A 115,343-nucleotide genomic window follows, 5' to 3' on the forward strand; every position below is an offset into this window, starting at 1 on the left:
GCTATAGCGCTGGCTGGCTGGTGCGAGCTTGTAGCTCGTAACTTTCTTAAGCAGCAAAAGTACGAGCTACAAGCTCGCACCAGCCAGCACCAATCAGTGATATAGCCTAGCGGAAATACTGCGCACAGCCATGCCCTGCTAAATTTAATCGTATATAATATCAAACTTTAGCTCCTGGCCTGCGTCTGCCCTCTACACAGCCGTATCATCAGAAATGGCTTCCAGTAACTTAGTAACTTCAGCCGCCTTGTCCAGATCATCCATTTTTTCGAAAGAGAAAGCCAGGTTGCGCAGCGCCCGCCGGATGATGTCCAGGTTGGTGCAGGGCTCATAAAAAATATCAACGGGGTTGAGGTTAAGCTGCAGGATGTAATTGTCGATGTCGGCTTTGGACAGGATAAGGCCTTTGTTGTACACGTTGATATAAAACTGTATGCCATCCATTTTATAGGTAAGTATAAACAGATTGGGCAGGTTTACGCCATATACGGGCATCTCCAGGCGCTTGGCAATAATCATATAAATAACGCACAGCGTCAGCGGATTGCCGCGTTTGGTTTCCAGCACCAGGTGCAGCATGGAATTGGCCGGCGAGTGAAAATTTTTGGTGTTGGCAGAAAACTTCTTCTCCCGGAAAATCACGTTGTTAAGCGATTTCACCTGATCAAACGGGTGCATTTCGTTCTTCATATGCGTCCAGGCATCAAAGTATAACTGATCCATGGCCTGGGTAATGGTGCCATACTCCACATCGGGGTACAGGTAAGAGTTTACAAGCCAGAGGCCTTTCAGCAGATCCGGGTCATCCTCCTGCTTCCATTCCCGCAGGCGGTGCATCAGCCCGCCAAACTGCAGGTTATGTATCAGGTCTTCGATCTTTTTCTGTAAATCCGGGTTCAGGGTTTCTTCCCACTCCTCCTCCAGAAAGGGAATAATGCCCTCACCCAAGGATACTATTCTTCGCTCTATATGCAACGCCACATCCTCGTCGCTGTCGTCCAGCAACGATATCATCGCTTTTATTTCTGTTTTGTTCACGCTATGCTTTACTTTAATTAGAAATTCAAAATTAGAAGTTAAAAATGCTGGCTTACTCCTCCATCCAGGTATAACATCTCATCACCAAATTTAAATTCGTAATTCAAAATCACGTCTGTATCACACCTACATTGTATGGTTTTTCGATAGGCGCATGGTTAGCAGCCTCAATGCCCGTTGATATAACCTGCCGTGTTTCCAGCGGGTCAATAATGCCATCTACCCACAGCCTGGCTGCCGCATAGTAGGGCGAGAGTTCTTCGTTATACTTGTCAGTAATACGGCTGAGCAGCTCTTGCTCCGCTTCAGGCGTAATCTCCTCGCCTTTTGCTTTCAGCGACGACACATGGATTTGCAGCAGGGTGTTGGCCGCCGCCGCACCACTCATTACAGCCAGTTGCGCGGTGGGCCAGGCGTAAATCAGGCGCGGGTCGTAAGCTTTGCCGCACATGGCATAGTTGCCAGCACCGTAGCTGTTGCCTACCAGTATGGTAAACTTAGGCACTACCGAGTTGGCCATAGCACTTACCATTTTAGCGCCGTCCTTGATGATGCCGCCCTGCTCCGACTTGCTGCCCACCATAAAACCCGATACATCCTGCAGAAACACCAACGGGATTTTTTTCTGGTTACAGTTCATGATAAAGCGCGCGGCCTTGTCGGCTGAGTCGGAGTAAATAACGCCACCCATCTGCATTTCGCCTTTTTTGCTCTTCACAATCTTACGCTGGTTGGCCACTATCCCCACCGACCAGCCATCGATGCGGGCGAGGCCGCAGATAAGCGTCTGTCCATACAGATCTTTGTACGCTTCGAACTCCGAGTTGTCTACCAGGCGCAGGATAATGTCCATCATATCGTATGGTTTTACGCGATCGGAAGGCAGCAGGCCGTAGATTTCCTGCTCATCCAGCTTTGGCGCAGCCGGCGCAGCGCGGTTAAAACCAGCCTTCGGGTTATCGCCCAGCTTATCGAATATATTGCGGATATGATCCAGTGCTTCTTTGTCGTCCTTGCATTTATAGTCTGTTACGCCGGATATTTCTGAATGTGTGGTCGCGCCGCCCAGGCTTTCGTTGTCTATTGTTTCGCCTATGGCGGATTTCACTAAATAGGAGCCGGCCAGAAAAACAGAGCCGGTACCTTCCACTATCAATGCTTCGTCGCTCATGATGGGCAGGTAAGCGCCGCCTGCCACGCAGCTGCCCATAATGGCGGCAATCTGCACAATGCCCATGGCGCTCATTACGGCATTGTTGCGGAAGATGCGCCCAAAATGCTCTTTATCCGGGAATATTTCATCCTGCATCGGCAGAAACACGCCTGCACTATCCACGAGGTACACGATGGGCAGCTTGTTTTCCATGGCGATTTCCTGGGCACGCAGGTTTTTCTTAGCTGTGATGGGGAACCAGGCGCCAGCTTTTACGGTGGCATCGTTGGCTACCACCACGCACTGCCGGCCTTTGATGTAACCGATACCAGTTACCACGCCGCCACTCGGGCAACCACCCACTTCCTGGTACATGCCCTCACCGGCAAAAGCGCCCACTTCCAGAAACGGCGCGCCTTCATCGAGCAGGTATGTAATGCGCTCGCGGGCCGTCATCTTGCCTTTGTCATGCTCTTTTTGGATGCGTTTTTCACCGCCGCCCAGGTATACCTTCTTTAGTTTACTTTTCAGCTGGTAAGTCAGCTGCTTCAGTGCGTCTTCGTTTTTATTGAATTCGATGTCCATGCAGGTATGCTAAAAGTATAGAAAGTGGCATAATGAAAAATCCGCCGGCTAAAGCAGCGGATTCTATAAAGATATAATTTTTATATGGCTTATGCCCTACTGTTCCGCTTTTAAGGAATCTGCTTTTACCCTGACTGGCGCCTGTGCTTCTGCAGTATTCGTTATCGGCACGTATACCGTGTCCGGCACAGGGTTGTTAAACTCCTGCGGATGCTCGTCCTGCATGTCTTTCACCTCCTCCAGCGTAATCACGCGCCCGGTGGCATCTACTTTATACTTGTCTTTGCGGCCCAGGAGCGAAAAATGCACGTAGCGCTTCGGGTATGCCTGTATGTCGCGCAGCAGCAGGTTCAGCGCCTCTGTGGAGTTAGCCATGTTGTTATAGAGCTCTTTGTCGGTCATCAGCTTACCGAGGGAGCCCTGATCAGAATTAAGTTTGGCAACAGCGGCTTCCATTTCCTGTACGGCACTGTTGGCATTATTCACCAGTTTGGTTACCTCCGCCTGCTTCAGCGTATCCGTAATCTCCGCCATGTTCATAGCTATCCGGTCGATATAGACCTGCGTTTCCTTGAGCGAGGCGGTAAGCTGGCTCAGGTTATCGGCTATCTGCCCGATATTTTGCTGGTTAGCCCGCAGGATCTGATTTACAGCATCAGTAGTGGCTTTGGTGTTGGCGAGTATGGATTGCAGGTCGCCTGTGGCATCGCTGCCCAGCAACCGGTTTACACGGGCCAGCGTGGTGTCTACTTTATCGATGATCGGCACCGTTTTGGATGAAATCATGTCGGTGATACTGCTCTCCTTGAAAGCAATCAGTTGCTCGCCGCCATCAAATAGTTTGGTACTGTTGCCGATGTAGAGTGTAATAGCCTTGCCACCAAGCAGATCTGAACTGGCCAGGCTGGCGATGGTAGAGTCGCCTATGGCCAAATCCTTCATCACCTCAATCTGTACTTTTACTTTGTTGTCCTGCTCTGTCAGCAGTTTCATGCTTTGCACCCCGCCCACCTGCACACCATTAAGAATAACAGGATTAGACACGTTTAGCCCGTCTACGTTGTCATATATCACATAATAGCGCTTGCTGTCCGAAAAAAGATTCGAACCTTTCAGGAACATAAACCCGAAGTACAGGATAACAATGGCTACTATTCCGAGCAGCGCAACTTTTACTTCTTTAGATAGCTTCACGTGGGGGATATTTGGCTTACAGATTAATTCATCGCCTCCAGCTCCTGTTTATAAGCTTTGAAAGCACGATATATACCTGATGCCATATACGATTGTCCGGACTTATCGTTAAGATATTTTTCTTCCGTCGGGTTCGTCAGAAAGCCGCACTCTATCAGCACGCTGGGCATGTACGACCGCCAGAGCACCAAAAAGGGGGCCTGCTTCACGCCGCGGCTGCTTCGGCCTACTTTGGTTTTAAATTCCTGCTCCACTTTTCCGGCAAAGCGCAGGCTGTTGTCGATATAGGCGCTTTGCTGCAGGGCAAACAAAATATGGCTCTGCGGCGAATTGGGATCAAAGCCGTCATACTTGTCCTGGTAGTTGTCTTCTTTCAGAATAACGGCGTTTTCACGCTTGGCCACCATCAGGTTGCCCTCCGATTTCTGCAGGCCCATAGTATAGGACTCGGTGCCATGGGCGGCAGAAGGCCCGGCGTTGAGGTGGATGGAGATAAACAGGTCGGCGTTGTTCTTGTTGGCAATGCCTGCACGGTCGGCCAGTTCCACAAACGTGTCGTCGTCGCGGGTATAAATCACTTTCACATCCGGCAGGTTTTTCTCAATTAAAGCGCCTACCTGTAATGCCAGCTCCAAGGCCACATCTGCCTCATGCGAAAATTTGCCGTTGCAGCCGATATCTTTGCCGCCGTGCCCGGCATCTATCACCACGGTACGCAGCTTGTAGGCTTTGCGGAATGTTAATTTACTGGAGGAGCAAAGTAAAAGAATGAGGGCCAGAAACGAAACAGCAACAATATTTCTCACAACGTTCGTTAGTTAAAAGTTAAACAATAACTTTGTACAAATTAAATAAAACTTCAGGGAAGTTCGGAAGATTTGCGCTACATTTTGTTTTTTTTACTGCTACTGCAGTTCAGCATACTTTCTCCACCAGCCGTAAGGGCGCAGGTAACGCCGCGCCCGCCTGCACCACCCCGGGACAGCCTGGCCACCGGACAGGATTCCGTGGCGCGCGCCACTCCAAAAGGCGACATTGAAACGGTTATCAAATACTCTGCCAGGGACTCCATCCGCTTTGAGGTAGAACGCAAAGTAGTGCACCTGTATGGCGATGCCAAGATAAACTATGGCCCTATGTCGCTGGAGGCGGCCTACATCGAGATAAATTACGACAGCACCACCCTGAACGCCACCTCCATGACCGACTCTACAGGCAAGGAAATCGGGGTACCCGAATTTACGAATGGCGGCGAGAATTACGCCGCTAAGCGCATTGCCTATAACTACAAAACAAAAAAAGGGCGCATCGCTGAAGTAGTAACGAAAGAAGGCGATGCATTTATACATGCCGAAGTAATAAAGAAGAGTGGGGAGGAGGATTTTTATGGCCTTCATGCCCGCTACACCACCTGTAGCTTGGAGCACCCGCACTTTTATATTAACGCCAGCAAAATAGCCAAGTCCGGAAATAAAGTAATGTCTGGGCCCTTCAACCTGGTTATTAGCGATATTCCCACGCCGCTGGGTTTCCTGTTCGGCCTGTTCCCTACGCCAGAGGCTGGGCGCGCATCAGGCATAATTGTGCCCAGCTTCGGCGAAGAACGCCTGAGAGGCTTTTCTTTAGAACATGGCGGCTATTACTTTGCCTGGAACGATTATATCGGCACCAGCCTGACCGGCAGTATTTACTCGCTTGGCAGCTACGATATCAGCGTAGCTAACACCTACAACAAACGCTATGCTTACCGGGGCAGCTTTAATGTTCAGTATAATTACCTCAAATTAGATGAAGCGGATATCGCAGATTCACGCTCTACCGACGACATCTCCAGATATCTGCCGAAGAATAATAAGTCTTTTGCCGTTCAGTGGTCGCACTCGCCTGTTCCCAAACCCGGACAGGGCTCGTTTTCTGCCAGCGTGAACGTCAGGAGCAGTATGGAAAGAAGCTTGCAGTATAACAGTACCGCAAATTACCTGGCTGCCACCCTTAACTCTACCATTTCATACCAGAAAACCATTCAGAATTCTCCGTTCAGCTATGCTATTACGCTGTCGCAGGGGCAGAATACGAGTGGCGTGATGCACTTCGTGCTGCCCGACATCAACCTGAGCATGACGCAGACCAGCATATCAGAGTTGCTTACCAATAAGCCCCCGATGGGCAAATGGTACGATAAGTTTCAACTGGGTTATGGCGTGCGTTTTCAGAACACCATCGACAACGTTATTACAGCCCGCCAGATTTCGGGCATAGATGCTATCGGCGAAACCCTCAATACCGACACCATCGCCGTCAACATGAACAACCTGGGCGAGTTGTGGAAGAATGGCCGCCGCAGCGCCATACATAACTTCTCCTTCAGTTTAGGTAACTATAAACTGCTGCGTTATCTCAACTTTACGCCGAGCGTAAGCTATAGCGAAACATGGCTCGACCAGAAGTATAGCTACAGCTTTGATCCGGATTCGCAGAAAGTACGGATTGATACCGCTAACTTCGGCAGGGTGTATAACTATAACGCAAGCGCTTCGGTAACCACCCAGATTTTCGGCACCTATGTTTTTAAGAAAGGCAAACGGGTGCAGGCTATCCGCCATACCATCCGGCCAAGTGTGGGCTACTCGTACCGGCCAGACTTCGGCGCCAGCAGTTTTGGATTTTACCAGGACTTCCAGACCGGAATAGACCCTGTTACCAACCTGCCAATCTATAACACGCTGGGGCGCTTTTCTACCGGACTACCCGGCAGGGGTTTGCAAAGTGCCGTCACATTTTCGGTGCAGCAAAACGTAGAGATGAAGGTTAAAGCTGAAAACGATTCCACAGGCTCCCAGACAGAGAAAGTGAGCCTGATTGATAACCTGGGCATAAGCGGAAGTTACAACATGGCTGCGGAGGCTTTCAAGCTCAGCAACATCAACATGAACATGAATACGCGCCTGTTCAAAACGTTTGATGTTTCCTTTCATGCTACCTTCGACCCTTACAAGCGCGACAGTGTGGGCACGCGTATCGACGAGTATATATTTGATATCTCTAAATTTAAGCTCGCCTCGCTTACGAACGCCGGATTAAGCATTAGCGCCAACTTTAACCCCGAAGACCGAAGCAGCTCCACCACGGTGCCATCTAACCTGCCTGTACTGCAGCGCGACACAGATCCGCTCACCCCGGAGTACATCGACTTTAAAATTCCGTGGACGCTCAGTATGAATTATACTGTTAACTATACCAGGGGCTTTGGCTTCAACCCAATCACCCGGCTTGGAAACGAAACCAACATCACGCAGACGATTGGGTTCAACGGTTCTCTCAGCCTCACTGAGAAGTGGAAAATTACCTATAATACAGGGTATGACTTTGTTCAGAAGAATATTTCCTACACCAACATCAATATTGCCCGTGACCTGCACTGCTGGGATATGACAATTGGCTGGACACCCTTCGGCCTGCAGCGCGGCTACAACTTCACCATCCAGGCCCGTGGGTCGCTGCTCCAGGATCTGCGCCTGACCAAAAGCAGGTCTGGCTGGAACAGGTAATCAGCAACAGCGGCACAACCTAAATAAGTGGCTGTTTTTGGTTTGAATTTTATAGCTTTGCGGCCTAACTATAGTATAAGCTATGTCTGTTCATAAATCTGAGGTAAAGATTATTACGACGCACCAGCTGCAGAACATGAAGGAGCGCGGCGAGAAGATATCTATGCTCACGGCCTACGACTTTTCTATGGCCGGCATCCTGGATGCCGCCGGTGTTGACGTGTTGCTGGTAGGCGACTCAGCCTCTAACGTAATGGCTGGCCACGAAACCACGCTGCCCATTACGCTGGACCAGATGATATACCATGCCTCTTCGGTGGTGCGCGCCGTAAAGCGTGCGTTTGTGGTGGTGGATATGCCGTTTGGCTCTTACCAGGGAAACTCCTCTGAGGCGCTCCGCTCTGCTATCCGCATCATGAAGGAGTCCGGCGCACATGGCATTAAGCTGGAAGGTGGCGCTGAAATAAAAGAATCTGTTACGCGTATTCTGAGCGCCGGCGTACCCGTAATGGGCCACCTGGGACTAACGCCGCAATCGATCTATAAATTTGGCACCTATACGGTGCGGGCAAAGGAGGAAGAAGAAGCGGAGAAGCTGTTGCAGGACGCGCAGTTATTGCAGGATCTCGGCTGCTTTGCCATAGTGCTGGAGAAAATACCTGCAGACCTGGCACAGCGCGTAGCCACTCAGCTTCATATCCCGATTATAGGCATAGGCGCCGGCCCGCACGTAGACGGACAGGTGCTGGTGGTACACGACATGCTGGGTATCAACAAAGAGTTTAAGCCCCGCTTTCTGCGCCGCTACGCCGACCTGCACAGCATTATGACAGATGCCGTGCAAAACTACGTGAAAGACGTAAAAAGCCGCGACTTCCCGAGCGACAAAGAAGCTTATTAATTACGAATTACGAATGTTGGTGTTCTTTGATGTAGGTAATTGGATTGACGAAAGGCTATACAGTGGTTGATATGTTCCATACTTTACTTATCACTCGTAGTTCTTAATTCGGAACTCATAATTCGTAATTCAGAATGATAGAGGTTTTGTTTGAAGACAACCATGTGCTGGCGGTAAATAAACCTGCCGGGCTGCTGGTGCACGGCGACGAAACCGGTGACACGACTCTGGCCGACCTGGCGAGAGAATACATCAGAGAGAAGTATAACAAGCCGGGCAACGTGTTTGTAGGAGTGGTGCACCGCCTCGACAGGCCCGTAAGCGGCGTGGTGCTGCTGGCCAAAACCTCTAAAGCACTTGCCCGCCTGAACGAGCTTTTCCGAAATAAAAAGACGCAGAAAACGTACTGGGCCGTGGTGCACAAACGGCCGCAGCCGGAGCAGGGCACGCTGGTGCACTGGCTGGTAAAAGACAGTGCTAAAAATATAACCAAAGCTTTTGCCAAAGAAAATAAGCAGGGCCAGCGGGCAGAGTTGCACTACCAGCTTATCAGCAGCCACGGCGATGCGCATTTGCTGGAGGTAAATCCCATTACCGGAAGGCCCCACCAGATCCGGGTACAGCTGGCCTCGCTGCGCTGCCCGATATTGGGCGATTTAAAGTATGGCGCCGCCCGGCCTCTGCCCGATAAAAGCATTGCCCTGCATGCACGCCAGCTGCAGTTTGAGCATCCTACACTCAAAAAACCCATTACCATAAGCGCGCCGCTTCCTGCCAACCCGGTATGGTCGCCTTTCCGGTAAAGCAGCAGTAGCATGCCAGGGTAAAAAATGATTCATATCATTATATGAACTTTTAGCCTCCAATATCTATTTAACTTAAGATCCGTGTTGTAAATTTGTAGCGCAAGCAGCCGGGTTATACTTTATTGCCTGCCTGCGCGAAACTCATACTTTATCCATTTTACATTTATTTTAATGGCTATTCTTATATTTTTTGTGGCACACTGGTACTTGTCGCTGTTTGTGCAGACTTTCTTTCTGCACCGTTACGGCGCACACAAGATGTTTACCATGAATCCTTTCTGGGAGAAAGCGTTTTACCTGCTTACCTATATCGCGCAGGGCTCTTCGTTCCTGTCGCCACGCGCCTACGCCATACTGCACCGCATGCACCACGCGTTTTCCGATACGGAGCGCGATCCACACTCACCGCATTTCTCGAACAATGCGTTTACGATGATGTGGAAGACCAAAGAAATTTACAACAACGTACTCCATAACCGCGTGGAACCGGAGCGCCGCTTTGAAGGCAATTACCCGATGTGGCCGGCTATAGAAAAGGTAGGTGATTCCTACTTTTCAAGAATTGGCTGGGGCGTGGGCTACGTGCTGTTCTACATCGCCTTTGCCACGCAGTGGTGGATGTTCCTGCTGCTGCCTGTTCACTTTTTAATGGGCCCGATACACGGCGCTATTGTTAACTGGAGCGGCCACAAGTATGGCTACCAGAACTTCGACAACCACGACAAATCGCGCAACTCGCTGTTCTTCGATTTCCTGACAGGCGGCGAGCTGTTCCAGAACAACCACCACAAACTGCCCAACCGTGTAAACTTCGGCGTGAAGTGGTGGGAAGTGGACCCGACATGGCCCGTTATCTGGACGCTGAACAAGCTGAACATCATCAAGCTGAAACCTGCGAAAGCAAAGGCCAAAGCAAAAATGAAGATAGCTGCCTAAGTATAAAAAAGCCCTCCCGCAACGGAGGGCTTTTTTCTTTATCGCCGGTTAAATACCAAAATTACCCTGTAACCACTTTGGGAGCGAGGGCCACCGAAAGCTGCTGTCCGCGCTGCCGCACGCTATGTATAGATTGTTCCTGCTCCTTTATTTGTACCGGCTGCGCCTGGCATAAATCGCCTTATACCAGAAGCAACCCGGGTAAACATCCTTTCAAGTTCATGAGGAGATAGAATTTATTTGCACTCTTTCAGGTATGGCGAAGTGCTTAAGTTATACTTTACTTTGGTATCAGACTGATATAAACATCTTATAATCAACAACTATGCTTCTAAAGTATTATATTGATGTTTTTAGCAGGTGCAATCTTTATTTCAGATGCGCTGTTGCGTACGGAAATGTAGAATTGATTTGATAAGCAGGCGCCCCGGAGGGATTATTTTAGCCGGAAATTGATTTGGGTTTCCGGGAGGCTGCACTACCTTTGTATAGGTATGGCTGTAAATAGTAGGTAAATACAGCGCCAGAGCAAGAACATTTAGGCACCGCTGCCTGTTAGGACAGACACTATGAGGATAACCGTATGCCGCCAAGAACACTTTAATGCAGCCCACCGCCTGCACAATGCCGCCTGGAGCGATGCCCGGAATGCCGCCGTGTTTGGTAAATGCAACAATCCCAACTACCATGGCCACAACTACCGGCTTATTGTGAAGCTGACAGGCCCCGTAAACCCGGAAACAGGATATGTATACGACCTGAAAAAGCTGAGCGACCTGGTAAAGCAGGAAGTAACAGACAGGTTTGACCATAAAAACCTGAACCTGGACACAGAAGAATTTAAGCACCTGAACCCCACCGCTGAAAACATAGCCATGGTTATCTGGCAGAAGTTGCGGAAAGAGATTGACGTGCAATACGATTTAGCCGTAACACTGTATGAGACCGAACGAAACTTTGTGGAATATAATGGATAACCCACACACGGATAACGATGCCGAGGCTATGGATGACCTCATCATGACCTCACTGAAGACGCCCCTTCGTGCGGATGCCTTTGATATGCCGGATGATGAGAAAATCAGGATCATTGCTGAGCATTTCCGCCAGATAATGCACACGCTGGGCCTGGACCTGACCGACGACAGCCTGAAAGGCACCCCTGACCGCGTGGCGAAAATGTATGTAAAGGAAATATTCAGCGGCCTCGATCCGAAAAACAAACCCGTGATACGCCGCTTTGAAAATAAATACCAGTATAACCGGATGCTGGTAGAGCGTGATATTACCGTATACTCTTCCTGCGAGCATCATTTTGTACCCATCATCGGCAAAGCACATGTGGCTTATATTCCCAACGGGCACGTAATCGGCTTGTCGAAGTTAAACCGCATTGTGCATTACTATGCCCGACGCCCGCAGGTGCAGGAACGCATGACAATGCAGATTGCAAATGAATTGAAGGAGGCCCTGCAAACCGAAAATGTGGCTGTACTGATAGAAGCCGATCACCTGTGCGTGATGAGCCGCGGCGTAAACGACGTGAGCAGCAGCACCATCACAGCAGAGTATGGCGGGCTGTTTCAGGAGGAGCAGTACCGCAGCGAGTTCCTGGGCCACCTCCACAGAAAATAAGCGGCAGCAACACTTTCTTCCGCAGCCCGAATACGCTTATACAACTCTAAAGCAACTAAATACAACAGCATGATGCCGTTTACTCGTAACAGGCTCAATACCATACTTTACGCTAAAGAAGAACTATGTCAGGTAAAATACTGATCACAGGAGGGTCTGGTTTAGTAGGCATGCGCCTCTCCGAAATGCTCATAGATCTGGGCTACGAAGTGGCGCATCTCAGCAGAAATCCAGATAAAATCACCAAATACAAAGCTTTTAAGTGGGATTTTAAAGATGATTTTATCGATGACAGCGCCATCACTTATGCCGATTACATTATCCACCTGGCGGGAGCAAATGTGGGTGATGAAAAATGGACAGAGGACCGCAAAAAAGAAATTTACTATAGCCGCGTAAAAGGTTCTGATCTGCTTTACCGCTGTCTGAAAGAAAGTAAACATCATGTAAAGGCTTTAATTTCTGCTTCGGGCATCAGTATTTACGGCAATTCCGGTGAACAGCTTGTGTCGGAAGAAAGTACCTATGCCGATGATTTCCTGGCAGATGTTTGTAAAGTCTGGGAAGCAGGTGTGTGGAAAATTAACGAGTTAGGCATCCGGATAGTTATACTGCGGTTGGGCATTGTACTGAGCAGAAACGGGGGTGCGCTGCCGCAGATGGCGCTCCCCATGAAGCTCATGGCCGGCGCACCGCTGGGGTCCGGCAGGCAGTATATGTCCTGGATCCATATCGATGATCTGTGCCGCATCTTTATCAAAGCCATGGAAGACCGCCAGATGGAAGGCGTTTACAATGCTGTTGCGCCGCACCCGGTAACCAATAAGGAATTTATGCAGGAACTATCGGAGGTAATGCACCGCCCGCTGGTGCTGCCTAAAGTGCCGGCCTTTGCCATTAACTTTATGTTTGGAGAGAAGAGTGAGGTGGTACTGGTTAGCCAACGTGTCAGCGCCAATAAGATTATGCATACCGGTTTTACCTTCGAGTACAATTATCTGAAAGAAGCCCTGGAATCTCTTTACGGCCACGACAATGACTAAACCTATACTTTTAAGATACCGATGAAACTAAAAGAACGCGGGCCGGCTACAGTATAGCCGGCCCGCGTTCTTTTATACTTCTCCTGCGCCCTGCTCAAAGTAGGGTATCCATGTTCAGCAGGTTCACCAGCGAGTCTATGGCCGTAGAATCTACAACTACTTTTTTTGGCAGCACCGTGGTGCAGTTATACTCCTTTGTGATCTCTACAGTTGGCTTCGGAAATGGCCCCATGGTGTAACCCAGATCTTTGTCCTTGTACAGCTTTTCCATAAAAAGGCCAAACACAGGCAGTGCCGTTTTGGAGCCCTCGCCCAGTTGTGAGGTACGGAAGTGAATGCTGCGATCCTCACCGCCCACCCAAACGCCGGTTACCAGGTCTTTGGTCACGCCCATGTACCAGCCATCAGAATGGTTAGAGGTGGTGCCGGTTTTGCCGCCAATCTGGTTGCCATTCTTCCAGAGATCATACTCCCACAGCGCCTGCGAGGTGCCACCCGGTTCTTCCATGCCGCCTTTGAGCATGTGCATCATCAGGAAAGCTGTTTCGGTGTTCAGCACCTTTTTCTGCTTAGGCACAAACTGGTGCAGCAGGTTGCCGTTGCGGTCTTCGATGCGGGTGATAAACATGGGCTTGGTATAAAAACCACGGTTCGGGAACGTGCTGTAGGCGGCTACCATCTCGTAAACAGACACATCGCTCGGGCCCAGGCCAATAGAAGGCACCGACTCCAGCGGGCTTGTGATGCCCAGGCGGTGCGCATATTTCACTACTGTTTCCCAGCCTATCTTCTCTGTGAGCCGCGCTGTCACCACGTTCACCGACTTGCCCATAGCCCGCCGAAGCGTCATGGGTGCACCCGTATATTCCCAGTCAGCATTGGTGGGCGACCAGCTCTTCTTCTCCCCTTTTTCCTCATAATTGATGGTAATGCGCTGGTCCACGATTTTGTCGCAGGGCGAATAACCATTGTCGATGGCGGCCACGTACACAAAGGGTTTAAAGGTAGAGCCCGGCTGCCGGTGCGCCTGCTTTACGTGGTCGTACTTAAAGTATTTAAAATTGATGCCGCCTACCCAGGCTTTGATGTGACCGGTGAAAGGGTCCATCGTCATCATGCCGCCATGCAGAAAGTGCTTGTAATACGCCAGTGAATCCAGCGGGCTCATCACCACCCGTTTTTCGAGCGAGTCGTTGTCCCAGGTAAACACCTTCATTTCGTGCGGCGTGTTCAACTCCCGGTTGATGGCCGCCGTGTCGTTGCCATACTTTTCTTTCAGGCGATGATAGTATGCCGTGCGCTTAATGGTTTCTTCGATAAAGCCCGGAATCTCGTTGTTATCTTCGTCAACCCATGGGTTGCGGCCTTTCCAGTGGTTATCGAAACGGCGTTGTAGGGTGCGCATCTGCTTTTCCATGGCTTCCTCGGCATACTTCTGCATGCGCGAATCTATCGTCGTATAAATCTTCAGGCCATCGCGGTACAGGTCGTATCCATTTTGTTTGCACCACTCGTTCAGGTATTCCGCCACCGCGCCCCTGAAATAGGTAGCCGGCCCTTCGTAATGCGATTCTACCTTGTAATTAAGCTCTAGCGGCAGCTTTTGAAGCGAGTCGGCTTCGGCTTGGGTGATGTACTTATACTTGGCCATCTGGGCCAGCACCGTATTGCGGCGGCGCGTAGAATTTTTGGGGTTATACCTGGGGCTGTAGTAAGTGGGCGCTTTCAGAAGGCCTACCAGCACCGCTGCCTGCTCTGTTTTCAGGCTGTCGGGCGACGTATGGAAAAACGTTTTGGAAGCTACTTTTATGCCGAAAGAGTTAGATCCAAAATCCACGGTGTTCAGGTACATAGCCAGGATTTCGTCTTTGGTATAGCGTTGCTCCAGTTTGATGGCCGTGAGCCATTCTTTGGTTTTGGAGATGATGATGTCTGCTACCGGAATGTGCCCCAGCAGGCCCTGTGAGTTATCTGTACGGGTTTTGTAGAGGTTCTTGGCCAGCTGTTGCGTAATGGTACTCGCCCCGCGCGCATCGCCCTGCAAACTACCGTATACCGCCGAAACAATGGCGGCCGGGTCAATGCCGGAGTGTTCGTAAAAGCGCACGTCTTCGGTGGCCACCAGCGCATTTATCAGCTTTGGCGACATTTTCCTGAACGGCACCGGGCTGCGGTTTTCCTCAAAATACTTGCCTATCAGCTGTCCGTCAGAAGTATAAAGTTCCGACGCCTGATCAGTGCGCGGGTTCTCCAGCCGGTCCAGGCTGGGCGAGGCACCAAACAGGTACAAAAAGTTGTATTCTACACTTACCAGGTATAGCACAACCAGGGAAAAGCCCAGAAGAAATGCCTTCCAGACGAAGCTGATAACACTGCTATACATGGATTTCTGGGGTACTGCTATTGTTTCTTGCTCTTGCGGCATGGTGTTCAAACAGAGAAAGGCTTCATAAAATTCCCGATTACTTCTGATTCAAAACGGTTGCAAATATACCTGAAGTATACCACTTATGATGTTTAAACCTCATAAAACTTGGTGAACCGTGCGTGCGCACCGCCATACTTTGTACAGCTCTGCCTATCTTTACCCAAACTTTATACTTCGCTTTTCGGCCACATGCATTATACTTTACAACAGGCGCTGGAGAAACTATCGGGACTGCCACTCACCAAAACCACACGGCGGGAGCTGGTACAATACTTCCATTTTGGCAAAACGCACTATACCACACCACAGGGGCTGGTGCTGGATGTAGGAGAACTGACGCTGGCCGTAAACTGCCCCTGGCAGTTGCAGCAGCCCGGCAGCGACCACATCAGGCACAGCGATGTGTTTATCCGCCGGCGCGAAGCCGGCCTGCCCACGCCGGTATGGGACTGGAAAGTGCCCGGCAGCAGCCTGCGCGACCAACGCCTGCAGGAGCTCACAAACAAAGCCGAAGCGCTGGTTGTGTTGGGCGCCGAGTCGCAACAGCACTGCGGGTTTATACTTCATTTTGCCAACCATTGCCAGCTTACCGTATCTCCTGATCCGGCCCAGCCCGTTGCGGAATACTGGCAACTCTTCAGCAATACCGATGATTTTACGTTTGCTGCCGGCGCCGACAGTATAATGTAAGCGCAGCACGGCAACCTTTGCAGCAGCAGCATAGTATGGCCAGAGTATACTTTGCTGCTGCCCTTGAACTTTCGCCTGCAACTTTTCGAGTTTGAAGACCTGCCCTGGTTTCCGCACATTATCCGGCAGGGTATGCTCGACTTTCTGCGCTTCATGATTTCGAAGCTGGATGCTTACGAGGCAGCTCTTCCGCTGCTGCAGGAACTCCTCGACCGCACAAACCAGCGCCACATTACCGACCTGTGCTCCGGGGCCGGTGGTGGCATAGCAGGCATACAGCAGGCCCTGAGCCGCCGCATGGGCAGTCCTGTTCATGTTACGCTCTCCGACCTGTATCCCAACCTGCAGGCCTATACTTATTTACAAAAGCAGTCGGACGGCGCACTCGATTTTATTCCAACACCCGTAAATGCCGCCGCTGTGCCGGAAAGTATTACGGGCGTGCGCACCATCTTTTCTTCTTTCCATCATTTTCCGCCGCCGGTGGCCAGGGCTATATTGCAGGATGCCGCGGATAAGCGCGCTGCGATAAGCGTATTTGAAGGAGCTGACAAAAGCTGGTTAGAGCTGCTGCTGTTGTGGTTTGCGTTTCCGCTGGTTATACTTGTAGTTACGCCCTTTATCCGTCCATTCAGCCTAAGCAGGTTATTTTTCACGTACATCATTCCGCTTATTCCGCTGGGTATTCTCTGGGATGGCACCGTATCGCTGCTGCGGATTTATACCCCCGGCATGCTGCAACAAATGGTTTCCGAAATTAAGACAGAAAATTATACCTGGCGCGCAGGCAAAGCCGGAACAAGGCCTGGCAAGTATGTCATCTACCTTATCGGATATCCTGGTTAATTTTGAATGAGTGAATGAGTGAATCAATTTTTGAGTAATTTGAACCAGCCATACAAGTATAAACCAGGTATCCAAGTATAAACAATGCTGATTGCATAAGCTTCTCTCCCCTATGAAACCATTGAGGCCAAATCATACTTGCTAGCCGCTCCATGAACCGCTACCGCACCGCGCTGACACTGATGCGCATTCCGTTCTCCATCTACCTGATGCCGCTGTTCTGGTTTGCGCTGAGCACGCTGGCCGCATTTGATGTGTGGCGGGCGCTGGCCGTCTTTGTTATACTTCACCTGCTGGTGTACCCGGCCAGCAATGGCTACAACTCTTATTACGACCGCGACGAGGGCAGCATTGGCGGCCTGAAACAACCACCGAAAGTAACGCAGCAGCTCCTGCACCTGGTCTGGCTGTTTGATGTACTGGCCGTGGCACTCAGTCTACTGCTCTCGCCGCTTTTTGCCGCCTTGGTGCTGCTGTACCTGCTCATTTCCAAAGCTTATAGTTACAGCGGCATCCGCCTGAAGAAGTATGCCATTCTGAGTACCGTGGTGGTAACGTTTTTCCAGGGAGCGTTTACGTACGGGATGGTGCAGGTGGGCATTGGACTTACAGCGCAGGAGGTGCTGCAAACGCCGAACCTGTGGTTTGCGCTGGTGAGTACGCTTTTTCTCTGCGGCTCTTATCCCCTCACCCAGATTTACCAGCATAACGAAGACAGGCGCCGCGGCGACCGTACTTTGAGCCTGTTGCTGGGTATTAAAGGCACCTATTTATTTGCTGCTGTGAGCCTGGCTGCCGGCGCTGGCCTGCTGCTCTGGCTGTACTTCAGCATGCACCAGGTGCGCAACATCTTTATTTTCCTCATCTGCACAGCGCCTATTTTATACTTCTTCTCGGGTTGGGTATTGCGGGCACAGCGCGACATGCGGGCAGTGAACTATGACAATACGATGCAGATGAATAAAATTTCCTCCATTTGCATCAGCATAGCCTTTATTACCATAACAATGTTACGGTTTCTGACTGATTAAAACGTTGCTGCCTGTTTGCGTATACAGGTAAAATACCGAATTCGCCTATGAAATTCCTTGACGTTATACTGGCCAGCATTGCCGGCACAACCGCCATGACTGCTTTTTTATACTTGCTCACGTACGCCACGCACCGCGTCATGAAAGTCATTAAAATACTGGGCACCATGCTGCTGTTCCGTACGCAGCCAGATGGCGGTCTCTCTGATGCCTTCAGTACAAAGGTGGTGGGCACTCTTGCGCATTACAGTGTAGGGGCTTTTTTTGCGGTGATGTATCTGGCACTATGGGATTCTGAAGTTGGCCTGATTTCCGCTTCCTGGTCGCTGCTATTTGGGCTGGCAAATGGAATTGTGGGTATGTTTGCCTGGTATTTCTTTTTCCTGGTGCATCCCAGGCCGCCCATCATCAGGCTAAAAACATACCTGCTCACGCTCATTGTCGCGCATATGGTTTTCGCCTTTGTTACGTTTTATACTTACTACCTTATTTCGCTGCCGGGCTACACCTTTTGGCAATAAGCATAAGGCAAAATCAAATCTGTAGCCGGAAACAAAGAATACAGCATACCAACATAAAAGCGGCCCGCATACCATAAGGCAAGTGGGCCGCTTTTGTAGCTTAGGCTGAAGTATAAGCTTAACCGTTCATCGAAATCAGGAACTCTTCGTTGCTCTTCGTGCCCGTCATTTTGTCTTTCAGGAATTCCATGGCTTCCACGGAGTTCATGTCGGACATATACTTGCGCAGGATCCAGATGCGGTTTAGTTCGTCGCGATCCATCAGCAGGTCTTCGCGGCGTGTACCGGAAGCAGGCACGTCGATGGCCGGGTAGATTCTTCTGTTGGACAGTTTACGATCCAGCTGAAGCTCCATGTTACCGGTTCCCTTGAATTCCTCGAAGATAACCTCGTCCATTTTAGAACCCGTGTCTATCAGCGCAGTAGCAATGATGGTAAGCGATCCGCCATTTTCTACGTTACGGGCGGCACCGAAAAAGCGCTTTGGCTTGTGCAGCGCATTGGCATCCACACCACCTGACAGAATCTTGCCTGATGACGGAACCACGGTGTTATAAGCACGCGCCAGACGCGTGATGGAGTCAAGCAGAATCACCACGTCGTGGCCACACTCTACCATGCGCTTTGCTTTGTCGAGCACAATGCTTGCTACTTTCACGTGGCGGTCAGCCGTTTCATCGAACGTAGAGGCTATCACTTCTGCATTTACGCTGCGTGCCATGTCTGTTACTTCTTCCGGACGCTCGTCTATCAGCAGGATCATCAGGTATACTTCAGGATGGTTTTCGGAAATAGCGTTGGCTATCTCTTTCAGCAACACAGTTTTACCTGTTTTCGGCTGTGCCACAATCATACCGCGCTGGCCTTTACCGATAGGGGCAAACAAATCCAGGATGCGGGTAGACATCTGGTTCGGGCGGGTTGTCAGTTTTAAACGCTCTTCCGGAAACAGTGGTGTCAGGTGCTGGAACGGAATACGATCGCGGATTTCTTCGGTGGTACGGCCGTTTACGGTTTCCACTTTCAGCAGGGCAAAATACTTCTCGCCTTCTTTTGGCGGGCGTATCTGGCCTTTTACCGTGTCGCCGGTTTTTAAACCAAACAGCTTTATCTGCGACGGCGACACATAGATATCGTCCGGGCTGGCCAGGTAGTTATAATGCGTGGAGCGCAGGAAGCCGTAGCCGTCCTGCATCAGTTCCAGCACACCTTCGTTTAGTATTATTCCGTCAAACTCTTTAAAGTTGTTGCTGCTCACATTGGGCTGGTTGCTGCGGCGCGGGTTGCTGTCGCTGCGGTTATCTGCACGGTTGCTCGTATCGTTCCGGCTATTATTGTCGCTGCGGTTGTTGTTAAAATCGCGCGGCTCACGGTCGTTTGTGCGCTCGGCGCGGTTTTCCCGGTTATCGGAACGCTCGGTGCGGCCGTCCTTATTGTCGGAGCGCTCTGAACGGTTTTCGCGAGCATCATTCCGGTCGCTGTTGCTGCGCTCGGGGCGGCTGTCATTTTGCTGGTCGCGCCCGTCAGAGGGGCCTTGCCGGCGCAGGGTACGTTCCCTGGGCTGCTGGATTTGCGGGCCATGATCCTTCTTTGGCCTTGTCTGCACCAATGTTTCGGCAGCAAGCTGGGCGGTGGCCGCGTGTTCGCGCGGCCTTCTGGCCGGGGCAGCAGCCACAGCCTCTTCTACAGGTGCTTCAATGGCAACAGGAGTTGCACTCTCCTCAGCTTCAACAGCGGCAGGTGGGGCAGCAGGGGCAGGCGACTTGAACTTTTTGGCTACTTTGTCGGGAGGGGTAACGGCTTGCTGATCCAGTATCTTGTATATCAAATCCTGTTTGCTAAGTTTCTTAAAGTTCTTAACACCCAGGTCTTCAGCAATTTCTTTGAGTTCTGAAAGAAGCCGATCTTTCAATTCTTCAATATTATACATAAATATTTTTATGGTCGTTAACTTAACTTACCAGATACGCAAATGCGTATGAAGCGAGAAAATGTGTTTTTTAAATCAGGAAAAAGAATAGGTTGTGATAGAGTTTGTGAGGCATAGGAAAAGCGCCTTCTCCAATTGTACTGCAATGTTATTGCAATGCCCTTTAATTAACAAATATTACCGAGCATTTAGCAAAAAAAGTTTCAGTTTTAGCTTAAAAGATTCTCCAAATGCCGCATACTGCTCAAAAAAGTATATTTTTGTGCTTCTATTTAACCACAAAGTATGCTACAGCTAACAGTTTTAAGAGAGCAAACCGATCAGGTAGTGGCCGGTCTGACTAAAAGAAACTATAAAAATGCAGCCCGGGAAGTCGCCGGTTTGCTGCAGCTTGATCAGCAGCGCCGCCAGGTACAAAACGAGCACGACGAACTTCAGAGCAAAGCCAATAACATTTCCAAAGAAATAGGCATGCTGCTCAAAAACGGTGAAAGAGAGAAAGCCGAGGCTTATAAAGCTGAAACAGCGGTACTTAAGCAGCAGACAAAAACTTTAGCAGAGCAGCTTTCCGCTATCGAAGATACGATGCAGCAGGCCTTGTACAAGCTGCCCAACATACCGCACGAGAGCGTGCCTGCAGGTAGAACAGCAGAAGACAATGAAATAGTTCTGCAACACGGCGAAATTCCGCAATTGAGCGAAGGGGCGCTGCCGCACTGGGAACTGATTCAGAAGTATGACATCATTGATTTTGAGCTCGGCAATAAAATAACCGGCGCCGGCTTTCCTGTTTATAAAAAGCAGGGTGCCCGTTTGCAGCGTGCGCTCATCAACTTTTTCCTGGATGAGGCCATTAAAGCAGGCTACATGGAAGTGCAGCCCCCTATCCTGGTAAACGAGGCCTCCGGCTACGGCACCGGCCAGTTGCCCGACAAAGACGGCCAGATGTACCATGCCACAGCCGACGACCTGTACCTGATTCCTACCGCTGAAGTGCCTATTACGAACCTGTACCGCGATGTGATAGTGCCTGTAGCGGAACTACCCATCAAAAATGCAGGCCACACGCCGTGTTTCCGCAGAGAAGCAGGCTCGTGGGGCGCCGATGTGCGGGGCCTAAACCGCCTGCACCAGTTCGACAAGGTGGAAATCGTACAGATTACCTTACCGGAAAAATCCTATGAAACGCTGGAGCAGATGAGCAGCTATATTCAAAGCCTGTTGCAGAAGCTGGAGCTGCCTTACCGTGTGCTGCGCCTGTGTGGCGGCGATATGAGTTTTACCTCTGCCCTCACCTACGACATGGAAGTATATTCTGCCGCCCAGGGCCGCTGGCTGGAAGTTAGTTCTGCCAGTAATTTTGAAACGTACCAGGCCAGCCGCCTCAAGCTGCGCTATAAAACAGAATCCGGTAAAACACAGTTGCTGCATACTTTAAACGGCAGCGCCCTGGCCCTGCCCCGCATTGTAGCGGCTATACTTGAAAATAACCAGACACCGGACGGCATCAACATGCCGAAGGTCCTGCATCCGTATCTGGGCTTTGAGAAGATTGGTTAATGTGCTAATGGGTTAATTGAGGATAATTCTTCACACAATAATACAGCCGCTGAGTTTATACTTCAGCGGCTATTTTGTTTTTGTAAGATTGAGGAAAACTTACCTGCACAGTAGGAGAAGCAAATTATTGCGCCTCAGCGGAGATACGTTAAGGCTGTACAGGTACTCTCGCTGACACCAGGTGATATTTAACCGCTCTCATCCAAACTGTTCCAAGTGCGCCTGGAACTGGTTCTGGAGCTTATACTTCTTGATTAGGATTTTAGGCTCATCCATATTTCCCGGCGTCAGGTGTTTCGTTTGCAGCAATTTCAGCAGTGCTTCCTGCTCATTTTCAGCGTCGGCTATACTTGCATAATCTTCCAGAAATTCCTGCGTCAGCGATAGTTTATTTTTCCGGATGCTCATGAAGTTAACCGACATCAGCTTCTCAAACCCCTGCTCCAGCTCTTGCAGCGTAAATACCGTTCCATCTATGGCATCGGCCATCAGCAATACATCCTGCAAAGTTGTGCCGCCTTCACCACCGGTTGCCAACAGCAATGCTTCCAACAATTGCGCATCTGTTTCCTGCCAGTTTAAGTTATATTTTGCCATCTTCACCTCTCCTTCTTTCCAAATTTCCATATCTTCAAATTTTCAAATCATTAAAAGAAATATCGCGCATGCATTTAAAGTGCCCTTTGGGGCACTTGCTGTAGCCGATTTTGGAGCAGGGGCGGCAGCTAAGGTTATTTACCTCCAGCACTTTATACTTTGTCCGGAAGGGGTACATGCCAAATTCCGGAATAGTATTACCCCACACGCTGATAATCTCTTTCTGAAAAGCCGCCGCAATGTGCATCAGCCCGGTATCGTGACTGATGACCTGCCTTGCCTGCCGCACCAGCGAAGCCGAACCATTCAGGCTATACTTGCCGCAGGCGTTGAAAATCGTTGTTTGTTGCTCGTTGTTCGTTGTTGCCCGTGTGTCGTGTGTCGTGTGTTGCGTGTTGAAGTATGTGGCTATTTCTTCGCCTGTGGCGGCATCTTCTTTGCCTCCTAAGAGTATAACCGGTTGGTTCAGGCGCGCGCACAGCTCGATGATCCGCTCGGTGGGCAGGCGCTTGGTATAATGCTGCGCCCCAATAGCAAAAGCGATATAACTATTCTGAAAGCCATCCGGCAGAGTATGAATAACTATTTCATCCTGGGCAGGTATAAAATAATCCAGTCCTTTACCATCGTCTTTTACACCCAAGGCAGCAGCGGCATCTAAATAACGCTGCACAATGTGCACAGCAGGCAGGCGGTTGAGCTTGAAATTCACCATGAGCCATTTCTCATAGTTCAGCTTATTGAAGCTTCTGCCTGGCTTGCCCAGTCGCGTTTTGATGATGCGGGTACGCAGGTTGTTATGCAGGTCTACTACGTAATCAAAGTTCTCCGCTTTCAGTTGCTGCACCAGTTCCTTCAGACTGTTGCCCAGCACGTGTACTTTGTCTACGTAAGGGTTATTGGCTACTATACTTTGGAACGCTTTTTTGGTACAGTAATGCACCTCCGCCGCCGGCACCTGCTGCTTAATGCAACGGATAACGGGTGTCGTCAGCACGATGTCGCCGATGGAGGAAAAACGAAGGATTAGGATTTTTGGCATTTTATACTTTCAGGCACTTAACTTAACCCACCCCTACCCCTCCCGAGAGGGGAATAATCGTGCATTAGAAAGTCCCCCTTTGAAGGGGGTAGGGGGATGTTTACGCTGTTCTTATTTGTATATAAAGTACACGCGGACACTTGCGTCATCAGTGTTCTTTTACTCCAACTCACGGTAATATACTTCCTGCCTGATAAAGGTATCGAAGTTCGGAAGGTTGTCTCCTAATGGTTCGTGGTTATCCTTAAAATAAGCGTTGAGCTCCCTAACCTTTTTATTATCCGGCTCCAATTTCATCATGTGCTGCACAAGATAATAAGCATCATCCGTAATATCATTTTTGTACCGAAGCTTCGCCAACAGGAACATCGCCGGCACATTAGTAGAATCTGCTCTCAAGCTTCCCCTAAGTAGCATATCGTACACATTGTCATGCGCATTATACTTATTCTCAAGAAAGACTGCTAATGACACCCCATCATAGGTGTTCATGTAGTCATTAACAAATTCTCCAACTTCAGCTAAATAGGGGTTATATTCAGTACCTTCCGACATAAAAGGAGCCACATCAATCTTGAACATGGCGGGATATAGCTTCTCAGCTTGCTCATACTTCTTATCAAGTATAAGAGTGATGAAAACAATAGCCGAATCCTGCTTCGTGGTTGGTTTGCTTATCGTCTTGTATTCTTCGAAATTGAATAAGGCTGGTGATTTCTGTTGGGCATTGCTACAACCATAGCATGTAAGCAACAAGACTAGGTGACAAAGTTTTATCTTCATTTGGAGTAATTTCCGATTATAAGAATTATACTTCTGTTAAATAATAAGGATAAACTATACTGGTAGCAATTCATACTTTGCCCTCTACTTTATCTTCTCCTTCCGCTCCAGGAAATATTTCTCCACTTCCTCCACCGACTTCGTATTAAAGGTCATTTCTTTGGTCAGTCCTCCTTTGCGGCCTACCAGTACGCCATACTTCATGTCGGCGTAGCCGCTGGTGTGGTGAGCATCGGGGTTTATACTTATTAATACGCCCTGCTCCAGCGCATACTGCACCCAGTGCCAGTCCAGGTCGAGGCGCCAGGGGTTGGCGTTTATTTCGATAATGACATTGTGGGCCGCACAGGCATCTATCACCATTTTATGATTAATAGGATACCCTTCGCGGCGCAGCAACAGGCGGCCTGTCGGGTGGCCGAGCATGGTGGTGTACGGGTTTTCGATGGCCCGCAGGAGGCGCTCCGTGGCTTTCTGCTCGTCCATGTTCAGGTTGCTGTGGATGCTGGCAACTATAAAATCAAACGTAGCCAGGATGTCGGGTTCATAGTCCAAGGAGCCATCGCCCAGGATGTCGGATTCGATGCCTTTAAATATTTTAAACGGAGCCAGCTTTTCATTCAGCGCATCTATCTCCTTTTGCTGGCGCAGCACGTCGCCCTCGCGCAGGCCGCCGGCGTAGCTTGCCGTTTTGCTGTGGTCGGAGATGCCGAGATACTGATAGCCTAAATCACGGCAGGCAATGGCCATTTGTTCTAAGGTATGCGCGCCATCGGAATACGTACTGTGGTTGTGCAGAATGCCTTTCAGATCGGATAATTCGAGCAAAGTGGGCAGCTTGTTTTCCATGGCCAGTTGCAACTCATTGGTGCCTTCGCGTAGTTCCGGCACCACGTACGCCATACCTGCGGCGGCATAAATATCTTCCTCCATGGCATGGTTTTCCTGTTTCAGCACGGACAGCAAACTCTTGCCGGCTGCAAAAACCTGCGTCAGATGCGCCTCCGAAGCCGACCGCACAAAAGTTTCATTGGCAAAGCATTTTGGTTCGGCAAAGTATACTTCTGTTTTCAGTCCGCTAACCGTGTGCAAACCGCGCCACACCATCGGCCCCGAAGCTTTCTCGTCCTGTGCCAGCCCTTCTATCCCGTTAAGCTTTTCCGCAGCCGCAGCAAGGGCATCGGTGGCAACTACAAACTGCAGCGTTTCCACAATGTCCAGGTAGCGGCGCACATCGCCGGTTATGGCTACCTGCGCCTCCGGCAACGCCGCTTTTATACTTTGGGCAAGCTCTTCCGCAGCCGGTTCTGCTTCGGCATACAACAGTTTGCCCCGGTTTTGCTGGGTAAAAAGCAAGGCCTGCTTTATATTTTCCTGCGTTTTGGCGCCAAAGCCTTTTACTTTGCTCAATTTGTCCTGTTCGCAGGCATCCAGCAAATCCTCTACTGTTTCGGTGCCAAGCTCTTTCCAGATGAGGCGCACTTTTTTAGGGCCGATGCCTTTGATGCCGAGCATCTCCACCACGCCCGGAGGCGTAGCGGCGTATAATTGATCTAACTCCGGGAAAGATCCTGTCTGGCAAATTTCGATGATGTGCGCTGCGGTACTTTTGCCCACGCCGCTTATACTTTCCAGTTCGGCCTGTGTTTTGCCTTCCAGCGGTTCCTCTACCAACTCCAGCGCCGCCACCGCATTAACATAAGAGCGCACCTTAAACGGATTTTCGTCGTGCAGCTCCATCAGCTCCGAAGCCAGCTTAAACAGTTTTATGATTTTCTTATTTTCCACGGCTTTGTATCGTATTTCACAAAGATAGAAAAACCGCGCAAACACCGCCTGCTGCCGCTTTTATATTCCTGCGCTTCTATATAAACAAACAAATGTTTATCTTGGCTTCATAAACATTATCTGCTCATGAAATACGCGTCGGTGCTCTGTTTATTTTGCCTGCTGCTGGTGGCTGCCACCTGTAAAAGAAACAACCAGTTGGAGACATCGCTGCTGGGCAAAACCTGGCTGCACTCCTACGAAGAAGACGAAGGCGACATTACCGTGTACCGCCCCAACACCTATGATTTTCCGCCGTCCAGGGGCCGCACGGGCTTTGCGCTGGAACCGGGTGGCGTTATCAGGCGGTTTGAGATTGCCCCGACTGATGGCCTGGAGGAGCACGAGGGCAGCTGGCTGCTTACGGAGAAGAACCTGCTGGAGGTGCACATGAAGGATAGCCAGGCACCGCCGCAAAACTATACCATAGAAATTGTATCGCTGGAGGATGGCGTGCTGAAAGTAAAACAACAGCCGAATTTGAAAGAGGAATAGAACCGGTAAGTATAAACCAGGAAAAGGACACAAGTATCAGGACAGAACCAGGCAGGTTTATACCTTCCCAATGCTGTCATCCTGAAAGGATCTTGTGCATTGCTTACTAATCATCCACAAGATCCTTTCAGGATGACAGTATGTGAAAATCGCCGCTTTATCTTTGCCTCTTCACTTCCAAGTATAAATTATTGCTTTTATCAGTCCTTATCAAAGGTGTTCAAAGTATAGTTTTAATTTTGTCTTCATACCTACATTTATATACATGCAATACTGGCTTGTAAAATCAGAACCTGAAGCCTACGCCTGGGCTGACCTGGTGAAAGACGGCCGTACCCGCTGGGACGGCGTACGCAATTTTCAGGCACGCAATAACTTACAGCAAATGCAGCCCGGCGACATGGTGCTGTTTTATCACAGCGTATCAGAAAAAGCTGTGGTGGGCATCGCCAAAGTAGATAAAGCCGCTTACCCCGACCCTACCGCTGCTGATCCGAAGTGGGTGGCTGTGGATTTGGTGCCGTTCCGCGATTTTAAGGATGCCGTGACACTGGAGCAAATCAAAAAAGACAAGCGCCTGGAGAATATTGCCCTGTTGCGCCAGTCGCGCCTGTCGGTGATGCCGCTGACCGCCGAAGAGTTTGATGTACTGCTGGCGCTGGGCAATTAGCCGGCAGTGCTTTGCGCCGAAAAAGGAGGCCGCATAACAACGAATGGCCGCTAAAAGGAGTAAAAGCTTTTGACTACCGCCTTATACTTTTCCTGTACTTGTTAGCACCTGTACCCTGTTTATGGCTAAAGTACGCTACCTGCTTTGGATGCTTTTTGTGCTGGTTTCAGCGCCGCTACTGGCGCAGGAACCAAGCCAGCCTGTGCGCCTGGAGCTGCCTTTTAACATTGATGAAACCTACGTAGAGGTGATGGCCCTGCCCGACAGCAGCCTGCTGTTGTACCATAAAATCAGCAACATCTGGGGAACAGAAGCTACTTTTCACCTTACCAGGTATGATCCCAAACTGGAGGAGGTCTGGACCGGCACTGTAAAGCTGGAGCCCGATCAGTACTTTATCCGCTCGTTTACAGAAGCCCCTTATACTTATCTTGTTTTCGGAAGTAAAGATCCCCGGCAATATACGATTGCACGGGTAAACCTTGTAACCGGGCAGTCGATAGCCAGAGACTATGAACTGGAGATGCTCGAGGCCATTTATGAATTCAGCGTGCTGCAGGGCCGTTTCTTTCTGATAGGGGAAAACAAGGATGATGGAAAACCCATGTTGCTTTACCTGAACCCGGTTAGTGGCGAGGTAAAGCCTTTGCCGGCCGTTTACGGCGATGAATCCACTTTTTCGGATTTACTGGCCGATCCGGCGCATGGCCGGGTGGATGTGGTTATATCCGAATCTAACGGGCGCGTATCGCGGCTGCAGATTAAAAGCTTCAACGTCAGGGGCGAGCTCATCAACAACAGGTTTATTCTGCCGCAGAACAGTTACAGCCTGTTAAAAGCTGAAGTTACACCCGGCGATACCACCACCAAGCTTCTGATAGGCACCTACGGCACCCGTGATGTGCGCTATACGCAGGGCTTTTTTACCATTCCGGCCATCTCTGATACAGACCCTGCTAAGTTTTACACTATTTTACAGCTGAAGAACTTTCTGAAGTATATGAAACCCCGCCGCGAGGAGCGCACCCGCCGCCGCGAAGCCGCCCGTCTGAGAGCGGGAAAGGAGCCCGGCTACCGCTATCGCTTGCTGCTCCATGACCTGATTACCACGCCAACGGGCTATGTACTCACCGCCGAAGTATATTATCCGCAGTTTCGCGAAAACTCTAATGTGGGCCTAAACCGCACCGTTATACTTAGCCGTGGCCCGGAAGGCTACAAGCACACGCAGGTGGTAACACTCGGATTTGATAAAAACGGGGTGCTGCTCTGGGACAATAGCTTTCCGATAGAAGATATTTATACTTCCACGCTCACCAATACCGTGGAAGTAGGTTACGACGGCGCCGATGGCCAGGTAATAATGGCCTACCCTGATGAGGACAATATTGTTTACCGCGTGATGCAGGAAGACAAGTATACCGACGAAGACACGGAGTTGAAGTTGCAGACCTACAGCAAAGACGAGAAAATAATTGATACCGATGAGCAGGGCATTATTTACTGGTACGGCAGCAACTTCGCCGCTTTCGGTTTCCAGCGGGTTAACGGTCCCGAAGGCATCCGCAGCGTTTTCTACATCAATAAAATCAGCTTTTAATGTATGATTACCTGGATTGCTAATCATACATTTCCTGCCTCCAGCTTGCTGCTATATACTAAAGAATACATCAAAGTAAGCAATTACGGGTGCTATCATCTATAGTTTATAACTGGCAAAATGCAGCTCCTGAAAACCAACAGCGTATCGAGTAACTTCTCCATACCCTGTAGTGCAGCCATTTAACAATGAAGTATCTGCGGCAATTAACACCCGGCAACCAGCAATTATTTTCCGCTAAGTCTTTATCTTTGCAACTGATACTTCCGGCTTATGCAGAAAAGACTTATCGTAAACCACCAGCTCCTCGATATCATGGTGATGCGCCTTTGCCACCAGTTGGTCGAGAACCACAGCGACTTTTCTGATTCTGTTATACTTGGGCTGCAGCCGCGCGGCAAATTTGTAGCGCAGCGCATCCAGAGCACCCTTGCGGCTATACTTGGCCGGCAGGTGCCCACCGGCTTTCTGGACACTACCTTCCACCGCGACGATTTCCGCCGGCGTGAAACACCGCTTACCGCCAACGCCACCAAGGTAGACTTCCTGATTGAAGGAAAAAAAGTAATTCTGGTGGATGATGTGCTGTACACGGGCCGCTCGGTGCGGGCCGCCTTGGACGCCATGATTGCTTACGGGCGCCCGGCCAGCGTAGAACTGCTGGTGCTTATAGATCGGCTGTATACCCGCCACCTGCCGATAGAGGCCACTTATGTGGGCCGGCAGGTAAACTCGTTGCAGAGCCAGCGGGTGCTGGTGGAGTGGAAAGGCCAGCAAGCCACGGAAGACAATATCTGGCTGATAACCAAAACCGAAGATTAAACCGCAACTATGCAAGAGCTCAGCGTCCGGCACCTGTTAGGCATCAAAGACATCACAGTCCAGGATATCCGGTTGATTTTTGAAACCGCCGACAACTTTAAAGATGTGCTCAACAGGCCGATCAAAAAAGTGCCTTCGCTGCGCGATATTACAATAGCCAACGTCTTTTTTGAGAACTCAACCCGCACCCGCCTCTCCTTTGAGCTTGCGGAGAAAAGACTTTCAGCAGATGTGGTCAATTTCAGCAGCAGCGGCAGCTCCGTCAAAAAAGGCGAAACCCTGCTCGATACGGTGAACAACATTCTGGCCATGAAGGTAGACATGGTTGTGATACGCCATTCCAGCCCCGGTGCGCCGCACTTCCTGAGCCGCCATATCAATGCCAACATCATCAATGCCGGCGACGGCACCCACGAACATCCTACCCAAGCGCTGCTCGATGCCTTTTCCATTCGGGAGAAGTATGGTGAAGTGGCCGGTAAGAAAATAGTGATCATCGGCGATATTTTACACTCGCGCGTAGCACTTTCCAATATTTTTGCCCTGCAGAAACTGGGCGCCGAGGTGATGGTATGTGGCCCGGTTACGCTGTTGCCCAGGTATATCAAAGATCTGGGCGTAAAGGTAGAAACGGATGTGCGCAAAGCGCTGGCCTGGTGTGATGTGGCCAACGTGCTGCGCATACAACTGGAACGCCAGCAGATGAAGTATTTCCCGTCGTTGCGTGAGTATTCGCTCTATTATGGCATCGACAAAAGAATGCTCGACAGCTTAGATAAGGAAATCACGGTGATGCACCCGGGCCCGATTAACCGCGGCGTAGAACTAAGCTCCGATGCCGCCGATTCGCACCACTCCATCATCCTGAACCAAGTGGAGAACGGTGTAGCTATCCGGATGGCTGTTTTATACCTGCTGGCCGCTAGGCAGTAAATTTACAGGGGCATGATTAACAATTCCCATCTACGATCTTAAGAAATAACTTTTCATCAAAGTAAAACTCTCGTCCCAAGACTCCTGCCACAGGTGCAGCACAGCTAAACCTGGTTAAACACAGCTCCTTCAGTGCGCTTTGCCTCCTTTTGGAATAGACATAGCAGTCGCCTCTTTCCAGCACATGGGCAACGACAGACATCTTTTGTTCGGTTGGGAAATAATTTTCCACATAAAGCGTATCCTGCGCTTCGGCGGCATTCACTATTTGGCCAACCGTGCTTAGGTAATCTCCATAGTCTACAAAGTAGCCATACAAATCACTTACAAACAGATTAATAGGCGCTTTGATAAGATAGGCTGAATCCTCATACAGCACGATGGTTTTGTCGAACCTTAATCCGGTGTCATTAGCAATAAGAGTAACCGTTTCGCAAATGTTTTCAGGCGCTACCTCGTCTTTATTACACGCGGTAAGCAAAGCGAGGCAAAAGAGTAACAACAATGGCAGGTTCGCTTTCATACTTATCCTTTATACCTGAGAGCCGGTTCAAGCCAACTTCGTTGCATCGCAGTTTTAAGAAATTCAGAATTAGCTTAGTGCATTCTGTCTGGATAATTACGGCAGTTCCGTAGTATAGCTAAAAAACAAAAGCGCCGCAGAAATCTGCGGCGCTTTTGTTTTTAGCTTTTACGCTTTGGCAAGCGTGTTATTCCATGTCAAGCTTCATGTCCGGGGTATTCATTTCGAAACCTACCCTGCGGTTTTTAGCTCTTTCGTTTTCCGTTCTGCGTCGTGATAAACGCTCGTTCACTTTTACAAGTGGTTGAGTTTCACCATAACCTCTGGTTATCAGCCTGTCCGGATTCTGAACACCCTGGCTTACCAGGTATTCTTTTACGGCCTCAGCTCTGCGCTCAGAAAGTGCCTGGTTGTATTCTTCTGAACCAATGTAGTCAGCATGTCCTTTGATAAGCAGCACGTGATCTGGATATTTGGTCAGTGTTGTTACAATGCTATCCAGCAGTTGCTTGTAGCTGTCTTGTACCCTGGCCTGGTCGAACTCGAAACGAACTTTCTCATCCAGCAATTTCAGAGTAGCTTCGTCAAGCACTGGGCAACCTTTTGTTTCAGCTGTACCTGGAGAGGTAGGGCAAACATCTTCGTTATCTGGCACACCGTCACCGTCAGAGTCAACAGGGCATCCATCAGGGCCTACCTGTACGCCGGCAGGAGTGTCAGGGCATTTGTCGTTAGCATCTGCTACACCATCGCCGTCAGCATCAGGGCAACCTTGCAGGGCAACCACACCAGCCTGATCAGGGCACTGGTCATCTTTGTCAGCTACGCCGTCACCATCACGGTCAGGGCAGCCTTGCAGGTTCGCTACGCCGGCTTCTGTCGGGCACTGATCCTGGTAGTCAGCTACGCCATCACCATCAGTATCGATAGGGCAACCTTCTTTATCTACCTGCACACCACTCGGCGTATCAGGGCATTTGTCTCTTCTGTCCGGCACACCGTCCATGTCTGTATCTTTGGCTTTGCCTAAGTTAAAGCCAAGGCCAACGTTGTGTTGCAGGAAGCGGTCGTTGTCGCCAACTCCGTCGATACCGTCAAATTTATCGTTGCCCGTAATCATGTAGTTGGTTTCAACAAAAGCGCTTACCGCATCTGAGAAGCGGAACCGGATACCGGCGCCGGCTTTGGCTACCCCGGTGAAGAACTTATTATCCTGCAGGGTAGTACCGTCAGCCCTGGTGGCGTCGGTATTTACCCAGGCACCACCACCGGCAATTTGCAGGTATGGCCCGATAAAAGCATCTTCCTTCAGGATGGTGCCATACATCTTCAGGCGCAGGGCCAGCATGGCTGATCCCATCTTAGCCTCAAACTGCCCAAGAGGGCTGGCTTCCATTTCTGGTCTGTTATATGTCAGTTGCAGGCCTGCATCAAAAGACGGGCTGATGAAGCGGTTCAGGTTGAGGCCTCCACCCCATTCCAAATCGCCGAACTCATCATTTAAATCGCCTTTATATTGTATGGCGCTTCCGTAAATCTGGAGGTTCATTGGCTGATCTGAACTTTGCGCCTGCACTTCATTTGTCGTTGCCAGCAGAGCTGTAAACGCCAGTGCGGTTGTACATAGTTTTGTAAGTTGTGTTCGCATGGTTTTAAAGTATATTTTGATATGACAATACGTGCATGTTTTGAATCGAGTTTTTGAATTGCTCAAATTTTAGCAAAACGGCGGCCCGGAATTTAGTGGAAAAAGATGTACCGGGGACTGGAAGAATGCTTTAATCATAAGCAGGACAGTTTTAAAGTTTTTTTCTAAAAACAGCATAATCTTTTGATTTTCAATCCACTTCGCACAGAAAACACTTAGCACAATAGCCCTGTGGCTTTTAAAAGTGGGTACTAATGATCTCAAACTGTTTTTACAGAACAAGGTTTTAAACAGCGGAAAAAAAACGCGAATGTTACTAATGAAGCGGCAAATATAGCAGAAAGGCTGATACTATATAGTAAAAGCCGCTCTTTTCCGGTTGCATAGCTGCATTTTTTCTATTGCGGCTGCATCAGGCGCTCTATGTCGTCAACTTCAAGCGGAATATTTTGCATCAGATCTACCGGTCCGCTGCGGGTTACCAGTATATCATTTTCCAACCTGATGCCGATACCTTCTTCTCTGATGTAAATACCCGGCTCGCAGGTAAACACCATATTTTCTTCAAACGGGCGAAATCTGTTGCCTACATCATGCACATCCAGGCCCAGCAGGTGCGAGGTGCCATGCATAAAATACTTTTTGTACAGCGGCTTTGCCGGATCCTGGTGCCGCACATCATCTGCCTGCAGCAGGCCGAGGCGTATCAATTCGTTCTCCATCACCGTGCCTACAAATTTATGGTACTGGTCCAGGGTGTTGCCTGGCACCAGCATCTGCCTGGCTGTTTTTAGTACGCGCAGCACTGACTCATATACGTCGCGCTGCCGCGGGGTAAATTTACCGTTCACCGGCACCGTGCGGGTCAGATCAGAAGCATAGTTGGCATACTCAGCCCCGAAATCCATCAGCAGCAGATCGCCGTCCTTACATTCCTGGTCATTATCTATATAGTGCAGGATACAGGCGTTGGCTCCCGAGGCAATAATAGAACTATAGGCCGGACCTTTGGAACGGTTGCGCAGGAACTCGTGGTACAACTCCGCCTCAACATCATACTCCATCACGCCGGGCTTGATAAACTGCAGCAGCCTTCGGAAGCCCAGTTCCGTAATATGGCAGGCCTTTTTGATGAGTTCGATTTCGATTGCTGACTTGACAGCCCGCAACTGGTGCATAATGGGTGCGCTGCGCTCATACTTGTGCAGCGGGTAATGCTGCTGGCACCATTTAATAAAGCGGGCATTGCGGGTTTCTACTTCCACAACAGCGCGCAGGTGTTCGTTGCTGCTCAGGTATATATGTTCTGCCTCAAATACAAGCGTGTTCAGCACGGCGTTAAACTCATGGGTCCAGAGCACAGTTTTGATGCCGGATACTTCCTGCGCCTGCTGCTTGGTAAGTTTGTAGCCTTCCCAGGTCAGGATCTGATCACTGGTTTCGCGCACAAAGAGTACTTCCTGCATCCGCTCATCTTTTGCACCCGGAAAAAGCAACAAAATACTTTCCTCCTGATCCACGCCCGACAGGTAAAACAGGTCATTGTTCTGGCGGAAAGGTAAAGTAGCATCTGCATTGGCCGGCATCACGTCATTAGAGTGGAAAACGGCGATAGAAGATGGCTTGAGGTGCTTTATAAAGTTCTGGCGGTTATGTATAAACAGCTCGTTTCTGATGGGTTCGTATCGCATAAGATTGAGGAAATTAAAGAGCGCTGACTAAGATGCAAACCGATAAAACTTCTTAAAAAAGAGTAATGCATTTGTCTTAATTCCTGCGCCAAATTAGTAATCCTTATAGTATAATTCAGCCGGCCGGGAAATAAATTTATATATACCGGCAAAGTATAAGTAAAACTACCAGGTGATGAAACAGATGAAATCCAGGCAAAAAACAAAAGGCTTTCAGGTATAAATCATTGAAAACAAACAGCTCCTACCTTCACCGGCCTTCGTTTATACTTCAACCTGATTTACTTCTCATACCTATATAATGTATGCCTGTTCAGGCCTGCCGCGCCAGCAATGCAACCGCCCGTTCAACCAACAGCGCCTCATCCTGCTGCAGCAGGCACAGCGGCACCCCGAAACGGCAGGTGTTGGCACGGCACGGCACACAAATAAGGTTAGGTACCTGCATTACCTCTGCCATGTGCCGGTTATAAGGCCCGGTACTGGCTTCGTCGCCGGCCCCGAAAAATACCAGCATCTTTCTGTTCAGGCTATTGGCTACATGCGCAGGTCCCGAGTCGGTGGTAATTACAAGGTCGGCTGCGGCCATGATGCTTACCAGTTCCGGCAAACTGGTTTTTCCGGCCAGGCTCTTCACATGCGCAAGGTTACCGGCCAGCGCCATAATCTCCTCCACAAAAGCCGTGTCTTTGGGCCCTCCTAACAGCAGATACTCCGCTTTGATGCGTTGTGCCAGCCCCTGCAAAATGCTTACCGCTTTCAGCACCGGCATCCGGCGCGACTGTGCCTCCGAGTTGAAGTTAAGCACGATGCGGGGCAGCTCATCAGACTTCTTTATACTTGCCGGCACCTCTATACTTGCATCCGCAAGCAGCGCAACAGGCACCTTATCTATAGGTTTGCCCAGGTATTGTTCCAGCAGATAGCTATAGGCATCTACCCGGTGATGGGCTTTGGGCCGGGCATAAGCGTGCGTAAAGAGCAGGGCACGTCCCTCGTTTCTGTAACCAATTCTATACTTTGCTCCTGTAGCCCACCCCATTACGCCCGCCGAGAAAGAATCCGGAAGGCTGAAAAACAGGTCATACTTGTACGGCGCCAGCAGCCTGCCGAAACGGTAAGCCCCGCGCAGGCCTTTATACTTCGCCTTCGGAAAAGTATGCACACCCGAGATGCCGCCGGGCAGGAACTGCGCCAGGCTCTTATACTCTGCTTTGATAATTACATCTACCTGCGCCTCCGGAAAACTGTGCCGCAGCACCTGCAAAAATCCGGTACTCATTACCATGTCTCCGAGCCAGTTCGGCAGCCTTACTAATATTTTCATCAGGAAATATCCGACCAAATGTGCCTGTAAAACTAAGGCTTTTTTATTTTTGATTGTTATGCATCAGCCCCAGCGTCTTGTTATTCATCTATGCCTAGTACCTGCACCTTCGTCGGAACAGATGCTTTGATGCCTTTGCTCCACCGGGCCGGCTTGTCCCGAAAAATTCCGGCAAAGCCTGAAGCAGGAATGCAATTGAATAACTGCCTCTTAAACTTGTGTCTTCACTACAACAATAAAAACGTGAGCGTTGGGAAGGGATGAAAAGTATAACCGGCGGGAAAGATTTTAATGCAATAAAACCGGATAAGCAGTAAAACCGGTATTTTGCCTTTTAATTTGAGGAGCGGTTCCATGCTTATTCTGAACGGGAATCTATACCTTTGCAGTAAAAGGAAGCTGTTCTGCATCTGTCTCCTTTCTCCTAAGCACGCTATCATGAAAAGATATATACTTTCATTCGGCTCCATTCTCTTTGCCCTGTTTTCACTTTCCGGCTGCGTTTCCACATATATGCCCAACGTACCCAACACGCCCATGTTTACCGAAAAAGGCGAACTGAGCGCCGGCGGCCACGTTACCCCCAAAGGAAATATCTCGTTTAACACTGCCTATGCCATTACAGACCACTTTGCAGCCATGCTGAATGGGTCCATGCTTAACAGTGAGCGCTCGAAAAGAGATTTCAGGCATAACCTGCTGGAGATAGGCGGCGGCTATTTTACCACTTTCGGCCCGGACCAGAACCGCATTCTGGAAGTATACGGCGGCATTGGCGGCGGCAGCAGCGACCGCACCAAAAAAGAAGAAGACAGCAAAGGCGTGATGACGTATACCCGGTATGAGGCGAACTTCTCCAAATACTTTGTGCAGGTAAACTTCAGCTCCAAACGTAAAAAATCGCTGCACCTTTTCAACCGGGATTTTCCGCTAAACTACGGCACCGCCCTGCGCACCAGTTATATTAACATGAACAAGTACCTGGTAAATGGCGAAGTGGAGGCGGAGGAAGACAATATTTTCTTTGAGCCCATCTTTTATACCCGGCTGGCCCTGAACCCGGCCGTGCAACTACAGTATACCAGCGGCGCCAACTTCGGCCTGAAAAACCGCGAAACCCTGACGGCCGGTTATTCAGTGTTTTCGCTGGGTGTGGTGGTTAACGTAGGAGGCTTCGCCCGGAATAAGTAATCTATTGTGGGCTTTATATCCTTTCCTTTACACAGCGGGAATCTTTTTTAACCTTCCCAGACATGCACGGGAGCTGCGCACACTGCGAGGTCAAAGTTTTCAACTCATCATGCTTTCCCGTACCTTTGCAGGCTAAATTTCAGATGGCATGCCTGATTATCATATTCATACTTTACCCAACGGAATCCGGATTGTGCACAAGCAGGTGCAGCATACCAAGATAGCCCACAGCGGCTTTATCCTGGACATCGGCAGCCGCGACGAACTGCCTGACCAACTCGGGCTCGCACATTTCTGGGAACACATGGCCTTTAAAGGCACACTTAAACGGAAATCGTTTCATATCCTGAACCGGCTGGAATCGGTGGGTGGTGAGCTGAACGCCTATACCACCAAAGAAAAACTCTGCTTTTACAGTTCGGTGCTGGACAAACATTTTGAGAAATCGTTTGAGCTGCTCACTGATATAACGTTTCATTCCATCTTCCCGGAAAAAGAAATAGAGAAAGAGCGGGGTGTGATTCTGGAAGAAATGTCCATGTACCTCGATACACCCGAAGAAGCTATTGTAGATGAGTTTGACGCCGTGGTATACGAAGGCCATCCGCTGGGCAATAACATTCTGGGCACTACTGAGAGTGTCTCCGGTTTTGTAAAGCAGGATTTCCTCAACTTTATTAACCGCAACCTCAGCACCGATGCGCTTGTTTTCTGCTCTGTGAGTAACCTGCCGTTTGAGCAGGTGCTAAAGCTCGCCCAAAAGTTCCTGGGTGATATTCCGGTCATACAGCAGCACCGCACGCGCGAGCCATTCAGCCATTATGTACCTAAAACAGTTACTGTCGAAAAGGCTATTTCGCAGGCGCACTGTGTACTCGGTTGCCCGGCCTACGCGTTGAACGACGACCGGCGCATCCCGTTTTTCATGCTCACCAACCTGCTGGGTGGGCCCGGCATGAACTCGCGCCTGAACCTGGCTGTGCGCGAAAAGCATGGCCTGGTGTATACCATCGATGCCAACTACGCCACCTACATCGATACCGGCCTGCTGACCATATACTTCGGCACTGAGAAAAAGCAGCTCAGGCGCACCACCGCACTGGTACTCAAAGAGCTGAAGAAGCTGCGTGAAAAACAGCTCGGCTCACTGCAACTTCACACAGCCAAAGAGCAGCTGATGGGGCAGCTGGCTATGGCCGAGGAAAGCAACATGGGCCTGATGATGATGCTCGGCAAAAGCATCCTGGACCAGAACAAGGTTGAGCCGCTGAACGAAATTTTCGACCAAATCAGAAGTATAACCGCCTCCGATTTACTGGACATCGCCAACGACGTGCTCCGTGACGACCAGCTGAGCTTCCTGAATTATGTGCCGGGATCTTAATGTGCTGATTGTTTAATGTGTTGATGTGCTAAATGGTTAATAAGATAAAAGTATCTAGCCTATATTCTTTCATATTGTCATCCTGGAAGGATCTTGTGTGTGATCTACTTTTCACGCACAAGATCCTTCCAGGATGACAGAATTAGTTGAAGGTAATTATATGATTAATTTTGCCGCTTTACTTAACCCATCTCCACTTTAGCACATTAAACAAATGGAATTCCTGGACGAAGAACTGCAACAGTACGCCGACGAACATACTTCACCGGAAAGTGCGCTGCTGCACAAAATAAACCGCCACACGCACCTGAGCGTGCTGAAACCGCGCATGCTGTCGGGGCACATGCAGGGGCGCATCCTGGCGATGTTCTCACAGATGCTGCAGCCACGACAAATTCTGGAAATCGGCACCTACACCGGCTACTCTGCGCTTTGCCTGGCGGAGGGTTTGCAGGCGGGCGGCACGCTCCATACCATTGATATCAATGAGGAATTGGAGGCACGGGTGCGCGGCTATTTTGCTGAAGCGGGCCTTTCGGCAAGTATAAAATACTACATCGGCAATGCCCTTGACATCATACCAGGCATAAATGCCGCCTTTGATTTGGTGTTCATCGATGCCGATAAAATCAACTACGCCCGCTATTATGATTTGGTGATTGACCGCGTGCGGCCCGGCGGCTACATCATTGCCGACAATGTGCTGTGGAGCGGCAAAGTGCTGGCCAGGTATAGAAAGAAGCTCGACGAGGACACCAAAGCGGTTATGGATTTCAACAAAAAAGTGCACGACGATGCGCGTGTAGAGAACCTCCTGCTGCCCGTGCGCGACGGCCTGCTGATAGCCCGCAAAAAGTAACTTCCTCCTGCGCTGACCTCGCAGTGTCCGCAACTCCTGCGAGCGTATGGAACGGTTCGCTTGCACGACATGGGCGGGAACTGCGCGCCGCGAGGTTGTACCATAAATATCTTCCGGCCCTGCCGCCATGCCCATACTTTCCCAAGCAGCTAATAATCTGTTTGTTATCACGTTTTATACCTGGCGCCAGGTATAAAATGGCGTTCCGACATCAAATTTTTATCAGAATAAGTTAGCCGGCGGCTTTAGATTGCAAGGCAAATTGCGTTAATTCGCAAAGGCTATAGCGTTCTCTGAACATATTAATCTGTAGCTATTTAACAACAACCGCCTCAACGGTAAGTAGAACCTGATTCAATCATTAGCCAAGTATAAAAAAGTACCTTTCGTTATGAGAAAACAGTCCATCCTTCTCTTTTTGCTCCTGATGCCGCTGCTGGTTTTTGCGCAGGACATTACAGTGCCCAAAAACGTTTATTTTGCGGATATCCACCTGAAACTTTCGGATGGTGCGCAACAGGAAATTCAGAAGAAAGTGGATGCCCTGCACCGCAACCAGACCTATTTTAAAATGAAAGTAGAGCTGGCCGATGCGTATTTCCCGATCATCGAACGGGTGTTTAAGGAAGAAGGCGTGCCCGATGATTTTAAGTACCTCGCCCTGCAGGAAAGCGGGCTGGTGGGCGATGCCGTTTCTACCTCCAATGCCGTGGGCTACTGGCAGTTTAAGAAAGAAGCTGCCGCTGATTTTAACCTGCGCATGGATAATGTGGTGGATGAGCGCAGCCACATCATAGCGGCCAGCCGTGGCGCCGCCCGTTATTTTAAGCGAAGCAACAACTACTACAACAATTGGTTTAACGCGCTGCTCTCGTACTACCTGGGCTACACAGGCGCCAAAGACTATACTTCGCCGCTGGACAAAGGTGCAAAGAACATGAACATCACCGAAAAATCGCACCCTTACGTGCTGACGTTCCTGGCGCACAAGATTGCTTACGATAACTTTGTGGGCAAAAACACACCGGCTGTGTCACTGCGTGAACTGCGTGCCACGCCAGGCCAGAGCCTGGCCGATATCGCCCTGGCTACCAAAACAGATTACCCGGAGTTGGAGCGGTATAACAAGTGGCTGCTGGGCAATACCATCCCTTCGGATAAAGATTATTACGTGATGGTGCCGGTGCGCAATGGCGGCAGCGAAGGCGATTTGTTCGCATCAAACAACAGCAAAACTCCTGTACGCCGCACCGGGCCCGTTATGGCGGCGTCGATGGTGAAGCGCAACGGTCTGAATGCCCTGGTTGCCCGCGCCGGTGACACCAAAGACAAGCTGGCGCTGCAGGCTGGCCTCTCTACCCGCCGTTTCCTGAAGTATAACGATATGCGCAGCTTCGACAGCATCGAGGAAGGCGCTATTTACTATACTGAGCCCAAGAAAACTGATGCAGAAACAGAATACCACGTGGTGCAGCCCGGAGAAAGTATGCAACAGATTGCGCAGCACTATGGCATCAAGCTTAATTACCTGCTCTTCAAAAATCGCATGAGCCGCAGCGAAGCGCCGGTACCAGGCCGCGTGCTTTGGTTGCAGAAACGCCGCCCGTACGCCACTCCTGTGGAGGTTCGTGACCTGAACAGACAGCAGGTTGCCTCGACAGCAGCCCCGGACAGCTATAACAAACCTGTAGCTACCCGCACAACGGAGGCAACTAAAACCACAGCAGCTGTCCACGACAAGAAACCAAAAGAAAATATCTTTACCAGATTTATCAACAGGCTGACAGGCCGCACAAAGCAGCCGGAGAAAGAACCAGAGGTAATAGCCGCAGAACCGGAAATAGTAAAACAGCCGGTTGCCACAGATCCTACACCTGCTATGGCTACAGAAATACCGGCAGAAGAGACTGCGGCAGCGCAGCAGGCTCCAGCTGTTCCCGGCAAAGTGACCCAAGCTGAAACAGAGGGCCAGATAAAAGCGCAGCCTGAAACAGAAAAAGAAGAAACGCTGGAAACAGCAGCTCCTGTAACCACAAGCCCGGCAGCTAAGACCAATAAGGCAGGGCTATACCCCGGCACCGCAAAAGCAACACCGGATACAACCACTCAGCAGGAAGCAGCTGGCTGGCCAGTGCAAACATCGGAAACAGAAGCAGCCATAACAGCAGAAGCGATTGAGCCCGCACAGGAAACAGATGGGGCCATACCTGCGGAAACCATAATGGCAGCAGAAGACACTATATTTAAAGAAACACCGGCTGCAGCGGCAACAACTGTGAAACCGGCTCCTACCAAACCACTGGCAGAACCCACTACCCAACCTGCCCCTACGCGGCACGTTGTTCAGCAGGGCCAAACTTTATACAGTATCTCCAGGATGTACGCTGTCAGCATAAACGACATCAGCCGCTGGAATAATCTGGGAGAGGAGCCGCTGAAAGTTGGCCAGGAACTGCTGATAGCGGAACCACTTGCTGTGCCGGCACAGTCCGGGCCGGCAGAAACATATGCAGCCCCGGAGGCTGCTAACGGCCTCCACACAGTAGCTGCCGGCGAAACGCTTTACCAGATTTCTAAAATGTATAACGTAACACCGGAACAGCTGCGCACATGGAATAACCTGCCGGACAACAGCATCCGGTTAGGGCAGGAACTGCGCGTGGCAGCACCTATTGAAACTGCTACACCTGCACAAACTGAAGAGAAAACGCCTGCCAGCACCTTTAAGGGCAGCAGTACTTACCACACGGTGGCTCCCGGCGAAAGCATGTACCAGATATCGCGCAGCTATGGCGTTACCATCAAAGACATTATGGAGTGGAACAACAAGAGCGACTTTGCAGTAAGCGCCGGCGAAAAGCTGCTCATTAAGAAAAAGTAGCACGCTTATAAAGCAAACCCGGCAGGTGCAGGCAGATATATTAAGTATGAGATGTATAACGCTGAAACCTGCCGGGTTTTCTGCTGCGTTAACTTCTGTATTATTAGTTCTGAAAAAGCAGCTTACAGGCTATTCTGTAAGCTGCTTTTTGCTTCAGGCGCTATCACGGAGAGCCTTCCTTGCCCGGAACAGTAAGGTTGTTGGCTGCCTGCAGTCCGGAGGCAATTTCCGGAAGTATGCCCAGGCGCTGGTATATCGGGCGTACCATCTCGCGCAGGCGGCTCAGTTGCAGGGCAAAGGGCACAATGGTGAGCATAATCAGAATACCGCAACCCAGCAAAGTATAGCCTACCCCTATTCTCTCTGCTATGGCTCCGGCCAGCAGACTGCCAAACGGCCCCATTCCCAGCGAAGCCATCGAATAAAAACTCATTACGCGGCCGCGTTTGTCATCCTCCACAATGGTTTGCAGAATAGTGTTGCAGGAAGCCATCTGTACAATCATACCAAAACCTACAAACAGCATACACAGCAGCGATACCCAAAGTATGGTAGAAAAGGAAAAGGCAATCAGTCCTAAACCAAAGATAACAGCCGCTGCCACAATTACTTTTCCCAGCCCCACAGCCGATTTACGGGGCGCCAGGTATAAAGCGCCGGTCAGGGCGCCAATACCGGAGGCGCCCATCAGGAAACCCAGTGTATTGGCGTTGCCACCCAGTATGTCGCGGGCAAATGCCGGCATCAGCACGCTAAAAGGCATCCCTATCAGGCTCATGCTGGCCACCACCAGGATAATGGCCCGGATAGGCGGAAACCGGAAGGTATACCGAAAGCCGTCCTGCAACTGCTGCCATACTTTGCGGTGCTGCTTTACAGGCACGAAAGGTTTTGTGCGCATCAGCAGCAACGAGCCGATTACGGCCATGTAACTCAGCGCGTTTATCAGAAAACAGGCACCCTCCCCTACGGCCGCAATGATTACGCCCGCTATAGACGGCCCCACCAGGCGCGCCACGTTAAACAGAGAAGAATTAAGGGCAATGGCATTGCTCAGGTCGTCGCGGTCTTCTACCAGTTCAATCACAAAGGCCTGCCGTGTGGAAGTATCAAAAGCATTCACGATGCCCATAAACGTGCTCAGCGCCAGAATGTGCCATATCCTGATGGTATCGGTAAGCACCAGCGCCGCCACCGCCGCGGCCTGCAGCATAAACGATGCCTGCGTTACCACCAGTATCCGGTGCCGGTCGAAACGGTCGGAGATAACGCCGGCAAAAGGGCCAAGTATAAAAGAGGGCGCCAGGCTGCAGAAGCTCACCATTCCCAGCAAAAACACCGAATCGGTGAGGCGGTATACCAGCCAGCTCATGGCAATGCGCTCCATCCAGGTGCCAACCAGCGACACCCCCTGGCCCATAAAAAACAAGCGATAGTTTTTATGGCTAAGCGCTCTAAACATACCATTCAGCCTGCTTGTAGAATTTCCCTCCTGATCCATTTTTACATTTACATTTTTAACACCGCTTCTTACTTACGTGCCGGGTTGCTAAAACCGTTACGCTTTCCGGGGATAGCTCCGCAAGTTTGAAAGTATACGGCTTGCAGGGCAGCCCTGCCCGGGTATACTGTCTGCCTGCAGGTATCTGCATATGCTTCTGAGGCGTAATATGTTATAAACCAAATTTGTTTATCCTTAAACTTATCTGAAGAAAAATAAAGGACTGGCCCGGCAAGTATGGAGAATAGAAAAGGCCGTAAGGCCATTAGCAGGTTTACACAGGAATCCCTAAATTGCTTCTGCCGTGTGGTAACAATGGCTGATTTGCGCGTTGTTTTATGCAAGTAATGGGACAAATGAAATCCGGACAAAAGCCTTTCCCGCTCAAATTATTTAAAAACAGGTTATATCCTCCCCATACTTCATTTATACATTAAACTAAGTTTGTCCGCATACTTAAATGCTAAAAGCTTAATTTAACATATGCTGAAAACCACAGGCGCAAGAAATCAATTTGCTGATAGACGATGAGAAAGTATGTAGGACTATTATTAGCTGTGTTACTGTTCATACTTAATTCCTGTAAAGATTCTTCTTCACAGGCCTATGATTATAGTAGCTGGCGCACTTATGCAGGGTCAAAAGACGGGAACAGGTATTCTGCAAATGACCAGATTACGCCTCAGAATGTAGCACAACTGCAGATTGCCTGGACGTACAGCACGCAGGACAAAGATCCGGAAAACCGCTCACAGTTGCAGTGCAACCCCATCATAGTGGATGGAATCCTGTATGGTACTTCGCCGCAATCAAAATTGTTTGCTTTGGATGCGGCAACCGGACGGCAAAAATGGAGCTTTAACCCTTACGAACAGGGAAATCAGGAGAAAGATAAACTGGCGGCATTTAACGTGAACCGCGGGGTAAGCTACTGGCAAAATGAAGAAGGAACCGATAAACGGATTTTGTACAGTGTGGGCCATCGCCTATATGCCATCAATGCCGTAAACGGCAAGCCTGTCCCTGCCTTCGGGCAACATGGTTTTATCGATCTGCGGCAGCATTTAGACCAGGATAACACGGAGAATGCTTATGTGGCCGGCACCACGCCGGGTATTATTTACAAAGATTTACTTATCTGGGGCATGCGCCTGTCGGAAGGGCCGGATGCTCTGGCCGGGCATATACGGGCTTTTGATGTACGCACCGGCGAGCGCCGCTGGATATTCCACACCATTCCGCACCCGGGCGAAACCGGTTACGACACCTGGGAGAACCCGGATAGCTGGAAGCGGATCGGCGGGGCCAACAACTGGGCTGGTATGGCGCTGGACGAAAAGCGCGGCATTGTGTATGTTCCGACCGGATCGGCTACGCCCGATTTCTACGGCGGTGTACGCAAAGGACAGAACCTGTTTGCCAACTCTATTATTGCCCTCGATGCCGCCACCGGCAAGTACATCTGGCATTACCAGGTGGTGCATCACGATTTGTGGGATCGCGATTTGCCGGCCAATCCTAACCTGGTAACGGTAAACCATAATGGCAAAAAGATTGATGCCGTTGCCCAGATTACCAAGCATGGTTACGTGTTTTTACTGGATCGCACCAACGGCAAGCCGCTCTTCCCGATAAAGGAAGTGCCGGTACCTGCCTCAGGCTTACCCGGCGAAAAAGCCTGGCCTACGCAGCCTATTCCTACCCTGCCCGAGCCGTTTGCCCGCCAGAAGTTCGGCCCCGAGGATGTAACCGACATCTCCCCCGAAACACACCGGGACATGATGGAAAAGTATAAGCAGGTAAAGCACCGGATTATGTTTGCACCGCCAAGCAAAGCAGGCAGCTGGATTTTCCCTGGCTTTGACGGCGGTGGCGAATGGGGCGGCGCTGCCGTAGATCCGGAATCAAATATTCTGTACGTGAACAGCAGCGAGGTGCCTTGGGCCCTAACGATGATTGACGTACCAAAAAATGAAACAGCTGACCATACCCTGAAAGGTGTTGGCAAAACCGTGTATAACAAATATTGTATTGCCTGCCACGGCCCCGATTTAAAAGGCAACGGTTCTTCTTATCCCTCCTTGGTTAACATCGGCAACAAGTATACAGCAGCGCAGGTAAGTCAAATTATAGAGAACGGCCGGAACATGATGCCTTCCTTTAAACAAATACCGGCAAGCAAAAAAGAAGCGCTCCTGGCTTTTCTGCTGAACACCGCAGACAAGGAGCCGGCATTGGCGGCTAACAAGCCCGGCGGTTCGGAGGCCAGCAATGCAAAAGAACCGGTAACCTCCGCCAATACTCCGGAAACCAGGGATCTACAGGATGAGGTTCCGTACACCATGACGGGTTACAACAAGTTTTTAGACAAAGACGGTTATCCGGGCATAAAGCCACCCTGGGGCACACTCAATGCGGTGGATCTCAATAGTGGTAAACTGCTATGGAAAGTGCCTCTGGGAGAATATGAAGAACTAACCAAAAGCGGCATCCCGCCTACCGGCACCGAAAATTATGGCGGCCCCCTGGTAACCAAAGGCGGCCTGGTATTTATCGCGGCGACCAAAGATGCCAAAATCCGTGCTTTCGATAAAAAAACAGGTAAAGTGTTATGGCAGGCCGACTTGCCGGTTCCGGGCTATGCCACACCGGCTACTTATGCTGTTGCCGGCCGGCAGTATGTCGTAATTGCCTGCGGCGGCGGCAAGTTAGGCAGCAAATCCGGCGATGTATACATGGCCTTTGCCCTGTCTGATACAGTTGGCGGCAACAGATAACACGACACCCTGCAGACAGGAAATAGTTCAGAATGAGCAATAAAGGCCAGTATTATACCTGGCGGGCTGCAAAAAAGAAAGGTAACATAAACAGCTAAGGGAGGTATAAGTAACCTTACATTTTTAAAATAGAATAAGCGTATGAACGAAGTACTGGAAAGAATTTATTTCCATAACACCGTTAAAGATTACATCATTGTAGTAGCCTGTATTTTGGTCGCTTTGCTGCTGGTCAGGCTTTTTAAGCGGACAATTCTGATAAAGATTTCCCTTTGGACCGAAAAAACCAAGTTTAAATTTGATAATTACCTCATCGGGAGCTTTGAGCGTTTTGGTATACCGATTATCAATATCTGTATTGTTTATGTAGGTATAAATTATCTGACGCTCTCAGCAAGGGCCGATAAAATTATTGACATTGCAACAACCGTAGCTATCACTATCCTGGTGATCCGTTTTGTATCGTCGGCCCTGTCGCTGGTGGTGGGGGCTTATTTCACCCGGAAACACCACACAGCCAGCGGAGCCAACGAGATGGGAGCCATCAACCTCATCATCGGCATTATTATCTGGTTTATTGGCCTGGGCTTTTTGTTTGATAACCTGGGCTACGACCTCACAGCCATCATCGCCGGCCTGGGCGTAGGCGGTATTGCGGTGGCGCTGGCAGCACAAAACATACTTGGCGACTTGTTCAACTACTTTGTTATTTTCCTGGACAGGCCTTTTGAGGTCGGCGATTTTCTGGTGGTTGGTAACGAAAATGGCACAGTAGAGCACATCGGCGTAAAAACTACGCGTATCAGGACCCTATCCGGCGAACAGTTGGTGTTCTCTAACAGCGACCTGACCAGTTCCCGCATCCATAACTTTAAAACCATGCAAAAGCGCCGCGTGGTCTTTAAAATTGGCGTTACTTACCAAACATCCTACGAAAACGTGGAAAAGATTCCGGAACTGCTTAAAAGCATTGTAGAGGAGCAGGAACCGGTGAAATTCGACCGGGCGCACTTTGCTTCCTACGGCGATTCCAGTCTTGACTATGAAATAGTATACTACGTACTCGACCCGGACTACAACAAGTACATGGATATCCAGCAAGCCATTAATCTGAGCATTTACAAGCAGTTTGCAGCGCTCGGAATCGAGATTGCATTCCCAACCCGCACGCTGTTCGTGGTAAATCAGCAGGAGGACGAGCAGGAAAAGGAGCCGGTGCAGCCCCCCAGCCGGCAAGGCTCCGAGCAACAAAGTATAGCCCATTAAAAGCAAAGCAGCGGAGACAATTTCCGCTGCTTTTTTGTTGTAACCATAGCACTTTATACTTGGGCAGCCGCCCGATTTTCCGTACTTTTATCATCCCGAAGATGACTTCCAAGTATAGACTTCTTCTAATAAAGATGTCATTCGTATTTCATCATTTGTAATTCGTAATTCTCCGAAATGCCTGTTTTCTCGCATCTACATACCCATACGCAGTACTCGCTGCTCGACGGCCAGGCCAGCATTGGCGCGCTCATGAAAAAGGCGCAGGCTGATGGCATGCCCGCCGTGGCCATGACGGACCACGGCAACATGTTTGCCGCCTTTAATTTCGTGGCCGAGGCCAACAAGTATAACGTGAAGCCGATCGTGGGCTGCGAGTTTTACCTGGTAAAAGACCGCCACCTGAAGACCTTTACCAAGGAGCAGAAAGATGTGCGTCACCACCAGCTCCTGCTGGCCAAAGACCAGGAAGGTTACCAGAACCTGGCCAAGCTCTGCTCGCTGTCATACATCGAAGGTGTGTACAGCAAGTGGCCGCGCATCGACAAAGAGTTGCTGCAGAAGTATAGCAAAGGCCTGATTGCCACCAGCTGCTGCATCGGCGCCGAGCTGCCGCAGGCTATCCTCTGGAAAACGGAGGCCGAAGCCGAGGAACTGCTGAAATGGTGGCTTGATTTGTTTGGCGAGGATTATTACATCGAGCTGCAGCGCCACGGCCTGCAGAACATCGATGGCACCGGCAAAAGCCAGGAAGACGTGAACCAGGTGCTGCTGAAGTTTGCCCATAAGTATAACATCAAGGTGATCTGCACCAACGACTCGCACTACGTGGATCAGGACGACTGGAACGCGCACGACATCCTGCTGTGCGTGAACACCGGCGAAGACCAGAGCACACCCGTTGGTGATTTTGCGACCAAATATTACCGTTTTCTGTCAGATGACCAGAAAGTGATATACGACACCGTGGACAACGTACGCAACAAGTATGGCCATATGCCAAATATCCGGCAAATGCTGAACCGCATCGACGAAGCTGGCCCGAAAACGCGCTTTGGTTTCCCCAACGACCAGTTCTACTTTAAAACGCAGGACGAGATGAACGCGCTGTTCAAGGATGTGCCGCAGGCGGTGGATAATACCAACGAGATTGTAGACAAGATAACGCCGCCCAAGCTGAAGCGTGACATCCTGCTGCCCAATTTCCCGATTCCGCCGGAGCACGCCAATGCCGATGCCTTTCTGCGTCACCTGACCTTTGTGGGAGCTAAGAAGCGGTACATTGATATCACCCCGGAAATAGAAGAACGCCTGGATTACGAACTGCGCATTATTGAGACGATGGGCTTTGCCGGCTATTTCCTCATTGTGCAGGACTTCATCAACAAAGGCCGCGACATAGGCGTGGCCGTGGGACCGGGACGTGGTTCGGCGGCCGGCTCGGCGGTGGCTTACTGCATCGGTATCACCAACATCGACCCGATCAAGTATAACCTGCTGTTCGAGCGATTCCTCAACCCGGAGCGTGTATCAATGCCCGATATTGATATTGACTTTGACGACGTGAACCGCCAGCGCGTGATTGACTACGTGGTAGAGAAGTATGGCAAAACACAGGTAGCGCAGATCATCACTTTTGGTACGATGGCCGCTAAATCGTCGATTAAAGATGTGGCCCGATCTACCTCTTTGCCGCTTGCTGAGGCCAACGAACTGGCCAAAATGGTGCCGGACACGCCGGGCACTACCCTGGCCAAGGCCTTTATCGAAAATCTGGAACTGGCTGCCATCCGCGAAGGCAACGATCATCGTGGCGCTACGCTAAGATTGGCCGAGAAGCTGGAGGGCTCCATCCGTAACACAGGTATACATGCTGCCGGCGTCATCATCGCGCCCGACGACATCACCAACTATATCCCGGTTTCCACTTCCAAAGACGCCGACCTGCTCGTCACGCAATTCGACGGCAAAGTGATCGAGAGCGCGGGCATGCTGAAGATGGACTTCCTGGGTCTGAAAACGCTGACCATCATCAAAGACGCCATCGAGCTGATCGAGAAAAACCATGGCGTGAAGATCGACATTGATGCCATACCGATAGACGACGAGAAAACCTACCAGCTCTACCAGCGCGGTGACACGATTGGCACGTTTCAGTTTGAGTCGGAAGGCATGCGCATGTACCTCAAGGACCTGCAGCCCACCAACATAGAAGACCTGATTGCGATGAACGCCCTGTACCGCCCAGGCCCGATGCAGTTCATCCCCAACTTTATTAACCGGAAGCATGGCCGCGAAGAGGTAGAATACCCGCACGAGCTGCTCAAACCTATACTGGAGTACTCCTACGGTATTATGGTATACCAGGAGCAGATCATGCAGACGGCCCAGATTCTGGCCGGTTACTCGCTGGGCGGTGCCGATTTGCTGCGCCGCGCCATGGGTAAAAAGGACATGAAGAAGATGGCCGAGGAGCGGGAAAAGTTCATCAAAGGAGCTGCCGAAAAGCACAAAATCGCTCCAAAGAAAGCTTCTGAGGTGTTTGACGTGATGGAGAAATTCGCGCAATACGGCTTTAACCGCTCCCACTCGGCCGCCTACTCGGTGGTGGCTTACCAGACGGGTTACCTGAAAGCGCATTATCCGGCCGAGTACATGGCTGCCGTGCTCACCAACAACATGAACGACATCAAAAAAGTGACGTTCTTTATTGAGGAGGCACGCAAGCAAGGCGTGGAAGTACTGGGCCCGGATGTGAACGAATCGCTCTTAAAGTTCAACGTGAACGAGAAAGGCCAGATTCGTTTTGGCCTCGCTGCGATAAAAGGAACCGGCGAATCTGCCGTAGATGCCATTATTTCAGAACGTGAGACAAACGGACTGTACCAGGATATCTTCGACTTTGCCAAGCGCGTGAACCTGCGGGCCGTGAACAAAAAGACCTTTGAAAGTATGGCCCTGGCCGGTGCGTTTGACTCGTGGGGATTGTACCACCGGGCGCAGTTGATAGAAGTACCGGAGGGCGAAAGCATGCCTTTGCTGGAGAAGGCGGTGCGCTACGGTAACAATTACCAGGCTGAACAGCAGGCAGCACAGCAGTCGCTGTTTGGCGGCAGCGCCGCGGTGGCATCTCCGCTACCGAAGATTCCGGAAGTGCAGGTATGGACGCAGGCCGAAATGCTGCGCCGCGAGAAAGAAGTAGTAGGCTTTTACATGTCGGGCCACCCACTCGACCAGTTTAAGCTGGAAATAGATTCTTACTGCACCTGTCCGCTCGACAGAATTGAGGAGTACAAAAACCGCGAGGTGAACGTGGCCGGGATGGTGTCGGAAGTGGTAATCCGGACGGCCAAAAACGGCAACCCGTTTGCCTTGTTTTCTATAGAAGATTACGATTCTACGATGCAGATGGCGCTGTTCGGCGAGGATTACATGAAGTTTTCGCCTTACCTGAAAACAGGCTTATACTTGTTCATCAGGGGTAAAGTGCAGCTGCGCTATAAAACAGAAGACCAGTGGGAATTGCGTCCGCAAAATATCCAGTTACTCGGCGATATTACCGATAAGATGGCGCAGGGCGTACAGCTTAACATCAATTTGCAGCATTTTAACCAAAATTTGGCTGAGGCGCTCGAAGGGGCCATCATCGCCAGCCCAGGCCAGAAACGCCTGGAGATAACGCTGCACGTGCCGGAGGAGAAATTGGCCCTGCCCATGTACTCCCGCAAATACAGAATCGATCCGAAACCGTTTCTGGCTTCCATCAAGGAGATGGGTTTGGGTGAATGTAAGTTGATTTAATGTGCTGATAGGCTAATAATGATTTGAAAATTTGGGGATGTGGAGATTTGAAGATGATTTCCGCTTCTGCTGAAAGTATAAAAAGAGGTGTGCTGCTGCGGTGACACACCTCTTTTGTTTTACTGCTCTCTCGTACTTCTTAGTCCGGAAGTAGCCTGCCAGGGATTTATATTTTAAAGTATAAGCTCGCATGGAGCTTAAGAACAGAATCGTACCCGTCCGCTGGCAGTTATGCCGGAGAACCTGCTCTGCTCCCCATGGAACTGTTGATATAGCAGCCTTCCAGTTAGCTGCTGCACCTCCTTTCTCTCCTGCCTTGCCCCTCCTCTCCACTTTTTCTTCGCTAAACTTGTTTCTGAAACTTTTAGCTGCAACATTTGTTGATACAAATAAATCATACCTATCGGCGGGATATGTCGTAAGTATAAAAGAAGACAATAGTACAGGCAGGTATAGTTTGGGCAAGTATTTGTCAATCCTGTTATAGTTATTAAATTTAAAACAGAGAATTAAACCAACAAACCATTAAAGTTATGGCTAAAAAAGCAATAGAAATCACAGACGCAAATTTTGATGAAATCATCAATTCAGATAAACCGGTATTGGTAGACTTTTGGGCAGAATGGTGCGGCCCGTGCCGCATGGTAGGCCCGATTGTAGAAGAACTGGCCGGCGAGTACGAAGGCAAAGTCGTTATCGGCAAAGTAGACGTAGATGCCAACCCGCAGACTTCCGCCAAGTTTGGCATCCGCAGCATCCCGACGCTGCTGGTGTTTAAAAACGGTGAAGTGGTAGACAAGCAGGTGGGCGCTGTGCCTAAAAACGTGCTGTCGCAGAAACTTGAAGCGCAAATGGCGTAACCCAAAGTATAATCATACTTATAAAAGAAGGCCTCTCCTGTTATGGGAGAGGCCTTTTCTGTTCATCCGATTTCATTATGACACTGATGTTGCCGCTGCGCTCCAGGTAAGCTAAACGAACGGATTTTAAATCTGCATCGTGGCCGGCGTTGCGCAGGGCCTCGCATAAGTCGTGTTCTGTTACACTGTTCCTGCGCATAGCCGCCCATTGCAGTTCGCCATTCTTTATCAGCATCTCAGGTTTGCCCTTTAGTATGTTGCCAACGCCGATATTCGTATAAAAGGCCAACATGGCAAGACCTCGGTGCAATACGACCAGCGTGAGTGCGGCAGCCAGCGTAGGCCAGAAAGGTGCATTGCCGGTAATGGCGCGGCTTAAGATTGAGCCATAAATAACCCCCAGCACAATATCAAAGGTAGTATTCTTGCCAAATATGCGACTGCTGCCTATCCGGAGAATAAGCACGGCAGCAAAAAATATTCCGATGGCCCGCAGCGACATCTGCCACCAGGTCAGTGTCTCGTCATGAATACCGAAAGCCATATGGAAAAACTCCTGCATAGTTTGCTGGAACGGCCAAACCGAAAGCAAAGTTATACCCGATTACCTCACTCATAAGCCATTTGGTATTGTATTTGGACAGGAAAACTTTAGCGCAGGCTGTACGCAGGCATGTATACAGCCTGCTTTGTTCATTCACTTTGATACATTTACGGAATATGGGTTTTTAGTTGAACCTAAGTGCCGTAAATACGGTAATAAGAAAGAGAGAATCAAACACTTACCTTAAAGCATTTATACTTACAAACTTAATACTACTATGTTGAGATTTGCGATGTTAGGCATAGCGCTCCTGCTTGGGCCGGCTGCCACAAGCTTTGTTCAGGCACAACCTTTTATCAGCAACTATGGTGCGGAAAGCATAGCGGAACTCACAGAACCCCAGAAAGTGGAGCGGCTGATAGAATGGGTGCGCCACCTGGACGGGGCTACTTTTATCCGCAATGGCGAAGAATATAACTGCCAGCAGGCTGCCGATCACCTGCAGTCGAAATGGGAGAAGCACAAGGACGAGGTAAAAACAGCAGAAGAATTTATAGACGGATTGGCTTCAAAATCAGGTATGACGGGCGAGGATTACCTAATTCGCTTCCCCGACGGCAAAACTGTTACATGCGGGGAGGCCCTTCACCAGCAATTGCAGCGTATTGAGCAATCGTAAGAAGAACGCATCCCTATCGGATTACGTAGTTTAAACATTAACTTGTTTAATTTAAAGATCCGCAACCATGTTACAATTCCTGGAAGAAGCAAACGATGACTTAGTGGCGCTCCGTATTTCCGCCAAAGTTGACAAAGATGACTATGATGTGATGCTTCCGGTATTGGAAGAAAAAATCCGGCAGCACGGTAAAATCAGAGTATACGCAGAGCTGATGAACGTAGAAACTTATACCCTGAAAGCTCTGTGGGAAGAAATAAAGTTCGATTTTAAGCACCTGAATAATTTCAGCAAAGCGGCCATCGTAGGAGATGCTCCCTGGATGAACATGGTGACCGTAATGGCGAAGCCCTTCACCTCCGCCCAGGTAAAGCACTTTGACCTGGCGCACCGGTCTGATGCCTGGGCCTGGGTAAATGCATAAAGGGCTTTAATTAAAAAAGCAGTTATACCTGCATCGTTATATTCAAGCCAAAAGCCGCTGTGCAATGTATTGCGCAGCGGCTTTTGTTTATACTTATACTTAAGAATGGGACAAACAGCCGTTTTGAGCTATGCGCCTTGTTATACCATTCTTTTAGGGGAGGGAACAACTTATAGTTCGTCTTTGTACATCAGCATTTTACTTCTGCCGTCTTCAATGTAGGCGCGGTACATTATCGCCAGGCTAAAAAGTATCGTGTATTCTCTTTGTTGTAATCTCAAGAAATACTTAACATATACATTTAGCAGGAAAATGTTTATGTTAAGTATGAAAAAAAGAGCCGTCCACTTTTTATACTTTCAACGAACGCTATTCTTAACTTACTGTTATTCATTGATTTAATCTTTTAGCGTATAAAGGATAAACCTCTCCATGGAACTTTAAAATCTACGAGCATGAAAAAGCTCATCTTCCTTAAACCGTTGCTTTTATACGCCTTTCTTGGCCTGTGCAGCACTGCCTGCAACGATGATGACGGCCAGGTGCCGATGCCTGAACCGGAAGAGCCGGCGTGCAGGCTTACAAAAATCATCAACGGAACCTACGGCCCTACAGTGATACAATACAATGCACAAGGCTATGTAACCAAACTAACTGATGAACACAGTAACGGAACTGAAACAGTTACTTACATTACCTACAATGCCCAAAACCAAGCCGTAAAAGCAGAAGTGCATGGGAGCGACTTTAGTTATTACTACACTTATGAATACACCAACGGCCTGGCAGCAACCATGAAACGGTACAGCCAGGATGGCCGGCAGGAAGATGTCCGCAGGTTTACATACGATAGCAGGAAGCGGCTGATCGAAGAAAGATTTGGTGACAACGATGCCTCCGCTACTTACACTTATGCCTATACCTACGATAACAACGATAATCTTACAAAGTGGGAAATCTTATATGGAGCTAATGTTATCGGCTGGACAACTTATGAAAACTACGATAATAACCCTACACCTTATTCCACTTTAAAAGGTGTGCCCTACCATGTATGCGTCTATCCTTATAATAGTCTCGGCAAAAACAACCCCGGCAAGAAAGCCGAAGCGGTGGGTGTAGACGAAAGCGGAACTTTAGAACCAGAAGAGATTTTTACCTATACCTATACTTATACTTACAACAGCGAAAGTTACCCAACGAAATTTGTTTACGGGGGTGATCTTTCCGGCGCTAATGGAGACGAGTTTGAGTATCAATGTGATTAACCTTAGCTAATATCCGGCATAAGTATAAGCTACCGCATCATCTGTTAGCCGGTGCATATCTCCTGACCTTGCGGCACCTTTAAAAGCTTTCTGCTGAAAATCTTAGGTGCCGCAAGGTTTCTTTATGAGCCCTCTGTAAATTGTAATCCCTGTTTTATAAAATAAGCACTTCTGGTTGTTTAATGCCGCCCTGTCGCTGTTAATAACAGCGTGCGCCTATCGTTTTCTTAAATCGACACTGCCCAACAATTTAAACACTGTGGAGGTGAATAATATAAATGTACAACTTACACGATGCTACTACATGTACTTAGAGGCAAGAATTTACATTTATATATAATTTTAGAGATATTTATAGTATAATGCCCAATCTTTTATCATATTTGTAAATCCTTATATTTAAGTTATCATTTATACACAAACATCAACCTACCAAAACCATGAAATTACATTATCTCAAAGCGTTCCTGTCCCTGTTGTTGTGCACCACCCTGCTGGCCTCCTGCGTGTCTTCTAAAAAGTATGAAGATCTGAAAGCCAGCAAAGAGGCTTTGGAACGTGAGCAGGCTGCCTCGCAACAGAAAGTTGATGCCCTTAGCGCCAGCCTGAAAGAGCGTGAGCAGAAACTGGCCGACATGGAACGCGCCATGAATGAGCAGCAGAAAATGCTCGATGACCTGAAAAGCGAGGTAAACATGGCGCTGCAGGGCTTTAATGAGGGCGACCTGCATGTAAGTATAAAAGATGGCAAAGTATACGTGTCGATGTCGGATAAATTACTGTTTGCCACGGGCAGCACAAAAGTAAACGCAGGTGGCCAGAAAGCCATTAACCAACTGGTGGATGTGCTGAAGAAAAACCAGCAGGTGGGCGTGATGGTAGAAGGCCATACCGATGACGTGAGCGTAGCAAGCGGCATGAAATACCTGACTGATAACTGGGACCTGAGTGTACTGCGCGCCACCGAAATTACCCGCATGATGACAGACAAAGGCTTGTCGCCCGACAGGATTACGCCGGCCGGCCGTGCCTTTTACATGCCCGTAGACACAGGCCGCTCTGCCGAAGCAAAAGCGAAGAACCGCCGCACCGAAATTATCCTGACACCGGATTTCTCTGAATTATACAAAATCCTGGGCATCAAAGCCTAAGTATATATTACAAGTATAAACCAAAAGCCGCCGGCAGCCATCAGGTATCCGGCGGCTTTTGGTTTATTGATGGCTGGTTGTTATCGCTGAGGGCTTTATTGCTGAATGGCTACATCGTTAAATGGTTAAGGAAGCAAAAAACGATACGGCATACTTCAGTTCCCCAACAATCAACAGCTACTTCATCTCTTTCGCCTGCCGGATGGCTTCGCAGAGTTCTGCCGCACGCTGTGAGCCAATCAGCAAAGGTTTGTGGTTGTAAAAGTATAGCTTCACGCCTTCGTTGCCCGACATGTTGTAAGCCTTGCCTGCAAAGCCCCAGCGGATACCCCAACCGCCATAGTCGCGGATAGGATTGTAAACCGTTTGCTCAAAATCGCGCAGCAGGTGCAGCGGTATCCGGACGGGGCGCAGATGAAACGGATAAAAGCGCACCCGCAGTTCGCCCGGCACTACTTCGGTTTGCAGGCGCATCATATAAAAAAAGTAAGGCAGCCCCACCCCTACCAGCACAAACACGATAATGAGTTGCAGGTTAGAGGCAGGTTTATTCCCAAAAGAGTTACCCAGCAGCACCTGGTACACAAATCCTACCCAAAAGATAGCCGCTGCGCCTAGCACCACCACCCACAACCACACTTGCCTGAACCGCTGCCGCTCCCTAAAAAGTATCTTATCCTGCTCCATACTTTAAAGTATAATTTCTGCTACGAAAAAAGCCGCTCCAATTGTTATCAGAGCGGCTCTTAAGTATGATTTTATGTATGAGCAAGTATAAAGTATACTTGCTCATATAGGCCTGTTTATGCCAGCGCCTGCTCCAGGTCGGCCAGCAGGTCTTCGGCATCCTCTACGCCCACGCTCAGGCGGATCAGCGAATCGCTCAACCCTGCTTTGATGCGCTCCGCAGGCGGAATGCTGGCGTGCGTCATGGTAGCCGGATGGCCACACAGCGACTCCACGCCACCCAGCGACTCTGCCAGCGCAAAGAATTTAAAGCTTTCTAACACATGCTTTACGTCTTCCGCCTTGTTGCTTTTCAAATCAAATGACACCATACCGCCAAAATCGCGCATCTGTTCTTTGGCTACCTGGTGGTTGTTGTGATCTTCGAAGCCGGGCCAGTATACTTTCTCTATTTTCGGATGATTACGCAGGAATTCTGCTACCTGTCGGCCATTCTGGCAATGGCGCTCCATGCGCAGGTGCAGCGTTTTAAGGCCGCGCAGCACCAGGAAACAATCCTGAGGGCCAGGCGTGCCGCCGCAGGAGTTCTGGATAAAAGACAATTGCTGGTGCAGGTCATCGTCTTTTACGATAATAGCACCCATTACCACATCCGAATGGCCACCCATATACTTGGTCAGGGAGTGCATCACGATGTCTGCGCCTAAATCAAGGGGTGTTTGCAGGTATGGCGTGGCAAAGGTATTATCGGCCACCAAAAGTAAGTTATGCTTTTTGGCGATGGCGGCGCATCCTTTTATGTCGATGATGTTGAGCAAAGGGTTTGTCGGCGTTTCCACCCAGATCATCTTCGTGTTGTCATTCACCAGTTCCTCCACATTAGCCAGGTTGCCCATGTTGGTGAAGTGGAATTTGATGCCGTAGTTCTGAAATATCTTCGTGAAAATGCGGTAGCTGCCGCCGTATAAATCATTGGTGGAAATTACCTCATCGCCCGGCTTCAGCATCTTGATAATGGCATCAACGGCTGCCATGCCGGAGGCAAAGCAAAGGCCATGCTTGCCATTCTCCAGCGCGGCCAGCGCATTTTGCAACTGGGTACGGGTGGGATTGTGCGTGCGCGAATACTCGTAGCCTTTGTGGTCGCCGGGAGATTTCTGCACGTAGGTAGACGTCTGGTAAATAGGCGTCATAATAGCGCCGGTGGTAGGGTCTGGCTCCACACCCGCATGTATCGCTTTTGTTCCGAACTTCATGTCTTGTATATAATTTATAGTATAAACAACAGGCTGCAAGTTAATAATTTTAACCGCAATACTTTAGGGCGCCGCTTACATCTGGCCGGCAAGGCTTTTAATCCCGCACATATCTTTCGTCCTTTGTCTTTCGTCTTATAAGCGTACGATTAGTTTATACTTACCACAACCACATGAAGCGACTTGCCCTACTGCGAAACCTTATACGCCAGAATGCCTCTACCTTTATTTCGATGCTGCTGCTGGTGGTGGTACCCGTGGTGATAAGTTCTACGCTGGCCTATGTACTGTACGACCATCAGGCGCTGCTGCAAGGCTTAAACTGGTGGCAAATGGGATTATACTTCCTGATTGTGTCTGTTACCATGGCGCTGGCCCTCACGCCTACCACGTTTGTGGCGCTGGCAAGCGGCTTTTACCTGAGCTGGAGCGGCTTTCCGGGCATTGTGGTATCGTACGGTGTGGCGGCGCTGGTGGGCTATAGCCTCGCCAAGCTGATTGACCACGGCAAAATGATGAGCTTCCTGAACCGCTTCGAAAACGCGCGTAACCTGATGCAGGAGCTGCGTGCCGAAAGCTGGAGCCTGATATTTCTGACGCGCATCTCGCCGGTGCTGCCTTTTGCGCTGATGAACTTTGTGCTCTCGCTGCTGCAGGTCGACAGGAAGAAGTTCTTCCTGGCCAGCATCCTGGGCATGCTGCCGCGCACTTTTTTCTTTTTCTGGATAGGCACCCAGGCCAGCGACATCCTGATTCTGCTGCAGAAACCCGAAACAGGCAGCGGCGGCAAGCTGCTCCTGATCCTGCTGGTAATCATCTCAGTAGGCGGCTTATACTTCGTTTTCGATCGTGCCCTGAAGAAAGCGCTCCGGAAGGCCAGCACGAAAAACGCTGAAAATATTTGAAAGGACTTGCGTATAACGAAAAAAGAGCCTTACTTTGCACTCACAATTACGGAATTGGTCACGTAGCTCAACTGGATAGAGCATCTGACTACGAATCAGAAGGTTAGGGGTTCGACTCCCTTCGCGACCACTTGAGAATCAGCCACTTACAGGTAAAACTGTAAAGTGGCTTTTTTTATGTACACACAATTTGCATACAAATGGTTTTAAACTTCCTGTCCTATACCCTTCCAGACATGTGTGCTTAGTGTTTTTCTTAAATTAATCTTTATATTTATCTATAAATTTTTTACTATACTGTTAGGTTCATTTAGCCTTGTCATAATAATACATTTTGCACTTGTTACTAAGCATACCTCCTTATGATAATTAAGAGATTAAAAGCAAAGAACTATAGAAGCCTTGAAGACATAGATATAGAGTTTAATCCATATTACAATGCTATATCAGGCAAGAACAACTCTGGTAAGTCAAACTTAATCAAAGCAATACTTAACTTTCTTACATATGAGCATAAGATTTACTCAAATTATGTCTCTGATTTAGACTATGACAATGACTTTACTCATTGGAAGAAAAAAAACAAGGAAAAAGAGGACATCTTTGTCCTTTTAGAAGTAGAGTTGAATGAGGATACTGATACCGGCGTTTTCAAATTTTTAAAAGAACTCATTTTTAAAAATGAAGAGGAATTTAACCGGTCTGATGAAATTCTTAGGATAGAGGCCACGCAGTCACACCAACAGAAGAAGACCAGTATCAATGTATATTTCGGAAATAATCTTATTGAAGATGAATACAAAAGAGATGAATTGCTAAGAAGGCTACGTGGATCAAGGAGTGTGCTATTCCATAACTCTACAGAAAATCACCCTTTCTTTTTTACGAGAGGTAGTAGCAGGGAACCATTAGCATCATACTTAGGCCATGATGATGCAGATAACATTTCTAAAAAGAAGTTGTCCTTGGAAAATGCTGTTACTAAGTCTTTGAAGAAGCATCAAACCGGTTTGAGCAGTTTATTAGGTAGGTTACAAGAAAAATATGATGTATCTCTTGGTATTAACAGTTTTAAATTTGAGCGAGAAAACATTGTAATTTCACTGAAGGAAAAGGATATAGAGGTACCTCTGGAAGAATGGGGTAGTGGAACAAGAAATAGAACTCTTATTCTTATGAACTTGATGAATGCGAAGAGAATGCAGGATTCAGGAGACTTAACCGACAGAATCACACCTGTAGTCATAATAGAAGAACCAGAAAGCTTTTTACATCCTTCTGCTCAAGCTGAATTTGGCAGAATTCTTCAGGATATAGCTATTGAATTTAAAATTCAAATTATCGTAGCAACTCATAGTCCTTACCTATTAAGCCATAAGTCTCCTAAAGCAAATATTCTTTTAGAGAGAAACTTTAGCTTGGCAAGTAAGGGATCAGAAGTTATAGATACCGAACAAGAAAAATGGTACGAGCCTTTTGCTCTTTCTTTAGGCATTAATGGCGATGATTTAGGACCTTTAAAATCAACCATATTTAGTAATTCTAATGACATAATTTTAGTTGAGGGCGAAACAGACAAGGAGTACTTTGAATTACTCAAAGATTCGAGACATGGAGCAAACAGATTAAAGTTTGAAGGAGACATCTTTGCTTATGGCGGAGCGGGTAATCTTAAAAATAATATTCTTTTAAGATTTATAAAGGACAGGTTTAAACGCTTTGTTGTTACTGTCGATTTAGACAAATACAGTGATGTAAAAAAAACTTTAGAAACCTTAAACTTAAAAGAATATCAAGAATATATTGTTATTGGCAAGAACGAAACGGGAAAGAAATGCATAGAGGGTCTTGTGCCTGCTAACATTCGTAAATTGGCTTATGCTGAAAATGTTGATCTGGTGCAGAAGGCGATGGAGAACTCTGATAGTGGTAAGAGCGCGAGGAATGAATTAAAGAGCAAAGTTTTAGATGCATTCAAGAAAGAAGCATTTAGCAATCTTGACAACTTCTCTGATTTTTACAAGGTGGTGAAAGCTTTGAACAAGACTTTCAAAGACTAATAATTTAAAGCTAATCGGGATTGTAAACTAAACTGTGTCATCCTTTCCCATTTATAAAGGTTTACTTCAAGTCCAGCTGCATTCTGTCGCCGAACCAGATGGCGAGTTGCTGGGCTGTCTGGCTCCAGTTACTCAGGGCATCCCATTTACTGCTGGTATGCTGATGGGAGAGATAAATGAACTTATGTAGGGCCATGTCCGGGGTGTAGTGACTTTCATTTATATTAATTTATGTAGATCAAGATTGAAAAGGAGAATTAGGGTACAGCGATACACTTTATCTGACAAGATTGAATCTTAATACTTCAACTTGCAACGACATTGGAAAAAGACTGGTAAAATTCAAAAATGAGCGCTGTAGGCTAGCCTAATTAACTATAATAAACCCGCGCTGACTCCCTTCGCAAGCACCGAAAAGCGTTTCGGCATCAATTGAAGGTCTTTCTGTTACCGATAGCAGTTAATAAAAATCATCGCAGTAACTTTGGCGCTTTAACTAAATCATACCATGACTAAATCAGGCGCGCAGGCCGGTTTGAAGGAGAATGCCGGACAGTTTTGGCTGCTGATGCTGATTACCGCTTTTATTGGTGCCATAGTAGGCTTGGAGCGCTCTGTTTTACCGAAGCTGGCCGAAACTGCTTTCGGCATGAACGGCCATACGGCTATTCTTTCTTTTATTGTAGCATTTGGGGTGGCAAAGTCGGTCGCCAACCTATTGATGGGGCAGCTTTCCGTGCGTTTCACGCGCAAACAGTTGCTGCTGGTGGGCTGGCTTTTCGCGCTGCCGGTGCCCTGGCTCCTGCTTTATGCCCAAAACTGGTGGTGGGTAATTGCAGCCAACCTGCTGCTGGGCATTAACCAGGGCCTGGCCTGGACTTCCAGCGTGGTGATGACCATAGATCTGGTGGGTGAAAAGAACCGTGGGCTGGCCATGGGTATTAATGAATTTGCCGGTTACCTGGCCGTAGGGCTGGCCTCCTTTCTGGCAGGCTATATTGCCTCGGCCACCGGCGTGATAGTGTATGCTTTCGTACCCGGCATTGTCTTCTCTCTGGCGGGTGTGGCACTTACGCTGTTTGTCGTGCGCGATACGCATGCACATGTGCAGGCAGAGGCAGCGAAAAGTACTACTCCCTTGTTGCCAAGCGTCTGGAAAGACACCACCTGGCGCCATACAAACCTGGGCCCGGTAACGTTAAATGGTTTTGTGACGAAGATAAATGATGGGGTGCTGTGGGGCCTGCTGCCACTGGTACTGGGCGCCCAGGGCTATTCGCTGGTAGAGATAGGCTTTCTGGCTGGTGTTTATCCTGCTGTATGGGGCATCGGCCAGCTTTTCACAGGTAAAATAGGGGATACTTATTCAAGGAAGCAGTTGCTGTGCCTGGGTATGTTGCTACAGGGAGTGGGAATTGCTGCTCTTTTCTTTACAGGGTCCTACAATGTTATGCTCGCTGCGCTTGCCACCGTTGGTGCCGGAACAGCAATGGTCTACCCCACCTTTATGACCCTGGTGGCAGATAACACTCACCCCAGCCAGCGTTCGCAGAGCCTGGGCATTTTCCGGTTCTGGCGTGATTTCGGTTATGTAGCAGGTGCCGTGGCAGCAGGGCTCTTCAGCGATAAGTTCGGGGCGGAAGCAGTATTGCTGGGCGCCGGTATATTAACTGTTGGCGCCGGTGTGTTTTCTGCATTACGCATGCAGAGACATCCCCTGAAAACCTTTGCGCATAATGTTACCCAAAAGGCGTAAGGCATTAACGGTAATAAAGGTAATACAAGAATAAAGCATCCAGGACTTTATACCTTCAGGATATTCTTTCATCAGAGTTAACCTGTTACATGCTCTAAACTTGCCGGAAACTTTTTTAAGACACGGAATCTGCTGCTAATCCGTAAAGGCCAATCGAAAAAGAATAAAAAGTAAATTCTTAGCACATCCGCTTGCAACCAGCGGCAGCGTTTTGGGGTCTTCATAACAGAAGTACGCCTGTGCAGATCAATACAGGTGTCTTAAGTAAACTTCCACATTCTAACCCTTATCAACATTATCATGCAAAACATTTTCAGCAGATCATCGCTAAACAAGATTACGCTTCTTTTATTTAGCGTAGCAGCTATTTCCTTTACCAGCTGCCAGGACGACGAATTTGTTGCTCCCGATCCAATACCAACTAGTTACGTATCCTTTTACCATGGTTCTCCTGATGCCCCCGATCTGGATATCCGACTGGAAAACCAGGTTATCAATAACCAGGCATTCAAGTATGCTGCTTTCTCAGGGTATCTTACCTTAACTCCGGGAGAACGTAACATCAAGTTTACCCCTGTTAATGCCGCTAATGTCTTTATTGACTCTACCTTAACTTTTGATGAGGAGAAAGCATACTCGCTGTTTGCCATCAACAGGCAGCAGAACATGGAATTGCTGGTAATTCAGGACAGTATTAAAACACCGGCTACAGGTAAGGCCGGGCTGCGGATAATCCACCTGTCGCCTGACGCACCTGCCATTGACATCAGCACCACAGGAACCACAGGCACTACCCTGGCTACCAACCTGGGCTTTAAAGGCCATACTGAATTCTTAGAATTAGCCGCAGGCAAGTATAGCTTACAGGCAAAAGAGGCCGGCACGGGCAATGTGCTTTTAACAGCCGCAGACCTACAACTGGAAGAGGGCAAAACATACTCTTTATTGGTTCGGGGATTTGCGACTCCGCCAACCGGAAACACCAACGGACTCAGCGCACAGCTTATCAGAAATTACTAGCAATCGTACAAAAAGAAAAGCCCGCCTACTGCAGTTGCTGCAGTAGGCGGGCTTTTCTTTTTTAGCCACACGTAGCGAAATTTATTAGGCTGAAAGTGTGCCTGCTATACTTACCCAAAGGCATAAGGTTCCTGGCTGTTTCTATAAGAAAGGACGGTTTGTGGGGTAAAACGGTGCTGGTCTGCTTAATTTTGCCCAACAAGCTTATCATCTACAAGGGACAAAGAAGCGATGTATTCTTTGTCCTCCAGGCACTGGTTCCTGCTCCTGAAAGCCCCTGCAGCTATAGCTTATGTAAACACAGGAGGCAGTGCCTGGTAGACAAGTATGGCTGTTTTAAATCTAAATCCGCATCAGAACCGTATTCAGAAACTTATGGACGCTCTTAAAAGGAATAATGTAAAAATTATTGGGAAAGGCGAAAGGCCTATGTTATTTGCCCACGGGTATGGCTGCGACCAGAACATGTGGCGCTTTATTACCCCCGCTTTCGAAGCAGATTACAGGATTATTCTTTTTGACTATGTTGGCTTCGGCAACGCCGACACCAGCACTTACACCAAAGAACGGTATTCTACTTTAGAGGGGTATGCAGCCGATGTTTTGGAAATATGCCGGGAGCTGGCACTACAGGATGTAATCTTTGTAGGGCACTCGGTAAGTGCGATGATCGGTACACTGGCCGCTATCATGGAACCCGAGCGCTTTTCGAAACTGATCCTAATCAGCCCTTCGCCCTGCTTTATCAACGACGGGGAGTATCGGGGCGGCTTTTCGAGGGAGCAGATAGAAGGTATGCTTGCTACTTTAGAGAGCGATTACCTGGGCTGGTCTAATACCATGGCGCCGGTTATAATGGGCAATCCCGACAGGCCGGGTTTAGGACAGGAGTTAGCAGGGAGCTTTTGTAAGAGCGACGCGCAAATAGCCAAAGACTTTGCGTATGTCACTTTTCTGTCGGACAACCGGAAGTATTTGCCCCTTGTGAAAACAGATACGCTGATTTTGCAATGTTCGGATGACGCAATTGCCCCTTTATCCGTAGGAGAGTTTACGCACCATAGTATAGCCGGAAGCCGGCTGGTGCTTTTAGAAGCAACCGGGCACTGTCCTAATTTAAGTGCGCCCGAAGAAACCATTGCCGCCATGAAGGACTTTTTATAAACCTGCAAATGCGAGCGGAGAAACCCTTTTAAACAGAGCAAGTGTGTTGGGCAGAGAAGAATTATTAGAGTTGGTAGATTACAAGGAACTTAAAAAGGCGAACGGCGATATCTTCTTTGAGGCAAAAAGAATGTTTGATAATTCATATATATCTGTTAACTGGATTGGCATTCAGTCACTGGAAACAGTTGTGATGGGCGGGAACCATATTCTGGCCATGTTGCGTGAAAAACCCTGCCAGGCGCTCCTGAACAGCAACCGGGAACTGATAGGCTCCTGGGATGCTGCCATTAACTGGTTGGCCCATAAGTGGGCGCCACAGGCAAAGGCGCTTGGGCTGCGCTATAATGCGCATGTACTCTCGCCGGGCATCTATGGGCAGCGGTCTTTTGACTTGTTCTACAAAACCTTAAAAAATGAATTTAAGATTAAGGCTTTTTCTGATGAAGAAACAGCCGAAGCATGGCTTCAGATAAAGCTATTGTAGTTTGTTGCGCTAAAGTTGTTGCCGGTTAGTCACACCTGCTTCAGACGCAGAAAAAAATTTAAAAGCAAAAAAGCCTGCAAAAAATAATTTGCAGGCTTTTTTGCTTTTAAATTTCAATAATAAGTGGAGATGCAGGGATTCGAACCCTGGTCCAGACAAGGAAATCAACGGGCTTTCTACATGCTTAGACTTATTCGGATTGTCGGGAGCTTGCAAGTATAAGTCAAACTTATGCGCACTCCTTAGGTGCTTTATTTCGCCTGTGCACCGCACCTTTACACAGACTAGTCAAACGGTTCGAAGCCTCTGATGTGCAAGCAGTTTCACGAAACCTGCACGAGACTATGGCAATTGCTTAGTACCTAGACTAGGCAGCCATGGCGTAATTAGATTCGCCGATTATTGTTCGAACGGATTTTTAACAGGTGGTACGTTCATCACCCGACATGCTTACACGCAATCTGCACAAGCTGTCAATTCCAGTCATCCCCAATAAATGAAGAACGAATTCCTGTTGTTTATACTTCAAGAATCACGCCACAAATATAACAGAAATTATGGCATATTCCGAGCTATTGCAAGTATAAAACAGCTCCCGGCAGCGTTAGGTTTCAGCGGGCAAGCATAAATATGAAAGGACACAGGAAGCAAGACAATAGACACAAGACTATGCTGGTGCTCTTTCAAATTAAAAATTAGAAATTATGAATTAGAAATGGTCAGGAAAAGGTCCTCACTGGTTCTGATGTCACAAGCTAAACTGAATATTAATTGGTGGAGCACTGGTTTTATACCCGAATCAACACTGTAAAATAAAACGGGCATTACCACTTCAGGTAACGCCCGCTGATTGCTTTCATAGTTTTATTTTACCGTAAGTTATTCGGTGCGCAGCGAGGTAACCGGTGTGGCTACGGCTGTTTTAATGGCATGGAAGCTGAGTGTGAGCATGGCAATGAGGAAGGTGGCTACAAAGGCAGCGGCAAATATCCACCAGCTCAACTCGGTGCGGTCGGCATAGTCGTTTAGCCAGCCGCTCATAAAGTACCAGCCCAGCGGCAGGGCAATCAGATTGGCAATCAGCACTAGTTTCAGGAAGTCTTTGCTCAGCATGAGTACGATGCTTGAAACCGACGCGCCTAGAACTTTGCGGATGCCAATTTCTTTGGTGCGTTGCTCGGCTGTAAACAGGGCCAGCCCAAACAAACCGAGGCAGGAGATAAAGATGGCGATACCGGCAAAGTACTTGGTTAATGCTCCAATGATAGCCTCGCTCTTGTACATCCGCTCAAAGTCATCGTCCATAAAGTGGTACTCAAATGGGAAAGCCGGATTATAACGTTTCAGTATTTTCTCCATCGCGCCCAGTGCTTCTGTGGTCTGGCCTGGTGCTATGCGGGCAAACAGGGTATTCTCTTCTTTTGGCTGCAGGCGTAGAATAACGGGCTGCGTCGGCACGTGAATGGAAGTAGAGTGGAAATTCTTTATCACCCCGATAATGTGGCCCTCGTTGCCCCACTGCAACCATTCGCCCACCGGGTTCTTCATTTGCATCAGCCGCGCGGCCTCTTCGTTCACAATAAATGCGGCTGTATCAGTTCCATACTCTTTCGAAAAGCTACGGCCTTCCTTCAGGGTGATGCCCATGGTCTTCAGGAAATCATAATCCACCGTCATCACACTAAACAGAATATCGGCGTTCGGGTCTTTGCCTTTCCACGAAACACTTCCGGTAGAGTTGCCCACCATCAGCGGGTTTTGGTTGGCTGCAGTTACGGCCAGCACGCCTGGTGTATTTAGTAACTCCCGCTTTATGACTTCGTACCGGTTGTTTATTTCTCCTTCTATGGGCACATACACCAGGTTTTCGCGGTTCAGGCCTATGTTTTTAGTGCGGATGTAGTGCAACTGCAGGTATACCACCAACGTGCTGATAATAAGCAAGGCAGAAAGTATAAACTGGAACACCACCAGCCCCTTGCGGAACACCGCCACGTTTTTGTTCAGTTTTATAGTCCCTTTCAGCACAATCGCCGGGTCGAAGGCGGAGAGGAAGAAAGCGGGATAACTGCCCGAGATAACCCCGGTAAGCACGGCAACAGCGAGCAAGAGCAAAATAAATTGCGGGTCGGTGAGGTTGAGCTCGATAAATTTCCCGGTTAAATCATTGAATTGCGGCAGCAAGATACCCACAAGGTTAACGGCCACAAACAAGGCCAGGAAAGCTACCAATACCGACTCCACCATAAACTGCCGGATAAGCGCCGGCCGGCTGGCGCCAATGGCTTTGCGCACGCCCACTTCTTTGGCCCGCTTGGCAGAGCGCGCCGTGGCCAGGTTCATAAAGTTGATGCAGGCAATTACCAGTATAAAGATAGCCACCACAATAAATAGGCGCACATATTCTATGCGGCCACCGCCCTCTTTGCCACTGCGGAAATCGCCGTGGAGGTACATGTCCTTTACCGGCTGCACAAACAGTTCTGTTTTAGAGTCTTTGCTGTGGTTTTTAATGATAGGCCTGATTTTAGCATTTAAGGCATCGATATCAGTGCCTGGCTGCAGCTGCACAAACGTGCGAAGCGCATTACTTTCCCACCCGTTCAGCCAATCGTTACCGGGGCTGTTTATCCAATCTGCCACCGGCATCACGTAATCGAACTGCATCGAAGAGTTTTTAGGTACATCCTTGAAAACGCCGGTTACTTTGTAACTCTTGTCGTTGTTGATTTTAAAAATCTTGCCCATAGCATCGGCCGGTGAATCAAAAAACTGCTTTGCTACCGTTTCGGATATCACCACGCTATTTGGCTGCTTTAGTGCCTGCGCCGCATCGCCGTGCAACAGCGGAAAAGAGAACATCTCAAAAAATTCCGGGTCGGCATAGCGTCCGTTTACTTTCAGCACTTTATCGTTCAGCGTGAACAGCTGCTTCCAGTCCCAGGTGGTGCTGCGCACGGCATGCTTCACCTCCGGCAATTCGGCTTCCAGCGCTTCCGCCAACGGCCCAGGGTTGGCGTCTATCGTCAGGTCGTCGCCTCCGGGGTAATGCTGTATTTCCATCACCCGGTACAGGTTGTCTGCATCGGCATGAAAGCGGTCGAAGCTGATTTCATCCTGCACCCATAGCAAAATCAGGATGCTGCAGGTCATGCCCAGCGCCAGCCCCAGAATGTTTATCAGAGAAAAGACTTTGTGGCGCATCAGGTTGCGGTACGCCATTTTGAGGTAATTCTTAAACATAGTTTTAAGTGTTATAAGGTATCGGAATGCTTTAGCTGGTTTTGTTGCGCTTTATCTCCAATAAAGTGTGTTCTGCACAGCCATAAGAAATTTGCATGCCATAAATTATACACATTGATTTACAGCAACTTAACACCTGTATAACTTTCAAGCCTGTACGCTTCCGATACACTTTCCACGCGAACACCTGTGCGCCTGTGATACAGGTATTTGTTCGCATAAGACCTCGCAGCGTGCGCAGCTCCTGCGAGCGTCTGGGATTGTCTGCATCTTCTCGAGGGCCTCTACCCCAGGATTTACAGGATTAGAGGATTGACAAGATGCAGGAGTATAAAAAGGGAGGTCTCCGCTGGTACAAACTTGTCGCTTGTGCCCGAACATCTATAAAAAGAGATGTTCGATTGCGAGCTTGCATAACATAAATATTAAAGTACAAAATCCTGTTCATCCTAAAATCCTGATTCCCACATATTCAAAGGAATTATTATCTTCGATCTACAAATCAGCTTAGAACAAGTATGGCCCAGTTAAAAAATGCCCGGGTGTTGGTGGTGGACGACGAAACGGATGTGCTTTTTGCCTTTAAGATGTTGCTGAAACCAGAGGTAAAGGAGGTGGTAACGGAGAAGAACCCGGACAACCTGCTGGCGATTCTGGCGCGGGAGCAATTCGATGTCATTTTCCTGGACATGAACTTTAAAAGTGCCCTGAACACCGGCAACGAAGGCTTGTTCTGGCTGAGCCAGACTCTGGAGAAAGACAAAAACGCCACCGTTATACTCATTACCGCTTACGGCGATGTGGCGCTGGCTGTAAAATCGCTCAAAATAGGTGCCTTCGATTTTATCGTGAAGCCCTGGCAGAACGAAAAACTACTGGAAACGCTGGCAAATGCATTGGAGCACCGGCAGCAAAAAAAGCGCGGCACACAAGCCCCCAGTAGCGCGCCCAAAGCGTTCGATGCCACCGCCATACTTGGTAAATCACAAGCCATACAGGAGGTGCTGCACAAGCTGGATAAAATTGCGCCCACCGAAGCGAATGTACTCATCCTTGGCGAGAACGGTACCGGCAAAGAACTGGTGGCCCGCGCGCTGCACCAAAAGTCCTTCCGGGCCAACAAGCCGTTTGTGAGCGTGGACATTGCTGCCCTCACCGAAACGCTGTTCGAAAGTGAGCTTTTCGGCTATAAAAAAGGTGCTTTTACCGATGCCAAAGAAGACCGGGCCGGCCGATTTGAAGCGGCAAACGGTGGTACCTTATTCCTGGATGAGATTGGCAACATTTCGCCGGCCATGCAGGCCAAGCTGCTCACGGTGCTCCAAAACCGACAGGTCATTCCCCTGGGTTCCAACACGCCGGTACCGGTTGATATCCGGCTGGTTTCGGCTACCAACGAACCTATTTACCAACTGGCTGCTCAAAACCGCTTCCGTAAAGATTTGATTTACCGCATCAATACCGTAGAAATCACCCTGCCCCCCCTGCGCGAGCGCCACGGCGACGTAGAGCTGCTGGCCCGCCATTTTGCCGAATACTACGCCACCAAAAACCACAAACCTATACCTGATTTCTCGGAGGCTGCCCTGCGCAAGCTCAACCGGCATTCATGGCCGGGCAATATCCGCGAGCTGCAGCATGCCGTGGAGCGCGCCATTATTATGGCCGAAGGCAAGGAACTGCAGCCGGAAGATTTCAGCTTCTCGCCTATGGAGATGCCCGCTGCGCCGTCTGCCGTGGCTATCTCACAGGATATTTCACTGCCGCTGAGTGAGATTGAGCGCGAGACCATCATCCGTGTTATCGAGAAAAATAAAGGCAATATCTCTAAATCTGCCAAAGAGTTGGGTCTGACCCGCACGGCCCTTTACCGCCGCCTGAACAAACATGATATTTAAGCGCCTTGAGCTCGGGCTGTTCGTCCGGCTGTTCCTTATTTTGGGGATGATGTTCCTCACGCTGCAGTACTTGGTGCAGTTTACCTGGCTACAGGTTGTGTCGGGTATACTTGTCATGCTGGCACAGGTATGGGAGTTGGCCAATTACGTGACCCGCAGCAACAACGAGCTGGCCAAGTTTCTGCAGGCCGTAAAGCAACGGGATTTTTCGCAACGCTTTAACGAGCATACCACCAACAACTCGTTGCAGCAACTACACGCCGCTTTCAACCTCATCAACGACAGCTTTAAGCAACTGCACATCGAGCGGGAGGCACAGTTCCAGTACATGCAAACCATTCTGCAGCTGATTGACACCGGCATTATGGCCCTGGACGAAGAAACTGGCGAAGTGGAATGGGTGAACGATGCCTTTAAGAGAATCCTGAGCATCCCCTACCTGAAGAGTCTGGCAGGTCTGGAGCCGCGCTACCCTGCTTTGTACGAGGCTATACTTGAACTGCAGCCAAACGATAACAAACTACTGAAGCTAAAGCTGCCCAATGGCTCTTCGCAACTCTTGCTGACGGCTACGGCTTTTACCATGCAGCACCGTAACCTGTTGCTGGTCGCGCTTAAAAACGTGAGCGCCACCGTGGATGCTACCGAAACAGAGGCCTGGCAAAAACTGCTGCGCGTGATGACGCACGAAATCATGAATTCGGTTGCGCCTATCGCCTCGCTGGCCGACAGCCTGGAACGCCACCTGCACGCTGCCCACAACAAGTATAAACTGGACCCGGAAAGTAAGCCTGATTTAGAACTCCTGCAGGACACCGAGGAAGGCATCGGCATCATTAAAAAGCGCAGCGAAGGTTTGCTCCGTTTCGCGCAGTTTTACCGCAACCTCAACAAGCAACAGCAACTGCTATTCACCACCGTTTACGTGCAGGAACTGTTCAACAGCATTGATGGGCTGATGCGTCCGCAACTGGAGGAACAGGGTGTGGAGCTGATTTGCATGGTTTCCCCACGCGACCTCACCCTGCAAGCCGACGTAAATTTACTCGAACAGGTGCTCATCAACCTTTTGTTAAATGCCAAACGTGCCGTACAAAACAGGCCATACCCGCGCATTATACTGGCCGCCCAGCAACTGGAAGATGGCAAAACCACCATCACCGTGCAGGACAACGGCAGTGGCATTCCGGAGGAGCTACTCGAAAGCATCTTTATCCCCTTCTTCACCTCCCATAAAGACGGCTCCGGCATTGGCCTCAGCCTGGCCAAACACATCATGCTCCTGCACAAAGGCAGTATACAGGTAGAAAGTAAAGAAGGCGTCGGCACGACGTTCAGTTTATACTTTTAAACACTGGCACAGACCTCGCAGGAGCTGCGCACACTGCGAGGTCTTTAACACTGTTCTTCGTCTTTCCTTAATCGTAACCCGTTATCTCAACTCAAAGCAAACAAGGTATAAACTTGTCATCATAACTTTTCCTAAATGATGACAGGTTTATACCTCGTTTACAGCCCCGCCAATCATCTTCTCCTGCTTCATCAATTTTATCTATGATGCATAGAAAAACATTATGATTTTAAGCATAACATATTGAACTATAATCCAGTTAAAGAAGAATTGTAGCATACTTTTATTCACCTTAGCAGCATGTACCCATGATTGAAAACAATGAAAAGCAGCAGGGCGCCAATGCCAATTCCTCTGGTGCAGCAAACGGAAACCAGCAGGGCCGGACACTTACCACCCGCCAGGGGCACCCGGTAACGGATAACCAGAATATCCGCACGGTAGGCAACCGCGGACCGGCCACACTGGAAAACTATCACTTTATCGAAAAGATTTCGCACTTCGACCGGGAACGTGTGCCGGAGCGGGTGGTACATGCCCGTGGCGCCGGGGCGCATGGCGTATTTGAAGCTTACGGCAAAGTAGGCGATGAGTCTGTCGCCAAGTATACGCGTGCCAAACTGTTTCAGGAAAAAGGGAAACAAACGCCGGTATTTGTGCGCTTCTCCACAGTGGGTCATGGCGTACACTCGCCGGAAACACTGCGCGACCCACGTGGTTTTGCTGTTAAGTTCTACACCGAAGATGGCAACTGGGATCTCGTAGGCAATAACCTGAAAATTTTCTTTATCCGGGATGCTATGAAGTTTCCGGACCTGATTCACTCGCAGAAGCCTGACCCGGTTACCAACATCCAGAGCGGCGAGCGTATCTTCGATTTCTTTTCGGGCACTCCGGAAGCTACCCACATGGCTACTTTCGTGTTTTCGCCCTGGGGCATTCCGGCCAATTACCGCCAGATGCAGGGCTCCGGCGTAAACACCTACAAATGGGTAAATAAGGATGGCGAGGCTGTACTGATAAAGTACCATTGGGAGCCGCTGAAGCAGGGCATCCGCAACCTGACTCAGAAAGAAGCGGAAGAAATTCAGGGCAAAAACTTTAACCATGCCACCCAGGATTTGTACGAAGCCATCGAAAAAGGCGATTACCCGGAGTGGGAACTCTGCGTGCAGATTATGAGCGACGATGAACACCCTGAACTTGATTTTGACCCGCTCGATGACACCAAAATATGGCCAAAAGACCAGTTCCCTTTCCTGCCGGTAGGCAAAATGACCCTGAACAGGAACCCCGTGGATTATTTTAACGAGGTAGAGTTGGCCGCCTTTGGTACGGGTGTGCTGGTAGACGGTCTGGAGTTCTCAGACGATAAAATGCTGCAGGGCCGTACCTTCTCTTATTCCGATACGCAGCGCTACCGCGTGGGCGCTAACTATTTACAGTTGCCGATTAACGCCCCTAAAGCGCACGTCGCTACCAACCAGCGCGGCGGGCAAATGGCTTACAAAACTGATTTTGCCGAGGGCCAAAATCCGCACGTAAACTACGAGCCATCGGTGCTGGGAGGCTTGACAGAAGCGCAGAAAGCCGGCGAAGACTATACACCTCGCTACGAAGCGAACCTGTTGCGCCAGAAGATAGACCGCGCCAGCGACTTTAAGCAGGCCGGCGAAACCTATCGCAACTTCGAAGACTGGGAACGCGACGAGCTCATCATGAACCTATCGAACACCCTTGCTGCCTGCGATAAGCGCATCCAGGACAAAATGGTAGAATACTTTACCAACGCCGATGAAGAATATGGCCGCAGAGTAAAAGAAGGCATTAAGCAGGCGGGTGAAAAGATGCAGAAAGAGAAGATTGCGGGCACCGACGGACCAATCGGTAATACCGCTACCCATGAAGGTGTGGAGCAGGCCAAAAACGACTCTCATTCCGCAAAGCCATACTAAAGCATCGCCAATTACAAAGTAGCGATGATGGCTACCGTTCTGTTTAGAAGCTGAGTCAGAAATGTGGGGTAAAACAACACCGGTTTTTTTTACCTACTCCGCTTATAGTGTTTATACCTGATGAGCCGGGTATAAAATCAGCTTACCATGATCAAAGGCAGCTTCACGCAGAGGCTGCCTTTGGTTTTTACTGCTCCGCTATATTCCATAACCCTTATACTTCTAAAGCGTTAATGGTCAATAGGGTATATCCCAAGTAAAAACGTTGTTTCACTTCTTCCGCTTCAGCCAATGGCATCACCATCCCTCCGACAGACCCTCATCGATATCTTAGCAACTGCTGATATAAACGTAAATGGTCCGGCCCCCTGGGACCTGCAGGTACACGACGACCGCTTTTACAAACGCGTGCTCAGCGAAGGCACACTGGGACTTGGCGAATCATACATGGATGGTTGGTGGGAATGTGCGCAGATGGATGCCTTTGTGTTCCGGGCGCTGCGGGGCGACCTTTACAAAAAAGCAAAACCCGGCTGGCGGGCGCTGCTGAAGATGCTGCTTGCCAAAGTATTTAACATGCAGGCAAAAGGCAAGGCAGCCCGTAACGCCCAACGCCACTACGATATCGGTAATAAACTGTACGAGCTCATGCTGGACAAACGAATGACCTACAGCTGCGGCTACTGGAAAAATGCCGATACCCTAGACCAAGCCCAGGAAAATAAGCTGGACCTCATCTGCCGGAAAATCAGGTTGCAGCCGGGCCAGCGCGTACTCGACATTGGCTGTGGCTGGGGCAGCTTTGCCAAATTTGCCGCCGAGAAGTATGGCGCAGAGGTAGTAGGCGTAACTGTGGCACGCAATCAGGTAGAACTGGCAAGAGAAAGGTGCCAAGGCTTGCCCGTGGAAATCCGGTTGCAGGATTACCGCGACGTAAACGAACAGTTCGACCATGTGGTGTCGGTAGGGATGGTGGAGCACGTGGGTTACCGCAATTACCACACGTTCATGAAAACAGCCGCCCGCTGCCTCAAAGACGACGGCTTGTTTCTGCTGCACTCCATCGGCAGTAATATCTCCAAAACCTCCGCCGACCCATTTACCAATACCTACATTTTCCCCAACTGCCTTATTCCTTCTCTCAAACAACTCAGCGCTGCCATGGAGTATATTTTTGTACTCGAAGACCTGCATAACTTCGGCCCCTACTATGACCCCACCCTGATGGCCTGGTTTCATAACTTCGATGCGAACTGGGAGCAGCTACAAGACGAATACGGAGACAGGTTCTACCGCATGTGGAAATACTATCTCCTTTCCAGCGCCGGCTCCTTCCGCGCCCGCAACAACCAACTCTGGCAACTGGTACTCTCCAAAAAAGGCATTGTAGGCGGCTATGAAGCAGTGAGGTAAATGGTTGCAGTATAACACACAACTCTACAGAGCATCTTTCAACTTTATACTTGTCAATTAAGAATAAAGCTGCGGAGCAGAAACAGTAGCTAAGTACCATTTACAGCCTGTAAGCTATGCAACAGACACATGAGTCATGTGCACCTTTCGACACTCCACTGTTCGAGCGTTCAGCGAGTTTGGAGGGTCTTGATTCTTTTGCTTACTTTTCTCATCAAGGAGAAAAGTAAGGCCCAGCCGGCGAGGCGAAAAGTCAGCTAAGCGCATAAAAGCTGAAGTATAGGTTAGACCTGCATTCCTGGGCACTCATCAGCCTACTATAGTATCTATACTTACGCCAGTTACAAACTGGCATCATACGCAATCACATTTACCGCTACGCTCAAACTTGCGGTAGAGACAACCATCAAGGACACGGGCTGCAAGCCCGCGCCAGCAATCACTATAAGTAAGTATAAACGTTAATACTAGCCCGCGCCAGCAGCAAAACAGTTTCCAAACCTCTCTCCTGCCACTATTCCCACCTAACGTTTGTTACTACAAACAAGGCACGATTCCGTGGATAACTCTATGGATAAGTGCTGGATAAAAAGCACTCCCAATTCAGATGCGGATTGATTATCTTTGTGTAATGGAAAATTTCGTAGTATCAGCGCGTAAATACCGTCCGACCACATTCGACAGTGTGGTAGGGCAGCACCATATAACCAATACCCTCAAAAACGCCATTAGTAGCCAGCATCTGGCGCAGGCTTTCCTTTTCTGCGGACCGCGTGGCGTAGGAAAAACCACCTGTGCCCGTATCCTGGCCAAAACCATTAACTGCCAGAACATCACCCCTGAAACCGAAGCCTGCAACGAATGCGAATCCTGCCGCAGCTTCAACTCCAACAGCTCTTTTAACATCCATGAACTCGATGCGGCCTCTAACAACTCGGTGGAGGACATCCGGAATCTGGTGGAACAGGTACGCTATGCGCCGCAAACAGGTAAGTATAAAATCTATATCATAGATGAGGTGCACATGCTCTCGAACCAAGCCTTCAATGCTTTTCTGAAGACACTGGAAGAGCCGCCTGCCTATGCCATTTTTATACTGGCTACCACCGAGCGCCACAAAATCATACCCACTATACTTTCCCGCTGCCAGATATTCGATTTCAACAGAATCCGGATTGAGGACATGGTGCGCCACCTGGGGGGTATCGCTACCAAAGAAAGTATAACTGCCGAGCCCGACGCGCTGCACCTGATATCGCAGAAAGCGGATGGCGCGTTGCGTGATGCACTGTCTATCTTCGACCAGATGGTGACGTTTTCGGGCAGTAAAGTTACCTACAAGGCGACTGTCGAGAACCTGCACATCCTGGATTATGAGTACTACTTCCGCCTGACCGACCACCTGCTGGAGCAAAACCTGTCGGGCGCGCTGCTGTTGTTTGACGAGATTCTGAAGAACGGCTTTGATGCCCATAACTTCCTGATAGGCATTGGCGAGCACTTCCGTAGCCTGCTGGTGTGCAAAGACCCGGCTACCGTGCAATTGCTGGAGGTATCGGATAATATCAGGGTAAAGTATGCGGAGCAGTCGCAGAAAGCGAGTGTATCCTTCCTGCTCTCTGGGCTGAATTTAGTGAGCACCTGCGACACCAACTATAAAAGCAGCAAAAACCAGCGCCTGCACGTAGAGTTGTGCCTCATGAAAATGGCGCACTTAAATGCTGCCCTGAGTTTTGCACAAGACGGAGCAGTAGCAAAAAAAGCTAAGGTAGCAGCGCCGGCACCAGCCGCTACCGGTTCCACAGGTGCCATTCCGTCGGAAAAGATGCAGCCGGCGCACAGCCCGAACAGGGTTCCGTCCGAAGACCTGCAGCCGGCAACGCCCAACAGCGTACCTTCCGAAAAGCTACAGCCGCCGCATACGCCAACCCATGTGCCCAGCGAAGAATTGCAGGAGCCGCCCAGGCCGCAGCACGTAACACCGGACGCACACATTGCCCCGGCAAACCCGCAGACGCCGCCGGGCTCCAGCCCTATTCCCAGCGCCCATACGCCGCGTGCAGGCGTAGCTTTGCCACCGCCTAAAAAGCTGAGCAAGCTCCCCAGTCTCAAAGACCTGCAAAACGCACAGGTGGCTGTCGCCGATGTAGCAGTAGCCGAAGAGGAAGATACCAACTACGGTGCCGTCGTGCCTGTGGATCAGGCCAGGCTGAAAACGGTGTGGCATGCCATCGTGCGCCGTAAAAAGGAGGAGAACATGATGGAGTTTACGCTCCTGAACCGGCAGTATCACATCAGTGAAAAAAATGAAATCATACTGCACCTGGAAAACCACGTCATGCTCGACCAGTTTACCAGCCTGCGCCCTGCCCTGCTCGGCGAGCTAAAGCGGCAGCTCGGCAACCGAAGTATAACCCTGATGGCAGAAGTGATGGAAGTGCCGGAAGAAAACCGCCTCTATACCTCACAGGACAAGTATAACTACCTGGCCGAAAAATATCCGGTGCTCACTGATCTGAAACAGCGAATTGGCTTAGATACGGATTTCTAATCCGGTTTAAATTTCATATATTTATCGTCATAATCTTACATCAGAAGCTATGACGATAAAAGGAGGAACATCTCTGTTACTGCTTGCACTGGGCCTTGTGTTCACGCAATGTAAAAATGAGACATATCAAACCCAATCAGCCACCGACACCACGACGGCAGCCGCTACTACAGCCCATGCCCAGAAAGAATACAAGTATGAATCTGTACCCGGCGATCCGCTCAACGCCCGCGTTTATACTTTAGACAATGGCCTGAAAGTATACCTGACGGACTACGAGGAGGCACCACGCATCCAGACCTACGTAGCGGTGCGGGCGGGCAGCAAAAACGATCCGGCTGATGCCACCGGCCTGGCTCACTACCTGGAGCACCTGCTGTTTAAAGGCACTACCAAACTCGGCACCATCGATTACACGAAAGAGAAGGCAGAGCTGGATAAGATTGAAGCCCTCTACGAAAAATACCGGCAAACTACCGGCGAGGCACAGCGCAAGCAAATCTACCACCAGATAGACAGCATTTCCGGCGTAGCGGCCACCTATGCCATCGCCAACGAGTACGACAAGCTGACCACTTCTATCGGGGCCAAAGGTACCAATGCCTATACCTGGGTAGACCAGACGGTGTATGTAAATGATATTCCGAGCAACCAGATGGAGCGCTGGGTGGCAGAGGAAGCAGACCGTTTCCAGGAGATGGTGCCGCGCCTGTTCCACACGGAGCTGGAGGCTGTTTATGAAGAGAAGAACCGCACCCTCGACAGCGATGGCCGCAAAGTAGCCGAGGTTATCAATGCGGCCTTGTTCCCCACACACCAGTATGGCACCCAGACCACCATTGGTACCATCGAGCACCTTAAAAATCCATCCATCACGGCTATAAAAGAATATTTTAACAAGTACTATGTACCCAACAACATGGCTATCGCCATGTCCGGTGATTTGGATTTTGATGCCACTATCCGCCTGATTGATAAGTACTGGGGACAGATGCAGAAGCAGCCGGTACCTGCGTTTGATGTAGCGCAGGAGCAGCCTATTCAGCAGCCCATTGTAAAAGAAGTGCTTGGCCCCGATGCAGAAAATGTGTCTGTCGCTTTCCGGATACCCGGCATCGGCACCCGCGAAGCTTTGGTGGTACAGATGATCAGCAACCTGCTTTACAACGGCGCCGCCGGACTTATAGACCTGAACCTGAACCAGCAGCAGAAAGTGCTCAGCGCTTATGCCTACGACACGCCCATGAAAGATTACGGCACCTTCCAGATGGCCGGCCGCCCACGGCAGGGACAATCGCTGGATGAGGTACGCGACCTGTTGCTGGCACAACTGGACATGATAAGAAAGGGCCAATTTGATGAAAGCCTGATGGAGGCGGTTGTCAATAATCAGAAAATCAGCACCATGAAAGCGTATGAAGACAACAGCAACCGCGCTGATGCTTTTGTAACGGCCTTTATTTATGAAATGCCCTGGCAGAAGTTTGTAAACCGGCCGGAGGAGTTTGCCGGCATCACAAAGCAGGAGGTAGTAGATGTGGCGAACAAGCTCTTCAACAACAATTATGTGCTGGTTTACAAGCGCACCGGCAAAGACCCGAACGCCCAGAAAGTAGAAAAGCCCGCTATTACACCCGTAGCCGTTAACCGCGATGCCCAATCAGACTACTACAAAAGCTTTATGGCCACTGCCGACAGCGTGAAGCCGCTGGAACCGGTTTTTGTAGACTATAAAAAAGACATCATTGAAACAAAGCTAAAGCAGGACATTCCGCTGCTTTATACCCGGAACAAAGACAACGGCCTGTTCCAGCTCTATTATATTCTGGACATGGGCACCAACAACGATCCCAAACTGGGTATGGCGGTAAATTACCTCAAGTACCTGGGCACTGACAAGTATAGCGCCGCAGAGTTGCAAAAGGAGTTCTTCAAGCTGGGCACTTCCTTTGACGTATTTTCTTCCGGCGACCAGGTATATGTAAGTATGACCGGCCTGGATGAGAACTTTGAAAAGGGCCTGAACCTGTTCGAAAACTTACTTGCCAACCCCAAACCAGACCAGCAGGCGCTGAATGATATGGTGGCCGGCACGCTGAAAGCACGCAAAGATGCCAAGCTGAACAAAGGCATCATTCTGCAGCAGGCAATGGTCAACTATGCCAAGTATGGCCCCAAAAATCCATTCAACACAGTGCTCAGCGAAAAACAACTGAGAGCCGTAAAGCCGCAGGAACTGGTGAGTATCATCAAAAGTATACCCACCTACCAGCACCGCGTGTTATACTATGGCCCGCGTGAAACCGACAACCTGGTAGCCGTTCTGAACGAAGGGCACATGGTGCCGGCCACCTTAAAGCCGGTACCAGCTGAAAAAGTATACACCGAAGTAGACTTTAAACAACCTACCGTGTACTGGGCAGATTACAACATGGTGCAGGCCGAACTGTTATTCCTGAGCAAATCGGTACCCTACAGCAAAGACATCATCCCTGTAGTGCGGCTCTACAACGAGTACATGGGCGGCATCGTGTTCCAGGATTTACGCGAATCCAAAGCGCTGGCTTACTCCACGTATTCTTTCTACAGCCCGGCTACCAAAGAAGGCCGCGCCAACTACCTGTTGTCGTATATCGGGGCGCAGGCAGATAAACTATCCGAAGCTATGGCCGGTATGCAATCGCTGTTAACCGACATGCCCCTGGCCGATGCCAATTTCGAGAACGCCCGCGCATCTTTGCGCAACAGCATTTCCACGGAGCGCATTACCAAAGCCGGCATTCTGTTTAATTACGAGAGCGCCCGGAAGCTGGGACTAACATACGATATCCGGCAGGATGTATACGAAAGCACCAACAGCATGACCTTCGAACAGATGCAGGAGTTCCAGCAGAAGTACATCAAAGGCCAGCCCCAGGCCATCCTCGTTATCGGCTCTAAAGACAAGCTCAACTTCAAAGAACTGGCCAAGTATGGCAAAGTAAAGCAGCTGAGCTTAGAAGAGCTTTTTGGGTATTAATTTAGATTTTAGATGCCATGTTAAACCAGCAACGGCAGCCAAAGTATGGCTGCTGTTGCTGGTTTATAACCCCCTGCTCTCTTATCAAGAGCTCCGCAGGTGCGAGCTTGCAGCTCGTACCTGTTCTTAGCCTGAAAATGTAATAGTACGAGCTACAAGCTCGCACCTGCGCTGCACTAAATTTATACTTGCACAATCAAATCCTGATTCTAGCAAAGTATAAAAATGCAGCGGCCATACTTGCTGTAAGTATGGCCGCTGTTAAACTGTAAGCTAAAGTATAATCTACTTATTCTCGCCTAAGAATGGATAACGGTAATCGGTAGCGGGCACAAAGGTCTCTTTGATAGAGCGGGCCGATACCCAGCGCAGCAGGTTCAGCATAGATCCGGCTTTGTCGTTGGTGCCGGAGGCGCGAGCGCCGCCGAATGGCTGCTGGCCTACCACGGCGCCGGTTGGCTTGTCGTTGATGTAGAAGTTACCGGCCGCGTCGCTCAGCTTTTTAGTGGCGTGCTCAATGGCGTAGCGATCCTGGCTGAAGATGGCGCCGGTGAGGGCGTACGGCGAAGTGGAATTTACCAGCTCCAGCGTCTCCTCAAAATTATTTTCGTCATACACATAAATGGAGATAACTGGGCCGAAGATTTCCTCACACATGGTTACGTACAGCGGGTTGTGCGTCTGGATGACCGTAGGCTCCACAAAGTAACCTTTCGACTTGTCGTAACCGCCACCAACTATAATCTCCGCTTCGTTGTTGCTGCTGGCGATGTTGTCGATGTACCTGGCAATTTTATCAAACGATTTCTCGTCGATTACCGCGTTAATGAAATTGCTGAAGTCTTCGGGCGGTCCCATCTTAAATGATTTCACATCCTCAATTACATAGCCTTTCACTTCATCCCAAAGGTTGCTGGGCACATATACACGCGAGGCGGCCGAACATTTCTGGCCCTGGTACTCAAAAGATCCGCGAGAGATGGCAGTAGCCAGTGCTTTAGCATTGGCCGAAGGATGCGCCAGTATAAAGTCTTTGCCACCGGTTTCGCCTACAATGCGCGGGTATGTTTTATACTTGTGGATGTTGGTGCCAATGGTTTTCCAGATGTTCTGGAAAACGCCGGTGCTACCTGTAAAGTGGATGCCTGCAAAATCAGCGTGGTTAAAGATAACGTCGCCGGCAATTGGGCCGTCTACATAAACTAAGTTAATTACACCGCCCGGCAAGCCAGCCTCGTGCAGCAGTTCCATAATCATATGGGCAGCATATATCTGCGTGTAAGCCGGCTTCCAAACCACCACATTGCCCATCATGGCTACAGAAGTTGGCAGGTTGCCTGCAATCGCGGTGAAGTTAAAGGGCGTGAGCGCAAACACAAAACCTTCGAGCGGGCGGTGTTCCAGGCGGTTCCAAACACCCGGCGACGATTCCGGCTGCATGCTGTAAATCTCGGTCATGAACTGCACATTGAAGCGCAGGAAATCGATGAACTCACAGGCAGCATCAATCTCCGCCTGATATGCGTTTTTCGACTGGCCCAGCATGGTCGCAGCATTCAGGCGCGCTCTCCAGGGGCCGGCCAGCAAATCGGCGGCTTTCAGGAAAATGCTGGCGCGCTGCTCCCAGGCCATGTTGGCCCAATCCTCGCGGGCAGCCAGGGCCGCATTTATCGCCTGTTCCACGTGTGACGCATCGCCTTCGCTGAAGTGGCCCAGGATGTGCTGGTGGTCGTGCGGCTGCAACATCGGTTTTTTGTTGTCGGTGTATACTTTGTCGCCGCCAATGTACATCGGCACATCAATTTCCTTCGACTTGAGTTCTTTATAGGTGCGCTGCAGCTCTTCTCTTTCGGGAGAGCCGGGAGCGTACGATTTCACTGGTTCGTTAACAGGAGTTGGTACTTTAAAAAATCCGGTTGCCATGTGTTTATAATTAGGATTATAAGTATGATTAAGGTATTCCGGAAGCAGTCACAGTCGTGAGAAAGCCTCCTGCACAAAGGTACGGGGATTTCCGGTAAAAAGAGGTATGATGGGCAGAGCTCCCTGCGGTGCTACCTGTTTCCCGGCTTCTACCCCTTCCTGCTATATTTACTTATACTTACTGCTCGTTTCGTGCAGCGGCTTCCTTCATTTTCACATGATACATCACATCTAGCAGGCCGTCGTCCATCTTATCTCCCGAAAACTCCCAGAACATAATGCCACCCAGGTTGTGCGCCAGCGCATATTCCGTTTTCCTGGCGATGGAAAGCGAATCATCGTAGGTAGCGAAAAGCTGCTTGCTGGCGTTGTAGCTGAAAGGCGCCTGCGCCGTGGAATCCCAGTAAGCGGTAAAGCCCGGATTGGCGGTAAAATAGTTGTCGAGATCATTGTAATTCACCGCTTCCTTAAACCTGCCGCTTTGATAGATGCCGTTCAGCTGGTCTGGCACATCCTCCCAAACGCGGGCATAAAAAGCGGAACCTACCACAATCTTACGGCTCGGCACGCCAATCGAATCCAGGTACTGCACGGCGTTGTCGATAGATTCTACCTGGCTTGGGGTGGAATAAAGCGGCGTGTGGTTGCCTGTAACGGTGCTGTTGCCATTTACCAGGTCGTAGCTCATCAGGTTTACATAATCCAGCAGCGGCATTATCTTGTCCCACTCCACCGACTGCTCGAGGTAATCGTTGAAACCACCGGCGGCAAACGTGATGATGTAGTCGTCGCCAAGCGTTTTGCGAAGCTGCTGCACCAGTGCGGTAAAATTCTGTTTGTCTTCGGGCGCAAAACGGTGGCCCGGAAATCCTGCAATCGTGGGGTATTCCCAGTCCAGATCAATGCCGTCCAGGTTATACTTGCCGGAAAGGGCCTTTACTGATTTGGCAAATTCTTCGCGGCCCTGCGCCGTGGCAAATACATCGGAACAGGTTTCGCAGCCGCCCCAGCCACCCAGCGAAAACATGATCTTGAGATCCGGGTGTGCCTGCTTTAAAGAAACCAGGTACGTGAGCGATGTGCTGTCTTTGGGTGTGGCTTTGTTGAGGGTATTGCCATCCAGGTGAAAGAAACTATAGATGATGTGCGTCAGCTGGCCCGCCGATTGTGCATCAATGGCAGCGGGGCGGCCGGTGTAGTAAGCCATGATGGCGAATTCCTTTTTGTCTGCAGTGCCGCCAACTGTTTCTGAGGGGGTGTTGCAGGCAAAAACCGAAGCGGCCATCACCGCCATTAATATCTTTCCGAAGAGCGCAGAAACAACTTTCATAAGTATAAATTTGATGTTGAGTAGTTGGGAAAAGGGAAATATGACAGAATACTTAAAAGCGAAAAAATCTCAACTCCCTCGCCATGCCGATGCCAGCTATGGCTTAAATGGACAGCCTTGGGATTAGTGAAAATTTAATATATACAAACTCCGCATAACTACAAAATCTCCATCAGCTGGCTCAGGCAATGGATCTCATATGTGGGTTTGGGTCGCAGCTTCGCCTTTATTTTATCCGGGTTAAAGTATACCTGATCGATACCGCTGGCCCGCGCGCCTTCAATATCGCATTCCAGGTTGTCGCCAATCATCAGGCACTCTGCTGGCTTCACGTTAATGCGCTCCAGCACATAACTGAAAAGGCGCTTATCAGGCTTCTTATACCCACAGCACTCCGACGTGATCACCTCCTGAAAATAGCTGTTCAGGTTAGAGCCTGTTATTTTCATATACTGCATATCTTTAAAGCCATTTGTTACAATGTGCAGGCCATACTTAGGCTGCAGGTAAGCCAGCACCTCGTGTGCGAAAGGAAAAACAGCCGTTTTGGTAGAACACAGGTCGGTATAGGCCCTGCTTATTTCTTTGGGTACCTCGTGGTGCTGCAGCCCGAGGCCCATCAGGGTTTTATAAAAGCGGGTGTCGCGCAGCTCTTTCTGGTCTATTTTACCCCTGTGGTAGAGGTCCCACAGGCGCTTGTTCACAAATTTATACTTCCGGTAAAACGAGTCGCTGTCGAATTTTTCATGCCTGCCCAGATCAAACTGATCGTATAAAGCATAGAGGGTTTCTTCGGAGTTTTTCTCAAAATCCCAGAGGGTGTGGTCGAGATCGAAGAGGATATGAGAATATGTTTTCATGTATGAAGTCGTAAAATAAGCTGCCCGCCGATACAGAATGATGCTTTGCTTAGCGGGCAGGCACAGGTATTAAGTATAAAAATGATTTATGCCCGCCGTTCTTTTGCTCTGTTATTTCACCATTTAACACCTGCGCATTTATACTTGAAAGTATATTTTGGGAGTTATTAAACAATGCTGCCCGGCAAAGGTCTAAGAAGCAGTCCAGCGATGGGTCTGTTGCAGTTTATTGGCAGCCAGTTCGCGGTTCGAAAACAGAATACGGTACGTTTCGGCGTCCTGCAGCAACAGCGCATCACGTTCCATGTACCTGAAAATCTGTGTCAGCAGGTCGGCGGGCTCCTCTTTTAAGCTATAGTATACCCACTGGTCGAGCTTGCGCGAGGTAACCAGGCCGGTATTGCGCAGGTAGCCGAGGTGGCGCGAGGTTTTGGTTTGTGTAAAGTTCAGCACCTGCTCCAGATCTGTGATGCACATCTCTTTGTTGCGCAGAATCAGGTGCAGGATACGGATACGGGACTGGTCGGACAAGGCTTTAAAAACCTGCTCGCCATAAGGAAGACTAAAATGTTTGAGCCTCATAAGTTAGGGTGCAGCTTAAACAAAATTAGGCAAAAGCTGCTATTATAAAAGAATAAATCATATTATTGTATTACATGAATGTTATTTCCCAACCTCATACTTCTTTTTCCGGGCGATGGCCGTGGCTCTTTTTACCTGTTCTAACCCTGTTGCTGTTGCTGACGGGGCCGCAACAGGCCGTGGCCCAGGGACAGCAGCGGGTCGTGCAGCTATCGGGCTTTGTGGCTGTAGGCGACAGCCTGTATGGGGTGGCGGGCGTAAGCGTGTACGTGCCCAAAACTAACCGCGGCACACAAACCAACGAGTATGGCTTCTTTTCGGTGCCGGTGTTGAGCGGCGACAGCGTAGTGTTCAACGCGTTGGGCTACAAAAAACAGTACCTCATCATCCCTAAAAACTACAGCAGCGGGAGCTATTCCATTATTATGCAGATGCAGGAAGACCCGACTGAGCTGCCTACCGTAGATGTATTTCCGTGGCCGACAGAGCGTGATTTCAGGCAAGCAATTGCCAACGTAAAGCTGCCGGACGAAGGACGCGCCATCGCCACGCGCAACCTCGACCCCGAACTCCTGGAAGAGCTTTTCAAGAGCACCCCCATGGACGGAGCCGGCAATTTCCGGTTCTGGAACCAGCAGCAGATACAGCAGCAGCAAAACCGCCACATGATACCCACTATCAGCCCTTTTGCTGTGCCGGCCCTCATCAAAGCCCTTATCAACGGCGATTATAAGAACAACAAGTAATAGTTCTGCACCGGCAGGTTTAAGTATAAACCCGGGCATGATTATCTTTTGAGCTCTTTCCGGTATTCTGGCGCAAGCATCCGCTTCTCCAAGCTATTTTTGCTGACCTAACAAAGCACAGGCGTCCGCTTGCGCCAGGAACGACATTGCGCGAAAAGCCCGCCTGAAACGCCGTTGTCTCATTTCGCCCGCTATCAAAATAACCAACAAATGTATGTTTCGTTATTCGTAAGTACTACCTTATGCGTACATAAGGTAAGACAGGGCGCGAGCACTGATTTGCCTGCTACCTGCTGCTTTACAGGCCAAAAACAAACATACTTATGCTTGAACCAGATAAACTTTCTCTTAATATACCAGACACCACCAAGCCACGTGTTGTGATTGTGGGCGGCGGCTTCGGCGGTATAAACCTGGCAAAAAAACTGAACGGCGAACGTTTCCAGGTCGTGATGTTCGACAGGCAGAATTATCATGGCTTCTGGCCGCTGCTGTACCAGGTGGCCACCGCCGGCCTCGAACCTGACGCCATTGCCGAACCGCTGCGCAAAATGTTTGGCAGCGATGAATACCAGGACTTCCACTTCCGGCTGGTGAAAGTAACCGGCGTTAACCCGGCCATCAAAACAGTCTCGACCATCATCGGCGACTTGCCTTACGATTACCTGGTGATGGCCACCGGCACCAAGTCCAACTACTTTGGCAATGAGCAGATAAAGAAATACTCCTTCCCGCTGAAGCAGATACCGCACGCACTGAACCTGCGGAGCCAGTTGTTGCAGGCTTTTGAGCAGGCCAACATGACCAATGATCCGGAGATCCGGCAGAGCCTGCTGAACATTGTGATTGTGGGCGGCGGACCTACAGGTGTAGAATTAGCCGGCGCCCTGGCCGAAATGCGGAAACATGTGCTCCCCGATGACTATTCGGGGCTGGACTTCAGCAAAATGAATATTTACCTGGTAGAAGGTATGGACCGCGTTCTACCACCTATGTCGCCGGAGGCAAGCGCGAAAACGTACAAATACCTTATGGAACTGGGCGTCGTTGTGAAGCTAAATACATTGGTAGAGGCTTACGACGGTGAAACAGCTGTACTTAAAGGAGGAGAGCAGATCAAAACCAACACACTGGTTTGGGCCGCCGGCGTATCGGGCGCATTAATCGACGGGCTTCCGCCGGAAGCAGTGGAAAGGGGCCGGGTGCTGGTAGATGAGTATAACCAGGTGATCGGCTTGCCCGGCGTTTTTGCCCTGGGTGATATTGCCCTGATGAAAACAGAGAAGTACCCGAAAGGGCACCCCATGGTGGCACAACCTGCCATACAACAGGGCCAGTTGCTGGCCAAAAACCTGAAACGGATGCTGCGCAACGAGCGGCTGGAGCCATTTGAATACAATGATAAAGGCTCATTAGCGATCATAGGCCGCAACCGCGCCGTGGCAGACCTGCCAAAGAACATTCATCTAAGCGGCTTTTTAGCCTGGGCTACCTGGTTGTTTGTGCATGTGATGGCGCTGGTGGGTTTCCGCAACAAACTGGTAGTGCTTAGCAACTGGGTTTACAAATTCTTTACCTATGAGAGCGGCACACGCCTTATTATCCGGCCTTTTGTGCGCAAGGGCGACCGTGTGAAACAGGAGTTCCTGAACAAGTATAACTCAGATTGATGGTCGTTAACTGTTAAATTGCTAAACGGTTAAATTGTTGAGAATAGGTGGGCAGGGAAAATCGGTCGGCTGAACTATACTTCTTCCGCTGGTGCGAGCTTGCAGCTCGTACCTTCTCTTTGGTTACTTAAAAGGTACGAGCTGCAAGCTCGCACCAGCGGATGGGTTGAACCAAGCAATTAGGTGACTGCCATAAACGAAAAAAGCCTTCGGACCACATCCGAAGGCTTTTGATTAAATAATGAGGCTATTTACTCGCCTGTATTTGTCTCAGCACCATTGTTGCTGCGGGTAGTGGCGCGCTGCTTTTGCATCGGGTTAGGCTGCTGCTCACGGCCCTGCTTGTACAACTCGAAGCGGGAAGGAGCCATACGGCGCGGATAGGCATTGTTCGACAAATCCGTATCTGCGGTTTGCAGGTAAGGGTCTAATTCGAAGCTGGCCACCGGCTTCTCTGTTACAAACACTTTCGTGATCTCGTTGTTGTTGTGGCGCCAGATCTCGGCGGGGATGTTCACCACTTCTTCGGAGCCATCTTCGTACTGCATCCGCACTATCAATGGCATTACCAATCCACCCAGGTTTTTGAAGCCCACCTCGTAGAAATTCAGGCCGGAATCCAGTGCTTTCTTCTGCTCTGGCGTCAGGTCTTTCAGAAACGTCTGGTAGGTGGCTTTGTCAGTTGCGGTGGTGGCCAGCGGGTCGTAGCTGTTGTAAAAGTCTTTCAACTCCGGCTTCAGTTCTACCAGTGTTTTAGGTATGTCCTGCAGGTTGCGCTGCTGCGACAGCGTTTGCGGCGCTTTGTTCTGCTGCTCACGCTTCTGGGCATTTACAAATTCCGGATCCTGGGCATCAATCGTAAACCACTTCACGTTGTCAATGGCCAGATCAGTGTGATCGGTGGTATAAAACCAGCCTCTCCAGAACCAGTCCAGATCCACGCCCGAAGCATCTTCCATGGTGCGGAAGAAATCAGCGGGCATCGGGTGTTTAAAAGCCCAGCGGTTGGCATACTCCTTAAAGGCATAATCAAACAGTTCGCGGCCCATAATAGTCTCGCGCAGGATGTTGAGGCCGGTAGCAGGCTTGCCATAAGCGTTGTTGCCAAACTGGAGTATGGATTCTGAGTTGGTCATGATCGGCACCATCGTGCTCTTGTCGCCGCTCATGTAGGTAACAATCTTGGCAGGTTCGCCGCGGCCGGATGGGTAGTTACGCTCCCACTCCTGCTCTGCCAGATACTGCATAAATGTGTTCAGGCCTTCGTCCATCCACGTCCACTGGCGCTCATCGGAGTTCACAATCATCGGGAAGAAGTTGTGACCCACCTCATGTATAACCACTGAAATCAAGCCATACTTGGTACGGTCAGAGTAGGTGCCGTCTGCCTCTGGGCGGTAACCGTTGAAGCTGATCATCGGGTACTCCATGCCACCCACCGGGCCGTGCACCGAAATCGCTACCGGATACGGATAATCTATGGTGCGCTTGGAATAGTTGCGCAGGGTATGGCCAACCGCCTGCGTAGAATACTGTCCCCACAGCGGGTTAGCTTCCTTCGGGTAGTACGACATCGCCAATACATGCTTGCCGCCGATGTTTACGTTCATGGCATCCCAGATAAACTTGCGGGAGCTGGCCCAGGCAAAATCGCGCACATTTTTAGCGGCGAACACCCAGGTTTTTGTATCTTTTGCGTGATTCTTTTCTGCTTTGGTTGCTTCTTCCTGCGTTACCACCAGCACGGGTTTGTCGCTTTTGGCAGCATCGGCCCAACGTTTCTGCTGCGTGGAGGTCAGCACCTGGCTGGCGTTCTGTAACTCACCGGTTCCGGCCACCACATGGTCAGCAGGCACCGTGATGCTTACTTTGTAATCGCCAAACGGGAGGGCAAACTCACCACTGCCCAGAAACTGCTTGTGCTGCCAGCCGTTCACGTCGTCGTACACAGCCATGCGCGGAAACCACTGTGCCATCTCATACAGGTAGTTGCCGTCCTCCGGAAAAAACTCGTAGCCGGAGCGGCCGCCCAGTGTTTTCTGGTTGTTGATGTTATGGTGCCAGTCTACGCTGAACGTATAACTCTGCCCGTGCTTGAGCGGCGCAGGCAAATCCACGCGCATCATGGTGTTGTTGATGGTATACTTCAGGGGCTTGCCGCTGCGATCTTTCACCGACTCAATTTTAAAGCCGCCGTCAAATGCCTCGCGCGTCATATACTCCACCGCCTGCAGCGACATTTTATCTTTCAACTCGCCTGTTTTTGTCAGGTTACTCATCGAGTTGGGTTCAAAAATATTCTGGTCGAGCTGCACCCACAGGTAAGTGAGCGGGTCGGGGGAGTTGTTGGTATAATTGATGGTTTCGGAGCCTTTGATGGACTGTTCCGCGTCGTTTAGCGCTACTTTAATGTTGTAGTCGGCGCGCTGCTGCCAGTATTCGTGGCCGGGAGCGCCCGAGGCGGCACGGTAGTTATTAGGCGTTGGCAGTTCCTGCCCCAGTTGGGCAAACTTGGTGTCCTGCGCCTGTGCGGCGAGAGGGCCTGCAATAAGCCCGGCAAGCGCCAAACCTGCAAAAAGGTTTTTCATTGAATTAAGGTTAGGTATGATAGTTTAGCTTGATAGGTAAGTTATAAAGCCGGTGACAATTTATACTTCAGATTCTCCGGATCAGCAATATAATCCATTTTATATCAATATTTTATACTTTAAAGTTCCCTGTTTAAAATACGGATACCTGCGTCCACGACTTTAAATAGTGTTTGAACGCTAAAAGATACTGGTTTCCATCATCAAAATCAAGGAGATGCCTGCGGCCGCACTGGAGATAACCAGAATCCAGTCCCGCTTTTTGGCGCGGAACAGTTGCATTACCAGGAAGCCGAGTATCAGCAGGATGAGTACAATCAGCATCTGCCCCAGCTCGATGCCCACGTTAAAGGCCAGCAGTTGCAGCCAGGTATCGGAGCTGCGCCCGAGCAGCGATTTAAGATAATTAGAAAAACCCATACCATGTATCAGGCCAAAAAGTATGGCCATCAGGTTGTGCAGCGACAGAATGGTGGGCTGTTTGGCGGCAGCGCCCTGCAGCTTAAAAAAGTTGGTGATGCAGGTGAGAAATATCGTTACCGGAATCAGAAACTCGATGAGCGCCGTATCGAAACGGATAATATTGAACGTAGACAGCGCCAGCGTAATAGAATGGCCGATGGTAAAGCTGGTAACCAGCGCAATAACTTTGCGCCAGTCGCTTAAAGTATAAATAGCGCTCAGGGCCAGCAAAAACAGCATGTGATCGTAGGCGCCCAAGTTAAAAATATGATAAAAACCCAGCTGCAGGTAAGTATAAAATACGGATGACACAGGTTGATAGAGATAGTAAAGTATGAAGCAGGCAGCAAATTAAGGTGAAAACCACAGAGTTGCAATTACAGCCTGCGCCAGGTATAAGTAAATGGACAGGTTAGCTCAAAGTAAACAGCTTTGTGTCATCCTTGAAGGATCTTGTAAGCGAAAAGCTGTCAACTCACAAGATCCTTTCAGGATGACAAATCATGATTAAAAGTAAATTTGCCTTTCCACTTACAAGTATAACTTGTGCTTGTGCGTTCATTTTTTAATACCTTTAAAGGATAATGTATCCCTGGCCGGCAGAAAACGGTATTCGTACTGGTATAAATAATCTAACAATATGATAAAAAGAACCTACAAGTATACCTGCCGTTCGGCTAAAGTAGCAGCGATGGCATTAACAAGCCTGTCGCTGGTTTTTTCGGCCTGCAACTCTTCCGGCACCAAGGAAACCCCAGCAGATACCACCGCATCTGAAACAAAACCCGAAACAATGGAAGCATCTATGGTATATGTAGGCACTTATGCCGAAGCCGACAGCACAAGTATTTTCCTGTACCGCCTCGACCCGGAAAGCGGCAAACTGACGCGCCTGAACGCTTTTAAAGCCGGCGAAAATCCGTCCTTCCTAACGCTCGATGAACAGCGGCAGCATTTATATGCTGTAAACGAAACAGGCAATTACGAGGGCCAGAACAGCGGCGCGGTAAGCGCCTTCGCGGTAAATCCACAAAACGGCGATCTGTCTTTGCTGAACAGGGTAGCCTCTAAGGGTGGCGCACCCTGCCATATTTCTGTAGGCGGAGCAAATAAAAATGTGCTGGTGGCCAACTACATGGGTGGCAATGTGGCTTCTTTTCAGGTGCAGGAAAACGGCCAGCTAAGTGAGGCCGTGGACGTGGAGCAGCATACGGGCACCGGGCCTAACAAAGAAAGGCAGGAAGCAGCGCACGCCCACTTCATCGCACCAGACCCAAACAACAAGTTTATACTTTCTGTGGATTTAGGAACCGACAACATAGTAGGTTATCGCCTGGATGCCGGTACCGGTGCCCTGACGCCCAACACGCCTGCTGTGGCTTTCGCGGCAAAGCCCGGATCGGGCCCGCGCCACCTCGCTTTCCACCCGAACGGCCGCTATGCCTACCTGATTCATGAGCTGAACTCTACCATGACGGCGCTTACGTATGATGCTGATAAAGGCACTTTTACCGAAATAGAAACCGTGCCGACCTTACCCGCCGATTTCAATGGCCAAAGCTACTGTGCAGAAGTAAAAGTATCGGCAGACGGCAAATTCCTGTACGGATCTAACCGCGGACACAACAGCATCGTGGTGTACGCCATCGATCAGGATACAGGAAAACTCACCCAGGTACAATTTATGAACACCGGCGGCGACTGGCCCCGCGACTTCAACATCGATGAATCGGGAACCGTGCTGCTGGTGGCTAATGAGCGCTCCAATAACCTGGTTACCTTTAAAATCGACAAAGCCACCGGCAAACTAACACCAACCGGCCAGGAAGTGGAGGTGCACAAGCCCGTATGCGTCCAGGTAGTACCGGCGTTTAAGTAATAGACAGTTTATCCTTATCTTGCTAAAATAAATCTCAAAAACATGTTTGTACACCACGTTTTCTTTTGGTTAAATAACCCGGATGCAACAGCGGAAAGATCAAAGCTGCTGGAAGGCCTGAAGCAGTTGAAAGCTATTGAAAGTATACATACAGTGCACATCGGCGTGCCCGCCAGCACCGACAGACCCGTGATTGAAAAGGGATACGATTTCTCGCTGTTGCTCGTCTTTAACGACATGGAGGCGCATGACACCTATCAGGTGCATCCTGTGCATAAGCAGTTTGTAGAAACTTGCGCTCAGCTCTGGTCTAAAGTGCTTATTTATGATGCGGTAGACGCTTAGGATAGATTTGGCCCTGCCTGCTGCTCTCCGGCCGGTTTGCCAGGGAGCTTTAGAAGAGCGTCAGCCATAAGCGGCTGGCGCTTTTTTGTTGCGGAAATCAAAACTCAACAGGTAACGAACAAGGCAAAAGAGCAAACTTATGGCTGTAAGCAGAAGTATAAACCAGCATACCTTATACCTGCTGAAGATGCTGCAAGTGCTGCCCGAAACAACTGATGAAATGCTTGCCGTGCGGGTGAGCGGCGAACTGACCAACGAAGACTTTGACCGCTACCGGGAACTGATCCGCGACAGGATGAAGGCCACAGGCGAAGCACGTTTGTACTACGAAATGGCAGATCTGGATTGGGTAAAGCCCGGCGCAGCTCTGGAAAATGCTTTGTTCGACATCGTGCATGGGCGGGAGTATGGCCGCGTGGCGATGGTAGGCGAAAAGACATGGCAGGAATGGGCAGCCAAACTGATAAGCCCGGTGAAGAAGAAAGGTGTACGCTACTTTGATTTAACGGAGCGTGAGCAGGCGATGGCCTGGGTGCAAGAACAGGAGCAGCACGAAGTATGAAGCGATGAATACCTGCAGGATTCTTTAAATCATGCCCGGGCAATGCCTGTCCCAGTAATCCAGCAGCATTTTGTCGGCCTTGGTGGTAAAGCCCCTGCCCTGGCCGGGCGTGGGTGTAAACTCCCCAAAAACAGCGCCTTTGTCTGTGGCGTAAAAGTCTATTCTTACAAAGATCCCATAGGTTTTGCTGAGCTTCTTAGCATTACTGATAATTTCGTTCAGGCAAGCTGGCGGTTCCTGATAAGGTGCGTGCTGGTAAAGTCTGCAGATGTCTTCCAGCATGTTCCAGTTTTCGTCGTAACTGCTGGATAACCCTGCTTTAGGGCTTGTGCGGTTTATCACATTTATCACGGCTAGCTCTCCGTTAAAGAGCGACAGCTTGTAATCAACCGGGATTGTGTATTCTCCTCCTTCACTCCTGACAAACTCTTCAATCAGGAACTCCTGGTAAGGATTCTTTTTTAAAGCTGCAGCCATTATCTCCCTGAGTGCCTCTTTGGAATAGAAACGCTTGTCCATGTGGTTTAGGCCCTTGTCCATCAGGAACACGAGGTTGCAGGAGTGGCCGATCGTTGGCCTTATTACATATTGGTCCGGCAGGTCGCTAAAGTTCAGCTGGCTCACCTCCCTGCCTTTCCAGTAGAGATCCGCTACACGACAGCCGTGCATTTGCGCAAACAGGCGGGCGTTATACTTGTTGCTGAGCGTCCGCTGCCAGTGATCCACTGCTTGCCATTCATCCAAAGAGGTATCGGCGTGCATTGATGCGTTACGGACAAGTTCTGCGTCGGCTGCGCTCCAGAAAGTGCGGTGCCTGTGCATGATGCGCTTTGCAAATTCTCCGCCGTCTTTATTGGTGTCTGTAAAAGCGTTCAGCGTAAAGCGCAACCCGTTTTTTATCAATTGCAGCATAGCCCGTTTAAGTTAAGATATTACATTCAGGAAGACCAATGCTAGATACGATTTAAAATTCATATATTATCAATTATTATACTTAAAATTACATACAATAAACCTCTGAAGGGAAGTATAATCCGTAACAGTTTATTTCCAATTACAATCATAGCTTATCTGATGGCTGGCAGTTCAGTCTCCTTGTTCATTAATAGAACTTCGGTTCGGGTAAGTCTTTGAGGTGATGCTACTTGCACTGTTGGCTTGAGCTTAAGAAGTATGGCTGCGGGTAATGCAAGCTAAAAGCTTGCTGTCATAAAAAGCCGCATTTACGCTGTCGCTAAACTTGCGGAAGGGCTACCAATACAAAACCCCGCCACTCCAAAGGAATAGCGGGGTTTTCTCAACTAAACTTTATACTACTTACTTTCCTGAAGGAATCTCCACGTCAATATTAATAAACCGGATCTGGCCGTTTTCCAGCACGGCTTCCACCACCGAGTCTTTGCTGATAGTGCCGGCCAGAATCTCTTTAGAGAGTTCGTTGAGCACCTGGCGCTGCAGCACACGCTTCAGCGGACGGGCACCAAACTGCGGGTCGAAGCCCTGCTCGCCCAGGTAATCCAGTACCTCGTCAGTGGCAACCAGTTGGATGCCGTTTTCCTCGAGGCGCTGCTGGATGTGGCGGAACTGGATGCTGACAATCTTGCGCAGCTCGCCACGGTTCAGCGGACGGAACATAATCAACTCGTCAATACGGTTCAGGAACTCCGGCCTTACCGATTTCTTCAGCATCTCGAACACCTGAGCCTTGGTTTCGTCAATCACCTCTTCGCGGTTATACTCGTTCATCTTCTCAAAATTCTCCTGGATAATGCCGGAGCCGATGTTTGAGGTCATGATGATGATGGTGTTCTTAAAGTTCACCACGCGGCCTTTGCTGTCGGTTAGGCGGCCGTCGTCGAGTACCTGTAACAGAATGTTGAACACGTCGGGGTGTGCTTTTTCAATCTCGTCAAGCAACACCACGGAGTAAGGCTTGCGGCGCACGGCTTCGGTCAGCTGGCCACCTTCTTCGTAGCCCACGTATCCCGGAGGCGCTCCAATCAGGCGGCTCACGGCGTGGCGCTCCTGGTACTCGCTCATGTCGATGCGCACCATCGCATTCTCGTCGTTGAACAGGTAATCGGCCAGCGCTTTCGCCAGCTCAGTTTTACCTACTCCGGTGGTACCCAGGAAAATGAACGAACCGATAGGCCGTTTAGGGTCCTGCATCCCGGCACGGCTGCGGCGCACGGCATCCGAAATCGCCTCAATCGCTTCTTCCTGGCCGGCCACGCGCATACTCAGTTCCTGCTCCAGGTTCAGCAATTTCTCGCGGTCCGATTGCAACATTTTACTCACCGGAATACCAGTCCATTTGGCTACTACTTCGGCAATATCTTCGGCGGTAACTTCTTCCTGCAGCATCGGATTTTCGCCCTGCATGTCGCGGACCTGTTGCTGTAGCTCCTTCAGGTGCGCTTCCGCTTCCTGAATTTTGCCGTAGCGCAATTCGGCTACGCGGCCATAATCGCCGGAGCGTTCAGCCTGCTCGGCTTCCAGCTTATAGTTTTCGATGTTCTCCTTTTCTTTCTGCAGGCCTTCAATGACTTGTTTTTCGTTCTGCCACTTGGCCTTCAAATCATCGCGCTTGCTGCTCAGGTCTGCAATTTCTTTAGAGAGCACCGTTTCCTTGTCCTTGTCATTTTCACGGCGGATGGCTTCGCGCTCAATTTCCAGCTGCATGATGCGGCGCTGCAGTTCGTCCAGTTCCACTGGCAGCGAGTCAATCTCGATGCGCAGTTTGGCGGCCGCTTCGTCCATCAGGTCAATGGCTTTGTCGGGCAGAAAGCGGTCGGTAATATAGCGGTTCGACAGCTCTACGGCAGCGATAATGGCATCATCCTTAATGCGCACACCGTGGTGCACTTCATACTTATCTTTGATACCACGCAGAATAGAAATGGCATCCACTACGCTCGGTTCATCCACTATTACTGCCTGGAAACGTCGTTCCAGTGCTTTGTCTTTCTCGATATACTTCTGGTACTCCTTCAGCGTGGTGGCACCAATGGCATGCAGTTCGCCACGGGCCAGGGCCGGTTTCAACAGGTTGGCAGCGTCCATGGCGCTGTCGCCACCGGCACCCGCGCCAATTAGGGTATGAATCTCGTCAATGAAAAGCACGATTTCGCCTTCCGAGTCGATGACTTCTTTTATCACCGCTTTCAGGCGCTCCTCAAACTCACCTTTATACTTGGCGCCTGCCACCAGCAAGCCCATGTCCAGGCTCATCAGCGTTTTGGATTTCAGGTTTTCGGGCACGTCGCCGGCTACAATGCGTTGCGCCAGGCCTTCTACAATCGCGGTTTTACCTACGCCCGGTTCACCCAGCAAAATCGGGTTGTTTTTGGTACGGCGACTCAGGATCTGCAACACCCGCCGGATCTCCTCGTCGCGGCCAATCACCGGGTCAATCTTGCCATTGCGCGCCAGTTCGTTCAGGTCTTTGGCGTAGCGCTTCAGCGAGTTATACTTGGCTTCGGCGTTCTGGTCGGTTACTTTGGCGCCGCCGCGCAGTTCTTTAATTGCTTTTTTGAGGTCTTTCTCGTTAAAGCCCACATCCTTCATCAGCCCGGCTACTTTGTCGCGGCCAGCCAGCAAACCCAATAAAATGTGCTCGATGGCGACATATTCATCGCCAAACTCTTTTAAGTAAGACGTTGCTTTTTGCAGGGCCGCATTGGCATCGTTGGCTAAGTATGGACTGCCACCGCTCACTTTTGGGTAAGCCGCTACAATTTCGTCGAGCTTGTTGTGCAGAATGTTGCCGTTGATATTGAGTTTCTGGAGGAGGAAATTGGTTACGTTCTCGTCTGTCTCCAGAATCGCTTTCAGGATATGGCCGGTTTCGATGGCTTGCTGCTGGTTACCGCTCGCAATCTCCGTCGCCCGTTGGATGGCCTCCTGTGCTTTGATGGTATAATTATTAAAGTTCATGTCTGTTTTCCTTAGGTTTATTCCCGATAGCTATATTATCAAGTTACGCACCAGTAGGGTTTAAAGGTTAAGGTGCTGTAATTTTGGCAGGTGAAAAATGGGAAAAATGGAGATTTTTAGACAGAATGGCAGCATGCTTCACAGCTATCAAAAAGAAGCTATGAGGTCATAAAGATACCCTTTCAAGGATAACCCGCAGCACATGATATATCTCGCGCAGCACTGTTACTTCTACAATAGCTTCATCCTTTTTAAAGCTTAGGATGGCATCAGGCGAGCCGTCTTCAGCTTCTAACTTCAACCTGCCGGTAGTGTGCCTGAGTAAGATGCGCCGGACGCTTTCGTCAGCAAAAAGCTTTCTTAACGTATCAGGCTGGTTCGTTTTGATAATAAAAGCGGCATCGAAATCCGGGTAACCGACTTTAACATCTTCCATGCCCAGCACTTTACTAATCTCACCCAAAAAATCCTGCTCGTGCAGGTGAAAACGCAAAGGCACGCGGGCCGGTACAGCGGCTCTAAAAGTAGTAGTAGAGATGCCGCTTTCAAACCCGCCGCCCAAATCAATATCCAGGTCGAAAAGAATTTGCTGCCCGGACTGATGCAGCAGCGCAGTATACTTTAGCACTGCTTTATGCGCCGCGATATCTTCGGCAACTTTCTGCCAGATTTCAGCTTCCGTAGTTCCTGTAAATTCTTTGATAGCGCTCATGGTGTTGATGGCTTAGGAGTGTGTTTTATCGTACCGTTTCCGCTGCTGTAAGTATAATAAAGCTACTTTACCTCGCTTTTAAACACCGCGGCATAATGATCGGCCAGGCGCGTTGGTTCAGGTAATTTATACTTCACGGCGCAGGCCATGGCAACCTCAGTAGCAGTTGCCAGATCCATCAGGTGGCCGGGCGATACGAATACAGGCTTTACATTGTCGCGGGTGCGGAGCACGTTGGCAATCACTTCGTTTTTATAGACCAGCGGCGATACGGAGCCTTTGGTTGCAGCGGGTTCGGTATACTTGCCGACCAACACTTTCTTGGCCACGCCCATGGTGGGCTTGTTCAGGTGGATGCCTAAATGGGTAGCGATGCCCAGCTTGCGCGGGTGCGAAATGCCGTGGCCGTCTACCATAATCAGGTCGGGCTTTTGCTGCAGCTTTTCGTAGGCTTTGAGGAGGTTGGGCGCTTCGCGAAAGGCGAGAAAACCGGGGATATACGGCAACTCCACCGGGCCATGGTGCCATACTTTTTCCAGCACTTCCAGCTTCGGGTACGAGAGCAGTATAAACACTGAAAGAATGGTGTCTTCACCGATGAAAGAGGAATCGCAGCCGGCAATCAGCTTTAGCTCAAAGTCGGGCTTTTGGATGATGACCTGCTGCTGCATCTCGTTTTGCTGCTCCGTCAGTTTCTTAAGTATAGCCGGGTCAGGTGCAGGATAATCGAATCTGTTATAATAGGCCATCTGTTTAATTACGAATTATGAGTTACGCATTACGAATGATTGGCTGGTTCGGCCTTCCTTATTTTAACCTTATTGTATCCATTCAAGAATTCAGTTATTCAACATTAACTACGCGCTGCAGGGCACCCGTAGATCTGCAAAGTATAAACGCCAGTGCTGGCCATCGTACCCAAAGTGGAAACGGTACGAAGTATAAGTATGGAGCACCGACTGCTTCACCTGTCGCTGTAAATCCTGTACCTGTTTTTCCTGTTGCTTGCTCAGCCCGGCGTACTGCCACATATTATTTTGGCGGAAGGCGCTGCCATTGGTATAAAAGCAACCATCTTCAGCATAGCCGGAGCCGCCATTGTCCGTCATGGCGCAATCAAATTCCGGAAAATGCTCCCGCTGCTGTAGGTTACAGGCCTGCATCTGCGCGGCAATAGACACAAACGGCAGTTCCTGGTAACTGCGCTTCACCTCCTGCACCTGGCTGTAGTGAGTATAAGCCGGCACCGCACCAGGCTGTTCAATCAGCCAGAAGCCCTGCTTCGGGTCAATAAAAGCATTCAAGGCAGCAGTATCCTGCGCTTGCAGCGCCGCGAAAAACCTTTCAAAAGCAGCTTCAAAAGCAACAGAGTCAGTTGTACTTTTTGCTTCTTTAATCAGGCGCTCGTCCTGTGCGGCTTTGCCCGAATCTGTTCCCTCAGCGGAGAGGGTGCTGTTGTGTGTGCCACCCTGATCTGGGCGACAGCTGCTCAACACAAATATAATTCCGCTTAGCCAGAGATAGTAGCGCATCAGCAAAGATTTAATATTCCTGCAATACGTAAATACAGCTACAATGGGATGAGTTACAGGCTCAACCCTTGCAGAGGAGAGGCGTACTTTTAAATACGTTCATATTATACACTCATATTATACTTATCCAAGCTATGGCAAACTTTACTTTTAACGACAGTATCCGCATAGATGTAGGCGGCGTAACGCTCGACGGCGATTTAATAATACCGGAACGAGCGAAAGGAATAGTTATTTTCTCGCACGGCAGTGGCAGCAGCCGGCGCAGCCCCCGCAACCGGTTTGTGGCAGAACATCTGCAGCGGTCGGGTTTCGCTACGCTGTTGTTCGACCTGCTTACCCGCGAGGAGGACGAGGAACAGGACAATAGATTCAATATTCCATTATTCACGGAACGCCTGGCAGGTGCGACAAGGTGGGTGCAGGAAAATACAAAAGGGCTAAATATCGGCTACTTTGGTTCCAGCACTGGTGCTGCATCTGCTTTGAGCGCTGCAGCCGCATTCGGAGAAAATGTAATAGATGCTGTAGTGAGCAGGGGCGGTCGCCCGGACCTGGCAGATGCGGTACTACCTTACGTACATACTCCAACTTTGCTCATCGTGGGCGGCCTCGACAAACTTGTGTTAACCTATAACAAAAAGGCACAGGACAGGCTGCAATGTATAAAAGACCTGGTGATTGTTCCGGATGCTACCCATCTTTTTGAAGAGCCGGGTGCTCTGGAGATGGCCACACAGCTGGCTACCGACTGGTTCCGGAAGTACCTGGAGCCAACCAAACAACAGCCGCTGCATCAAAATCAGGCTTAACTGAATTTTAAATAAATGAACAGGTAAGTAAGCGGACAAAATGAATCACTCATTTAAATCCTTCATTGTGAGTATAAAACACCAATCATCAGGTATAAGTTAATATCAAAATCTTATATCTAATCCCCGGTGGCCAGGATATTCCATTTGGATTTGTACCCTTTTACTTAACAACCATTTCATCAGACTGTTTATTCAGTTATTTAAAATTAAAAGAACGCCTATGGAAATGCTGCAAAACAGAGAAGAAGCGGCACAACTGCTGGCAGAGCGGCTGGAGAAGTACAGGGGCCGGAAAGGCGTGGTGCTGGCCATACCGCGCGGCGGGGTGCCGGTAGCCGCCCCTATTGCCCGGCGTCTTGGTATGCCGCTGGAGATTGCGCTTTCTAAAAAAATCGGGCACCCGGCCAATTCTGAGTTTGCCATCGGCTCCGTAAGCCTGGAGAGTGTGATAGTGGATGCGCGTGCTGACGTGCCGCCAACCTACATTGAGGCCCAGGTGCAGCGCATCCGCGAAAGCCTGCAACAGAAGTATAAACTCTTTATGGGCAACCGCCGGCACGTTGATTTAGCAGGCAGGGTTGTAATTATTGTAGACGATGGCATTGCCACGGGCAAAACGCTGCTGGCCATCGTAGAACTGGTGCAAAAGCAACAGCCGCAGCAGGTAGTAGTAGCTGTGCCTGTCGCACCGTTTGCTGCCATCGATAAGCTGAGAAGTATGGTAGATGAGGTGGTCTGCCTGCTGATTCCGCCATTCTTTCAATCAGTAGGGCAGTTTTACCGCAAGTTTGAACAGGTAAGTGACGAAGAAGTTATCAAGCTGCTACAGCAGCATGCAGCATAAAGCCGCTATACTTACATCAGGCGTTGCAAACATGATTTTATACTTCAGATGTACCGGCATACGGTGATGCCTGCGTTATCACCTTACCTCGTTTATAGGCGGGGCTTCTTGTATTCATTAAAATCAAGTAAGGCAGTAAAGCCGCCATCTTAACTGGCGTATATAAAAAAGACACTTATATTTGCTACTGATACCCGTGCCCCTCAGTCAGAGGCAACATAACTTTAAACTAACTTAACAATATGACGACAAAGACAGCTAAAATTGTTTATACCATAACCGACGAAGCGCCAGCACTGGCCACCTACTCTTTTTTGCCCATCGTCGAAACCTTTACCCAGGCAGCAGGCATTGACGTCGAAACAAGAGATATTTCGCTTGGCGGCCGTATTCTGGCAATTTTCTCCGATAACCTGACCGAAGAGCAAAAGCAAAACGATGATCTGGCTTACCTCGGCGATCTGGCCAAAACACAGGAAGCCAACATCATCAAACTGCCCAACATCAGCGCCTCTGTTCCGCAGTTAACCGCGGCTATCAAAGAGCTTCAGGCCCAGGGCTACAACATCCCCGATTACCCGGCAGAGCCGAAGAATGACGCTGAAAAGGAAATAAAAGCGCGCTATGCAAAAGTACTGGGCAGTGCTGTGAACCCGGTTTTAAGGGAAGGAAACTCCGACCGCCGCGTGGCAGACGCTGTAAAACAATACGCCAGAAAGCACCCGCATACGATGGGCGCCTGGAGTGCAGACTCTAAAACGCATGTGGCCCACATGGAAAGCGGCGACTTTTACGGCAGCGAAAAATCGGTGGTGGTAGAGAAAGCCGGCGAGGTGAAGATAGAATTTGTAGGTGCTGACGGCACAACCAGAACACTAAAAGACAAGCTGAAGCTGACAGAAGGCGAAGTAATTGATGCTGCGGTAATGAGCAAAAAAGCGCTGCGCTCCTTTTTGGAAAAGGAAATTGCCGACGCAAAAGAAAAAGATGTATTGTTGTCTCTGCACCTGAAAGCGACTATGATGAAAGTATCCGATCCGATTATGTTCGGCCATGCTGTTACGGTTTTCTTTAAGGATGTATTTGAGAAGTATGCCGAGACTTTCGAGCAGTTAGGCGTAGATCCGAATAACGGTTTAGGTGATGTGTTTGCTAAAATCAAGACCTTACCTGAAGACCAGCGGGCAGCGATAGAAGCCGACATCAAAGCCGCTTACGCCAAAGGCCCGGCCCTGGCGATGGTGGATTCTGATAAAGGCATTACCAACCTGCACGTGCCAAGTGACGTGATTATTGATGCCTCGATGCCGGCAGCTATCCGTTCGTCCGGCAAAATGTGGGGTGCTGACGGTAAACTTCACGATACCAAAGCCATTATCCCGGATCGCAGCTATGCCGGTATTTACCAGGAAGTAATCGATTTCCATAAGAAGAACGGCGCTTTTGATGTAACCACCATGGGCACGGTGCCCAACATCGGCCTGATGGCCCAAAAAGCAGAAGAGTACGGCTCGCACGACAAAACTTTTCAGATAACCGAAAGCGGAACAGTGCGTGTGGTAGATGCCGCTGGGAACACCTTGCTGGAACACAAAGTAGAAGAAGGCGACATCTGGCGGATGACCCAGACCAAAGACCTGCCGATACAGGACTGGGTAAAGCTGGCCGTAACCAGGGCAAGGCTGACCAACACGCCAGCTATTTTCTGGCTCGACCCAAACAGGGCGCACGACGCCAACCTCATCAAAAAAGTAAAACGTTACCTCCAGGATCAGAACACCGAAGGGCTGGATATCCAAATCAAGTCTCCGGTGGAAGCGATGCGCTATACTCTGGAGCGTGCCAAAGCCGGCAAAGATACTATCTCGGTAACTGGCAACGTGCTGCGCGATTACCTGACCGACCTGTTCCCGATTCTGGAACTGGGCACGAGCGCCAAAATGCTTTCTATTGTTCCGCTGCTGGATGGCGGTGGTTTGTTTGAGACCGGCGCCGGTGGCTCTGCCCCGAAACACGTGCAGCAGTTTATGGAAGAAAACTACCTGCGTTGGGATTCGCTGGGCGAGTTCCTGGCACTTGCTGTTTCTCTGGAAGACCTTGCCCAAAAAACCGGTAATCAAAAAGCCGAGGTGCTGGCAGAGGCGCTGAACAAAGCCAATGCCGAGTTCCTGGAAAAAGATAAATCGCCGGCACGTAAGGTCGGTCAGATAGACAACCGCGGCAGTCATTTTTACCTGGCGCTGTACTGGGCACAAGCGCTGGCCGAGCAGTCTGAAGATCAGGAACTGAAGGATAGATTCTCAAAATTGGCCAAGGAGCTTTCAGAAAATGAAACGAAGATTGTAAATGAGCTGATTGCCGCACAAGGCAAAGCCGTTGATTTAGGTGGCTACTATCATCCGGATGCGGAGAAAGCTGCAAAAGCCATGCGGCCAAGCGAAACGCTGAATAAGATTTTGGCTGATTTCTAAAGGAGCCTATAGAAAAAGGAAAGGCTGTCTGAGATGATCTCGGGCAGCCTTTTTGTTTGCGGACAATTGAGGAGTGCTGCCATCCCCTATTCCCCTATGCGGTCCTCCCATGCCTCCCATGCCGCAAGTTTAGCGCCAGCGCAACTTGTGGCAGCAAAGACCGCTGCAAAAACAACCCCCTCCTGTTTTTAGGAGGGGCATCAGACGCTCGCAGGAGCTACACACGCTGCGAGGTCTTCTACATTCTCCAATACCTGCCATCCATACTACTTTCCCACTTATTTGCATCCCATTTATACTTTTGATTGTTGGTGATTTATCCCTAATTTTGCTGTCTAATTTATAAAAGAACAACACCATTATGGAACCAGCTGTAAATCAGCAGTATGTACCATCCGACTACCTGCCTATCCTGATTCAGTTTCTGGCCGCGCTGGGCTTTGTCGTTACTACCCTTATTGTTACCCACCTGATTGGCCCGAAGCGCAAGAGCGCCGTGAAAGATGCGCCCTGGGAAAGCGGCATCGAATCGGTAGGTGATGCCCGCACCCCTATCTCCTATAAATATTTCATGACAGCCATTCTGTTTGTGCTGTTCGATGTGGAAGTTATCTTCATGTATCCCTGGGCAGTAAACTTCCGAAGCTTTGGCTTAGACGGCTTTTTGCAGATGGTATTGTTTATGGGCTTGCTCCTGGCAGGCTTCTTCTACGTGCTTAAAAAAGGCATCCTGAAATGGGACTAGGACATTAAACTTTTACAGGCGGACTGATGTTCAAACTAGGATGCAAAACCGCATTTGTAGAGACAAACAATCCTTAACATGAGCGATACAAGTAAAGACATAAAAATAGTTGAGGCACCGGAAGGGCACGAAGGTTCAGGCTTTTTTGCTACCTCCCTGGAGAAAGTAATCGGGCTGGCCCGTAAGAACTCGCTGTGGCCGCTGCCCTTTGCCACTTCCTGCTGTGGTATTGAGTTTATGGCCACCATGGGCTCACATTACGATATTTCCCGCTTTGGTTCGGAGCGCCCCAGCTTTTCGCCGCGCCAGGCCGACCTGCTGATGGTGATGGGTACCATTGCCAAAAAAATGGCGCCGGTTGTAAAGCAGGTGTACGAGCAGATGGCTGAGCCACGCTGGGTAATTGCTGTAGGAGCTTGTGCTTCTTCAGGCGGTATTTTCGATACTTACTCGGTGCTGCAGGGCATTGACCGCGTGGTGCCGGTAGACGTGTACGTACCGGGTTGCCCGCCTCGTCCCGAGCAAATCCTGGACGGCCTGATGCGCGTGCAGGATTTGGCAGAACACGAATCGCTGCGCCGCCGCAACTCACCGGAATACCAAGCGCTTTTGGCCTCTTACAACATTAAATAAGCAATGGAGCTTACGAACGAAAACGTCCTCGGCAAAATTATTGAGCAGTTTGGGATTGATAACATCTGGGATGCTGTAAACCCGGACGGCATTATGACTTTCCAGACAAACCGCGAAACCATCATCCCGCTCATCCAATACCTGTACGACGACACGGAATTGCAGGTGCGCTTCCTGACGACCATGGCCGGTATCCATTATCCGGAGCAGAAGGATAAGGAGCTTTGCATGATGTACCAGTTACACAGCCTGCGCCATAATTACCGCCTGCGCATCAAAGTATACTTCCCGGCCACTGACCCGGTAATGCCGACACTGACGAACCTGTACGCTACGGCTAACTGGATGGAGCGCGAAGCTTACGACTTCTACGGCATTGTGTTTACGGGACACCCCAACCTTATCCGCATCCTGAATGTGGAAGATATGGAGTACCACCCGATGCTGAAGCAATACCCGCTGGAAGACCAGACCAGGGAAGATAAAATCGATACGTTTTTCGGGCGATAAGCCAAATTGCCGCGGGTTTATACTTGCGGCAGGCATTTTTAGAAGCAACTATGGCTACTGAAACAAAGACAATGAAATCTGACGGGCTGGAGCAGTTTGAGGCCAACCGCGACCTGAAACTTCATAACCCGGAAGACCAGAACCTGACCACGCTGAACCTGGGGCCAACGCACCCGGCTACGCATGGTATTTTCCAGAACATCCTGCAAATGGACGGTGAAAAGATTGTGTCGGCTGTGTCAACAGTCGGGTATATTCACCGTGCTTTTGAGAAAATAGCGGAGCACCGTCCGTTTTACCAGATCACGCCGCTGACGGACCGCATGAATTATTGCTCCGCGCCCATCAACAACATGGGCTATCACATGACGGTGGAAAAGCTGCTGGGCATTACCGTGCCGAAGCGTGCGCAGTACATCCGCGTGATTATGATGGAGCTGGCGCGCATCTCCGACCACCTTATCTGTAACTCCATACTTGGTGTGGATACAGGCGCTTTTACCGGCTTCCTGTACGTGTTTCAGGAGCGTGAAAAGATTTACGACATTTACGAGGAAGTATGCGGCGCCCGCCTGACGACCAACATGGGCCGCATCGGGGGCATGGAGCGCGACCTTTCGCCGAAAGCTATTTACATGATCGAGGAGTTCCTGAAGAACTTCCCGAAGGTGTTCAAGGAGTTTGAAGACATGTTTAACCGCAACCGCATCTTTATCGACAGAACAGAAGGTGTGGGTCCGATAACTGCTGAGCGCGCCATGAACTATGGCTTTACGGGCCCTAACCTGCGTGCCGCGGGGGTGGATTACGACGTGCGCGTGATGAACCCCTACTCTTCTTATGAGGATTTTGACTTTGAGATTCCGGTAGGCACCAACGGTGACACCTACGACCGTTTTATGGTGCGCAACGAGGAAGTATGGCAGAGCCTGCGCATCATCGAGCAGGCTCTGAAAAACCTGCCCGAAGGCTCTTACCACGCTGACGCCCCGCATTATTACCTGCCACCAAAGCAGGAAGTATACCGCAGCATGGAAGCGCTCATCTATCACTTTAAAATTGTGATGGGCGAGATTGACGCACCGGCCGGCGAAGTATACCACGCCGTGGAAGGCGGCAACGGCGAACTGGGCTTTTACCTGATCAGCGATGGCGGCCGCACACCGTATCGCCTGCATTTCCGCCGCCCTTGCTTTATTTATTACCAGGCTTACCCGGAAATGGTGGTCGGCTCTTCTTTATCAGATGCCATCGTGATTCTGAGCAGCATGAACGTGATTGCCGGCGAGCTGGACGCTTAATATTAATTCATATAACATTGGTGCGAAAACATCAATGACAAGTATAAAATGGCAGAGATTTTAAACGAAGTACAGTTTTCTGATGCGGCCATGGCCGAGATGCAGCGCTACATCAGCCACTACCCCGAAGGACGCCAGAAATCCGCCCTGCTGCCGATGCTGCACATTGCGCAGGCCGAGCTGGGCGGTTGGGTAAGTCCCGAGGCGATGGACAAAATTGCGGAGATCCTGAACATACAGCCGATTGAAGTATACGAGGTAGCCACCTTCTATACCATGTTCAACCTGAAGCCTGTCGGCAAACATGTGCTGGAAGTATGCCGCACGGGCCCCTGCTGCCTGCGCGGTGCCGATGAACTGATTGATACGCTGAAGCGAAAGCTCAACATCGAGGAGGGCGAAACAAGCGCCGATGGCATGTTTACCCTGAAGCCGGTAGAATGCCTGGCTTCCTGCGGAACAGGCCCGATGCTGCAGGTACGCGAGCTATTCTACGAGAACCTCGGCAGCGAACAGCGCGTGGACGAGTTCCTGGAGATGATGCGCCACAAAGAGCACGAAACGCCAACCTGGGCAAAGTAAATTTTGACCTTTTGACAAAAGCCGGTTTGACAAAAGACATCATCATCACATTATCTCTTTTGTCCTTTGTCACCAAATCCTTTGTCCATATAAAAGATAAACAATGGCTCGCTACCAGCAACAGTAGCGGCCAGCTATACATCCTGCTACAATGGGACTTAAAATATTAACCGAACATATCAACGTACCCGGCATCGAAACGCTGGAAGTATACCGTAAGCACGGCGGCTACAAATCTGTAGAGAAAGCCTTGAAAACGATGACTCCGGAAGAGGTGGTGGAAGAGGTAAAAACTTCCGGCCTGCGTGGCCGCGGGGGTGCCGGTTTCCCGACGGGTATGAAATGGAGCTTTTTGGCCAAACCTGAAGGAGTGCCGCGCTATCTCGTTTGCAACGCCGACGAGTCGGAGCCGGGCACTTTTAAAGACCGTTGGTACATGGAGAACAACCCGCATGCGCTGATCGAAGGGATGATTACCTCGAGCTACGCGTTGGGTGCCAACACCTCTTATATCTATATTCGTGGCGAACTGATGTTTGTGCTGCGCATCCTGGAGAAAGCAATTGCGGAAGCATACGCAGCCGGTTTGCTGGGCAAAAATATACTTGGTTCCGGCTATAACCTGGATCTGCATGTGGCGCCCGGTGGCGGTGCTTATATCTGCGGGGAAGAAACGGCTCTGCTGGAATCACTGGAAGGCAAGCGTGGCAATCCGCGCAACAAGCCACCATTTCCGGCAGTAAAGGGCCTTTTCCAAAGCCCTACGGTAGTAAACAACGTGGAGACTATCTGCGCGGTGCCCTGGATTGTGAACAACACCGGCGCCGAGTATGCTAAAATCGGTATCGGACGCAGCACCGGTACCAAGCTCATCTCCGCCAGCGGCAACATCAACAAGCCAGGCGTGTACGAGATTGAGTTGGGTGTACCGGTAGAAGAGTTTATTTATTCGGATGCGTACTGCGGTGGCATCTGGAAAGGCCGTGAACTGAAGGCCGTGGTGCCGGGCGGTTCGTCTGTGCCAATCCTGCCCAAGAACCTGATTCTGAAAACGGCAGCCGGCGAAGACCGCCTGATGTCTTACGAATCGTTATCGGACGGCGGATTTGTGACGGGCTCTATGCTGGGCTCGGGTGCCTTTATCGTGTTTGACGAGGAGCAGTGTATCGTGCGTAACACGTGGAACTATGCCCGCTTCTACCATCATGAGTCGTGCGGCCAGTGCAGCCCGTGCCGTGAGGGAACAGGCTGGATGGAAAAAGTGCTGCACCGCATTGAGTATGGCCACGGCCATCAGCAGGACATCGACTTGCTGGTAAGTGTAGCCAAACAGATAGAAGGCAACACGATTTGTCCGCTGGGTGATGCGGCAGCATGGCCGGTGGCCGCTGCTATCCGCCACTTCCGCGATGAGTTTGAGTGGCACATCAAATACCCGAAAGAAGCCACAGCGCCCGGTGCAGTGTACAGAGGCCAACTGGATGCGGTAACAGCTTAGTTTTAAAGACGCAAGTATCAAGATATAAGACTCAAGACTTTTCTGAGTTACGAGCACTTGCCTTGATAAGGAAATGCAGTAGTAAATAAATATCTTTCTTTTTGTCATTCTGAAAGAAACTTGGTCGATGGGAGATTAAGCAGATGCTACTCGCCAACAAGATCCTTACAGGATGACAATAGAGAGAAATATAATTTAGAGCATAGGAATGACAGAAGAAACAAAAGTCATTCCTGAGTAAAGTAAAAGATTACCATAAAATAACTTATTTGATTTGTAGCCCTGAAAAGGGATTAACATAAAAAGTTCATCGTTCTGTTTCTCACCCGAAAAACGAGCAACGAAATACGAACAACGATAATAAAATGGCTAAAGTAACAATTGACGGCATCGAGATAGAGGTAGAAGACGGAACTACCATCCTGCAGGCCGCTAGAAAAATAGGTGGCAAAGTAGTGCCGCCCGCCATGTGTTATTACGGACCGCTGAAAGGCAGCGGCGGCAAATGCCGCGTGTGCCTGGTAAAAGTAACACAAGGCTCCGCCAAAGACACCCGCCCCATGCCTAAACTGGTGGCTTCGTGCATCACGCAGGTGCAGGACGGCATGGTAGTAGAAAATACCACCAACGAAGAAGTACTGAACGCACGTAAGGGCATCGTGGAAATGCTGCTGATTAACCACCCGCTGGATTGCCCGATTTGCGACCAGGCCGGTGAGTGCAAGCTGCAGGATTTATCCTATGAGCACGGCGTAAGTTCCATCCGGTACGAAGAGGAACGCCGTACCTTCAACAAAGTTGACCTGGGCCCTTACATCCAGCTGCACATGACACGCTGCATTCTGTGTTATCGTTGCGTACATGTGGCCGACCAGATTACGCCGGAACGCGTACATGGCGTGCTGGGCCGTGGCGATGCTGCTGAAATCGGTACCTACATCGAGAATGTGATCGATAACGAGTTTTCCGGCAACGTAATTGATGTGTGCCCGGTAGGCGCTTTAACAGACAAAACCTGGCGCTTTAAAAACCGCGTATGGTTCACCAAGCCACTGGATGCGCATCGCGATTGCCCGACCTGCTCCGGCAAGGTGACACTCTGGACGCGCGGCGATTCTGTACTGCGCGTTACAGCCCGCAAAGACCAGTATAACGAGAGTTTGGAGTTTATCTGCAACACCTGCCGTTTCGATAAGAAGGAAACAAAAGACTGGACGATTGAAGGGCCAACTCATATCGACAATGGTTCTGTTATCTCTGCCAACCATTACGAGTTGCCGGTGATCAACGTGCCGATTGTACCGAACTTACCTAAATCTACAACCAAAATACTGCCTGAGCAATCCTAATGGAATCTGTAGAACTAATATATAAAGCCGTTTACATCCTGGTTATCTTCGGCATTACGCTGCTGATTGCCACCTACTCTACCTATGCCGAGCGAAAGGTAGCCGCTTTCATCCAGGACCGTGTGGGCCCAAACCGTGCCGGTCCGTTTGGGTTGATGCAGCCGCTGGCCGATGCCGGCAAAATGTTCTTTAAAGAAGAATTTATACCTGCCAAATCGAACCGGATGCTGTTTATTATCGGCCCGGGCATTGCCATGATTGTAGCTTGCATGTCCAGCGCAGTTATTCCGTTTGGCGATATGCTCATAATTGGCGGTCGTGAGATTTATTTGCAGGCCATTGAGGTGAACATCGGCATGCTGTACATCTTCGGCGTGGTATCGCTGGGTGTGTATGGCCTGATGATTGGCGGCTGGGCTTCCAACAACAAGTTCTCGCTGCTGGGCGCTATACGTGCCGCTTCACAAAACATCAGCTACGAACTGGCCATGGGTATGTCTATCATCGCTATTCTGATGATGACGGGCTCGCTTTCTCTCCGCGAGATTGCAGAACAGCAGGCCGGTTTTAACTGGAATATCTGGTATCAGCCGCTGGGCTTCATCATCTTCCTGACCTGCTCTTTTGCCGAAACCAACCGTACGCCTTTCGACTTACCTGAATGTGAGACCGAGCTGATTGGCGGCTACCATACCGAATATAGCTCTATGAAACTGGGTTTATACCTGTTCGCAGAGTATATCAACATCTTTGTGGCTTCGGCGGTAATGGCGACTTTATACTTTGGCGCTTACAACTTCCCGTTCATGGAGAACCTGCGTGAGGCTTTCAGCGACCCGGTTGTAGGCAATAATGTGGTGACGCTGATAGGTGTGGCAGTAATGTTCGCAAAGATATTCTTCTTCATCTTCTTCTTTATGTGGGTGCGCTGGACGCTGCCGCGTTTCCGTTATGATCAACTGATGAAGTTGGGCTGGCAAATCTTGATTCCGCTCGCTATACTTAACATCCTGCTGACCGGTGGCGGTATTCTGCTATTCGACTAAAGGCTATTTATTTTAAACTATAGTACCGAAATTTGAATGTTGACAGGTAGCAGCCTGTTATACAAGTATAACACTGCAACCCGGCAATCATAAGGAAGACATACATGGAATCATTATCAAATAGAAGCAAGAAGCTCGAGAAGAAAGAGATGACTTGGGCGGAAAAGGCGTACCTGCCTGCTATAGCCCAGGGACTTGGCATCACGTTAAAGCACTTCTTCAGGAAAAAAGCAACGATACAATACCCGGAGCAAACGCGTGAGCGCAGCTCGGTATGGCGTGGCCTGCACGTGCTGAAGCGCGATGAAAATGGTGCGGAGCGTTGTACGGCCTGTGGCCTTTGCGCCGTAGCCTGCCCTGCCGAAGCTATCACGATGACGGCCGGCGAGCGCGTGAAGGGCGAAGAGCACCTGTACCGCGAAGAGAAGTATGCGGTAACCTACGAGGTGAACATGCTACGCTGCATCTTCTGCGGCCTGTGCGAGGAAGCCTGCCCGAAAGCCGCTATTTTTCTGCAGGATGATAAACTTGCACCGGCCCGCTACGAGCGCGACGAATTTATTTATGGCAAAGACCGTTTGGTAGAGCCCTTGAAAACCACTGAAACAAAATAATCCCGATGACCGAGAGCCTGTTTTATTTTCTTGCTTCGCTCACGCTGCTGTGCGCCCTGATGGTGGTAATTTCCAGGAACCCTGTGCATAGCGTGCTGTTCCTGATCATCACGTTCTTTACCATTTCCGGCCACTACATTCTGCTGAATGCGCAGTTCCTGGCTGCCGTAAACATTATTGTGTATGCAGGCGCTATCATGGTGCTTTTCCTCTTTGTGATTATGTTCCTGAACATGAACAAGGATTCGGAAAGCCGTGTGAAGACCTCCACGCTCAGCAAATTTGCCGGTACCATTGCCGGTGGTCTGCTGTTCGTGATTATGGTCGCTGCTGTAAAAGATACTACTATAGCTGGCTACAACGCCGATACGTTTACCTCGCAGACAGGTATGGTCGAAACCTTAGGCGCTGTATTGTTTACACAGTACCTGCTGCCATTTGAACTGGCCTCCGTGCTGTTCCTGGTAGCAATGGTGGGCGCCGTGATGCTGGGCAAGAAAGAAGCAGGCGAACAGCATTTTTAAGATTATCCAAGGCAAAGCAGCCTGGCACAAGCGGACGCTTGCGCCAGCTAAAGCCATAAAAAAGCCGGTGCCAATGTGCCGGCTTTTTCATGGCTTTGCCGGTAACCGTGGGCGGAGCGTTACTTCCAGCAATTCCGAATGGCCCTGATCATCATCTGACACCAGTATGGCCTTATACCCGCCACTTTCATCCTTTGCCTGCACCACCACCGACTCTGCTTTGCCGGTATACATGGTGCCATCGGCATTCTTTAATTGCACGGCAGCCACCTCCAGCGGGTTGGCAGCATCACCGGCCCGGCCCAAAGTATAAAGCGGAATAAACCCGACAAAGCTACCGAGCACTTCGCCATCATCCACCGCATTCAGCGTACGCTCAATCGAAGCAGAAAAGAAAAGCTTGTCATCATAAATGCAGGCGCCTGAAAGACCCGCTTCGTAAGGCCCGATTTGCGGCAACCTGATGTAAAAAGCTGCCGCGACCGGGAGATCTCCCTCTTCCATCAGATAACGCAGAAACTCCTCTTTTTTAAACCGGAAAATAGTGTTTACACCAGCCGCCAGGCGGCGCTGCAGCAGGTAAAAGTGTGTGTCATCGGCGGCCAGGCCTTCAATGTTCAGCACTTCGCTGCTTGCCTGACGCGCCAGTATTTTTTGCAGAAAAGTATAAAAGGTACTGATATCCACGGCCCGTACTTCTTTGGCGTCTGGCTGCCGCACTATAAAAGCTTTGTTGCGGTTAGCGGTGGCGCCCGAGCCAAGCAGCAGCAGGTAATCGGCATCTTTATACCTGAACTGTGCCATACTTTCCAGGTCAGCCTTCTCTAGTTTCGGAATGCGGCCGCCGGCAAAACTGGTAGTATCGAACAGCGGCGTCTTTTCTACTAAAGTATAGCTGGCATCCAGCAGGTATAAATACGGCGAATCATCCCCCACCACATAATAACCTATGCCCGCCGACTCGATACCGGAAGCAGAAGGCAGGTTCTGATAAAACACCTTCTGCGCCACCACGGCTTCCATATCCTCCACAGAAAGCGAGCTTGTTGGTGTCGTTTTTTGCTGGCAGCCAGCAATTGTAGTAACAGAAAGAAGTGCAACCATTGTATTTTTGAATTTCATAGATTTTGTTGTAGGTATAACCCGTAATACGTGAAGTATGAAAGCCTGAATAAAATTGATTAAATTCCTGCTGGTTTAAGCCGTTCTGACAGTTAGCCGGGCGCCCGCGCAGGCTGTGCACGCAGCAATGCCCTTAGCGGAGCATAAATGCGGATTATAATTCAACCATGAATTTGCGTGCCTGTTCTGCAATCTTCAGGGGTTTGAAAAACACGGCAAGCAGCTGCGCCAATAGCTGACGAATTGGTCAATGGCAGGGGCGCTGTCTATACTTCACAGCCTATGCTTGTACCTGCTCCTGAAGAAAGCAGCCGTTATACCTCACAGCAAAACTATCAGCATCAAGAAGAATAGAAATATGTTATGGATTTATAAAAAATGAGGATAACTTTGCGACTTGCTTAATGGATTGTAATTTACATATATAATACGTTCAGGCCCACTTACCATGAACCAGATACCTGATATCATCAGAACCATTCCGCTTAACTATTATTTATACTTCAGCACAGCCCTTTTTATTATTGGTGTAATTGGCGTGCTGATCCGGCGCAACGCTATCGTGATTTTTATGTGCGTAGAGCTGATGCTGAATGCCGTAAACCTGCTGCTGACGGCTATTGCCTCTTACCGCGCCGACACCAACGGACAGGTATTTGTATTCTTTATTATGGCGGTAGCGGCCGCTGAAGTATGCGTAGGGCTGGCCATTATTGTGATGACTTACCGCAATACACGCTCCACAGATGTACAACTACTGAATAACCTGAAATGGTAGTTACCTCATTTTTCTTCCTGAACAGCTTATTAAACGATAAACATAGATGCAAGAGATAGTAATGCCCCGCATGAACCAGGACATGGCGCTGCTCTGTTTGCTTATTCCGCTGCTGCCATTCATCGGCTTTCTCCTGAACGGGCTGGGCAACCGCAAATTTTCCAAAGGCCTGGTGGGATTTATAGGTTGCAGCACCGTGCTGGTGTCTTTCCTGATATCCATCTACCTGT

General features: G+C 49.7%; 94 protein-coding genes, 1 tRNA gene and 1 other RNA gene (1 of these 96 cut by a window edge). 62 read left to right on the forward strand and 34 right to left on the reverse strand.

Annotation, left to right across the window (positions count from 1 at the left end; all coding sequences use genetic code 11):
- Nucleotides 1-192: 192 nt before the first annotated feature.
- The 4 genes from I2I11_RS08760 to I2I11_RS08775 all read right to left on the reverse strand — a co-directional run bounded on the left by I2I11_RS08760 (nt 193) and on the right by I2I11_RS08775 (nt 4,776).
- Nucleotides 193-1,038: a transglutaminase-like domain-containing protein gene (locus tag I2I11_RS08760; RefSeq protein ID WP_196267312.1), complete on the reverse strand. Its 846-nt coding sequence runs from the start codon at nt 1,036-1,038 to the stop codon at nt 193-195.
- Between the two features lie 109 nt (nt 1,039-1,147).
- Nucleotides 1,148-2,776 (reverse strand): acyl-CoA carboxylase subunit beta, encoded by a 1,629-nt coding sequence (locus I2I11_RS08765; protein WP_196267313.1) that lies wholly within the window; start codon nt 2,774-2,776, stop codon nt 1,148-1,150.
- Between the two features lie 96 nt (nt 2,777-2,872).
- On the reverse strand, nt 2,873-3,970 hold the full coding sequence (locus I2I11_RS08770; protein ID WP_196267314.1) for an MlaD family protein: 1,098 nt from the start codon (nt 3,968-3,970) through the stop codon (nt 2,873-2,875).
- A 23-nt stretch (nt 3,971-3,993) separates the two neighbouring features.
- A complete protein-coding gene (locus I2I11_RS08775; RefSeq protein WP_196267315.1) occupies nt 3,994-4,776 on the reverse strand; it encodes an N-acetylmuramoyl-L-alanine amidase family protein in 783 nt (260 codons plus the stop codon).
- Between the two features lie 84 nt (nt 4,777-4,860).
- Here I2I11_RS08775 and I2I11_RS08780 point away from each other — a divergent pair, with 84 nt between their 5' ends.
- The 7 genes from I2I11_RS08780 (at nt 4,861) to I2I11_RS08810 (ending at nt 12,839) form a co-directional block, all read left to right on the forward strand.
- Nucleotides 4,861-7,518, forward strand: a complete 2,658-nt coding sequence (locus tag I2I11_RS08780) for a putative LPS assembly protein LptD (protein ID WP_196267316.1) — start codon at nt 4,861-4,863, stop codon at nt 7,516-7,518.
- 82 nt (nt 7,519-7,600) lie between these two features.
- Nucleotides 7,601-8,419: a 3-methyl-2-oxobutanoate hydroxymethyltransferase gene (panB, locus tag I2I11_RS08785; RefSeq protein ID WP_196267317.1), complete on the forward strand. Its 819-nt coding sequence runs from the start codon at nt 7,601-7,603 to the stop codon at nt 8,417-8,419.
- Between the two features lie 134 nt (nt 8,420-8,553).
- Nucleotides 8,554-9,222: an RluA family pseudouridine synthase gene (locus I2I11_RS08790; RefSeq protein WP_196267318.1), complete on the forward strand. Its 669-nt coding sequence runs from the start codon at nt 8,554-8,556 to the stop codon at nt 9,220-9,222.
- A 174-nt stretch (nt 9,223-9,396) separates the two neighbouring features.
- On the forward strand, nt 9,397-10,161 hold the full coding sequence (locus I2I11_RS08795; RefSeq protein WP_196267319.1) for an acyl-CoA desaturase: 765 nt from the start codon (nt 9,397-9,399) through the stop codon (nt 10,159-10,161).
- Between the two features lie 569 nt (nt 10,162-10,730).
- The gene (locus tag I2I11_RS08800) at nt 10,731-11,138 is read left to right on the forward strand and encodes a 6-pyruvoyl trahydropterin synthase family protein (protein ID WP_196267320.1); all 408 of its coding nucleotides are present in this window, start codon (nt 10,731-10,733) and stop codon (nt 11,136-11,138) included.
- Complete coding sequence (gene folE, locus I2I11_RS08805; protein ID WP_196267321.1) at nt 11,101-11,796, forward strand: GTP cyclohydrolase I FolE; 696 nt, start codon at nt 11,101-11,103, stop codon at nt 11,794-11,796. Before I2I11_RS08800 ends, folE begins: the two co-directional genes overlap by 38 nt.
- A gap of 125 nt (nt 11,797-11,921) precedes the next feature.
- A complete protein-coding gene (locus I2I11_RS08810) occupies nt 11,922-12,839 on the forward strand; it encodes a TIGR01777 family oxidoreductase (RefSeq protein WP_196267322.1) in 918 nt (305 codons plus the stop codon).
- A gap of 94 nt (nt 12,840-12,933) precedes the next feature.
- Here the strand turns inward: I2I11_RS08810 and I2I11_RS08815 are convergent, their stop codons facing one another.
- Complete coding sequence (locus I2I11_RS08815; protein WP_196267323.1) at nt 12,934-15,264, reverse strand: penicillin-binding protein 1A; 2,331 nt, start codon at nt 15,262-15,264, stop codon at nt 12,934-12,936.
- 111 nt (nt 15,265-15,375) lie between these two features.
- On the opposite strand from I2I11_RS08815, the gene I2I11_RS08820 reads away from it, so the two are divergent.
- The 4 genes from I2I11_RS08820 to I2I11_RS08835 all read left to right on the forward strand — a co-directional run bounded on the left by I2I11_RS08820 (nt 15,376) and on the right by I2I11_RS08835 (nt 18,355).
- Complete coding sequence (locus tag I2I11_RS08820; protein WP_370582956.1) at nt 15,376-15,957, forward strand: hypothetical protein; 582 nt, start codon at nt 15,376-15,378, stop codon at nt 15,955-15,957.
- 63 nt (nt 15,958-16,020) lie between these two features.
- Nucleotides 16,021-16,803 (forward strand): class I SAM-dependent methyltransferase, encoded by a 783-nt coding sequence (locus I2I11_RS08825; protein WP_196267324.1) that lies wholly within the window; start codon nt 16,021-16,023, stop codon nt 16,801-16,803.
- Between the two features lie 152 nt (nt 16,804-16,955).
- The gene (locus tag I2I11_RS08830; protein ID WP_196267325.1) at nt 16,956-17,834 is read left to right on the forward strand and encodes a UbiA family prenyltransferase; all 879 of its coding nucleotides are present in this window, start codon (nt 16,956-16,958) and stop codon (nt 17,832-17,834) included.
- A gap of 47 nt (nt 17,835-17,881) precedes the next feature.
- Nucleotides 17,882-18,355: a hypothetical protein gene (locus I2I11_RS08835; RefSeq protein WP_196267326.1), complete on the forward strand. Its 474-nt coding sequence runs from the start codon at nt 17,882-17,884 to the stop codon at nt 18,353-18,355.
- A 118-nt stretch (nt 18,356-18,473) separates the two neighbouring features.
- Here the strand turns inward: I2I11_RS08835 and rho are convergent, their stop codons facing one another.
- The gene (gene rho, locus I2I11_RS08840) at nt 18,474-20,285 is read right to left on the reverse strand and encodes a transcription termination factor Rho (RefSeq protein WP_196267327.1); all 1,812 of its coding nucleotides are present in this window, start codon (nt 20,283-20,285) and stop codon (nt 18,474-18,476) included.
- A 285-nt stretch (nt 20,286-20,570) separates the two neighbouring features.
- Here rho and serS point away from each other — a divergent pair, with 285 nt between their 5' ends.
- Nucleotides 20,571-21,845, forward strand: a complete 1,275-nt coding sequence (gene serS / locus I2I11_RS08845; protein ID WP_196267328.1) for a serine--tRNA ligase — start codon at nt 20,571-20,573, stop codon at nt 21,843-21,845.
- 198 nt (nt 21,846-22,043) lie between these two features.
- Here serS and I2I11_RS08850 read toward each other — a convergent pair whose 3' ends face one another.
- The 4 genes from I2I11_RS08850 to polX form a co-directional block, all read right to left on the reverse strand.
- Nucleotides 22,044-22,472 (reverse strand): hypothetical protein, encoded by a 429-nt coding sequence (locus I2I11_RS08850; protein WP_230679991.1) that lies wholly within the window; start codon nt 22,470-22,472, stop codon nt 22,044-22,046.
- A gap of 4 nt (nt 22,473-22,476) precedes the next feature.
- A complete protein-coding gene (locus tag I2I11_RS08855) occupies nt 22,477-23,484 on the reverse strand; it encodes a glycosyltransferase family 9 protein (protein ID WP_196267329.1) in 1,008 nt (335 codons plus the stop codon).
- A gap of 159 nt (nt 23,485-23,643) precedes the next feature.
- Nucleotides 23,644-24,240: a hypothetical protein gene (locus I2I11_RS08860; protein ID WP_196267330.1), complete on the reverse strand. Its 597-nt coding sequence runs from the start codon at nt 24,238-24,240 to the stop codon at nt 23,644-23,646.
- Between the two features lie 111 nt (nt 24,241-24,351).
- Nucleotides 24,352-26,055, reverse strand: coding sequence for a DNA polymerase/3'-5' exonuclease PolX (gene polX / locus I2I11_RS08865; protein ID WP_196267331.1), 1,704 nt, complete (start codon nt 26,053-26,055; stop codon nt 24,352-24,354).
- A 126-nt stretch (nt 26,056-26,181) separates the two neighbouring features.
- Between polX and I2I11_RS08870 the strand changes: the two genes are divergently transcribed.
- The 5 genes from I2I11_RS08870 to I2I11_RS08890 all read left to right on the forward strand — a co-directional run bounded on the left by I2I11_RS08870 (nt 26,182) and on the right by I2I11_RS08890 (nt 30,614).
- Nucleotides 26,182-26,589: a hypothetical protein gene (locus tag I2I11_RS08870; RefSeq protein WP_196267332.1), complete on the forward strand. Its 408-nt coding sequence runs from the start codon at nt 26,182-26,184 to the stop codon at nt 26,587-26,589.
- Between the two features lie 265 nt (nt 26,590-26,854).
- A complete protein-coding gene (locus tag I2I11_RS08875; protein WP_196267333.1) occupies nt 26,855-27,259 on the forward strand; it encodes an EVE domain-containing protein in 405 nt (134 codons plus the stop codon).
- 121 nt (nt 27,260-27,380) lie between these two features.
- On the forward strand, nt 27,381-28,859 hold the full coding sequence (locus I2I11_RS08880) for a hypothetical protein (protein WP_196267334.1): 1,479 nt from the start codon (nt 27,381-27,383) through the stop codon (nt 28,857-28,859).
- A 273-nt stretch (nt 28,860-29,132) separates the two neighbouring features.
- Nucleotides 29,133-29,681, forward strand: a complete 549-nt coding sequence (pyrR, locus tag I2I11_RS08885) for a bifunctional pyr operon transcriptional regulator/uracil phosphoribosyltransferase PyrR (protein ID WP_196267335.1) — start codon at nt 29,133-29,135, stop codon at nt 29,679-29,681.
- A gap of 9 nt (nt 29,682-29,690) precedes the next feature.
- Nucleotides 29,691-30,614, forward strand: coding sequence for an aspartate carbamoyltransferase catalytic subunit (locus tag I2I11_RS08890; protein ID WP_196267336.1), 924 nt, complete (start codon nt 29,691-29,693; stop codon nt 30,612-30,614).
- A gap of 16 nt (nt 30,615-30,630) precedes the next feature.
- Here the strand turns inward: I2I11_RS08890 and I2I11_RS08895 are convergent, their stop codons facing one another.
- The 4 genes from I2I11_RS08895 to waaF all read right to left on the reverse strand — a co-directional run bounded on the left by I2I11_RS08895 (nt 30,631) and on the right by waaF (nt 35,803).
- Complete coding sequence (locus I2I11_RS08895) at nt 30,631-31,137, reverse strand: hypothetical protein (RefSeq protein WP_196267337.1); 507 nt, start codon at nt 31,135-31,137, stop codon at nt 30,631-30,633.
- 187 nt (nt 31,138-31,324) lie between these two features.
- Nucleotides 31,325-32,785 carry an OmpA family protein gene (locus tag I2I11_RS21470; RefSeq protein ID WP_196267338.1) on the reverse strand — a complete coding sequence of 487 codons (1,461 nt, stop codon included), beginning with the start codon at nt 32,783-32,785 and terminating at the stop codon, nt 31,325-31,327.
- A 398-nt stretch (nt 32,786-33,183) separates the two neighbouring features.
- Nucleotides 33,184-34,476, reverse strand: a complete 1,293-nt coding sequence (locus I2I11_RS08905) for an aminopeptidase P N-terminal domain-containing protein (protein ID WP_196267339.1) — start codon at nt 34,474-34,476, stop codon at nt 33,184-33,186.
- 313 nt (nt 34,477-34,789) lie between these two features.
- Nucleotides 34,790-35,803 carry a lipopolysaccharide heptosyltransferase II gene (gene waaF, locus I2I11_RS08910; protein ID WP_196267340.1) on the reverse strand — a complete coding sequence of 338 codons (1,014 nt, stop codon included), beginning with the start codon at nt 35,801-35,803 and terminating at the stop codon, nt 34,790-34,792.
- A gap of 438 nt (nt 35,804-36,241) precedes the next feature.
- On the opposite strand from waaF, the gene I2I11_RS08915 reads away from it, so the two are divergent.
- The 4 genes from I2I11_RS08915 to I2I11_RS08930 all read left to right on the forward strand — a co-directional run bounded on the left by I2I11_RS08915 (nt 36,242) and on the right by I2I11_RS08930 (nt 42,118).
- A complete protein-coding gene (locus tag I2I11_RS08915) occupies nt 36,242-36,994 on the forward strand; it encodes a hypothetical protein (protein WP_196267341.1) in 753 nt (250 codons plus the stop codon).
- Between the two features lie 148 nt (nt 36,995-37,142).
- A complete protein-coding gene (locus I2I11_RS08920) occupies nt 37,143-38,378 on the forward strand; it encodes a M16 family metallopeptidase (RefSeq protein ID WP_196267342.1) in 1,236 nt (411 codons plus the stop codon).
- 214 nt (nt 38,379-38,592) lie between these two features.
- Nucleotides 38,593-39,237 (forward strand): O-methyltransferase, encoded by a 645-nt coding sequence (locus tag I2I11_RS08925; protein ID WP_196267343.1) that lies wholly within the window; start codon nt 38,593-38,595, stop codon nt 39,235-39,237.
- 391 nt (nt 39,238-39,628) lie between these two features.
- Nucleotides 39,629-42,118 (forward strand): LysM peptidoglycan-binding domain-containing protein, encoded by a 2,490-nt coding sequence (locus tag I2I11_RS08930; protein WP_196267344.1) that lies wholly within the window; start codon nt 39,629-39,631, stop codon nt 42,116-42,118.
- Between the two features lie 163 nt (nt 42,119-42,281).
- Here I2I11_RS08930 and I2I11_RS08935 read toward each other — a convergent pair whose 3' ends face one another.
- Nucleotides 42,282-43,580 carry an MFS transporter gene (locus tag I2I11_RS08935; protein ID WP_196267345.1) on the reverse strand — a complete coding sequence of 433 codons (1,299 nt, stop codon included), beginning with the start codon at nt 43,578-43,580 and terminating at the stop codon, nt 42,282-42,284.
- Nucleotides 43,581-44,146: 566 nt separating this feature from the next.
- On the opposite strand from I2I11_RS08935, the gene I2I11_RS08940 reads away from it, so the two are divergent.
- The 3 genes from I2I11_RS08940 to dnaE all read left to right on the forward strand — a co-directional run bounded on the left by I2I11_RS08940 (nt 44,147) and on the right by dnaE (nt 51,463).
- Nucleotides 44,147-46,396 carry an outer membrane protein assembly factor BamB family protein gene (locus I2I11_RS08940; protein WP_196267346.1) on the forward strand — a complete coding sequence of 750 codons (2,250 nt, stop codon included), beginning with the start codon at nt 44,147-44,149 and terminating at the stop codon, nt 46,394-46,396.
- A 141-nt stretch (nt 46,397-46,537) separates the two neighbouring features.
- Nucleotides 46,538-47,662: a mechanosensitive ion channel family protein gene (locus I2I11_RS08945; RefSeq protein ID WP_196267347.1), complete on the forward strand. Its 1,125-nt coding sequence runs from the start codon at nt 46,538-46,540 to the stop codon at nt 47,660-47,662.
- 177 nt (nt 47,663-47,839) lie between these two features.
- Nucleotides 47,840-51,463, forward strand: coding sequence for a DNA polymerase III subunit alpha (gene dnaE, locus I2I11_RS08950; RefSeq protein ID WP_196267348.1), 3,624 nt, complete (start codon nt 47,840-47,842; stop codon nt 51,461-51,463).
- A 12-nt stretch (nt 51,464-51,475) separates the two neighbouring features.
- Here the strand turns inward: dnaE and I2I11_RS08955 are convergent, their stop codons facing one another.
- A complete protein-coding gene (locus I2I11_RS08955) occupies nt 51,476-51,928 on the reverse strand; it encodes a hypothetical protein (protein ID WP_196267349.1) in 453 nt (150 codons plus the stop codon).
- A 68-nt stretch (nt 51,929-51,996) separates the two neighbouring features.
- On the opposite strand from I2I11_RS08955, the gene trxA reads away from it, so the two are divergent.
- Nucleotides 51,997-52,323, forward strand: a complete 327-nt coding sequence (gene trxA, locus I2I11_RS08960) for a thioredoxin (protein WP_196267350.1) — start codon at nt 51,997-51,999, stop codon at nt 52,321-52,323.
- A 40-nt stretch (nt 52,324-52,363) separates the two neighbouring features.
- On the opposite strand, the gene I2I11_RS08965 is transcribed toward trxA, so the two are convergent.
- Nucleotides 52,364-52,885, reverse strand: a complete 522-nt coding sequence (locus tag I2I11_RS08965) for a DUF421 domain-containing protein (protein WP_230679992.1) — start codon at nt 52,883-52,885, stop codon at nt 52,364-52,366.
- Nucleotides 52,886-53,144: 259 nt separating this feature from the next.
- Between I2I11_RS08965 and I2I11_RS08970 the strand changes: the two genes are divergently transcribed.
- From I2I11_RS08970 to I2I11_RS08985, 4 genes are all read left to right on the forward strand, one after another.
- Nucleotides 53,145-53,546 (forward strand): DUF5329 family protein, encoded by a 402-nt coding sequence (locus tag I2I11_RS08970; RefSeq protein ID WP_230679993.1) that lies wholly within the window; start codon nt 53,145-53,147, stop codon nt 53,544-53,546.
- A gap of 67 nt (nt 53,547-53,613) precedes the next feature.
- Nucleotides 53,614-53,970 carry a SpoIIAA family protein gene (locus I2I11_RS08975; RefSeq protein WP_196267351.1) on the forward strand — a complete coding sequence of 119 codons (357 nt, stop codon included), beginning with the start codon at nt 53,614-53,616 and terminating at the stop codon, nt 53,968-53,970.
- Between the two features lie 455 nt (nt 53,971-54,425).
- Nucleotides 54,426-55,238 (forward strand): hypothetical protein, encoded by an 813-nt coding sequence (locus I2I11_RS08980; RefSeq protein ID WP_196267352.1) that lies wholly within the window; start codon nt 54,426-54,428, stop codon nt 55,236-55,238.
- Nucleotides 55,239-55,678: 440 nt separating this feature from the next.
- Nucleotides 55,679-56,389, forward strand: a complete 711-nt coding sequence (locus I2I11_RS08985) for an OmpA family protein (protein ID WP_196267353.1) — start codon at nt 55,679-55,681, stop codon at nt 56,387-56,389.
- A gap of 177 nt (nt 56,390-56,566) precedes the next feature.
- Here the strand turns inward: I2I11_RS08985 and I2I11_RS08990 are convergent, their stop codons facing one another.
- On the reverse strand, nt 56,567-57,076 hold the full coding sequence (locus tag I2I11_RS08990) for a DUF6141 family protein (protein ID WP_196267354.1): 510 nt from the start codon (nt 57,074-57,076) through the stop codon (nt 56,567-56,569).
- Between the two features lie 116 nt (nt 57,077-57,192).
- The gene (locus I2I11_RS08995; RefSeq protein WP_196267355.1) at nt 57,193-58,332 is read right to left on the reverse strand and encodes a cystathionine gamma-synthase; all 1,140 of its coding nucleotides are present in this window, start codon (nt 58,330-58,332) and stop codon (nt 57,193-57,195) included.
- A gap of 173 nt (nt 58,333-58,505) precedes the next feature.
- On the opposite strand from I2I11_RS08995, the gene I2I11_RS09000 reads away from it, so the two are divergent.
- The 3 genes from I2I11_RS09000 (at nt 58,506) to I2I11_RS09010 (ending at nt 61,297) form a co-directional block, all read left to right on the forward strand.
- Nucleotides 58,506-59,237: a TVP38/TMEM64 family protein gene (locus tag I2I11_RS09000; RefSeq protein WP_196267356.1), complete on the forward strand. Its 732-nt coding sequence runs from the start codon at nt 58,506-58,508 to the stop codon at nt 59,235-59,237.
- A gap of 56 nt (nt 59,238-59,293) precedes the next feature.
- A tRNA-Arg gene (locus I2I11_RS09005) sits at nt 59,294-59,367 on the forward strand.
- A gap of 232 nt (nt 59,368-59,599) precedes the next feature.
- Nucleotides 59,600-61,297, forward strand: coding sequence for an ATP-dependent nuclease (locus tag I2I11_RS09010; protein WP_196267357.1), 1,698 nt, complete (start codon nt 59,600-59,602; stop codon nt 61,295-61,297).
- A gap of 61 nt (nt 61,298-61,358) precedes the next feature.
- Here I2I11_RS09010 and I2I11_RS21435 read toward each other — a convergent pair whose 3' ends face one another.
- Nucleotides 61,359-61,493, reverse strand: a complete 135-nt coding sequence (locus I2I11_RS21435; RefSeq protein ID WP_255531361.1) for a hypothetical protein — start codon at nt 61,491-61,493, stop codon at nt 61,359-61,361.
- 312 nt (nt 61,494-61,805) lie between these two features.
- Between I2I11_RS21435 and I2I11_RS09015 the strand changes: the two genes are divergently transcribed.
- From I2I11_RS09015 to I2I11_RS09030, 4 genes are all read left to right on the forward strand, one after another.
- On the forward strand, nt 61,806-63,053 hold the full coding sequence (locus tag I2I11_RS09015; protein WP_196267358.1) for an MFS transporter: 1,248 nt from the start codon (nt 61,806-61,808) through the stop codon (nt 63,051-63,053).
- A gap of 300 nt (nt 63,054-63,353) precedes the next feature.
- Entirely contained in the window at nt 63,354-64,073 is a 720-nt protein-coding gene (locus tag I2I11_RS09020) for a DUF4397 domain-containing protein (RefSeq protein ID WP_196267359.1), read from the forward strand.
- Nucleotides 64,074-64,448: 375 nt separating this feature from the next.
- Nucleotides 64,449-65,237: an alpha/beta fold hydrolase gene (locus tag I2I11_RS09025; protein WP_196267360.1), complete on the forward strand. Its 789-nt coding sequence runs from the start codon at nt 64,449-64,451 to the stop codon at nt 65,235-65,237.
- 43 nt (nt 65,238-65,280) lie between these two features.
- The gene (locus I2I11_RS09030) at nt 65,281-65,724 is read left to right on the forward strand and encodes a hypothetical protein (protein WP_196267361.1); all 444 of its coding nucleotides are present in this window, start codon (nt 65,281-65,283) and stop codon (nt 65,722-65,724) included.
- Nucleotides 65,725-65,845: 121 nt separating this feature from the next.
- Here the strand turns inward: I2I11_RS09030 and ssrA are convergent.
- Nucleotides 65,846-66,215, reverse strand: a transfer-messenger RNA (tmRNA) gene (gene ssrA, locus I2I11_RS09035).
- Between the two features lie 388 nt (nt 66,216-66,603).
- A complete protein-coding gene (locus tag I2I11_RS09040) occupies nt 66,604-68,967 on the reverse strand; it encodes an ABC transporter permease (protein ID WP_196267362.1) in 2,364 nt (787 codons plus the stop codon).
- A gap of 518 nt (nt 68,968-69,485) precedes the next feature.
- Here I2I11_RS09040 and I2I11_RS09045 point away from each other — a divergent pair.
- The 6 genes from I2I11_RS09045 (at nt 69,486) to I2I11_RS09070 (ending at nt 81,154) form a co-directional block, all read left to right on the forward strand.
- Entirely contained in the window at nt 69,486-70,865 is a 1,380-nt protein-coding gene (locus tag I2I11_RS09045) for a sigma-54-dependent transcriptional regulator (RefSeq protein ID WP_196267363.1), read from the forward strand.
- A complete protein-coding gene (locus I2I11_RS09050) occupies nt 70,855-72,216 on the forward strand; it encodes a sensor histidine kinase (RefSeq protein ID WP_196267364.1) in 1,362 nt (453 codons plus the stop codon). The genes I2I11_RS09045 and I2I11_RS09050 overlap by 11 nt, the downstream gene beginning before the upstream one ends.
- 308 nt (nt 72,217-72,524) lie before the next feature.
- Complete coding sequence (locus I2I11_RS09055; RefSeq protein WP_196267365.1) at nt 72,525-74,171, forward strand: catalase; 1,647 nt, start codon at nt 72,525-72,527, stop codon at nt 74,169-74,171.
- 291 nt (nt 74,172-74,462) lie between these two features.
- Nucleotides 74,463-75,584 carry a cyclopropane fatty acyl phospholipid synthase gene (gene cfa / locus I2I11_RS09060; protein WP_196267366.1) on the forward strand — a complete coding sequence of 374 codons (1,122 nt, stop codon included), beginning with the start codon at nt 74,463-74,465 and terminating at the stop codon, nt 75,582-75,584.
- Between the two features lie 631 nt (nt 75,585-76,215).
- On the forward strand, nt 76,216-78,135 hold the full coding sequence (locus I2I11_RS09065) for a DNA polymerase III subunit gamma/tau (protein ID WP_196267367.1): 1,920 nt from the start codon (nt 76,216-76,218) through the stop codon (nt 78,133-78,135).
- 49 nt (nt 78,136-78,184) lie between these two features.
- Nucleotides 78,185-81,154 carry a M16 family metallopeptidase gene (locus I2I11_RS09070; RefSeq protein ID WP_230679994.1) on the forward strand — a complete coding sequence of 990 codons (2,970 nt, stop codon included), beginning with the start codon at nt 78,185-78,187 and terminating at the stop codon, nt 81,152-81,154.
- 285 nt (nt 81,155-81,439) lie between these two features.
- Here the strand turns inward: I2I11_RS09070 and pruA are convergent, their stop codons facing one another.
- From pruA to I2I11_RS09090, 4 genes are all read right to left on the reverse strand, one after another.
- Nucleotides 81,440-83,077 (reverse strand): L-glutamate gamma-semialdehyde dehydrogenase, encoded by a 1,638-nt coding sequence (gene pruA, locus I2I11_RS09075; protein WP_196267368.1) that lies wholly within the window; start codon nt 83,075-83,077, stop codon nt 81,440-81,442.
- Between the two features lie 178 nt (nt 83,078-83,255).
- Nucleotides 83,256-84,407, reverse strand: coding sequence for a glycoside hydrolase family 18 protein (locus tag I2I11_RS09080; protein ID WP_196267369.1), 1,152 nt, complete (start codon nt 84,405-84,407; stop codon nt 83,256-83,258).
- Between the two features lie 158 nt (nt 84,408-84,565).
- Nucleotides 84,566-85,267 carry a YjjG family noncanonical pyrimidine nucleotidase gene (locus I2I11_RS09085; protein ID WP_196267370.1) on the reverse strand — a complete coding sequence of 234 codons (702 nt, stop codon included), beginning with the start codon at nt 85,265-85,267 and terminating at the stop codon, nt 84,566-84,568.
- Nucleotides 85,268-85,459: 192 nt separating this feature from the next.
- Entirely contained in the window at nt 85,460-85,849 is a 390-nt protein-coding gene (locus I2I11_RS09090; protein WP_196267371.1) for an ArsR/SmtB family transcription factor, read from the reverse strand.
- 74 nt (nt 85,850-85,923) lie between these two features.
- Between I2I11_RS09090 and I2I11_RS09095 the strand changes: the two genes are divergently transcribed.
- On the forward strand, nt 85,924-86,595 hold the full coding sequence (locus I2I11_RS09095) for a carboxypeptidase-like regulatory domain-containing protein (RefSeq protein ID WP_196267372.1): 672 nt from the start codon (nt 85,924-85,926) through the stop codon (nt 86,593-86,595).
- A 323-nt stretch (nt 86,596-86,918) separates the two neighbouring features.
- Entirely contained in the window at nt 86,919-88,265 is a 1,347-nt protein-coding gene (locus I2I11_RS09100; protein ID WP_196267373.1) for an NAD(P)/FAD-dependent oxidoreductase, read from the forward strand.
- Between the two features lie 251 nt (nt 88,266-88,516).
- Here I2I11_RS09100 and I2I11_RS09105 read toward each other — a convergent pair whose 3' ends face one another.
- Nucleotides 88,517-90,853 (reverse strand): M1 family metallopeptidase, encoded by a 2,337-nt coding sequence (locus I2I11_RS09105; RefSeq protein ID WP_196267374.1) that lies wholly within the window; start codon nt 90,851-90,853, stop codon nt 88,517-88,519.
- A 180-nt stretch (nt 90,854-91,033) separates the two neighbouring features.
- The gene (locus I2I11_RS09110) at nt 91,034-91,627 is read right to left on the reverse strand and encodes a HupE/UreJ family protein (protein WP_196267375.1); all 594 of its coding nucleotides are present in this window, start codon (nt 91,625-91,627) and stop codon (nt 91,034-91,036) included.
- 328 nt (nt 91,628-91,955) lie between these two features.
- Between I2I11_RS09110 and I2I11_RS09115 the strand changes: the two genes are divergently transcribed.
- The 3 genes from I2I11_RS09115 to I2I11_RS09125 all read left to right on the forward strand — a co-directional run bounded on the left by I2I11_RS09115 (nt 91,956) and on the right by I2I11_RS09125 (nt 94,101).
- Entirely contained in the window at nt 91,956-93,194 is a 1,239-nt protein-coding gene (locus tag I2I11_RS09115) for a lactonase family protein (protein WP_196267376.1), read from the forward strand.
- Nucleotides 93,195-93,236: 42 nt separating this feature from the next.
- Complete coding sequence (locus I2I11_RS09120; protein ID WP_196267377.1) at nt 93,237-93,539, forward strand: Dabb family protein; 303 nt, start codon at nt 93,237-93,239, stop codon at nt 93,537-93,539.
- Nucleotides 93,540-93,678: 139 nt separating this feature from the next.
- The gene (locus tag I2I11_RS09125; RefSeq protein ID WP_230679996.1) at nt 93,679-94,101 is read left to right on the forward strand and encodes a SpoIIAA family protein; all 423 of its coding nucleotides are present in this window, start codon (nt 93,679-93,681) and stop codon (nt 94,099-94,101) included.
- A gap of 24 nt (nt 94,102-94,125) precedes the next feature.
- On the opposite strand, the gene I2I11_RS09130 is transcribed toward I2I11_RS09125, so the two are convergent.
- From I2I11_RS09130 to I2I11_RS09150, 5 genes are all read right to left on the reverse strand, one after another.
- A complete protein-coding gene (locus I2I11_RS09130; RefSeq protein WP_196267378.1) occupies nt 94,126-95,013 on the reverse strand; it encodes an ATP-grasp fold amidoligase family protein in 888 nt (295 codons plus the stop codon).
- Nucleotides 95,014-95,418: 405 nt separating this feature from the next.
- Nucleotides 95,419-98,037 carry an ATP-dependent chaperone ClpB gene (gene clpB, locus I2I11_RS09135; RefSeq protein ID WP_196267379.1) on the reverse strand — a complete coding sequence of 873 codons (2,619 nt, stop codon included), beginning with the start codon at nt 98,035-98,037 and terminating at the stop codon, nt 95,419-95,421.
- A gap of 166 nt (nt 98,038-98,203) precedes the next feature.
- On the reverse strand, nt 98,204-98,749 hold the full coding sequence (locus I2I11_RS09140; protein ID WP_196267380.1) for a hypothetical protein: 546 nt from the start codon (nt 98,747-98,749) through the stop codon (nt 98,204-98,206).
- Between the two features lie 62 nt (nt 98,750-98,811).
- Entirely contained in the window at nt 98,812-99,498 is a 687-nt protein-coding gene (gene nfi, locus I2I11_RS09145; RefSeq protein ID WP_196267381.1) for a deoxyribonuclease V, read from the reverse strand.
- 108 nt (nt 99,499-99,606) lie between these two features.
- The gene (locus tag I2I11_RS09150) at nt 99,607-100,281 is read right to left on the reverse strand and encodes a hypothetical protein (protein WP_196267382.1); all 675 of its coding nucleotides are present in this window, start codon (nt 100,279-100,281) and stop codon (nt 99,607-99,609) included.
- A gap of 134 nt (nt 100,282-100,415) precedes the next feature.
- Here I2I11_RS09150 and I2I11_RS09155 point away from each other — a divergent pair, with 134 nt between their 5' ends.
- The 13 genes from I2I11_RS09155 (at nt 100,416) to I2I11_RS09215 (ending at nt 113,213) form a co-directional block, all read left to right on the forward strand.
- Nucleotides 100,416-101,093 (forward strand): dienelactone hydrolase family protein, encoded by a 678-nt coding sequence (locus tag I2I11_RS09155; protein WP_196267383.1) that lies wholly within the window; start codon nt 100,416-100,418, stop codon nt 101,091-101,093.
- A gap of 223 nt (nt 101,094-101,316) precedes the next feature.
- Complete coding sequence (locus I2I11_RS09160; RefSeq protein ID WP_196267384.1) at nt 101,317-101,940, forward strand: phosphoribosyltransferase; 624 nt, start codon at nt 101,317-101,319, stop codon at nt 101,938-101,940.
- A gap of 242 nt (nt 101,941-102,182) precedes the next feature.
- Nucleotides 102,183-104,411, forward strand: coding sequence for an NADP-dependent isocitrate dehydrogenase (locus I2I11_RS09165; RefSeq protein WP_196267385.1), 2,229 nt, complete (start codon nt 102,183-102,185; stop codon nt 104,409-104,411).
- A gap of 361 nt (nt 104,412-104,772) precedes the next feature.
- Nucleotides 104,773-105,156 (forward strand): NADH-quinone oxidoreductase subunit A, encoded by a 384-nt coding sequence (locus I2I11_RS09170; protein WP_196267386.1) that lies wholly within the window; start codon nt 104,773-104,775, stop codon nt 105,154-105,156.
- A 78-nt stretch (nt 105,157-105,234) separates the two neighbouring features.
- On the forward strand, nt 105,235-105,789 hold the full coding sequence (locus I2I11_RS09175; protein ID WP_196267387.1) for an NADH-quinone oxidoreductase subunit B: 555 nt from the start codon (nt 105,235-105,237) through the stop codon (nt 105,787-105,789).
- Nucleotides 105,790-105,792: 3 nt separating this feature from the next.
- Nucleotides 105,793-106,299, forward strand: a complete 507-nt coding sequence (locus I2I11_RS09180) for an NADH-quinone oxidoreductase subunit C (protein ID WP_196267388.1) — start codon at nt 105,793-105,795, stop codon at nt 106,297-106,299.
- 50 nt (nt 106,300-106,349) lie between these two features.
- The gene (gene nuoD, locus I2I11_RS09185; RefSeq protein ID WP_370582952.1) at nt 106,350-107,600 is read left to right on the forward strand and encodes an NADH dehydrogenase (quinone) subunit D; all 1,251 of its coding nucleotides are present in this window, start codon (nt 106,350-106,352) and stop codon (nt 107,598-107,600) included.
- A gap of 48 nt (nt 107,601-107,648) precedes the next feature.
- Nucleotides 107,649-108,182: an NADH-quinone oxidoreductase subunit NuoE family protein gene (locus I2I11_RS09190; RefSeq protein WP_196267389.1), complete on the forward strand. Its 534-nt coding sequence runs from the start codon at nt 107,649-107,651 to the stop codon at nt 108,180-108,182.
- A 151-nt stretch (nt 108,183-108,333) separates the two neighbouring features.
- Nucleotides 108,334-109,680, forward strand: coding sequence for an NADH-quinone oxidoreductase subunit NuoF (gene nuoF / locus I2I11_RS09195; RefSeq protein ID WP_196267390.1), 1,347 nt, complete (start codon nt 108,334-108,336; stop codon nt 109,678-109,680).
- A gap of 365 nt (nt 109,681-110,045) precedes the next feature.
- Nucleotides 110,046-111,029 (forward strand): NADH-quinone oxidoreductase subunit G, encoded by a 984-nt coding sequence (locus I2I11_RS09200; RefSeq protein ID WP_196267391.1) that lies wholly within the window; start codon nt 110,046-110,048, stop codon nt 111,027-111,029.
- Nucleotides 111,029-112,075 (forward strand): NADH-quinone oxidoreductase subunit NuoH, encoded by a 1,047-nt coding sequence (nuoH, locus tag I2I11_RS09205; protein ID WP_196267392.1) that lies wholly within the window; start codon nt 111,029-111,031, stop codon nt 112,073-112,075. The genes I2I11_RS09200 and nuoH overlap by 1 nt, the downstream gene beginning before the upstream one ends.
- 104 nt (nt 112,076-112,179) lie before the next feature.
- The gene (locus I2I11_RS09210; RefSeq protein ID WP_196267393.1) at nt 112,180-112,689 is read left to right on the forward strand and encodes a NuoI/complex I 23 kDa subunit family protein; all 510 of its coding nucleotides are present in this window, start codon (nt 112,180-112,182) and stop codon (nt 112,687-112,689) included.
- A 5-nt stretch (nt 112,690-112,694) separates the two neighbouring features.
- Nucleotides 112,695-113,213 (forward strand): NADH-quinone oxidoreductase subunit J family protein, encoded by a 519-nt coding sequence (locus tag I2I11_RS09215; protein WP_196267394.1) that lies wholly within the window; start codon nt 112,695-112,697, stop codon nt 113,211-113,213.
- A gap of 87 nt (nt 113,214-113,300) precedes the next feature.
- On the opposite strand, the gene I2I11_RS09220 is transcribed toward I2I11_RS09215, so the two are convergent.
- Nucleotides 113,301-114,335 carry a DUF6929 family protein gene (locus I2I11_RS09220; RefSeq protein ID WP_196267395.1) on the reverse strand — a complete coding sequence of 345 codons (1,035 nt, stop codon included), beginning with the start codon at nt 114,333-114,335 and terminating at the stop codon, nt 113,301-113,303.
- A 448-nt stretch (nt 114,336-114,783) separates the two neighbouring features.
- Between I2I11_RS09220 and nuoK the strand changes: the two genes are divergently transcribed.
- Complete coding sequence (gene nuoK / locus I2I11_RS09225; RefSeq protein WP_196267396.1) at nt 114,784-115,113, forward strand: NADH-quinone oxidoreductase subunit NuoK; 330 nt, start codon at nt 114,784-114,786, stop codon at nt 115,111-115,113.
- Between the two features lie 46 nt (nt 115,114-115,159).
- A protein-coding gene (gene nuoL / locus I2I11_RS09230) for an NADH-quinone oxidoreductase subunit L (protein ID WP_230679998.1) crosses the window boundary here: on the forward strand, nt 115,160-115,343 show its beginning. Its footprint extends 1,775 nt past the window's final position; the window shows 184 of its 1,959 coding nt (coding positions 1-184); the start codon lies at nt 115,160-115,162; the stop codon falls past the right edge of the window.

Source organism: Pontibacter rufus (assembly GCF_015694705.1).
GTDB lineage: Bacteria > Bacteroidota > Bacteroidia > Cytophagales > Hymenobacteraceae > Pontibacter > Pontibacter rufus.

What these genes read in the sequence shown, in the direction of transcription:
- I2I11_RS08765 (WP_196267313.1), bottom strand. Translation starts at nt 2,776, where the DNA reads ATGGACATCGAATTCAATAAAAACGAAGACGCACTGAAGCAGCTGACT.
- panB (WP_196267317.1), top strand. Translation starts at nt 7,601, where the DNA reads ATGTCTGTTCATAAATCTGAGGTAAAGATTATTACGACGCACCAGCTG.
- I2I11_RS08790 (WP_196267318.1), top strand. Translation starts at nt 8,554, where the DNA reads ATGATAGAGGTTTTGTTTGAAGACAACCATGTGCTGGCGGTAAATAAA.
- I2I11_RS08795 (WP_196267319.1), top strand. Translation starts at nt 9,397, where the DNA reads ATGGCTATTCTTATATTTTTTGTGGCACACTGGTACTTGTCGCTGTTT.
- I2I11_RS08800 (WP_196267320.1), top strand. Translation starts at nt 10,731, where the DNA reads ATGAGGATAACCGTATGCCGCCAAGAACACTTTAATGCAGCCCACCGC.
- folE (WP_196267321.1), top strand. Translation starts at nt 11,101, where the DNA reads ATGAGACCGAACGAAACTTTGTGGAATATAATGGATAACCCACACACG.
- I2I11_RS08810 (WP_196267322.1), top strand. Translation starts at nt 11,922, where the DNA reads ATGTCAGGTAAAATACTGATCACAGGAGGGTCTGGTTTAGTAGGCATG.
- I2I11_RS08815 (WP_196267323.1), bottom strand. Translation starts at nt 15,264, where the DNA reads ATGCCGCAAGAGCAAGAAACAATAGCAGTACCCCAGAAATCCATGTAT.
- I2I11_RS08830 (WP_196267325.1), top strand. Translation starts at nt 16,956, where the DNA reads ATGAACCGCTACCGCACCGCGCTGACACTGATGCGCATTCCGTTCTCC.
- I2I11_RS08835 (WP_196267326.1), top strand. Translation starts at nt 17,882, where the DNA reads ATGAAATTCCTTGACGTTATACTGGCCAGCATTGCCGGCACAACCGCC.
- rho (WP_196267327.1), bottom strand. Translation starts at nt 20,285, where the DNA reads ATGTATAATATTGAAGAATTGAAAGATCGGCTTCTTTCAGAACTCAAA.
- serS (WP_196267328.1), top strand. Translation starts at nt 20,571, where the DNA reads ATGCTACAGCTAACAGTTTTAAGAGAGCAAACCGATCAGGTAGTGGCC.
- I2I11_RS08850 (WP_230679991.1), bottom strand. Translation starts at nt 22,472, where the DNA reads ATGGAAATTTGGAAAGAAGGAGAGGTGAAGATGGCAAAATATAACTTA.
- I2I11_RS08855 (WP_196267329.1), bottom strand. Translation starts at nt 23,484, where the DNA reads ATGCCAAAAATCCTAATCCTTCGTTTTTCCTCCATCGGCGACATCGTG.
- I2I11_RS08870 (WP_196267332.1), top strand. Translation starts at nt 26,182, where the DNA reads ATGAAATACGCGTCGGTGCTCTGTTTATTTTGCCTGCTGCTGGTGGCT.
- I2I11_RS08875 (WP_196267333.1), top strand. Translation starts at nt 26,855, where the DNA reads ATGCAATACTGGCTTGTAAAATCAGAACCTGAAGCCTACGCCTGGGCT.
- I2I11_RS08880 (WP_196267334.1), top strand. Translation starts at nt 27,381, where the DNA reads ATGGCTAAAGTACGCTACCTGCTTTGGATGCTTTTTGTGCTGGTTTCA.
- pyrR (WP_196267335.1), top strand. Translation starts at nt 29,133, where the DNA reads ATGCAGAAAAGACTTATCGTAAACCACCAGCTCCTCGATATCATGGTG.
- I2I11_RS08890 (WP_196267336.1), top strand. Translation starts at nt 29,691, where the DNA reads ATGCAAGAGCTCAGCGTCCGGCACCTGTTAGGCATCAAAGACATCACA.
- I2I11_RS08895 (WP_196267337.1), bottom strand. Translation starts at nt 31,137, where the DNA reads ATGAAAGCGAACCTGCCATTGTTGTTACTCTTTTGCCTCGCTTTGCTT.
- I2I11_RS21470 (WP_196267338.1), bottom strand. Translation starts at nt 32,785, where the DNA reads ATGCGAACACAACTTACAAAACTATGTACAACCGCACTGGCGTTTACA.
- I2I11_RS08905 (WP_196267339.1), bottom strand. Translation starts at nt 34,476, where the DNA reads ATGCGATACGAACCCATCAGAAACGAGCTGTTTATACATAACCGCCAG.
- waaF (WP_196267340.1), bottom strand. Translation starts at nt 35,803, where the DNA reads ATGAAAATATTAGTAAGGCTGCCGAACTGGCTCGGAGACATGGTAATG.
- I2I11_RS08915 (WP_196267341.1), top strand. Translation starts at nt 36,242, where the DNA reads ATGAAAAGATATATACTTTCATTCGGCTCCATTCTCTTTGCCCTGTTT.
- I2I11_RS08920 (WP_196267342.1), top strand. Translation starts at nt 37,143, where the DNA reads ATGCCTGATTATCATATTCATACTTTACCCAACGGAATCCGGATTGTG.
- I2I11_RS08925 (WP_196267343.1), top strand. Translation starts at nt 38,593, where the DNA reads ATGGAATTCCTGGACGAAGAACTGCAACAGTACGCCGACGAACATACT.
- I2I11_RS08930 (WP_196267344.1), top strand. Translation starts at nt 39,629, where the DNA reads ATGAGAAAACAGTCCATCCTTCTCTTTTTGCTCCTGATGCCGCTGCTG.
- I2I11_RS08935 (WP_196267345.1), bottom strand. Translation starts at nt 43,580, where the DNA reads ATGTTTAGAGCGCTTAGCCATAAAAACTATCGCTTGTTTTTTATGGGC.
- I2I11_RS08940 (WP_196267346.1), top strand. Translation starts at nt 44,147, where the DNA reads ATGAGAAAGTATGTAGGACTATTATTAGCTGTGTTACTGTTCATACTT.
- I2I11_RS08945 (WP_196267347.1), top strand. Translation starts at nt 46,538, where the DNA reads ATGAACGAAGTACTGGAAAGAATTTATTTCCATAACACCGTTAAAGAT.
- dnaE (WP_196267348.1), top strand. Translation starts at nt 47,840, where the DNA reads ATGCCTGTTTTCTCGCATCTACATACCCATACGCAGTACTCGCTGCTC.
- trxA (WP_196267350.1), top strand. Translation starts at nt 51,997, where the DNA reads ATGGCTAAAAAAGCAATAGAAATCACAGACGCAAATTTTGATGAAATC.
- I2I11_RS08965 (WP_230679992.1), bottom strand. Translation starts at nt 52,885, where the DNA reads ATGCAGGAGTTTTTCCATATGGCTTTCGGTATTCATGACGAGACACTG.
- I2I11_RS08970 (WP_230679993.1), top strand. Translation starts at nt 53,145, where the DNA reads ATGTTGAGATTTGCGATGTTAGGCATAGCGCTCCTGCTTGGGCCGGCT.
- I2I11_RS08975 (WP_196267351.1), top strand. Translation starts at nt 53,614, where the DNA reads ATGTTACAATTCCTGGAAGAAGCAAACGATGACTTAGTGGCGCTCCGT.
- I2I11_RS08980 (WP_196267352.1), top strand. Translation starts at nt 54,426, where the DNA reads ATGAAAAAGCTCATCTTCCTTAAACCGTTGCTTTTATACGCCTTTCTT.
- I2I11_RS08985 (WP_196267353.1), top strand. Translation starts at nt 55,679, where the DNA reads ATGAAATTACATTATCTCAAAGCGTTCCTGTCCCTGTTGTTGTGCACC.
- I2I11_RS08990 (WP_196267354.1), bottom strand. Translation starts at nt 57,076, where the DNA reads ATGGAGCAGGATAAGATACTTTTTAGGGAGCGGCAGCGGTTCAGGCAA.
- I2I11_RS08995 (WP_196267355.1), bottom strand. Translation starts at nt 58,332, where the DNA reads ATGAAGTTCGGAACAAAAGCGATACATGCGGGTGTGGAGCCAGACCCT.
- I2I11_RS09000 (WP_196267356.1), top strand. Translation starts at nt 58,506, where the DNA reads ATGAAGCGACTTGCCCTACTGCGAAACCTTATACGCCAGAATGCCTCT.
- I2I11_RS09010 (WP_196267357.1), top strand. Translation starts at nt 59,600, where the DNA reads ATGATAATTAAGAGATTAAAAGCAAAGAACTATAGAAGCCTTGAAGAC.
- I2I11_RS21435 (WP_255531361.1), bottom strand. Translation starts at nt 61,493, where the DNA reads ATGGCCCTACATAAGTTCATTTATCTCTCCCATCAGCATACCAGCAGT.
- I2I11_RS09015 (WP_196267358.1), top strand. Translation starts at nt 61,806, where the DNA reads ATGACTAAATCAGGCGCGCAGGCCGGTTTGAAGGAGAATGCCGGACAG.
- I2I11_RS09020 (WP_196267359.1), top strand. Translation starts at nt 63,354, where the DNA reads ATGCAAAACATTTTCAGCAGATCATCGCTAAACAAGATTACGCTTCTT.
- I2I11_RS09025 (WP_196267360.1), top strand. Translation starts at nt 64,449, where the DNA reads ATGGACGCTCTTAAAAGGAATAATGTAAAAATTATTGGGAAAGGCGAA.
- I2I11_RS09040 (WP_196267362.1), bottom strand. Translation starts at nt 68,967, where the DNA reads ATGTTTAAGAATTACCTCAAAATGGCGTACCGCAACCTGATGCGCCAC.
- I2I11_RS09045 (WP_196267363.1), top strand. Translation starts at nt 69,486, where the DNA reads ATGGCCCAGTTAAAAAATGCCCGGGTGTTGGTGGTGGACGACGAAACG.
- I2I11_RS09050 (WP_196267364.1), top strand. Translation starts at nt 70,855, where the DNA reads ATGATATTTAAGCGCCTTGAGCTCGGGCTGTTCGTCCGGCTGTTCCTT.
- I2I11_RS09055 (WP_196267365.1), top strand. Translation starts at nt 72,525, where the DNA reads ATGATTGAAAACAATGAAAAGCAGCAGGGCGCCAATGCCAATTCCTCT.
- cfa (WP_196267366.1), top strand. Translation starts at nt 74,463, where the DNA reads ATGGCATCACCATCCCTCCGACAGACCCTCATCGATATCTTAGCAACT.
- I2I11_RS09065 (WP_196267367.1), top strand. Translation starts at nt 76,216, where the DNA reads ATGGAAAATTTCGTAGTATCAGCGCGTAAATACCGTCCGACCACATTC.
- I2I11_RS09070 (WP_230679994.1), top strand. Translation starts at nt 78,185, where the DNA reads ATGACGATAAAAGGAGGAACATCTCTGTTACTGCTTGCACTGGGCCTT.
- pruA (WP_196267368.1), bottom strand. Translation starts at nt 83,077, where the DNA reads ATGGCAACCGGATTTTTTAAAGTACCAACTCCTGTTAACGAACCAGTG.
- I2I11_RS09080 (WP_196267369.1), bottom strand. Translation starts at nt 84,407, where the DNA reads ATGAAAGTTGTTTCTGCGCTCTTCGGAAAGATATTAATGGCGGTGATG.
- I2I11_RS09085 (WP_196267370.1), bottom strand. Translation starts at nt 85,267, where the DNA reads ATGAAAACATATTCTCATATCCTCTTCGATCTCGACCACACCCTCTGG.
- I2I11_RS09090 (WP_196267371.1), bottom strand. Translation starts at nt 85,849, where the DNA reads ATGAGGCTCAAACATTTTAGTCTTCCTTATGGCGAGCAGGTTTTTAAA.
- I2I11_RS09095 (WP_196267372.1), top strand. Translation starts at nt 85,924, where the DNA reads ATGAATGTTATTTCCCAACCTCATACTTCTTTTTCCGGGCGATGGCCG.
- I2I11_RS09100 (WP_196267373.1), top strand. Translation starts at nt 86,919, where the DNA reads ATGCTTGAACCAGATAAACTTTCTCTTAATATACCAGACACCACCAAG.
- I2I11_RS09105 (WP_196267374.1), bottom strand. Translation starts at nt 90,853, where the DNA reads ATGAAAAACCTTTTTGCAGGTTTGGCGCTTGCCGGGCTTATTGCAGGC.
- I2I11_RS09115 (WP_196267376.1), top strand. Translation starts at nt 91,956, where the DNA reads ATGATAAAAAGAACCTACAAGTATACCTGCCGTTCGGCTAAAGTAGCA.
- I2I11_RS09120 (WP_196267377.1), top strand. Translation starts at nt 93,237, where the DNA reads ATGTTTGTACACCACGTTTTCTTTTGGTTAAATAACCCGGATGCAACA.
- I2I11_RS09125 (WP_230679996.1), top strand. Translation starts at nt 93,679, where the DNA reads ATGGCTGTAAGCAGAAGTATAAACCAGCATACCTTATACCTGCTGAAG.
- I2I11_RS09130 (WP_196267378.1), bottom strand. Translation starts at nt 95,013, where the DNA reads ATGCTGCAATTGATAAAAAACGGGTTGCGCTTTACGCTGAACGCTTTT.
- clpB (WP_196267379.1), bottom strand. Translation starts at nt 98,037, where the DNA reads ATGAACTTTAATAATTATACCATCAAAGCACAGGAGGCCATCCAACGG.
- I2I11_RS09140 (WP_196267380.1), bottom strand. Translation starts at nt 98,749, where the DNA reads ATGAGCGCTATCAAAGAATTTACAGGAACTACGGAAGCTGAAATCTGG.
- nfi (WP_196267381.1), bottom strand. Translation starts at nt 99,498, where the DNA reads ATGGCCTATTATAACAGATTCGATTATCCTGCACCTGACCCGGCTATA.
- I2I11_RS09150 (WP_196267382.1), bottom strand. Translation starts at nt 100,281, where the DNA reads ATGCGCTACTATCTCTGGCTAAGCGGAATTATATTTGTGTTGAGCAGC.
- I2I11_RS09155 (WP_196267383.1), top strand. Translation starts at nt 100,416, where the DNA reads ATGGCAAACTTTACTTTTAACGACAGTATCCGCATAGATGTAGGCGGC.
- I2I11_RS09160 (WP_196267384.1), top strand. Translation starts at nt 101,317, where the DNA reads ATGGAAATGCTGCAAAACAGAGAAGAAGCGGCACAACTGCTGGCAGAG.
- I2I11_RS09165 (WP_196267385.1), top strand. Translation starts at nt 102,183, where the DNA reads ATGACGACAAAGACAGCTAAAATTGTTTATACCATAACCGACGAAGCG.
- I2I11_RS09170 (WP_196267386.1), top strand. Translation starts at nt 104,773, where the DNA reads ATGGAACCAGCTGTAAATCAGCAGTATGTACCATCCGACTACCTGCCT.
- I2I11_RS09175 (WP_196267387.1), top strand. Translation starts at nt 105,235, where the DNA reads ATGAGCGATACAAGTAAAGACATAAAAATAGTTGAGGCACCGGAAGGG.
- I2I11_RS09180 (WP_196267388.1), top strand. Translation starts at nt 105,793, where the DNA reads ATGGAGCTTACGAACGAAAACGTCCTCGGCAAAATTATTGAGCAGTTT.
- nuoD (WP_370582952.1), top strand. Translation starts at nt 106,350, where the DNA reads ATGGCTACTGAAACAAAGACAATGAAATCTGACGGGCTGGAGCAGTTT.
- I2I11_RS09190 (WP_196267389.1), top strand. Translation starts at nt 107,649, where the DNA reads ATGGCAGAGATTTTAAACGAAGTACAGTTTTCTGATGCGGCCATGGCC.
- nuoF (WP_196267390.1), top strand. Translation starts at nt 108,334, where the DNA reads ATGGGACTTAAAATATTAACCGAACATATCAACGTACCCGGCATCGAA.
- I2I11_RS09200 (WP_196267391.1), top strand. Translation starts at nt 110,046, where the DNA reads ATGGCTAAAGTAACAATTGACGGCATCGAGATAGAGGTAGAAGACGGA.
- nuoH (WP_196267392.1), top strand. Translation starts at nt 111,029, where the DNA reads ATGGAATCTGTAGAACTAATATATAAAGCCGTTTACATCCTGGTTATC.
- I2I11_RS09210 (WP_196267393.1), top strand. Translation starts at nt 112,180, where the DNA reads ATGGAATCATTATCAAATAGAAGCAAGAAGCTCGAGAAGAAAGAGATG.
- I2I11_RS09215 (WP_196267394.1), top strand. Translation starts at nt 112,695, where the DNA reads ATGACCGAGAGCCTGTTTTATTTTCTTGCTTCGCTCACGCTGCTGTGC.
- I2I11_RS09220 (WP_196267395.1), bottom strand. Translation starts at nt 114,335, where the DNA reads ATGAAATTCAAAAATACAATGGTTGCACTTCTTTCTGTTACTACAATT.
- nuoK (WP_196267396.1), top strand. Translation starts at nt 114,784, where the DNA reads ATGAACCAGATACCTGATATCATCAGAACCATTCCGCTTAACTATTAT.